Below are 110,888 nucleotides of genomic sequence, written 5' to 3' on the forward strand. Positions count from 1 at the left end.
AGCAGGAGATCAGGAAGGGAACGGGAACTCTCACGGCAGCACTCCATGAACCTGGTTGTAGCGGGCGATGGCGCGGGCCCGCGCCAGTCGCGACAGTTGCTGGACACGCCCAGCCTCGGCGGCGCGGACTTCGATTAACAGGCGCTCGACCAGCCCGCTCTCGCCCAGGCCGTAGGCGCGGCGCGCCAGCGCCAGCTCCTGGCTGGCGAGCGCGTAGCGGCTCTCGCTGTCGGCGAGCGCCACCTCGCGCGCATGCAACTCGTGCTCGGCCTCGTGCTGCGCCAGTTCCGCCTCTTGCTGCTGACGGCGGCGCTCGTCGGCGGCGCGTGCCACCTCCAGTTCCAGAGGCGCCAGCCGCGCCTGACGGTGACTGCTGCCACCAAAAGGCAGGCTGAGCTGGGCGGAAAGACTGTCGGTGGTGGCGGCGCCGTCCTGCTGGTCCTGGCGCAGGCCCAGCAGCAGGCGCGGCGCGCCGGCGCCCTCGCGGCGGCCGGCGGCGAGCGCCGCTTCGGCCTGCGTCTCGGCAGCTCGCGCCGCTAGCAAGGGCAGATAGTCGCCGGGCACCGGGGTGACCGGCTCAACCCGTTCGACGGGCAAGGCCGACAGCCCGGTCAGCACTCGCCAGGCGTAGTGACGGTCGGCCAGCACCACCTCGGCCTCGTGCACCGCCGCCTCGCGTTCGCGACGCAGGCCCTCGGCGCCGAGAACCTCGGCCGGCGCGGCGTCGCCGGCGGCGATCCGGGCTCGCACCTCGGCTTCCAGTTGCCGAAACGAATCCAGCTCCGTCTGCGCGAGGCCCAGTCGCGTCTGCGCCTCGCGCAGCTCCCAGTAGCACTCGCGCACCAGCCCTGCGACCTGCCAGCGATGAAGGCGTGTTGCCTCGCCAGCAAGAACACGACTGGCACTGGCCTCGCCGGCCAGCGCCCGGCGCTGACCCGGTCGCCACAGCGGCAACTCAAAGCCGGCCTCAGCCTCGCTGCCCCCCTGGCGGCTCTGCCAGCGATCACTGAGGTAGCGCAACTGGGCGCTAGGGGCGCCGGCCAGCCAGCTGCCGGCGCGCTGTCGGTAAGTGTCGGCCAGCCCGGCCTGCGCGGCGATCTGGGCGGCGCCTGGCGCGCGCACCATCGCTGCCTCCAGCGCAGCGGCCAGGCTCAGGTCTGCATCGGTCTCGATCGCCAGGCGCTCCTCGGCCTGGTGCTCGTCGGGGCTCTGCGCCGTCGTCGGCCCAGCGAGGGCCATCAGCAGGATCAGTAGCGTGCTGGGGAGTCGCCTGGAAAACATGTCTGCCGCTCGGCCAAAGTACGGCGGCTACCCTGGACAATCGCGCCTTGCCGGAGCGTGTCCGGGAGATGAACAGACGTTAATGTGGCGGCCATCATCCGGTCAGGCGCAGGCGCCTAGGCTGCACCGCCATGATCCAGAGTCCAGTCCCAAGGAGACCGTCATGATCGACCTCAAGCCGCGCGGTGCCGCCCTGCGCTACAGCCACGCGGTGCTGGGGCTCGCGGTGCTGCACCAGCTGGTCGGCTCGGAGTGGATGGCCAAGCCCTGGCGCTTCAAGGACGCCAGCGCCTGGCAGATCCAGCTGTTCGAGCTGCACGAATGGACCGGGCTGGCCGCCAGTCTCCTGCTGCTGGTGCTGCTCTGGAGCCTGTGGCGCCGCTACGGCGCCGACAGCCTCGGCCGCTTCCTGCCCTGGCTGGGCGGCGCCGGCCGTGGTGCCCTGGGCGGCGAGCTGCGCGGCCTGCTCGGCGGCCTGCCGCGTCTGCAGGCGCCGGACGCCAGCCAGACTCGCGTGCTGGCCGCCGCCGTCGAAGGCCTGGGCCTGCTGACCCTGCTGTTCTTCGCCGCCACCGGCACCGCCATGTGGCTGCTGGAAGACGATCTGGAGCTGATGCACGAGATCGGCGAGGTTCACGAGTGGGGCGCGCTGCCGCTGAAGCTCTACCTCGCCGGCCATGCCGGCATGGCGCTGGTCCACGAGTGGCGCGGCGAGGGTCTGCTGCGGCGCATGTTCCGCGGCGCCTGAGGCCATGCGCATCCTGGTCGTCGAGGACGACGCCGAGATCGCCGGCTTTCTGCTCAAGGCGCTGCGCGAGGCCGGCCACGTCGCCGAGCACGCGCCCGACGGACGCCAGGGCCTGTTCCTGGCCACCGGCGAGGCCTACGACGCCATCGTGCTCGACCGCCTGCTGCCGAAGATGGACGGCCTGGCGATGCTCGCCGCGCTGCGTGCCACCGGCTCGCGGGTGCCGGTGCTGATCCTCTCCGCGCTCGGCCAGGTCGACGAGCGCATCAAGGGCCTGCGCGCCGGCGGCGACGACTACCTGGTCAAGCCCTTCGCCATCGCCGAGCTGCTGGCGCGGCTGGAGGCGATCACCCGGCGCGGCCTGCTGCCCGCAGCCGAGAGCCGCCTGCGGGTGGCCGACCTCGAACTCGACCGCCTCGCGCATGTGGTCAAGCGCGGCGGCGAGGTGATCGGCCTCAAGCCGCAGGAGTACCGGGTGCTGGAATTCCTGATGCGCCACGCCGGCCAGGTGGTCACCCGCACCATGCTGCTGGAGGGGGTCTGGGACTATCACTTCGACCCGCAGACCAACGTCATCGACGTGCACGTCTCCCGCCTGCGCGCCAAGATCGACCGCGAGCCGCGCCCGGCGCTGATCCATACCCTGCGCGGTGCCGGCTACTGCCTGCGCGAACCCCAGTGAGACTCCGCTTCGGATGAAGTCCCGGCTGTCGACCTCCGCCCGTCTCAGCCTCGCCAACAGCGCCCTGCTGGCGCTCGGCTTCGGCCTGCTGCTGCTGCTCATCATCTGGCTGGCCGACCGGTTCATGGTCAGCCACGTGGAAGAGAGCGTGAACGCCGAGCTGCGCATCCTCCAGGCCGAGGAGTACGTCGACGGCCGGCGCGGCGTCGAGGCATTGATCGAACGGCGGCTGCAGAACGCCTCGCTCAATCACGACCGCCTGTACCGGCTGGAGAGTCCGCAGGGCCTGAAGCTGGCCGGCAACGTCGAAACCTGGCCCGCCAACGCCCGCGTCGCCGAGCGGATTTTTCACCTGCCCAGCCGCAAGTACCCGGGGCGCACCCAGGTCACCGCCAAGTGGAGCCGCCTGAGCGACGGCAGCCGCCTGCTGGTCGGCTTCGACGAGATCGAGATCGCGCAGGTGCGCGCCGACATCCGCCGCGCCGCGCTCTGGGGGTTGGGCGCGATGTTGCTGGTCTCGCTCAGCGCCGGCCTGCTGCTGACCCGTGCCGCGCTGCGCCCGGTGGAAGCAATTCGCGCGGCGGCGCAGAAGATCATCGACGGCGACCTGCGCCACCGGGTGCCGGCACGCCCCGGGGGCGACGAGTTCGACCGCCTGGGCGAGACGCTCAACGCCATGCTCGACCGCATCAACGCCCTGATCGCCTCGGTGCGCGGCGCCACCGACAACATCGCCCACGACCTGCGCTCGCCGCTCACCCGCCACCGCGCGCGGCTGGAGGCGGCGCTGGCCAATCCGCCGCCGGCCGGCGAGCTACCGGCCTGGATCGAACACAACCTCGCCGACCTCGACCAGGTGCTGGCCACCTTCCAGTCGCTGCTGCGCATCGCCACCGTCGAGTCTGGTCTGCTGCGCCAGGAGTTCGAGGCCTGCGACCTGGTGCGCCTGGCGCAGGATGCCGCCGATTTCATCGAACCGCTGGCGGAGGAAAAGCACCAGCGCCTGCACCTGGACCTGCACCCCGGCGCACCGCTGCAGGGCCACCGGCACCTGCTGTTCCAGCTGCTGGTCAACCTGCTCGACAACGCCGTCAAATACAGCCCGGACAGCAGCCTGATCGAGATCTCCGCGCGCGCCGTAGGCGGTGCCTGGGTGCTGGAGGTCAGCGACGCCGGTCCGGGCATTCCGGCCAGCGAGCGCGAGCGGGTGTTCGAGCGTCTGGTGCGGCTGGACGCTTCCCGGCACGAACCCGGCCTGGGACTCGGTCTGTCGCTGGTACGGGCGGTGGTGGTCCTGCACCAGGGCCGCATCGAAGTGCGGGGCCGCCGGCCCGGCACGACGATGCGGGTCTGGCTGCCGGGCGGCTGAGGCTCAGGGCCTGTCACCGCCTCGCGGTGGTCGCTCGTCGGCCAGCCATTCCAGCTCCGCCCACAGCCACTCCGGCGCCAGCAGCGGCGGGTGCGGCGGCAGCTCGGCGAGCAGCGGCTGGTCGTAGCCAAGGCCGGCGGCGCGGCGACGGTCCCAGATCGCGCAGGCGCCGGGCGGATCGGCGTCTTCGTAAAGACGGGTCCAGCCGGCGGCGGCCTGGGCCAGCAGGGCCTCGTAGGTCTCCCGGGTGGCCGGTTCCAGCGCCAGGGCCACCGTCTGCACCGTCGGCCATTCGCTGGCCTCCACGCCGAGCACTGCGGAACGGAGTCCGGGCAGCGCCGCCAGCCGCGACTGCGCCAGGGCGCCCGCAACGGCCGCCTCGGCGCGCAGGCGCAAACGCAGGTAGAGGCGCATGGGCAGCGTCTAGCGGCGCTTCAGCGCGTCGGCCAAGGCCGCGCCCAGCGAACCCTGTGGCGCCGGCGCGGCACGCGGCGGCTTGCTGCCACGCGCTGGCGGCGCGCCACGGCCGCGCGCGTCGCCTCTGGCCTCGGCGGCGGCCGGCGTGCGGCTGCTGGCGCTGCCGTCGTCCTTCTTCATCGACAGCGCGATGCGCTGGCGCTTCAAGTCCACTTCCACCACCCGCACCTTGACGATCTGGCCGGCCTTGACCACCTCGTGCGGGTTCTTCACGAATTTGTCGGCGAGCTGCGAGACGTGCACCAGGCCGTCCTGATGCACGCCGATGTCGACGAAGGCCCCGAACGCGGCGACGTTGGTGACCGTGCCTTCCAGCACCATGCCCGGCAGCAGGTCCTTCAGTTCATTGATGCCTTCGGCGAACTGCGCGGTGCGGAATTCCGGGCGCGGATCGCGGCCGGGCTTTTCCAGCTCCAGCAGGATGTCGCGCACCGTCGGCAGGCCGAAGCGCTCGTCGGCGAACTGGCGCGCGTCGAGCTGCTTGAGCGCGGCGCTGTCGCCCATCAGCGACTTCAGCTCGCGGCCGCAGGCAGCGACGATGCGCTGGGCGACCGCGTAGGCCTCGGGGTGCACGCTGGAGGCATCGAGCGGCTCGACGCCGTCGCGGATGCGCAGGAAGCCGGCACACTGCTCGAAGGTCTTCGGACCCAGGCGCGAGACGTTCAGCAACTGCTGGCGGCTCTGGAAGGCGCCGTGCTGGTCGCGGTGAAACACGATCGACTCGGCCAGCGAGCTGCCGAGGCCGGAGACCCGCGCCAGCAGCGAGGCGGAGGCGGTGTTGAGATCGACGCCGACCGCGTTCACCGCGTCTTCCACCACCGCGTCCAGCGACTTCGCCAGCCGGTACTGATCGACATCGTGCTGGTACTGGCCGACGCCGATCGACTTCGGGTCGATCTTCACCAGCTCGGCCAAGGGGTCTTGCAGGCGGCGGGCGATGGACACCGCACCGCGCAGCGAGACATCGAGCTGCGGGAATTCCGTCGCCGCCAGCTCCGAGGCCGAGTACACCGAGGCGCCGGCCTCGCTCACCACCACCGCGCGCGGCCGTGGCTCGGGCAGCGCCGGCAGCAGCTCGGCGACCAGCTTCTCGGTCTCGCGGCTGGCAGTGCCGTTGCCGATGGCGATCAACTGCACGCCGTGCAACTTGATGAGCCGCGCCAGCTCGGCCTGCGCGCCGCGTACGTCGTTGCGCGGCTGGAAGGGATAGACGGTGGCGGTTTCCAGCAGCTTGCCGGTGCCGTCGACCACCGCCGCCTTCACGCCGGTGCGGATGCCGGGGTCCAGACCCAGCGTGCTGCGCGAACCGGCGGGCGCGGCCAGCAGCAGGTCCTTGAGGTTGCGCGCGAACACCTCGATGGCCTCGGCCTCGGCGCGGGCACGCAGCTCCATCATCAGATCGACGGTGAGGCTCAGCGACAGCTTCACCCGCCAGCACCAGCGCGCCACCTCCTGCAGCCAGGCCTCGGCGGCGCCGGCTTCGGGGCGGATCTGGTGCTGCTCGGCGATCATCCGCTCCACCGGCTTGATCGGCGCCGGATCGTCGGCGTCAATCTCCAGATCCAGCATCAGGATTTCTTCGTTGCGGCCACGCATCATGGCCAGCGCGCGGTGGCCGGCGACCCGCGCCCAGGGCTCGGCGTGGTCGAAGTAGTCGGAATACTTGGCACCTGCCTCGGCCTTGCCCTCCATCAGCCGCGAGCGCAGCACGCCACGCTCGCGCAAATACTGGCGCAGGCGGCCGAGCAGTACAGCGTCCTCGGCGAAGCGCTCGCTCAAGATGTCGCGCGCGCCTTCCAGCGCCGCCTTCACGTCGGCCACCTCGCCCTGCACAAAAGCGGCGGCGGCTTCCGCCGGCAGCTGCTGGCGGTCGCGGTAGAGCAGGTCCGCCAGCGGCTCCAGGCCGCGCTCGCGGGCGATCTCGGCACGGGTGCGGCGCTTGGGCTTGTAGGGCAGGTAGAGGTCTTCGACTTCGGCCTTGCTGCCGGCGGCGAGCAGTTGCGCTTCCAGCGCCTCGCTGAGCTTGCCCTGACCCCGGATCGACTCGATCACCGCCGCGCGGCGGTCTTCCAGCTCGCGCAGATAGCCCAGGCGCTCTTCCAGCCGGCGCAACTGGGTGTCGTCGAGGCCACCGGTGATCTCCTTGCGGTAGCGGGCGATGAAGGGCACGGTCGCGCCCTCGTCGAGCAGCGCCACCGCCGCCTCCACCTGCCTGGGCTGGGCCGCGATCTCGCTGGCGATGGTGCGGAGAATCTGGTTGCGAACGTCGGCGGCAGCGGTCATCGGGCGGCGGGGCGGAATCTCGGGCGGCCGGCGACGATACGGGCTGGCCGCCGCGAATCCAAGCGGCGGCGGCTACCAGTCGATGGTCACTTCGACCGCATCGCTGTAGGTGCCCGGCGCCGGCGAAAGCTGCGGCGGGATGTAGCCGTAGACGGTCAGCAGGCCGTTGGCGGGCGCGATGGGCGCGACGGTCGCGCCCAGGCCGTCGCCCCAGAGCTGGCGGTGCGCCGGGTCGGTGTAGAGGTTGTAGGGCAAGCCCCCGGCTGGTCCCTGCAAACGGCGCTGGCCGGCCTCAGCGGCGCCCTGGCCGGGGCCGAGGCTCACCCGCAGCCCGCCGCCGGCAGCGGCGGCGGCGCAGTCGAGCAGTACCAGGCCCTGCGCCTCGGCGCCCCGCCGGGGCAGGTCCCAGAGCATGCCGAAGGCCACCGGCCGGGCTTCGACCCGGCAGGCCAGCACCGGCCGCGGCAAGCCCAGCACGCCGGTGGCGGCGGCCAGCAACAGAACAGATCGGATGCGCGGCATGAATTACTCGCTCAGGCAGGTCAGGCGGCCGAGATGGCTGTAGGTCTCGCGGCCGTCGGGGAGTTGTAGACGCAGCCCGCAGGGGCGGCTGCCACCGGCTTCCAGCCGGTATTCGCCCGGCTCAAGGTCTTGCAGGTAGAGGTAACCGCCCTCGCCGCTGGCGGTGTTCACCGGGGCGTCCTCGCCGCGCCGCAGCACCAGCGGCGCGAACTCCACCGCGCTGCCGTCTTCGCGTTGCAGGGTGCCCTCGTAGAGACGCAGACGCCGGGGCCGGAACACCAGCCGCTGGCCGCCGCCCTCGGCCAGGGTCAGCGGCAGACTGGCCTCGGGCAGATCGGTGCCGATCGGCAGATCGGTCGGCAACAGCACCGTCAGGCGATGGTCGAGGTAGGGCGTGAGGTCGGAAATGCTGACGCCACGGTCCGCCCCGGTGCGGCCGATGCGGCGGCCGTCGGCGTAAATCTCGGCGCCCGGCAGTCCCTCCACCTCAACGCTGACAAAGCTGCCGCGCACCGGCTGGCCGAGATCGAAGCCGCCGTCGTGGAGCAGCAGGCTGCCGGCGATCAACGCCCGGCTGCTGTCGCCCTGGGTGGCGTCCTGCTGCCGCGACAGTAGGCCTGTGAATGCCGGCTGTCGCCAGTCCAGATCGGCGGACAGGCGGCTGGCGGCAGCGGCGCTGTCGGGTTCGTAGCGGCTCGCTTCCAGTCGGTAGCCGGCACCGGTGTAGCCGCTCACCGGCGCGCTCAGGCGCGCGCTCAGATTGCGCCCCGTCTCGTTCTGGTCATAACCCAACTGCGTGTACGGCCCGCGCCGCCACTGGGTGGAAAAGGTCAGCAGCAGCCGTGGCTCGCGCTCGCGCGGGTCGTACTGCAACTGCGCAGACAGGGAGCCGAGCCGGCCAAGGCGGCTACCCAGGTTGAGGCCGTAGCGCTCGAACAGACCCTGGTTGTCGCGCCCGCGCAGGTAGCTGAGCGTGCCGTAAAGGGCGCCGGCGCTGGCGCCGAGCCGGTTTGCCCACAGCCAGCGGGCGTCCCCGACGACCTGACCGGGCGCACCATAGAAGCCGGCGCTCTGGCGGCTGTAGTTGGAATCCACGCTGAAGCGCTGGCGCGCGTAGCGATAGCCCAGGCGGGTGGAGGTTCCGAGCGCATCCGGATCGCCGCCCCAAAACTGCCCGGCACCGATCTGGCCCCAGCGGCCCAGCGCATAGTCGGCCTCGCCGCCGAACAGGCCCAGGTGCTCGCCAGCCGCAGCCTGATAGCCGAGGGTGAGTTGCTCGCTCCAGCCCCAGCGGTGGTTGGCCAGCAAAGCGGGGCGGCGGTCGTAGCGGTCACCGCCAGCGCTGCGGGCGACGCCGAGGCTGTAGCTGAACTGGCTCTCGCCACTCTTGAGCAGGTTGTTGCCGAGAAAATACGGCAGCGCCAGTACCCGCCGCTGGCCGAAGGCATCGAGGATCTCGATGCGGGCATTGCCCGCCAGACCGGCCTGCACCGGCAGGTTCTGCAAGCTGAATGGGCCGGCCGGCAGCAGGGTGCTGGAGACCTTGCGGTCATCGACATAGACCTCGACGGTGGACGGAGTGTCGAGCACGCCGACGTAGTCCAGTCCCGGTGCCCGCTGCACCAGCGGCTGGTAGCCGAAGTTACGGCTCCATTGCAGGCCGAGCAGGCTGGCGCCGCCGGCCACCGAGCCGCCGCCGCTGATGTCGCCCAGGCTCAGAGTCGCCAGGCGTTCGGGAAAGTCGCGTTGCAGACTGCTGTACTGCCGGCTCAGCCGGCCATCGGCAAGCTGCGCCGTGCTGCGCGCCAGCCAGCGGCCGGCGCGCAGGCCCAGTTCCAGCGGAACGCGGGTCTCGAACTCGCCGTCGGCGTCGAAGCGGCTGAGATCGAGCCCGTAGTTGAGGTAGGACGAACGCGGGAAGTGGGCCGCCGGGCTGGTCCGGCCATAGCCGAGATCCATCTGCTGGGCCGGCAGCCGGGTCGGGTCCACTTGCAAGCGCAGTTCGCCCTCGGCCACCCGCAGCTCGCCACGCAGGCTTGGCGCCAGGGTCGCCAGCGGAAGGCAGTCGTCGGGCGCGGCTGGCGGCAGCAGGCCGGCCGGCAGTTGCAGGGCGGCGATGCTGGCGGCGTCCAGACAGGGCGCGCCATCGCGGGCCGGCAGCAGTTGCACCCCGCGCTCCTCGCCGTTGACCCAGACCCGCAGCGGCAGGTAGTCGGCCGCAGCCGCAGCGGGGGCCGAGGCCTCAGCGGACGTCGGTGCCGCATTGCCCATGTGGTTGGGAGGTGTGGGCGCTGCCATCAGCGGCACCGAGCCGGCACTCCGCGCCGAGGCCTGCCTCGCCTGAGGATTGGCCGCGCGAACGGGGACGTTGGCGGTCGAAGGGTCGGCGGTCGCAATGACGGCGGCGGGTGCCATCGGCGTCGGGATCGGCAACGCAGCAGGACTCTCATACGAGCCGGGCACCGTCGTTCGCGGGGCGGCGGCCGGCACAGGGCCCGGCGTCGACGGCCCGCGTGCCGGCCCTATCCAGAACAGCAGTAGCCCCAGCGCCGCCAGCAGGGCGAGCGCCAGCGCGGCCCGGATCACCGACCAGCGCATCTCAGCGCCGGGCGCCGCAGACCGGCGCCGCCGGCCCGGTGGACTGCCGCTGCTCATCCTGCACCTGGGCGATCACCCGGATCTGGCTGGCCTTGGCGCAGAACTCCGGGGTCAGCTCTACCGAAAAGCCAAGGCTGGCGCCGGCCAGCACGTACCAGCCCGAGGCCTTGAGTTCGGCCTGGCTCTGACCGCTGGCGTCGAGTGCCTGGTAGACCACCTCGGACAGCCGCAGGCGGCTGTTGCCGCGATTGCTGATCGGTGCACTCAGGCGCGGCGCACCCCCGCCTGCGCTTATCGCGAGGGGCGCGGCGACCGACCAGTCACGGCGCGGCTGCACCGGCAGCAGCCAGACCGGCAGGCGCAGGCGCAGCAGCACGCCGACCCCGTTGGCAAGGCCCTGGTCCAGCGGTAGCTCGCGGAGGGTGAGACGGTAGGCCAGCTCGGTATCGCCATTGCCGGGGGCACCGGGCAGGCGGCCGACCCGCAGCACCTGGTCCTTGCCAGGCGCGATCTGGAATAGCTTGGGGTAGAGCACGAAGTCGCGCGACTCGGTTTCGGCGTCGCGGCCTTCGGCATCCTGGGTCCAGCGCACCAGCGAGGCTTGCATGCTGACCTCGTGGTCGCCGTCGTTGCTGACCCGCAGCTCGGCAGTCTGCTGGCCCGGTTTCAGCTCGATGCCGGGCGGCGAAATACTGATGCCAGCCTGGGCCAGCGGCGCCAGCAGGGCCAGGGTCAGGAGAGCGGGAGCAAGTGCTTTCATGCGGTGATCCGGGTCGAAGAAGTGCCTGCGGCCAGAGGTAGCTGGGGCTCAATAAGAGATGCTGATGGTTAGGAGGTCGTGGTAGTCGCCCGGCCGCGCGCCGCGCGGCATCTGCGGCAGACGGGCCCAGACCGGGATCGCCTGCTCGCCGCCGGTGCCGACGCCGGTCAGAGGCGTACCCGGAACCGCACCCTGGCCGTCGCTCCAGGGCTGCTGGCCGGCGGCGTCTTGGTAGAGCTCGTAGGGCAGGAATGCGCTGCCGTCGCCGTTGTGCACCAGCCGACGTTGCTGGGCCGCGGAGTTCTGGCCGGCGTCCAGCCCCAGACGGAACGGCTGCCCGGCCGGCAGGCGCAGCATGAAGGTCTGTGACTGCAGCCTGGCGCCGCCTTGCAGTACGCCAAGATCGAGCTGAGGCGGCACCACCACCAGCGGCTCCTGGAACTGGCCGCTGACCGGCACCAGCACCACGGGCGGCTGGGCCGCGCGGCCGGGCCCGGCCAGCAGCAGGGCCAGCAAGCCAAGACCGAGACCGGTACGGGGCGCGAACGTCAGCATCGCCGTCGCCAAGGCTCAGTAGCTGATGGTCATGGTCAGCGTGTCGCTGTAGTTGCCGCTGGGATCGCCCACCCCCGGGACTACCCCGAAGGCAACCGCGGTGTAGGGGAACTCCGAGGAGACCCCATTGCCGGTTCCTGAAAACGGGCTGGCCAACAGGGTGCCCCCCAGTCCGGCATCACCCCAGATGGCTCCGGGATCGCCACCCGCGTTGGGCAGCAGGACCGTATAAAGCGAGAAGGCGCCGTTCGGACCCGCGAGGCGCCGACGATTCGGGCTGGCCGCGCTGAAGTTCAGGCCGGCATCCAGGCCAACGCGATAGTTCACCTGGCTGGAGCAGTCGACTACCAGCTTGCGGGAGACGATGACCGTTTTGCCCGTAGTCATGCGTGGCAACTCGCCGAACTCGATCGGCTGGGTGCCGGCGGTACAGCTTTCGATGAAGCGGGCACTCACCGGCACGGTGGTGGCCTTGGTCTCGGCCAGCGCAGCGCTGGCCAGCGTTAGGCTGAAACCTGCGGCCAGAACGGGGCGAAGCAGCATGGTGGGCTCCAGTGGGCGGGGTGGCTGGGGCAAGGCGATCGCAGTCGCCTCAGTACTCGAGCGTCATGGTCAGGGTGTCGGTGAACTGGCCGTTGGCGTTGCCGTTGCCCGCAACTACGCCGAAGGCCACGGCGGTGAAGGCGTACTCCGAAATCACGCCGTTGCCGGTGCGCAGGAACGGCGCGCCCGCGCTCAAGGTGTTGCCAAGTCCGTTGTCGCCCCAAATCGACCCGCCGCCACCGCTGGCCGGCAGCAGCACGGTGTAGAGCGAGTAGGCCCCGTTGGGGCCGGCCAGACGACGGTTCTCGGGGGTTGCGGCGTCGTAGTGCAGCCCGGCGTCCAGGCCGACGCGGTAGACCACGCGCTCGGAGCAGTCGACGACCAGCTTGCCCTGCAGAATGATCGTCTTGTTCATGCTCATCCGCTTGAGCTCACCGAAGTCGAGCGCGGGTGCGCTGACCGAGCAGTTCTCGTTGAAGCGGGCACGCACATCCAGAGTGGCGGTCTTGCTCTCGGCGTGTGCGGCGCCGGCCACGCCGAGCGATAAAGCGAGGGCAAGGCAGCGTGGGTGGATAGTCATGGAATAGCTCCGGCTGATTTGACGGGGAGGGAGGCAGATTCAGTAGCTGAGGGTGACGGTGACGGCGTCGCGGTAGTCGCCGGCGGCCACCGGACCGCTGGCACGCAGCCGGGCATGGATCAGCACCTGCCCATTGGCCGGTACCCGGCCGGCCAGCACGCCGCCGCTGACCTGGCCGCTGCCATCGGCAAGCGGCTGCTCGCAGGCGGCGTCCTGGCAAAGCTCGTAGGGCAGGAATTCCGTACCGTTCTGCACGTTGACCAGCCGCCGAAGGCCGGCGCGCGGCGCAGTCCCGGCGTCGATGGCGAGCTGGTAGGGCGTGCCTTGTGGCAAGCCAATGGACAGCGCGTGCTCGATCACTGTCGCGTCCGGCGCCGGCCCCAGAACCCGGAATCGCAGCCCGCTGACCTGGATGCCGTAACGCTCCAGGAACTGCGCGGCGAGCTGGAGTGTGGTGCCGTCGCTGACGGCCTGCGCCTGAGCCGTCCAGAGCACACTGCCGAGCAGCAAGACCGCGACTGGAAAACGCTTGAGATGGAACATGGGCCGCTCCGGTGGCTACTCGAACGCGTCCAGGAAATCGACCGTGATTTCGATGCTGTCGCGCAAAGCCGCGCGGTCGAGCCCCTCCGGGGTGTACACGCCCTCGCTGACGATGGCGATGTCGAAACTGCGTGCCAGGCCCTCGGGCGACGATGAATACGGATCCTCCGGGACGATGACAGCATTGGCGACGCCGCTGCCCCAGACCTGCCCGCCCGCAGGTTCGCCCGGCCGGTAGAGGCGGTAGCGGGCATAGGCACCATCGGCGCTCGCCATGCGGCGGAAGCCGGGTTCCGCCGGGTTGTAGTTCAAGCCGTCATCCACCATGACCCGCCGCCGGTAGCCCAGCAGTTGGCATTGCAGCCGCAGCCGGGCGGTGCGGCTGATCGTTTGCCCGCGCGCGCGTTGCAGCACGCCGAAATCCACCGGATCAATGCCGACGTTGCAGCGTTGCGGCATGTCGGCATGGACCCGCAGGGCCGTCGTCAGGGTCTCGGCACCAGCTTCGGCGGACCACAGCAAGGTAGTCGCGACCACAAGGCCGAAAAGGCGGGTGGAGCGGATTCGCAGGGGCATGACCAGCTCCAGGTTCAATAGGCCAGGGTGATGGTGACCAGATCGTTGTACTCACCGGGCGCGTAGTTGCTGTTGATGCCCCCCCCACCGAGGCCCGGGGTTTCACCGGAGAGTTCGATTTTCTGCACCGCGCCGGTGCCGCTCTGGCTCAAGGGTGGAAGGTCGATCGTGTCGCCCATGCCCCGGTCACCGACGAACTGGATGGGTCCGTTGGTATAGGCCCTTAGGGAGTAGAAGAGGTGCTTGCCGTGCGGCCCTTGCATGCGGCGGGAAAAAAAATTTTGGTCAAATGCGAGCCCGCCATCAAAGGCCACCCGGTAGGGCTGCCCCGCCGGGCAAAGCACCTCCAGTGTCGCGGGCACTGCGGGTCTGGGCGCACCGCCCGTGAACAGGACGTACGGGAAGTACAGCGTGCCCTTCAGCTGCAGCTGGCAGCCAGGCTCGACGCGGGCGGTCACGGCGAAGCTCGCCGTGGCTTCGGCAGCCAGCGCCGGGCCGCAGGAGCCAGCAAGCAGCAGGCCCGCGAGGCCGGAGCGCAGCAGGAGAGGCACGGAGCGCATGCGGGATCGGGGCCTGGGCTCAGTAGAAAATTGTCACCACCAGCTGATCCTCAAAGCTGCCCTTGGGCAGGCTGTTCAGCGGCTGCTTGAGTGCGAGGTAGGTCTGGTGGGTCCAGGAGGCACCGACATAGCTCTCCGAGGTTTGTCCGAAGACGTTGCTCTCGCCCAGCTCCGGGCCGTTGCCGGCGTCGGCATAGAGGCCGTACTGGATGAACTGGCCTTCGGCCGAGGCCATGCGACGGCCGGTCTCGGCGCTGTAGTGCAGGCCGGTGTTGACGGTGTAGAAGTGCGAGATCTCGTCGGATAGACAGCTCACCGTGATCCTGGCGCCGGGGATGCGCGCCAAGCTGGCCGGGTTCAGGCCGAAGTCCGCGTTGCCGTCTATCCGGACGCTGCAGGCGCCCTGATTAACCTCGGCCACCACCGTCATCGTGGCACTGTCGGCGGCGAGGGCCGTGTTCTCATTGAGAACTGAAAGGCCGAGGACCAGGGTCATCAGATACCGGCGAACGGAATAGCGGGACATAGATGCTCCGATGGGCGAGGTTCAGTAATGGATGGTCATGACGATCTGGTCGACATACCGGCCGGCCGGAAACTCCCGGCGCGGGTTGTTTCGGTAGTCGATGTCGCCGTAAATCAGGGCGGTCTGCGGGTCACCCGTGCCGGTGCCCGGGTAGGGCTGAGCGCCAGGCACGGTGTTGCCGAAGCCGGCGTCGCCCCAGGGCATGGGAAACGCGTTGGGGCCGTCCTGCTTGTTGAGGTAGTAGGCAATGGCGTCGCCGTTGGCGTTGAACATGCGGCGCAGGCCCAGGGCGGCGTCGTAGTGCTGGCCGGCATCCATGGTCACCTGGTAGGCGACGCCAGCCGGGCAGACGATGGTGAGCGTCGACTGCGCACTGCGAAGGTCGCCCGGGGCGAGCTGGCCAAAGCTCAGGCCGGGGGTGGCGACGCTGCAGGCCGCCGTGACATTGGCGCTGACCGCCAGATTGCTTCTGACGCTGGCCGCCAGGGCCGGCCCCTGGACTGCTATCAGCAGGAGGCCCATCAGCACGCGCGGGTGGTGCCGACCGCCGCGGCATGGCAGGAGCTGGGCGACCATCGTCGGCATCAGTAGTTGATGGTCACCAGCACTTGGTCGCTGTAGGCGCCGGGTGCCACGACCAGATCGTTGTTCGACGACACCGCAATGCGGCCGAACACGGGGATGTTCTGCGCCGCGCCGGTACCGGTGAAGGCCAGCGAACTGCCGGTGTTGTAGGTGCGCGCGAAGTCGTTGTCGCCCCACTGGCCGGAGGCTTCGGCGTTCTTGAAGATGTGATAACGCAGCTTGCCGCCGTTGCCATCGACCATCGACCGCAAGCTGCGTGCGGCGTCATAGTGCTGGCCGGCGTCCATGGTGACGCTGTAGGCCAGGTTGGCGGTGCAGGTCACCGTCAGTGTGGTGCTGACATCGGTCTGCGCCTTGGGATTGACGTTGCCAAAGGCCAGATTGCCGGCCGCGATGCTGCAGGACGAGGGCACCGTGGCGCTCACCGCCATCAGGGCCGAGACCGTGGCGGCTTGGACGGTCCCGGCGCTCAAGGCCAGGACGGTCGCCACGACGGCGTGTTGCGATTTGCTGTGCATGGACTGCGCTCCCCGAGGATCGCGCCGTTGGCGGCGCGGTTTCGATGGCAGGCAGTGTTGGACACGAGGGCGCGACGGCGCTTCACCAGACCCCGTGAGTTTTTCGCAGCGGCGTGCCCTGACTGCGCATCGCATCACGCCAGGGGCAGGCGGCGGCGGCCGATTCGAGCCCTCGAATGCGCTGGCGGCGGGCCCGCAAGTCGGCGATGTGGGTAGCGCCTGGCCGTGGCGCGCGGGACGCGCCTCGACGCCGCCTAAGGTGTGTCATCAATTGCCTGGTCACTGCGGCCGAAGGCTGTTTTGGGGCAGTGCAAGGAAGGCAGGGAGGGGGATAGTGGTTCTATTTCCCTCTCTGGCTGACGCCGCAATGCCCCAAAACAGTCCTGCGCCGACACGGTGTTTGCGCAGCAAGGGGTGCGGGAGACGCCGGTGGGGCTCGCTCCCGCACCCGCCTCGCGCGCTCGGGCACCGTGTCGCGAGCCCGCCCCGAAGGGTTGCGGCCAAAACCGCGCATTGCGTCGTTGCGAGACTTGCACAGGTTCCAACCTGCGCTACGTCTCGCGCCTCGCACTGCGCGGTTTTGACTCGCAACGCAGCGAGCAGGTCATTGATGACACACCCTAGGGCAGCGGGGCGGCACCGCTGGCGATGGCCCGAGCAGCCAGGGACAGCGGATGGTTCTGGCCCCGGCAGCGGGCGCGGGTCTCGGCGACCGCAACCCATTCCCGACGGGCGCGCTCGGGCTCGCCATCCCGTGCCGCGAACCGGGCCGCGAGTTCGGCAAACGCGCCTTCGGCCTCGCTGTGCGGCGTCAGCTGCGCCAGCACCGCCGGGCGCAGCCGGTGTGCTTCAGCAAAGCGCGCGCGGGCGTCGTCGGGATCGCCGGCATCCAGAGCTGCCAGACCGCCCCAGCACACGGCCAGAAACCGCCAGGCCTCGGTCTTCGGCACCCAGTCCGGAACATGGCCATAGGCCTGCGCGAACAGGGCCGCCGCTGCCGCCGGCTGACCGGCAAGGGCCAGTACCCGGGCCCGGAAAATCTCCAGGAAGTAGCCGTTGTCCTGCAGCAGGTCGGGATTGCCAGCCAGGCCTTCGAGCGCGGTGGCGGTGGCCGTCAGCGCTGCGAGCCGGTCCCCGATCTCGGCATAGGCCAGGCCGTTGAACGCCTGCACGAACAGGTGATCCGGATGGCCAGGCTGGACATGTCGCAGCATCGCGGCCTCGGCGGCCGGGGCCAGTCGGCGAACCCGGTCGGCATGACCCAGGTAGGCCTCGCCAAGCACCTGGGTGGCGCGCTGAAAGCCGGATTCCGGCCGGCCGGCGGCGGCCAGCGCGGCGGGGTCCAGCGCGCGGGCCAGCACCGGCGCCGCCTCCAGGAACAGACCCTGGCGGCCGAGGGCGTCAGCCAGCAGGCTATCGAGCCAGTACTGCCGTTCCGGCGGCAAGCGGGGATGGCGTTCCCGGTAGTGTTGCAGGCGCTCCTGCGACTGCCGCAGCGCCCCCATGCGCTGCTCGACCACGCTCAGTCCGGCCAGCACCCCCACCTCCTCGGCACTGCCGGCGCCGTGGACCTGCGCGGCCAGTTGCAAGGCCCGCTGCCAGGGATAGTCGCCCATCGGCCGCGAACTGCTGCCGGTGCCGATAGTGGCGATGGCGGTGGTGGCGGCGCGGGGGTCGATGTCCAGGATCGAGCGGGCCAGGTCGGCGGCGCGCTGGGTCTCGGCGAAGGCCGCCCGGAAATCCTGCAGGTCGGCCAGAGCATTGCCGAGCGTGGCGTGCAATTGCGCCGCGACACCGGGGTCGTCTGCCAGCTTGCGGGGGATGCGGGCGGCGGCCTGCGCCAGCAGGCTCTGCACCGTCAGGCTGGGCACATGATTGCGCTCGTCGACCACCGGGCTGAACAGGTCGTGGCCCAGAAAGTTGCTGACCCGCTCAGCCCGCCGCTGCGCCTGCTCGGCCTCCCGCCGCTCGTGCACCGCCGCCCGGTACTGCCAGAGGCTCAGCGCCAGGCCCAGCGCCAAGGAGGCAGCCACTGCCCAGAGAGCGCGGCGGCGTTGGCGCAGCCGCCCTAGCTCCTCGGCGTCGGCGGCGGCCTGCTGCAGGCGCTGCGCGGCCTCGGCTTGCTGGGCGCGCTCGGCGCGGCGGGCATCGAGCTGGCGCAGCCGACGGGCCAGTTCCAGGGCGTCGGCCAGGCGATGCCCGGGGTTGCCGTCGGCGGCGGCGGCGATGTCCTCTCGCAGCAGCGGGTCTTCGACGTCGCGCTCCCAGCCGGGCGACAGTGGCTTCTTGAAGTCGCCGACCACCAGTTGGTAGAGCAGCACACCGAGTGCGTAGTTGTCGCTGCGGACACTCGGCGGCTGACCGGCCAGCACTTCCGGTGCGAAATACAGCGGCGTGCCGCTGGTGGCGTCGGCTGCTGCCTGGGTGAGCCCCATACGGGTGATGCCCAGGGCGTCGAACGCGGCGGTGGAGAGCACTGTGCCACTGCCGAAATCGGCGAGCAGCAGGCGTGGCGCATTGGCGCTGCCGCTGACCAGCACGTTGCCGGGTTTGAGATCCTTGTGCAGCACGCCGACGCCATGGGCAGCGCTGACCGCCTCGGCGATCTGCGCCGCCAGCTCCAGGCGCAGCGCCAACGGCAACCGCCCGAGCCCGCCAAGGGCCTCGGCCCAGTCGGCCAGCGATCCCAGCGGCAGATATGGCAGCTCGATGAAGAACGGCGGCTGCTGCAGGTTCCAATCCAGCACCGGCGCGACCGCCGCCGACTCGCCCAGCGCCTGCCGCAGCAGGCGGTTGAGGCTGATCTCGCGCTTGAGGCTGCCGAGGGCGCTCTCGTCGAGAGCGAACTTCAGCACCCGCTGCTCCCCGCCCGGATCATCTTCGATTCGCCAAATCTCTCCCCGGCCGCCGGATTCCAGATGTTCGACCAGCCGCCAGTTCGGCCGCAGCGGCGGCGCGTCGCCAGCCTTGAGGCCGAGGCTGGGCGCCTGCGGCGGGTTGGGTGCCAGATGGTCCACCCGCACCTCGGCGACCAGCCGGTAGCCGTAGCCGTGCACGGTGCGGATCGCCTCGGCCCCGGGTTCACCCAGCACCTCGCGCAGGCGGCTCACCGCTTTGGCCAGCACGCTGTCGCTGAGAATGCGGCCGGGCCAGACCGCGTCCAGGATCTCGTCCTTGGTCACCACCTCGCCGGCATGGCGGAGCAGGAAGCGCAGCACCTCCAGCGGCTTGCGCTCGATGTCCACGGCGACCCCGGCCACGCTCAGCTGCAGGCTGGCTTCGTCCAGCAGGCAGTCGTTGAAGCTCCAGCGCAAGGCGCCGGCGGTTTCCTGATCCATGTGACGAATGGAGGCGGAGTGATTGCGGCCGGCCGGGGCCGGGGGGAGATCGATTGTAGGGCCGGATCGCCTTGTGCCAGGGTCGGCACTGGATCATGACCGGGAAAGATCGCGACCGATGGCGGCGTGATCGCGGCGGTTCGCGATTCTCCGCAAGTTTCAAGTTTTGGTCAGGACTGCCGCGCCGGCTTCGCGGCTAATGCCAGCCTGCCCGCACTGCCGGGTTCGTCGCCAAGCCGAGGCCGCCCATGACCACCAGCGCCATCACCCCCAGCCGCCGTGGCGACTCCCGCCGCGCCCAGCGCCGCAGCCTGCTACGGCTGCGGCAGATGAGCTGCCTGCCGCTGCCGGCCGAGGCTCTGCTGCCGGAGGCGCTGTCCTGCCTGCACGAGCTGGTGCCCTCGCATGCCAATGTGTTTTTCTGGCAGGACGCCCGGGGCGAGGTGGTACGGATCTTCGATGAGCGTCCGATCAGCCCGGAACTGGGCCGCCTGTACGCCGAAAACTTCTACAAATCACGGGAACTGGAGGTGTTCGTCGGCTGGGCCGCCGCCCGCAGTTCGCGCCAGGCGGTGGACTTTGACCGCCTGCTGACGGTCAGCCGCAGCCAGTACGAGCAGTCGGCCTTCCATCAGGAATGGATGCGGCGCATCGACTTTCACCACGGCCTGCACCTGCCGGTCTGGCAGGGCGAACGCTGCCTGGGCATCCTGCAGCTGCACCGCGCGCCGCGCGACCCGCGCTTCAACGACCGCGAGCGCGAGCTGCTCCAGCTCGCCACCCCCTATCTCGCCCACTGCCTGGGCCGGCCGGATGCCGGCCCGGTGGAATGGCTGCCGCCCGAGGACGACAGCCGTCGCGGCAATCTGATCATTGATGCCGAGGGCCGGCTGCTGTTTGCCTCCGGCAACGCCCGCCGCCTGCTCGGACTCGCCACCACTCCGACCCTGCGCGCCAAGCCGGCGCCGCCGCGCGACCTGCTTGGCGAGCTGGCGCGGCGGCTGCGGCTGTGCAGCCAGGGTGCGCCCTCACCGCCGCCCGGACTGAGCCTGGACGGCGCCTACGGCCGCTTCGAGCTGCGCGCCGAGCAGCTCGACGCCGATGTCGGCGAGTCAGCCGCGATCAGCGTCCGCATCGACTGGCTGGAGCCGCTACCACTGCGCCTGAGCCGGCGCATCCAGGCACTGGAACTGCCCAGCCGCCAGGCCGAGGTGGGCCTGGCGCTGGCGCTGGGCGAGTCACTGCCGGACATGGCCCGGCGCCTGAATCTGAGCGAAAACACCGTCAACTCCCACGCCAAGGCGGTGTACCAGCGGCTAGAGGTGAACAGCCGCACCGGCCTGCTCAGACGCCTGGCCTTCGCTTGAGGCCGGGCGGCAGGCGCCGGCACTGAGGCCTTCATGGGCCGGCGCTGCTGGCGAGATGGCTGAATAGCAGCGGCACCGGTCTGCACGCCCTGGGCCACGCCGTGCATCCGGCGGGGGGTGGCTGTGATCGCCCCAGGCCGCGCGCGCAACGACGGCGTGCCTACACTGAGCCATGAGCGCTCTCGCCGCCCCCCCACCGCGCCAGCTCCTGGCCGCCGCAGGCCGCCGCTGGCTGCTGAGGCTGGCCGCCAGCCTGGGCGTGCATGACCCCGGCCGGCCGGCCGAATGGGGCTTGCGGCTGTTGCTGCTACCGCCGGAGGCCCGGCGGCCGTTGCCGGCGCCGCTGGCACGCGCGCTGGCCTGGCTGGAGGCGACCGCCGCGCGCGGGCTGGCGGTACCGGCGCCGGGTCGCTGGCGCGACTGGTGCGCGGCGCTGCTGCTGTCGCGACCGATGCCGGAATTCCGGCCGCCATTGCCCGGCACCTGGCGGCCGGCCTTCCTGGCCCCGGCCTACTGGCTGGCGGAACCCTGGTTGCATCCCCTGCTGTGGCCGCTGCGGCGACTGCGGGCGGCGCTGGACCGTCTCGACTACCGCGCCGGCAGCGCCCGGCTGGAACACTGGGCGCAGGCGCTGGAGTCGCACCGGCACCGGCGTCTGAGGCTGTGGCTGCTGGCGCTGAGCCTGCCGCTGGCCTTCCTGGCGATCAGCACGCCGCTGGATCTGCCGCGCCAGTTCCTGTTCCTGGCCCTGCTGTGGGGCGCGGCGATGCTGGTGCGGCGGATGCCCGGCGATGTGCCGACGCTGATCCTGGTCGGCCTGTCGCTGATCGCCTCCGGCCGCTACATCTGGTGGCGGCTGAGCAGCACGCTCGACCTCGAAGGCCCGCTGGCGCATGTGCTCGGCTACGGCCTGGTGGTGGCGGAGATGTACACCTGGCTGATCCTGCTGCTGGGCTATGTGCAGAACGTCTGGCCGCTCAAGCGCCAGCCGGCGCTGCTGCCCGCCGACAGCCGTGGCTGGCCGACGGTGGATGTCTACATCCCCAGCTACAACGAGCCGCTGAAGGTGGTGAAGCCGACGGTGCTGGCCGCCGCCAATCTCGACTGGCCGGCCGACAAGCTGAAGATCTATCTGCTCGACGACGGCCGCCGCGAGGAGTTCCGCGCCTTCGCCGCCGAGGCCGGCGTCGAGTACCTGATCCGCCCGGACAACCGCCACGCCAAGGCCGGCAACCTCAACCACGCGCTGACCCGCACGCAGGGCGAGTACATCGCCATCTTCGACTGCGACCACATCCCCACCCGCTCCTTCCTGCAACTGACGCTTGGCTGGTTTCTGCGCGACCGCCGCTGCGCGATGCTGCAGACGCCGCACCACTTCTTCTCGCCCGACCCCTTCGAGCGCAATCTCGACACCTTCCGCCGGGTGCCCAACGAGGGCAGCTTGTTCTACGGCCTGGTGCAGGACGGCAACGATCTCTGGAACGCCGCCTTCTTCTGCGGCTCCTGCGCGGTGCTGCGGCGCACCGCGCTGGAGGAGGTCGGCGGCATCGCCGTGGAGACCGTCACCGAGGACGCCCACACGGCGCTGAAGATGCACCGGCGCGGCTGGACCACCGCCTACCTCAATCTGCCGCAGGCGGCGGGGCTGGCCACCGAGTCGCTGTCGGCGCACGTCGGCCAGCGCATCCGCTGGGCGCGCGGCATGGCGCAGATCTTCCGGGTGGACAATCCGCTGTTCGGGCCGGGCCTCAACCTGTTCCAGCGGCTCTGCTATTCCAACGCGATGCTGCATTTCTTCCACGGCCTGCCGCGCCTGGTGTTTCTCACCGCGCCGCTCAGCTACCTGTTCTTCGAGGCGCACGTCATCACCACCTCGGCGCCGATGCTGCTGGCCTACGCGCTGCCGCACCTGATGCAGGCCGGCCTCGCCAATTCGCGCATCCAGGGCCACTACCGGCATTCCTTCTGGGCCGAGGCCTACGAGACCGTGCTGGCCTGGTACATCGCGCTGCCCACCACGCTGGCGCTGATCGCGCCGCGCATCGGCAAGTTCAATGTCACGGTGAAGGGCGGCCTGGTCGAGCGCGCCTATTTCGACTGGCGCATCGCCGCGCCGTTCATGGCGCTCGCCCTGCTCAATATCGCCGGCCTGGTGGTCGGCCTGCTGCGGCTGTTCTGGTGGAACCCCGAGGACGCCGGCACGGTGCTCATCAACCTCGCCTGGACGCTCTACAACCTGGTGATGGTCGGCACCGCGCTGGGGGTCTGCGCCGAGGCCCGGCAGGTGCGGCTGACGCCGCGCATCCGCATGTGGCTGCCGGCGGCAATCCGGCTCGGCGACGGCCCCAGCCAGCGCTGCGAGGTGCGCGACTACTCGCTCAACGGCCTGGGCCTGTCGCTGGACAGCGAGCTGCCACTGGAAACCGGCACCGCGATCACCGTGAGCCTGTTCCACCGTGGCGGGCAGTACGACTTTCCGGCGCGGGTGAGCGAGTGGAGCGCGCCGCGCCTGGGCCTGCGGTTCGAGCCGCTGAGCCTGCGACAAGAGCGCGACCTGATCGAATGCACCTTCGGCCGCGCCGACGCCTGGCTGCAATGGCTGCCGCCGGACACCAGCGACCGGCCGGTGGCGAGCATGCTGGAGGTGCTGCACTTCGGCCTGCGCGGTTTCTGGTATTTCCTGCGCAACTTCGGCCACGCCGCGCTGGTCTGGCGGCGACCGGTCACCGCGCCCGGAGCGGATACGGCGCAACTGCAAGCCACGGGAGGCGGCTAGAGCGATGGGCGTCTGGAGCTATTACTTCTTCCTCAAGCTCTTCCTGTACCTGGGGAAGTTCATCGGCTTTCAGGTCTGGCCCAACCTGGGCTTCGCGCTGGCCCTGGCCTGGCCGCTGGAACGGCGCTGGCTCAAGGTGCTGCGCCAGGTGCTGGCGGTGCCAACCGGCCTGGTCCTGCTCTACCACGACTCCTGGCTGCCGCCGTTCCAGCGCCTGATCAGCCAGGCCGGTTATCTCCAGCAGTTCAGCTTCGCCTATCTGCTGGAACTGCTGGGCCGCTTCGTAAACCCGCTGGCCCTGCTCGGGCTGGGGCTGCTGTTCGCGGTCTGGTGGCTGCTGGGGCAGCGCCTGCGGATGGGCACTTTTGCCGTGCTCGGCATCCTGCTGGTGCCCCTGAGTCAGCAACTGGGCCAGTCACTGAACCTGCGGCTGGCGCCGTCGGCGACCGCGACCGCCGCGCCTGCCGTGGCCGGCGCCAGCGTCGGCGCGGCGGCGGCCGAGACGGCGGTGACCGACACCCGCCCGGCCGACAGCGCCGAGCTGAACAGCGCGCTGGAGGACTTCTACCGCCGCGAGGCCGGCCGCCAGCTCAAACTCAATGCCCCGGCCAGCCCGGCGCCGGCCTTCGATGTGATCTTTCTGCACATCTGCTCGCTGGCCTGGGACGACATGGACTATGTCGGCGAGGGCAAGCCGGCGCTGCTGGACCGCTTCGACATCCGCTTCAGCAACTACAGCACCGCCGCCAGCTACAGCGGCCCGGCGGCGATCCGGCTGCTGCGCTCGGGCTGCGGCCAGACCAGCCATGCCGCGCTCTACAAGCCGGCCGCGCCCGAGTGCTATCTGTTCAACGCGCTCGGACAGGCTGGCTACCAGCCGCAGTTGCTGATGAACCACGACGGCCACTTCGGCGACTTTCTCGGCGATCTGCGCGAGGGCGGCGGGCTGAAGGTGCCGGCGATCGACAACCGCTCGGCGCCGGTGAAGATGCGGGCCTTCGACGACTCGCCGGTGTACGGCGATCTCGCCCTGCTTTCGAGCTGGCTGGCGCAGCGCCCGGCGGAGGGGCCGCCGGTGGCGCTCTACTACAACACCGTCAGCCTGCACGACGGCAACAAGCTGGTGGGCGCGCCCAAGAGCGGGGTTCGCGACAGTTTCCGCCAGCGCCTGCAATTGCTGTTCAGCGATGTCGGCCAGTTCCTCGACCAGCTCCAGGCCTCCGGCCGCAAGGCGGTGGTGGTGCTGGTGCCCGAGCACGGTGCGGCGGTACGCGGCGACCGCATGCAGATTTCCGGCCTGCGCGAGATCCCCAGCCCCGCCATCGCCCTGGCGCCGGTGGCGGTGAAGCTGATCGGCCTCGCCGCGCCGCCCCAGGACGGACCGCTGACGGTCAGCGCGCCGACCAGCCTGTTCGGCCTGAGCAGCCTGGTGGCGCGGTTCATCGAGCGCAGCCCCTACGGCACCGAGCCGCCGCTGCTGGCCGACTACCTGCGCGAGCTGCCGCAGACCGAGTTCGTCGCCGAGAACGACGCCACCGTGGTGATGCGTCTGCGTGGCAACTACTACCTGCGCAACCCCGACCAGAGCTGGGCCGAGTACAGCACCGAGCCCTGAAGTTTTTGTACAAGCACAGATTTCACTGAGGAAACTGATTGGTGGTGACGCCCAGCTAGATCCTCATGCCCGCGCGGCATCGGACACCGCGGCAAGCAGGCTTCAGGCAGACGCTCCGCGCTCTGCCACCACCGACCAGGGCTTGATCTTTGCCAGCGCTTTGCTCAGTGCACCGCGCGCGATCTCGGTTTCGTAATCGGCCTGCAGGCGCAGCCACCAGCCATCCGAGAGTCCGAAGAACCGGCACAGACGCAGATCGGTATCGGCGCTGATGCCACGGCGGCCGGCGATGATCTCGCCGATGCGCTGCGCGGGCACGCCGATTTCCTTCGCCAGCCGATAGTTGCTCAGGCCCAGCGGAATCAGAAACTCCTCGGCCAGCATTGCTCCGGGCGAGGTCGGCGGAATGCGCTTGCCGCCGGCAACCACCACGTCGCTGAAATCCAGCTTGCTCAGGTCTTCAATGCGAATGCTCATGGTCGGGTTCCTTTTTAGTGGTAGTCGACGATCTCAACGTCAAAAGCCGCGTCGTCTGTCCACACAAAGCACAGGCGCCACTGCTGACTGATGCGGATGCTGTGTTGCCCTAGCCGATCACCACTCAGGGCTTCCAGGTGGTTGGACGGCGGCACCCGCAAATCTTCCAGACGGCGCGCCAATTGCAGTTGCTCCAACTTGACCTTGACGCGCTTTCGGATCGGCGGCGGCAATGACCGGACCGGCAAGCCCAGAAACGCGGCAGCAGTCGCCTTGTCCTTGAAGGTCTTGATGGTCATTGCTGGATGATAACGTCTTGCGTTATTAACGCAACTCGTGATGCCAACGTTCTCCGACGGTGAGGGCCGCCAGACCCAGCGGGAGGGAAGCTCCCGTTGGCATGGGCAGACGCGCCGCGCGCTTCAGCGCTCGGAATTGGGCCGCAAGGGCTGCGGCGGCACCAAGGGGCCTTCCGGCGCGCCGTCCAGCCAGCGCCGCAGGTAGAGGTTGACCTGCAAAGGCTCGTAGAACTCCGAGCGGTCGAGGTCGGCGCGGCCGCCCAGGGTCCAGTGCGGACTCAGGCGGTATTCCAGCGCCGCCATCAGCGAGTAGCCGAAGCCACCACCGTCGCCGCCTTCGTACACCGCGCTATCGCCACTGGCGGCCAGGCGGGTGGCGGCGGCGGCTTGCAGATCGGGGCGGGTGGGGAAGAACAGCGAGTCGTCCTCCCGGGTGCGGGTCAGCGCCGCCACCGCCTGCACCTGCCAGCTCCACGCGCGGTGGCGGCCGCGCCAGTCCAGCGGCAGGCTCAGCGCGTTGCGCCGCTGCGGACTGTAGTAACCGCCCTGGCCGAAGCTGTAGTAGCGCAGGTTCTCGGCGTAGCGCTGGTGGCTGAGCGTGAGGCCGATGTAGAGCCGCTGGTCGTCGCGGTCGAGCAGCTCCCAGTCGCCGCCCAGGCGCAGGTTCCACTGGCGGTTGTCGGCGACCTGCTCGCCCCTGAGCAGGCTGTAGCCGCTGCTGATGAAGCCGCTCCAGCGCCGTTCGTAGCGCGCCAGCCGCAGGCCCAGGCCGTTGTCGCGCACGCCGCCCCAGACCTCGCCGCTGAGCGGATCGCGGGCGCCGGCGTAGGCCAGCAGGCTGCTGGTCAGCGGCCGGCGGTGGGCCTCGATGGCGTAGTCGAATTCGCCCCAGTCGCCGCCGTAGCGCAGGCCGCCGACCAGATCCTCCACCGGGAAGCCCAGCGGCGTGCTGCCGACATCGACGCTCCACGGCCCCTGGCGATAGCCGAGGCTGGGCGCCCAGCCCTCGACGCTCTGCGCGACACCGGCATAGCCGCTGGCGCTCGGCCCCACCGCCTGCAACTGGCCGTAGGGCGCGGCGGCCTCGAAGGCGGCCGGCAGGCGGCCGGCGTCCAGCGACACGGCGTCGAGCTGCGCCTCCAGCCGGCCGGCGCCCAGCGGGCCCTGATAGCGCAGCGGGATTTGCTGGCTGCGGTAGCGGGAGATGCCGGCGTCGCCGGGCTTGTCGAGCAGATCCAGCGCCAGCATCAGGCTGGACTCGCGCTGCGGCCGGGTGTCGTCGAGCAGCGCCTCGCGCGCCGACAGCAGCGCCGGCTGGCGCGGTGCCTCGCGCAGCGCGGAATCGAGGGTGGCGAAGGCAGCGGCGCTATCGCCGCCGGCCTGCTGGACCTGCGCCTGGCGGCGGGCGCGGCGGGCGATCAGCTCGGCGCGCTCCTCGGCGAAATCGGCGTCGGACAGGGGCTCGGCGCGCAGCCGCGCCAGCAGGGCGTCCAGCTCCGCCTCGGCGCCGGGCGCCTGCTCCTCGGCGGCGGCATCGAGCACGCCGCCCCAGGCCAGTAGCAGCTCGGGTGTTTCGCCCCGGGTCTCCAGGTAGGCGCGCATGGACTCGCGGCCGCGCTCGGGCTGGCCGGCGGCGATCCAGGCCTGCGCCACCTCGGCCTGCAGGCGCGGGTCCTCGCCGGCCAGCGCGGTGGCGCCTTCCAGCAAGGCCTCGCCACTCGGTCGGTCGCCGGCCAGCAGCAGGCTCTGGCCGGCCGCCAGCAAAGGCCGCATCTGCAAACGGCTTTGCAGACGCAGCACGCCCTCGCTGCGCTCGTTGGCGGGAATCCGCGCCAGCGCGGCCTGCGCCGCGCGTGGATCGACCCCCGCCAGCAGCAGGGCCTGGGCGTAGTCCATGTCGGCGCCGGGCGCGAGCCGCAGCCCCTCCGCCATCCGCGCCCGCGCGGCGTCGGTATCGCCCGCGCTCAGCTCCAGACGCGCCAGCCGGTAGCGCAGCCAGGGGTCTTCCGGCGCCAGGGCCAGCGCCTGTTCGGCAGCCTTGCGCGCGCCGGCCAGATCGCCCCGCGCCTGCGCCGCGCGCGCCTCGGTCTGCCAGGCCTCGATCCGCTCGGCGCGGGTGTCGGGCGGCGGCGGTGGCTCCCGCAGTTGCGCCGCCCACTGCAAGTCCAGGGGCGTCGGCGCCGTCACCGGCGCGGCACGCGGCGTCTCGTCGGGCGCACCCAGCCGCTGCGCCAGACCGCCGGATTCCGCTGCGACGACCGGCGCGGGCGCCGGCTCCGGGGGCAGGGGCGCGGGTGCAGGCGCGGCGGCAGACGCAAGGATGGGCGCGGCGGCCGCAGCGGGCGGCGGGGGCCTGATCGCGGCCGGCGGGGGTTTGACCGGCGCGACGGCGGGCTCCGGAGCCGCCTCCAGCGCGGCCAGCGCCGGCGTCCGTCCCTGCCAGCGCGCCTGCAAGGCCAGCATCTGCTGGTCGTCCGGCGCCAGCCGCAGATAGCGGGTCAGCATCTTCTGGTCGGCGGCGCTGCCGGGTTGCTCGCTGAGGCCGTCGCGCCAGAGGTCGAGCACCCGCCGCTGCGAGACATCCGGCCGGGCGCTGATCGCCTCCAGCCGCGCCAGACCGTCCGCCCGGGTCGCGGCACGGCCCAGGTAGTGGCGGGCGATGGCGATCTCGAACTCCGGTTCGCCGGGGTTCTCGCGCGCCAGCCGCAGCAAGCCGGCCAGGCCCTCGTCGCGGCGGCCATCGACGCGCGCCAGTGCCCGGTAGTACTCGATGCCCAGCAGGCCGCCGGGCGGGCCGTCGGGGAACAGTTCGCGCATCCCCTGCATGGCGGCGTCGATCTCGCCGGATTGCAGCAGGCGGCGGACATTGGCCATGCGCAGGCGATCCTGGGTGGCGATGCGCTGGGCGTCCTCCAGCTCGCGCACCCGACGGTCGTCGGGATGGCTGGCGCGCAGCTTTCGCAGTGCCTTGCCGGCGGCCTCGGTCTGGTTGGCTTCCAGCTCCAGCAGACCCAGTTGCAACAGGCCCTCCGGCTGGTCGGGAACCGCCACCAGCAGTTTGTTGAGCGCGGCACGGGCGAGGTCGGTGCGACCGTGCGCCTGCCAGGCGCGCGCCGAAGTCAGCAGTTCACCGACCGCGACATCGGCAGCCGCCAGCACCCCAGGCGAAGCCGACGCCAGGCCCAGCACCAGGCCCAGCGCCGCCGGCCAGCCGGGGCGCCTCATGTCGCCGCGATACGCCGGGCGGCGGCCCGCCGCAGGTAGCCATAGACGCCGGCGGCGGCCAGCAGGGCGGCGAGCAGCACTAGCACGACCACCAGCCAGGCGTGCAGCGAGAACTGCAACCACAGCCAGGTCAGCGGCGACAGCCGGCCAACCGCGTAGCCGCTGTTGCTGCTGAACACCTTGATCTCATTGCCGCGGATGACCGCCGTATCGCCACGGATGCGCGCCACCGAGCCCGGCGAAGCCAGGGCGGTCAGCGCCGCCTGCCGCGCCGGTTCGCTGTTGTAGAGCAGGGCGACGACGCTGCGGCCGCCGCGCAGCGGCGACTCGAAACCGACCAGGGCGGCGATGCCGCCGGCGCTCTCGGCGCTGACGCCGCCTTCGTTGGTGGCGGCGCTGCTGTCGTTCACCAGGCCGCGCCGGAACCACAGCCCGGCGCGCGCCAGGGGGCCGCTGCTGCGCGCCTCGCGCTCGATCACCGCCGGCAGGTTCTGCCGCCAGCGCGCCAGCAGCGGCTGGTCGCCGATCAGCAGCAGATCCTTGTCCTGGAGCCCTTCCAGCGCCTCGCCGCTGGCCAGCCGCAGGCGCAGGCCGGGCGCACCGCTGATGGCGCCCAGGCGGCCGAGCAACTGGAAGGCCGCTTCAAGATCGCCATCGCTGGCCGGGCTCGGCAGCAGCAGCGCGGTCTCGGCGAGATCGGCGTAGCGCGTGTAGGGATGGCCACCATTGGCAAACAGCCGCAGATTGGGCATCAGCGCGTAGTGGTCGAACCCGGACACGTCGATGGTCGAAGCCTCGGGGTCGAGCGAGGAGCGCACCAGGTCCAGCCCGGAATCGCGGCAGGGTCCGGGGCGGTGGTAGTCCACCCCGAACTGGAATTGCAGGTTGTTGTCGCTGCCGAGCAGGTAGGGCGGCACCCGCAGCACGCCGCTGTACTCGCCGGGCTCGCCCGGCTTGAGCCGGAACGAGCTGACGATCTGCTTGTTGGCGCTGATGGTGAGCATGGAGTTGTCGTCTTCCACCGGCGGCGTGTAGCGGTAGCTGAGCTGGAGCGGCACGCCGTGGCGGTTCCAGGTGAACAGGTCCGGCGCCACCCGCACCCGCAGGTTGATCGGGCCGGGGGCGTGGCCTTCCACCTGCAGGTCCTTGATGTCTTGCACCAGCTCGCCGAAGCGCACCGGGCGGTCGCCGGGCAGCCAGCGCGGCGCGTCGTTGAGCGGCCGTCGCGCCGGCAGCGGCGCCGCCTTGACCGTGGCCACCGGGCCGCTGAGCAGCGCCGAACCGAGCACCAGGCCGTTCACCGCCTGCTGCAACTGCTCGGCGTCACGCCCCTGCACCACCAGCAGCAGGCCGTAGGGATCGGCGGGGTTGCGCAGCAGGCGCAAGCTCGGCTGCTGCACCAATGGCAGTTCCAGCCCGGAGGGACGCGCCTCGTTGGTGGCGAACAGCAGGGCGTGGCCGGGCGGCAGGCGGTCGCGCAGCACCGGGAACTCGGCGCCGCGATAGTCGGCCAGGGCGCCGAACCAGGTGGCGGCGACCGCCGCCGCCTGCAACACCGGCAGCGAGGGCGTGGCCGGGAACACGAAGGGCAGCCGCAGGCGCTCGCGGTCGCGCTCGTCGAAGAAGGGCGCCGGCAGGCGCGCCAGATCGGGGCTCGGCTCCAGTGCTTGCAGGCTCAGCAGCAACTCGCTGGCGCCATTGATCGAGGCCCAGAGGCTGCTGTGCAGCGGGTCTTCGCAGCCGGTGGTGTAGTGGCCGATGAGCTGGATGTTGAGCTGGTTGTAGTCGGTGAAGAACTCGCTGGGCAGCGCGATCTCGCTGGTCTGCTCGGCGCCATTGGCCTCGCGCGGCAGCGGCACCGTCGCCACCACCACGCCATTGAGCTGCACCCGCAGGTGCGACAGCTCCGGCAGCAGCGCCGGCGAATAGCTGTAGCGCAGCCGCAGCCGCGCCTGCCGCACGGTCTGGTCCAGGCGCAGGCCGAAGTCCCAGCTCTGCTGGCCTTCGACGCCCTTGATGACTTCCGCCGGATTGCCACCCAGCTCGCTGAGCAGCAACCGGCGCTCCAGCACCGGCGCTGGCGTGACGGCGGCGGTCTCGGCCGGCGCCGCTTCGGCCAGGGAAGGAGACGCCGCGACCGCCCTGGCGGACCCGGCCAGCAACGCCAGCGCCGACAGCAGCACCAAGCGGCGCCTCATGCGCCGTCCTGCCACGACTCGGCCATCCAGACCTCTGAGCGACTCATCCTGACTCCCCCGCTGTCACCGCAGATCGTTCGCACACCCTGCGTTCCGCAGCCTAGCGCACCAGACCGGGCGGCGGGTACGGGCCAAGACTTACCGCGCCGGTTAGGCTTGCCGATAACCGGCCAACGAATCCCCCATGCGCATCCTGGTCTACAGCGCCCACAGCCATGATCGCCGCGATCTGCTCGCGGCCAACCAGCGCCACGGTCATGCGCTGGATTTCACCGAGGCGCGCCTGGGGCCGGAAACCCTGCGCCTGGCCGCCGGCTATCCGGCGATCTGCACCTTCGTCAACGATCCGCTCGACGCCGACACGCTGGCGCGACTGCAAGCCGGCGGCACCGGCCTGATCCTGCTGCGCTGCGCCGGCTACAACCAGGTGGACGTGGCCGTCGCCGAACGTCTGGGCCTGACCGTGCTGCGGGTGCCGGCCTACTCGCCGCACGCGGTCGCCGAACACACGGTCGGCCTGCTCCTGACGCTCAACCGCCACCTGCACCGCGCCTACAACCGCACCCGCGAGAACGACTTCCGGCTCGAAGGCCTGGAGGGCTTCGATCTGGTCGGCAAGACCGTCGGCGTGATCGGCGCCGGCCGCATCGGCACGGTGTTCGCGCGGATCATGCGCGGCTTCGGTTGCCGGGTGCTGATCCACGATCCGCTCGGGGTACCACCGGCCCTGCTCGCCGAGGGCATGATCGCCAGCGCGCTCGATGACCTGCTGGCGGAGAGCGACGTGGTCTCGCTGCACTGCCCGCTGACGCCGGCCACCCATCATCTGATCGGTGCCGCCGCGCTGGCGCGCATGAAGCCGGGCGTGATGCTGATCAACACCAGCCGTGGCGCCCTGCTCGATACCGCGCTGGTGATCGAGGCGCTGAAGTCCGGCCGCATCGGCGCGCTGGGACTGGATGTCTACGAACAGGAAGGCGATCTGTTCTTCGAGGATCTGTCGTCGAGCATCGTCACCGACGACGTGTTCCAGCGCCTGCTGACCTTCCCCAACGTAGTGGTCACCGGCCACCAGGCCTTCTTCACCCGCGAGGCGCTGGCCGCCATCGCCGAGACCACGCTGAGCAATGCCGACGACTATCTCGCCGGCCGCGCCGCCGGTAGCGGCAACCGGGTGGACTCCTCGCTGCTGCGGCCGGCGCCGGTTTGAGGCTTGGGGCCCAAGGCTAGAAGCCACCTCCGTCGCGCAGCCAGCACAGCAGCGCGAAAGCCAGACCGGCAAAGTAGAGGCTGCCGAAGATGCGCTGGTTGTTGCGCGCCAGCCAGAGCGGAAGATAGATGTCGAAGTTGGCGCGGCGGTCCTCGGTGTAGCGTGCCGCCAGCGCGGTGAGCGGGCAGCTCAGGCGGTTGAAGACCAGCACCAGCACTTCCAGTGCGACCGCGCCGGCCAGCAGCGCCGCCAGGCGATGCGCGCCGAGCCAGGCCGCGAACGGCAGCGCCAGCACGCAGCCGGCGAAGAAGACCCAGACCAGCGTGTGCGCCAGCTTGATGGCGCGCAGCCTGGCGTCGGCGTTCATGCGCCCGCCACCGCCCGCTGCAACAGCAGCAGGCGCAGATCGAATTCGATCTGGTGATAGTCCGGCAGCAGGTGCTCGCAGAGCTGGTAGAAGGCCTTGTTGTGCTCGCGCTCGCGCAGGTGCGCCAGTTCGTGCACCACCACCATTTCCAGAAACTCCGGCGCCAGGGTCTTGAACAGGCTGGCGATGCGGATCTCGGCCTTGGCCTTGAGCCGGCCGCCCTGCACCCGCGAGATGCTGGTGTGCAGGCCGAGCACGTTCTGGATCACGTCCATCTTGTTCTGCCAGAGCACCTTGTGTACCGGCGGCGTGCTGTGCAGCTGCGCCTGCTTGATGCCCTGCACGTAGTCGTAGAGCGCGGCGTCGCCCTGGATCGCGTGCTTGCCGGGATACTTGCGCGCCAGGTGCTCGGCCAGGCGGTCTTCCAGCAGCAGGCCGCGCACCTGCGCCTGCACCCGCTCGGGATAGGCACCGAGGTAGTTGCGCAGCTGCCGGTCGAGCAGCGCCGGGTCGGGCCCGGTGCTCACCGTTTCAACCGCCGGTGGCGGCGCGCACGCGGATGCGCAGGCCGTTGCAGACCACCTGCTGGCCGGCGCGGATCTTGGCGGTCTTGCGCGACTCCGGCTGGCCATCGACCGTGACCAAGCCTTCCGCCACCAGGGCCTTGCCGGCGCCGCCGCTGTCGCAGAGGCCAGCCAGCTTCAGCAGCTGGTTGAGTTCGATGTAGTCGGCGTCGAGGTCGAAGTGAATGCTGGTCATGGCGGCGCGGGCCCGATGGCGCGGAGCGCGGCAGTATGCGGCCGGACCCCGGGCAGCGACACCGGCCGGGGCGGGATTCAGCGCGGGCGCCGACGCGGCTTGGCGGCCGGCGCGGTGTCGAATCCGGCTTTCAGTTGCTGCAAGGCTGCGGTGACCAGCTCGGGCAGGCTCAGCGGCACCTCGCTGGCGCTCCAGTGGTAGACGCAGGTGGTGCTCACCGCCAGGGTCGAGGCCGCCAGCCAGCGCGGGCGCAGATCGCCGTCGGCAAGCGCCTCGTAGCGGCCGGCGATGGCAGTGGCGATCGCCTGTTCGTAGCTGGCCTGGTAGTCCAGCGCCTTGGCGCGCAGGCTGGGCGAGGTGAGCAGCATGGTCGCCAGCAGCCGGATCAGCTTGCTCTGCCGCTCGAAGTCGGCGCCAAGGCGGTGGAAGCTCCAGATCAGCGCGTCCACCGGCCCAAGCTCGGCTGGCGCCTCGCCGAGAGTCGCGACCAGCTCCTTCAGCCGGTTTTCGTAGAAGCCGACCACCACCGCCGACTCCTTGGAGTCGAAGTAGCGGAAGAAGGTGGCGCGCCCGACCTGCGCCAGGGTGGCGACGTCGTCGGCCGTGAAGCTGCCGAGCCCGCGCTCGACCGCCAGGCTCATCGCCGAGGCGGCGATCTCCTGACGAACGCGCAGCTTGTTGCGGCTGCGCAGCGGCGCGGGCTGGGTAGGCTCAGTTTTCGACATTGATACATCGTCTCATTTGAGACACAGTATCCCAAGAGGAGCGCGTCCGGAACCCGGGTCCGCGTGATTTCGACCATGGCGGACGCGGCGGGGGAGTGTGACGTGAGGCGCAAGCAGGCGGCGGTAGTGCTGGGTGGAATGCTGTTGTTGCTCGCGCTGGCGGCTTGCCAGCGGGCGGCGGAGGCGCCCGCCGAAACCGGCGCCGCGCTGACTGCGGAGCTGGTGACCGCGACCCGCGAAGACTGGCCGGATCGGCTGTCCGCCAGCGGCGAAGTCGCCGCCTGGCAGGAGGCCAGCATCGGCACCGAGGTCGGCGGCCTGCGCCTGGAAGAGGTGCTGGTCAACGTCGGCGAGCCGGTGCGCAAGGGCCAGCTGCTGGCGCGCTACAACGAAGATCTGTTGCGCGCCGACCTGGCGCGCTACACCGCGATGGTCGCCGAGGCCGAGGCGCGCGAAGCGCAGGCGCGCGCCGACGTGGAACGCGCCGAGCGCATGCAGGGCAGCGGCGCCTTCTCCCAGCAGGCGATCCAGGGTCTGCATACCCAGGCGGCGGCGGCGACGGCGGCGGTGGCCTCGGCCAAGGCCCAGCGCGACGCCCAGGCGCTGAGGCTGCGCTATGCCCGGGTGCTGGCACCCGACGACGGCGTGATTTCCGCCCGCATCGCCACCGTCGGCGCGGTCAGCATGGTCGGCGCCGAGCTGTTCCGGCTGATCAAGCAGAACCGCCTGGAGTGGCGCGCCGAGGTGCCGGCGGCGGCGCTGACGCGCCTGGCACCGGGCGCAACGGTCCAGATCCAGCGCCTCGACGGCGGTCTGATCGAAGGCCGGCTGCGGCAGCTGTCGCCGGTGGTCGACAGCGGCACCCGCAACGGCCTGGCCTATGTCGATCTGCCGGCCGGTAGCGGCCTGGCCGCCGGCATGTACCTGTCCGGGCAGTTCGAGCTGCCCGGGCGCGCGGCGCTGGCACTGCCGGAGTCGGCGCTGGTGCGGCGCGACGGCAACAGTTACCTGATGAAGGTCGATGCCCAGAACCGCGTGCAGGAGATCAAGGTGCAGACCGGCCGGCGCCACCGGCAGTCCATCGAGATTCTCAGCCCGCTCGACGCCGGCGACCGCTACGTGAAATCCGGCGGCGCCATGCTCAGCGTCGGCGATCGGGTGCAGGTGATCGGCGAGGCGCCGGCGCCGTGAACCTCTCCACCTGGGCGATCCGCCGCCCGACGCCGTCGATCCTGCTGTTCGTGATGCTCACCGTCGCCGGGCTGATCGCCTTTCGTGGGCTCGGCATCCAGGGCTTTCCCGACATAGACTTCCCGACCGTGATGGTCGAAGCACGGTTGCCCGGCGCGCCGCCGAGCCAACTCGAGAACGAAGTCGCGCGCCCCATCGAGGACGCCGTCGCCAGCATCGCCGGGCTCAACCACGTCACCAGCCGCATCACCGACGGCGCGGTGACGATGGTGGTCGAGTTCGACTTCGATACCCGCTCGCAGAACGCGATGATCGACGTGCGCGATGCCATCAACCGCATCCGCGCCAACCTGCCGGCCGATCTCGAGGAGCCCATCGTCACCCGCGTGCAGGCCTCCGGCATGCCGGTACTCACCTTCGCGGTGCGCGCGCCGGGGCTGGACGCCACCGACCTGTCCTGGCTGGTGGAGGACCGCATCACCAAGAAGCTGCTGTCGGTGAAGGGCGTCGCCCAGGTCAATCCGCAGGGCGGCAGCCGCCGCGAGGTGCGCATCGAGCTGGACCCGGTGCGGCTGCAGGCGCTGCGCGTCACCGCCGGCGAGATCAGCCAGCAGTTGCGCAACATGCAGCAGGAGGCGCCCGGTGGCCGGGGCGATCTCGGTGGGCTGGAACAGTCAGTGCGCTTGCAGGGCACGGTCGCCAGCGCCGAGGAGCTGGCCCAGCTCTCGCTGCCGCTCGCCGATGGCCGCCGCATCCGCCTCGGCGATGTCGCCCGCGTGCTCGACACCGAGGCCGAGGCACGCGAGCTGACCCTGCTCGACGGCCAGCCGGTGGTCGGATTCCAGGTGCTGCGCGGCCGTGGCTTCGACGAAGTGGGCGTCTCGCGCGGCGTGCGCGCGGCGGTGCAGGACCTGATGCGCGCCGATCCGCGCATCGAGATCATCGAGGTCGCCAACATCGTCGATGCCAGCGAGGCCGACTACGACTCCTCGATGCGGGCGATGTACGAGGGCGCGATCCTTGCCGTGCTGGTGGTCTGGCTGTTCCTGCGCGACTGGCGCGCCACCCTGGTGTCGGCGGTGGCGCTGCCGCTGTCGATCATCCCGACCTTCCTGGTCATGGCGGTGCTCGACTACAACCTCAACCTCATCACCCTGCTGGCGCTGACGCTGGTGATCGGCATCCTGGTTGACGACGCCATCGTCGAAGTCGAAAACATCATGCGCCACCTGCGCATGGGCAAGACTCCGCTGGAGGCGGCGCGCGAGGCCGCCGACGAAATCGGTCTGGCGGTGATCGCCACCTCGCTGACCCTGGTGGCGGTGTTCCTGCCCACCGCCTTCGTCGGCGGGCTCACCGGCGCCTTCTTCCAGCAGTTCGGCTGGACCGCCTCGGTGGCGGTGCTGTTCTCGCTGCTGGTGGCGCGGCTGCTGACGCCGATGATGGCGGCCTACCTGCTCAAGCCGCCGACCCACGAGGAGACCGACGGACCGCTGATGCGCCGCTACCTGGCCAGCGTGCGCTGGTGCCTGGAGCATCCCTGGACCACCTCGGCGGGCGCCGCCGCCTTCTTCGCCGGCTCGATCTTCCTGATCAGCCTGCTGTCCTCCGACTTCATCGCACCGAAGAACATCTCCACCCTGATGGTGACCCTGCAAGGCCCGCCGGGGAACACGCTGGAGGACACCCGCGCGCTCAGCGAACGCGCGCGCGCGGTGCTCGCCGAGCAGCCGGAGATCGAGCAGGTGTATGCCGCCATCGGCGTGCCCATCGTCGGCGGCGACCAGCGCGACATGCTGCCGGGCGCGGTGCGCAATGCGCAGCTGATGGCCAAGCTCAAGCCGCATGCCAACCGCGACCGCACGCGGGCGGAGATGGAAGACGCCATTCGCCGCGCGCTCGCCGTGGTGCCGGGCGTGCGCATCAGCATGGGTCAGGGCGCGCCCGGCGAGAAGCTGAATCTCTCCTTCGCCTCGGAGGACCCCGAACTGCTGCGCAGGACCGCACGCGCGGTGGAGTCCGAGCTGCGGCAGTTGCAGGGCATCGGCGCGGTGAATGGCTCGATCAGCCTGGCGCGGCCGGAGATCATCATCCGCCCCGACTTCGCGGGCGCCGCCGCGCTCGGCATCACCTCCGCCGCCATCGCCCAGACGGTGCGGGTGGCGACCACCGGCGACTTCGACTTCAACCTGCCGCGCCTGAACCTGCCCGACCGCCAGGTCTACGTGCGCGTGCAGCTCGACCCCGCTGCACGCCAGGACCCGGACAGCATCGGCCAGCTACGGGTACGCAGCGCCCGTGGCGAGGCGGTGCCGCTCGCCAACATCGCCGACATCGAGGTCAGCGACGGCCCGGCGCAGATCGACCGCTACGACCGCTACCGCAATGCCCGCGTCTCGGTGGACCTGCAAGGCCGGCCGATGGGCGATGTGGTGAAGGAAGCCTACGCGCTGCCCGCGCTCAAGAACCTGCCCGCCGGTGTCTGGCCGGTAATCTCCGGCGAGCTGGAGAACATGCAGGACATGCAGGCCGGCTTCCTGCTGGCGATGCTCGCCGGCATCTTCTGCGTGTACGCGGTGATGGTGCTGCTGTTCGGCGACTTCGGCCAGCCGATCACCGTGCTCACCGCGCTGCCGCTGGCCGCCGGCGGCGCGCTGGGGCTGCTCTGGGTGTTCAACATGAGTCTGTCGATGGCGGCGCTGATCGGCCTCCTGATGCTGATCGGCATCGTCACCAAGAACTCCATCCTGCTGGTGGAGTACGCGATCATGGCCCGCCGCGACCTGGGCATGAACCGCACCGAGGCGCTGATCGACGCCTGCCACAAGCGCGCGCGCCCGATCATCATGACCACCGTCGCGATGGCCGCCGGCATGGCGCCCATCGCGATCGGCCTGGAAGGCGACCGCAGCTTCCGCTCGCCGATGGCGGTGGTGGTGATCGGCGGGCTGGTCACCTCTACCGTGCTGAGCCTGTTGGTGGTGCCGGTGGTGTTCGAGCTGGTCGATGACTTCAGGCAGCGCTTGTTGCGCGGCCTGGGCAGGCCGCACCGTGGTTCCATCGAGCGCAGCTAGCGCGCCGGCGCCGCCTCACTCCCGGGGCGGGGTCTGCTTGGCCTCGAAGGGGTAGGCGCTGGTGACCTTGCCCTTGGGCGGCACCAGCACCGACAGCAGCATGGTCAGGCTGAGGATGGCTGCGGTGATCGACAGCGACCACACCACCGGGATCTTGTAGAGGTCGATGATCAGCATCTTGGCGCCGATGAAGGTCAGCACCAGGGCCAGGCCGTAGCTCAGCAGGTGGAAGCGCTCGTGCACGCCGGCGAGCAGGAAGTACATCGCCCGCAGGCCCAGGATCGCGAACACGTTGGAAGTGAGCACGATGAAGGGGTCGGTGGTGATCGCGAAGATGGCGGGGATGGAATCGACCGCAAAGACCAGATCGACGATGCCGATCAGCACGATGACGATGGCCAGCGGCGTGGCCATGCGTACTCCCTGGACGACCGTGAAGAAGCGTTCGCCATCGTAGTCCGGAGCGATCTTCACCTTGCGGCGCAGCCACTGCAGCGCCGGGTTGGAGTCGAGGTCCGGCTCCTTGCCGGCGGCCCACCACATCTTGACGCCGGTGAACACCAGGAAGGCGCCGAACAGGTACAGCACCCAGTGGAACTGGGCGATCAGCCAGGCGCCGATCAGGATCATCAGCGCGCGCAGCACCAGGGCACCCAGCACCCCGAACATCAGCACCCGCTTCTGGTATTCGGCGGGCACCGCGAAGTAGGTGAACAGCATCAGGAACACGAAGATGTTATCGACCGCCAGCGCCTTCTCGATCAGGTAGCCGGTGACGAATTCGAGAGCCTTGGCGTTGGCGACGGCCTCGGTCGCCGGGTCGCCGCTGCGGCCGCCGAGCTGCCACCAAAGCCAGCCGACGAAGGCGAATGAGACGGCCACCCAGATCAATGACCAGACCCCGGCTTCGCGCATCGACACCTTGTGGGCGCCCTGACGGTTGAGGGCGAAGAAGTCCAGCGCCAGCGCGACGAGGACGAAGACGGTGAAGAGGGCCCACAGGCTGGGCGTTCCGATGCTGCTCATGGCTGGGTTACCGGTCAGTGTTTTTCTTGGGTGGCAAGACAGTCGATCAGCGCGAGCAAGCCGCCGGAGAAGACCAGGGCCCCGTACGGGCCCAGCCTCCTGGCCAGCTGCCCACCGCGATAGGCGGAGAGGTTGACGAGGGACTTCAGCAGCTCGATGCCGAAGATCGCGCCGATGCAAGCGATCGGCTTGATCTGGAAATCGGAGAAGCTGCCATTCCCCATCCAGTCCGGGCGGTCTTCGTGGCGGCCGGAGCCTCGCCTGCGGCCCCGCCCGAACCACGACTCCCGACCAGCCGTCTCCGACCGGCCTGGCTCGGGAAAGTTTCGCCGCAGGCCGTCGGCCAAAGCACGGGGCCGGGGCAGTGACCAGCCCCCCGCCACCCGCTGGCGCTGGCGCTGCCTGGCCTGAGCCACGCAGCTCAAGCCCGGAACAGCGCCTCCAGATCCGCCCCGGCCAGCGCCCGCCACTGGCCGCTGGGCAGATCGCCCAGCGACAGGCCGCCGATCCGCTCGCGGTGCAGGGCGCTCACATGATTGCCCTGCGATGCGAACATGCGCCGCACCTGGTGGTAGCGACCCTCGGTGAGCACCAGGCGCGCGCGGCGCGGGCCGAGGGTTTCCATCGCCACCGGCGCCAGCGGCGTGGTCTCCGAGTCCAGCATCAGGCGGCCGCTGGCGAAGACGGCGGCTTCGTCGCCGCGCAGATCCTGCGCCAGCTCGGCGACATAGACCTTGCCAAGTGCCGACTTGGGCGAAACGATCCGGTGCAGCAGGGCACCGTCGTCGGTCATCAGCAGCAGGCCGCTGGTGTCGCGGTCGAGCCGGCCGACGGTCGCCAGCAGCGGCGCGCGCAGACGGAAGCGCGGCGGCAGCAGCTCGTAGACCAGCGCGCCGCGATCCTTGGTGGAACAGGTGTAGCCGGTGGGTTTGTGCAGCATCAGCGTCAGCCCGGCCGGCGGGTCCAGCGGCGCACCGTCGATGCGGATAGCGTCGTGTGCGACCTGGTCGTCGGCATACAGCACCTCGCCGGCGGCGTCGGTGATGCGGCCCTCGCGGAACATCGCCTGCACCTCGCGGCGGCTGCCGTAGCCGAGATTGGCAATCAACCGGACCAGCCTCATGCCGGGCGCCTCGGTTGCTTGGCCTCGATCACCTTGAATGCGCCCTCCTGGGCGACGCTGCGAACCTCGGCGAAGCATTGCTCCAGCTCGCGCTCGTAGGGCAGATGGCGGTTGGCCACCATCCAGAAACGCCCGCCCGGCATCAGCGACTGCGCCGCGACGGCGATGAAGCGGCGGCCGATGTCGGGTCTATCCTCGCCGCCTTGGGCGTGGAAGGGCGGATTGCTGAGGAGGGTGTCGTAGCGATGCGGCAGGCCGGTGGTGACGTCGTGCCAGTGGAAGCCCAGCGGCAGGCGCGCGTCCTTCAGGTTGATGCGCGCCAGCGCCAGCGCGCGGGACTGCGCTTCGTAGAGGTCGATGGCGGTGATACGCGGGCAGCGTGCCAGCAACTCCGCGCTGAGATAGCCGTAACCGGCACCGAGATCGGCGGCGCGACCCGAAAGATCCGCCGGCAAATGGGCGGCCAGCAACGCCGAGGCGGCGTCGATGCGGTCCCAGGCGAACACGCCGGGCCGGCTCAGGAAGCGGCCGTCGAGGATCGGCCGGGGCGCGTCCAGCGCCAGCCATTCCTGCATCAGCGCGGCATCGGCCGGATCTTGCAGGGGCGCAGTCCAGAACACCCGGCACTTGCGCTTGGATTGCTGCGCCACCGGGCCGGCAAGACGGCCAAGATCGTCGGCTCCGGTGCGCGCGCCCTCGTCGTTGCGCAGGCAGGCCAGCACCCGACCGCCCGGCGCGCAACGCGCCACCGCCTGCGCGAGCAGGGCGCGCGCTTCCTGGCGCTGGCGTGGCGGCAGTACCAGCACCAGCGGATAGCGGCGCGCAGGGTCGAGCGCGTCGAGCGAGACCGTTTCCAAGCCGGCGCGCGCCAGCGCATCGGCGGCCGGCTTGAACTCCTGCTCGCAGACCAGCCCCGGACGCGGCGCCTGCCGCAGCTCGGCACCATCGCGCGCACGCAGGAACAGCGCCCCGCCCTCGGCCGGCCAGTGCAGCAAGCCCTCGTTCAGCGGCTGAAACAGGGTGGCCAGCGCGTCGTCAGGACGCATCGGATTGGGTGCGGAGGAGGCTCATGGAGCGGATTGTCCCAGATCAGTCCGGCCTGGGTTCGAGGCCGTCACCGTTCCGCCGGTGCGAGGCCTCGATCAAAACGCCGCGCCTTGCTCTGCCGGTCGCCCGCCGTGTCACTTCAGATCGGTGCTGCCCCCAAGAAGCGCGGCCCGGAGTGGCAGCGGCTTCGCCATGCGTCGGACCCAGCCCGCTGCACATTTCCAGAGCCTTCAGCGTTGAGCCTGGTCAGCCGCGCCAGGGGCGTGGCCGGCGGCTCTTGTCCCGATGGCCGAAAGGCTCTGGGCGCCGGGTCCAGCGACTCGATTCGCGCTGCGCGCGCGCAGTTGCCCGCAGCCGCCCTCGACATCCTGTCCTGCCGATTGGCGCAGCTTGGTGAGTACGCCGCGCCGATGCAGCTCCCGCGCCATCTCGCGGGCCCGCTCCCAGGTCGGCCGTCGAAACGGCAGCTCGTCAATCGCGTTGAACGGAATGAGGTTGAGTACGGCGTAGCGGCCCTTGAGGAGTCGGACGATTCCGTCGAGCTCGGCCGGGCCGTCGTTGATGCCTTCGAGCAGCGTCCACTGATACTGGATCGGGTAGCCGGTGCGACGGGCGTAGTCGTCGCCCATCGCCACCAAGTTCTCCGGAGTGATGCGCGGTGCGCGCGGCAGCAGCTGTTCGCGCAGGGCGGCATCGGTCGTGTGCAGCGACAGGGCCAGTGCCGGCTTCACCGTGCTCTTCGGTAAGCGTTCAAAGACCCGCAGGTCGCCCACGGTGGAGAACACCAGGTTCTTGTGGCCGATGGCTCCGCCGGTGCCGAGCAGGTCGATCGCCTCCAGCACCGCGTCGAGATTGTGCGCGGGCTCGCCCATGCCCATGAACACCACCCTCCGCACCGGCCGGCGTTGGCGCCCGAGCACCACCTGGGCGACGATCTCGGCACTCCCGATCTGCCGGATCAAACCGCTGCGGCCGGTCATGCAGAACACGCAGCCCACCGCACAGCCGACCTGGGTGGAGACGCACAGCCCCTCGCGCGGGAGCAGCACGCTCTCGATGGTCTGGCCGTCCCGCAGCCCGAGGAGGAGCCGCTCGGATCCGTCCTGACTCGGATGCACCGAGCGCAGGGCCACCAGGGCCGCCAGATCAGCCTTCAGTTGCGGCAGGATGGTGCGAAGCGCCCGCGGCAAGAACTCCTCGGGCTTGCGCCTGCTGGGGAATGTCTCGCCCTGCGACCACTCCCGCAGCAGGTACTGCTCGTGGATCGGGGCGGCGCCGGCGGTACGGAGACGTTCGCGAATCTCGGCGATGTGCATGGCTGCCGCGTGCAGTTGGAAGGGCGAGGAGGGCGATGGTTGATCCGGGCGCATGCCGGTCATCGTGGACCGCAGACGGGCGCGTAGCAGGCCGCTTTAGCGCCAGCCTCCAAAGGTTTGGAGACCGCTCGGCGACCGGCCCTGGTCTGCGCGGCGAGCATGCCATACCGACAATGCCGGCGGCAGCAACGCCGGCGCGGCGCGCTACCCGGCCCTGCGGCAGGAACGGTCCGCCGCCTCGGAGTGGGGCGGATGAAGGCGCCAGTGCCGGGCATGTAAGATGCGGGCCGGCCCACGCGCTGTGCAGGTCACCCATGTCGCTGTTCTCGCGCTTTTTTCGCAAAGCGCCTTCGTCTTCGCGAGTTCCCTCCCCGCTGCCTTCGGCGGCCCCCTCTGACCAGTCGGTGGCGAAAGCGAGCGCAGAAAGTCGCGCCCTGACTGCCGCAGCCGAGGAGCAAGCCCTGCAGTCGGCCCTGGACGCCGGTGATGTGCAGGCGGTGGCCCGGATGGTGACCGCAGGGGGCTCGACCAAGCTGCGCCAGGCCGCAGCGCAGGCGATCAACGATCTGGACCTGTTGCGGCAGCTGATCCGCGAGGTGCGCGGCGGCAACGATAACAACGTCTACAAGATCCTGGCCGCCAAGCGCGATGCCCTGCTTGAGCAGGCTCGCAAGCAGGAACAGTTGCGCGCGGAGCTTGTCCTCGCCTCGGAGGCGGTCGAGCGCCACAGCCAACGCCCTTACGACGCCCTGTATGCCGAGCGTCTCGATCAGGTCGAGCGCCGCTGGAATGCGATAGCCGAGCAGGCCGATCCGGCACTGCGCGACCGCGTCCAGCAAGCGCTCGCACGCGCGCAGGGCACCCTGGCGGAACATCGGCGTGCGCTTGCAGCCCAGGCCTTGCGCGCCCAGGCCGAGGCCGAAGCGGCAGCGGTGGCAGAGCAGCAGCGTGAACGGCAGGCGCAAGCCGAGGCTGCTGCCGAGGCCGAGCAGGCACGCGCCCTGGCAGAGCAGCGGCGCGCGCTGGCCGAGACACAGCAGGCCGAGCGGCAGGCGGCCCAGCAGATCGGCGAATTGATCCGCAAGGCACGCGCCGCCCTCGGCGAGGGCAACACCTCCCGCGCGGCCAGCATCCGCCGCACCATCGGCGAACAGCTGGCGGGAGTTTCACCGCTGCCGGACAGCCTCGCCCGCCCGCTGCAGCAGCTCGACAAGCAGCTCGAGGAGCTGAAGGACTGGAAGAGCTTCTCGGTGGCACCGAAGCGCTCCGAGTTGATTGCGGAAATGCAGCTGCTGCTCGAAGCGAGCCTGGATCCGCTGGCGCTCGCGGAGCGGATCAAGAGCCTGCAGGACGAATGGAGAACGCTGGCGAAGGGCGTTGGCGCAGAGTTCGAGGCGGATTGGCAGCGCTTTCAGGAGGCGGCCCAGAAGGCCTACGAGCCCTGCAAGGCCTACTTTGCCGCCCAGGCGCTGGTCCGCCAGGAAAACCTGCAGCGGCGTGACGCCTTGGTCGCCCGGTTTGCAGCCTTTGAGGCGGAGCAGGACTGGGCGCAGCCGGACTGGCGCGCGGTCATCAACGCGCTGCGCGAGCTGAAGCAGGAGTGGCGCCGGTACTCGGACGTGGATGCCCAGGCCGCCCGCAAGCAGCAGTCGACATTCTCGGCCCTCACCGCCCGCCTGCAAGACCGGCTCGACGGCGAGTACGCCCGCAACCGGGCGCTGAAGGAATCGCTGATCGAGCGTGCTCGACAGCTGTCGTCGAACGAAGACGGCCGCCAGGCGATTGATGCGATCAAGGCATTGCAACAGCAGTGGCGGACCGTGGGACTGCTGCCTCGCGAGCTGGATCAGCGGCTCTGGGAAGAGTTCCGCCAGCACTGTGATGCCGTGTTTCAGAAGCGCCAGCAGGACTTTGCCGCCCACACGGCCGGGCTGGAGGCCAACAGGGCACAGGCCGTGGATCTGTGCGAGCAGGTCGAACAGATCGCGGCTCTCGAAGGGGCCGAGTTGCTGGCGCGCGCCGCAGCGCTGGGCGAGTTGCGCGCCGCGTTCGAGACGCTTGGCGAGTTGCCACGCGCTGACACGCGCGAGCTTCGCAACCGCTTTGATCGCGCTCTGGAGCGCTGCGGAAAGTCGCTTGCCCGCCAGCAGGCCCGCGCCGCCGAGCAGACTTGGACGGATCTGTTTGTCGCCGCCGACCATGCTCGCGCCTACCGGCTCGCGGTCGCCCAGGGTCTGGACCAGGCGCAGGCCGACGCACTGAAGCAGGCCGCCGAGGCCTGTATCGCCTCCATCCCGCGCTGGCCTAAAGGCGGCCTGGATGCCATCCGCCAGGCACTCGCCGACGAGCCCTGCACCGATCTCGCAGCGAACGAGATGGCGCTGAAGCAGCTCTGCATCCGCGCCGAAATTCTGACCGAGATGCCGACGCCGGCCGAGGATCAGGCTTTGCGGCGCGAGTACCAGCTACAGCGGCTGGTGAAGGGCATGGGTCAGCGCCTGCAGGCAGACCAGACCAATCTGGACGCGATGGCGCTGGCCTGGATCGGCGTCGGTCCGGTCGAAGCGACGACCTACGCGCCACTGCTGCAAAGGTTCCTGGCCTGCCGCAGGCGGGGCGTCGAGCGGTCCGCTTAAGCCCCGAAAATCCGGGCGGGGCAGCGATGGTCAAGGCTGCTGGCCCGGCAACCGCCGGAGTCTTTAGTCCAGCCCTGCGAGGATCTGGCTCATGCGCTTGCCGGTCGCGGATTTCTTCAAGGCGAAGATGATGGCCTTGCTGAGCGCCTCCTCCGAAAACTTCGGGTGCGCCAGGTCGGTCTCGCAGGCAAGCGGGCCGACAAACGATTCCCAGTCTTTGCCGACCCACCAGTCGCAGTCCTCGGCGCGGATGTGGTCGTCGACCTGCTTGGACACGAAGCGCTGCGTCTTCGAATCAAACGACACGTCTTCATTGATGCCGGTGACGATGTAACGGACGACCGCCCCTGCATAGGCAGCGCAAAACGACTCGTGGATACTTTTTTCGGTTTTCATCCCGGCATTTTCTCAGGTCTCCGCCCGAAAGTGCGGCCGCATTCCGGTCGCCTGCCCAGGGCCGTCATCAGCTAGTGGGGCGGTTTCCCTCTCAGGCAGTCCGGGCCGCAGATGATCAGGCCTCGGAATGACAATCCGTTGCTTGTCAGTAACTCGGTTGCTCCGACACGGGTCTGCCGCCTTCGCGCAGATGGTCCCGACACTGCTCAGTCCGGCACGGACGGCAACACACGGAGCCCACTTTCCGGATTTGTGGGCGAGCGGGTAGGACGCTGATGCGTCATCGCAAAGCGGTGACCCTTTGCTTTTTGGTGCCCACCAACTTGGGCACCAAACCGGACCGCTAGATCGTTGATTTTGGTGCGCCCGACAGGATTCGAACCTGTGACCCTTGCCTTCGGAGGGCAATACTCTATCCAGCTGAGCTACGGGCGCTGACGCGGCGGATTATACGTGCTGGTCCGCGCGCCGTCAGATTCGCGGCAGCGGGGCGACGGCTACTCGAACCAGGCTTCCACCCGGTTGCGGCCTTCGCGCTTGGCGCGGTAGAGCGCGGCATCGGCATTGCGCAGCAGCTCGCGCAGGTCGCGGATGTCCGGGTTGAGCGCGGCCAGGCCGATGCTGACGGTGAGCCCGAACTGGGTGCCGTCGGCGGTGCGCACCGGGCTTTCCATCAGACGCAGGCGCAGGCGTTGCAGCATCTCGTAGGCCGGCTCCTTGTTGGCGCGCGGCAGCAGGATCGCCAGCTCCTCGCCGCCGATGCGGCCGACCAGGTCGATCTTGCGGGTCATTTCCTGGCAGACCCCGGCGAAGGTGATCAGCGCGAGATCGCCCGCATCGTGGCCATGGGTATCGTTGACCCGCTTGAAGAAATCCAGATCGAGCAGCGCCACCGACAAGGGGTCGTTGAAGCGGCGGGCACGCTCGATCTCGAGCGTGGCCATCTCGGTGAAGTGGCCGCGGTTGGCCAGCCCGGTCAAGGCATCGCGGGTGGCGCGCTGGTAGAGCGCCGCCTCGCGCTCCTTCTGGGCGGTGATGTCGCTGAACACCTCGACGTAGGCGAGCAGGCGACCGCTGTCGTCACGGATCGCGTCCAGCGTGCACAGCGCGGTCAGGGACTCGCCATTCTTCTTGCGCCGCGCCTGTTCGTCGCGGTGGTGGCGGTTGGCGCGGACGAACTCCAGGGTGCGCTGCGGCACGCGCTCGGCGACCGCCGCGCCGGTGAACAGCATCTGGAACGGCTGACCCAGCACCTCGGCCGCGTCATAGCCGGTGAGGTTGCTGGCGCCCCGGTTCCAGCTCTGGATCAGGCCTTGCTCGTCGAGCAGGTAGATGCCGAACTCCGAGACCTCCTGCACCGCCTGGGCGTAGCTCTGCGGATCCAGCCGCGCCAGTTCCTCGTAGTGACGAGGGTCAAAAGCGCCGTGGCGCGTTGGGGGGCTGTCGGACATACGGTTCCGGCTCTCGCTGACTCGCCGCTGGACGGCCAAACCATCCTAGCCCAAACCCGGGAACCCCATGCCACGCGGTATCGCCAAGAGCCAGTTGCCCAGCAAAATCTGCCTGCACTGCGGCCGGCCCATGGTCTGGCGCCGGAAGTGGGAGAAAGTCTGGGAACAGCTGCGCTACTGCTCCGAAGCTTGCCGGGCAGGCCGCCATCCCGGGCGTCCGGGAGGCGCGGCATGAGCCTGCGTCGCCTGGTGGTGGTGCTGGGCGACCAGCTGGACGCCGCCAGCGCCGCCTTCGACGGCTTCGATCCGACGCAGGACGCGGTATGGATGTGCGAAGCGCGCGCCGAGGCCGAGTACGTGTGGAGCCACAAGGCGCGCATCGCGCTGTTCCTCGCCGCCATGCGTCATTTCCGCGACAGCCTGCGCGCTCGCGGCTGGACCGTGCACTACCGACAGAACCGCCTACATGCCGCCACCAGCCTCGGCGAGGCCCTGAAGGCCGATATCGGTCGCCTGCGTCCGCGCGCGCTGTGCATGGTGGAAGCCGGCGAGTGGCGGCTGGCGCAGGCACTGACGCAGCTGGCGGAACGGTTGGGGCTGCCGTTGCAGCTGCGCGAGGACCGGCACTTCCTGCTGCCGCGAGCAGAGTTCGAGACCTGGATGCAGGGACGCCGGCAGCCACGCCTGGAGCACTTCTACCGCTGGATGCGTCAGCGCAGCGGGGTGCTGATGGAGGACGGCGAGCCGGCCGGCGGGCAGTGGAATTACGATCACGACAACCGCGAGTCCTTCGGCGCCGAGGGGCCGAAGGGTCTGCCGGCGGCGCCCCGGTTTCCGCCAGACGCGCTGACCCGCGAGGTGCTGGACGAGGTGGCGCAGGACTACACCGCGCACCCTGGCTCGCTGGCGGCGTTCGACTGGCCGGTGACCCGCGAGGAGGCGCTGGAAGCGCTGGACCACTTCATCGACAAGCGCCTGTCCGGCTTCGGCCCCTGGCAGGACGCAATCTGGGTCGGCGAGCCGCGCCTATGGCACTCGCTGCTGGCGCCGGCGCTCAACCTCAAGCTGCTGAACCCGGCCGAGGTCTGCGCGGCGGCGGAAGCCGCCTGGCGTCGCGGCGAGGCGCCGCTGGCCAGCGTCGAGGGCTTCATCCGCCAGATCCTCGGCTGGCGCGAATACGTGCGCGGCCTCTACTGGCATCGGATGCCGGCCTATCTGGACGACAACGCGCTGGCGGCAGACCAACCGCTGCCCGCCTTCTACTGGACCGGCGTCACCGACTACGCCTGTCTCGCCGACGCCATCGGGCAGACCCTGCAACTCGGCTATGCCCACCACATCCAGCGGCTGATGGTGACCGGCCTGTTCGCCCTGCTGCTGGGCGTGCGGCCGCGCGCGGTGCACGAATGGTATCTGGCGGTGTACGTCGATGCGGTGGAGTGGGTGGAGCTGCCGAATGTCATCGGCATGAGCCAGTACGCCGATGGCGGCCTGATGGCGAGCAAGCCGTATATCGCCAGCGGCAAGTACATCCAGCGCATGAGCAATGCCTGCGCCAGCTGCCGCTACGACCCGGCGCTGGCAACCGGGCCGCGCGCCTGCCCGTTTACCACCCTGTACTGGGATTTTCTCGACCGCCACCAGGAGCGCTTCCAGTCGCACCCGCGACTGCGGCCGCAGTTTCTCAACCTGCAACGCAAGGCGCCCGGCGAACGCGAGGCCTTGCGCCGGGAAGCGGTGCTGCTGCGCGGCCGGCTCGCGGCCGCCGCCGCCACCGGACCGGCCGCCACGGAGCCTTAGTCGAACAGGCGTTGCCAGCCCGGGTAGCCGAGCTGACGCAGGGTCGCGATGTTGCGCGCCGGCACCGACTCGATGTCGGGGAAGCTCGCCACCGCCTGCTCGATGCTGGCCTCGCGCAGCAGGTGCAGGCAGGGGTAGGGCGAGCGGTTGCTGCAGTTCTCGACATCGCCGGGGGCGGTTCCGTCGAACTGGTAGTCGGGGTGAAAGCTGGCGATCTGGATCTCGCCCTCCAGCTCCAGCGCCGCCACCGCCGCATCGGCGGTGTCGAGGAAGTCGTTGTAGTCGTAGAAGTCCTGCAGCACCTGCGGATGCACCAGCAGGCTGGTTTCGCGCTCGGCCGGGTCGGCGTCGCGCAGGTCTTCCAGCTCGCGGGCGAGGTCTTCGAGCAGTTCTTCAGGCGTGGTCGCGGCGCTCACCGCGATGTGCACCCGCTGCTTCACGTGGGCGGCTTTGGCGAAGGGGCAGAGGTTGAGGCCGATCACCGCGCGCTCCAGCCAGAGGCGGGTGGCGGCGATGACGGAGTCGTCGTCGGGGATGGGGGGATTCATGGCGGCAGTGTGCGGGCGCGGGCGGGCTCAGCGCCAGCCGGGCAGCCAGTGTTCGGATTCGCGCAGCTGGCGCCAGTCGATCTGTTCGCTACGGCGGCTCAGCACCGCTTCGAGCAGACAGCCGATCACCCGCTCCTGCTCGTCGCGCAGCAGCTTGGTGACCAGGAAATGCTTTTCGCGGTGCTGCGGCTGCCGGGCAGTCCACTTGCTGAGCAGCAGCTTTTCCGGATTGATCTGATTCATCGTGAAACGGAGACGAGGGCGCGAGCCCGTAGAATTCCAGCATGCCCGAATTGCCCGAAGTTGAGACCGTCCGCCGCGGCGTCGAGCCGCACGTTCTCGGCCGTCGCGTGCTGCGCGCGGTGGTCCGCGAACCGCGTCTGCGCTGGCCGGTGCCGCCCGAGTTCGCCGGCTGGATCGAAGGCCGTCGCATCGTCGCCACCGAGCGCCGCGGCAAGTACCTGCTGCTGCGCCTGGAAAGCGCCGATGCCGATGCCCCGGACCGGCTGATCGTCCACCTGGGCATGTCCGGCCGGTTGTTCGTGCTGACCGCGCCGGAGCCGCTGCGCAAGCACGACCATCTCGATCTGGAGCTGGAGGGCGGCGTGCTGCTGCGCTACCACGACCCGCGCCGCTTTGGCGCCGTGCTGCCCTGGCCGGCGGCGCAGGGCAGGCACCCGCTGATGGAAACCATGGGGCCGGAGCCGTTCTCCGCCGACTTCCACGGCGACTATCTGTTCGAGCGCGCGCGCGGCAAGAGCGCGGCGGTGAAGACCTTCCTGATGGACGGCGGCGTGGTGGTCGGCGCCGGCAACATCTACGCCGCCGAAAGCCTGTTCCGCGCCGGCATCCGCCCGACCCGGCCGGCCGGCAAGGTCACCCGCGCCGAGTACGTACGGCTGGCCGAGCGGGTGCGCGAGGTGCTGGCCGAAGCCGTGGAGCAGGGCGGCACCACCCTGCGCGACTTCGCTGGCGCCGATGGCCGTTCCGGCTACTTTCAGCAGGATCTCTACGTCTACGGCCGCGAGGGCGAGCCTTGCCGGGTCTGCGGCAGCGCCATCAGGAGCTTGCGACTGGGCAATCGCCAGAGCTGTTATTGCCCCCGCTGCCAGCGCTGACGGCGCCGGCCTTTCTCGTCAGCAGGGAACTGCGGTAGCGTCGCCGCGTTCCAGGAGAAACCGACGATGACGCGACTCGCGCAACCCCTGAGCCTGCCCTGCGGCGCTCGGCTCCCCAACCGTCTCTGCAAATCGGCGATGACCGAGGGCCTGTCCGACCCGCGCCTGTACGCCAGCGAGCGCCACAACCGGCTCTACCGGCAGTGGAGCGAGGGCGGCGCCGGCCTGCTCATCAGTGGCAACGTGATGATCGACAAGCGGGTGATGGAGCGACCGGGCAATGTCGCCATCGACCCGGCTTCCGCCTACCGGCCGGGCCACGAGGGCTACGAGCGCCTGCGCGCCTGGGCGCAGGCCGGCACCGTCGCCGGCAACCATCTGTGGATGCAGATCAGCCACGCCGGCCGGCAATCGCCCTGGTATGTGGCCAAGCAGCCGCTGGCGCCCTCGGAGGTGCAGCTCGACCTGATGGGCAACTACCGCCGGCCACGGGCGCTGAGCGAGGCGGAGATCCTCGACTTCATCCAGCGCTACGCGGCGGTGGCGCGGGTGGCGCGCGAGACCGGATTCACCGGCGTGCAGATCCACTCGGCGCACGGCTATCTGCTGTCCAGCTTCCTCTCGCCGGTCACCAACCAGCGCCAGGACGCCTGGGGCGGCCCGCTGGAGAACCGCGCGCGCTTCCTCCTGGAAACCCTGCGCGCCGTGCGCAAGGCGGTGGGACCGGACTTTCCGCTGTCGGTGAAGCTCAATTCCGACGACTTCCGCAAAGGCGGCTTCGAGTTCAGCGACTGCCTGCAGCTGGTGCAGTGGCTGAACACCGAGAGCGTCGATCTGCTGGAGGTTTCCGGCGGCACCTATGAGCAGCCCAAGCTGCTGGGCTACGAGGGCCGCACCGAAGACGCCCGGCCAGCACGCCAGAGCACCCAGCAGCGCGAGGCCTACTTCCTCGAATACGCGGCAGCGATCCGCAAGGTCGCGACTATGCCGATCCTGATGCCCGGCGGCTTCCGTCACCGCGCGGCGATGGAGGCGGCGCTGGAGAGCGGCGACATCGACGTCATCGGCCTGGCGCGGCCGCTGTGCACCGAGCCCGACCTGCCCAAGCGCCTGCTCAGCGGCGCCAGCCTGGAGGCGCCGGCCTTCGAGAAGAGCCTGAAGCTGGGCGGCGGGATGTTCGCGCCCAGTTCCGGCAGCTTCGTGGTCAAGCTGATCAATCTGCTCGGCCAGATGGGCTGGTACTACGCGCACATCGAGGATCTCGCCGACGGCAAGCCACTGAACCTGCAACGCGGCGTGCTGGCGGCCTTTCTGCGCTACCTGAAGAACGAGTACGGAACGGCCTGGCGGATGCGGCGGTCCTAGGAGCCCGGTCCTCAGTTCGCGGGCGGCGGCGTTGTAGGAAGGCGCCACCCCGAACCGACCCGCCTCAAGGAGATCGACCATGCGCCATATCCGTTTTGCGATGACGCTCGCCGCCCTGCTGACCCTGCCGGGCTGGCTGCCGGCCCAGGCCGAGGAGGCCCAGGCCAAACCCGAATCCACCCCCAAGCTGGAACGCTGCGAAGCCCCGACCGGCTCGCGCATCAGCCCGCAGCGGGACGACAAGGGCGAATGTCCGAAGGTCGCCGGCGCGGGACGGGTCTACGATCAGGAGGACTTGCAGAGCACCGGCGAAACCGACCTCGGCCGCGCCCTGAGCCGGCTCGACACCTCGATCCGCAGCAACGGTTACTGAGCGCCGCCCCCCGGCGCCGGCGGTGCGGCCAACACGACGCGATTGCGGCCATCGTGCTTGGCGGCATAGAGCGCCTGGTCGGCGCGCCGCAGTGCTTCCTCCAGATCGACGCTGGCGGTCGGCAACTCCGCCACCCCGATACTCACCGTGGTGCCAACGGCGGCGAGCGCGCCACCCAGGCGCAGCTGCTCGAATCCGGCGCGGATGCGCTCGGCGACCACCTCGGCCTCGCTGGCTTGGCTGCCGGGTAGCAGTACGCAGAACTCCTCGCCGCCGTAGCGGGCCAGCAGATCGCCGGGCCGGACCCATTGCTGGACGGCTTCGACAAAGCCGCGCAGCAAGCCATCGCCGGCTTCGTGGCCGTGGTGATCATTGATGCGCTTGAAGTGGTCGAGATCCATCAGCAGCAGCGACACCGGCTGGCGGTCGCGGGCACTGCGCTGCAACTGCCGCTGGGCCAGATTGCGGAAACCGGCGCGGTTGTAGGCGCCGGTGAGCGGGTCGTTGTAGGCCATGCCGCGCAGGCGGTTTTCCAGCCGCTCGTGGCTCATCGACATGATCGACAGGTTCCACAGCAGCACGGTGAGCACCACCATGAGGGTCACCAGCGCCTGGGTCAGGTCCGGCGACAGATAGCCCTGCGTCGGCGCGCCCAGCCGCAGCGTGACCAGCGCCCGAACCGGCATCACCAGCAGCAGGAGCGCGAAGGCCAGCATCGCGGCATAGCGCATGCGCAGCGGCTCTCGGCGCTGGGCGCGCCAGGCATCGACCAGGCAGGCGGCGCTGTAGCCGGCCAGCAGCGCCGCCATCAGCAGGATGCGGACGCTGAGGTTGCGTCCCACGGCGTCCACCTGCCAGAGCAACAGCATCAGCGCCGCCGGGGCCAGCAGCACCAGCCGCCAGGACACCCGCAGTTCCGCAAACCGGCGCAGCCCCGCCCACATCAGCCCGAATGACAGCAGCACCAGCCCGTTGGCGACGATGATCGACCAGAAGTCCGGGATCCTGTCACGCAGGCCAATCAGGCCGTTGGCGGCAAAGCCGGCGAGGTTGGACAGGGCCCAGAGCAGCATCGGCGAGCCGCCGTAGCGCAGCCGCCAGGTCGCCAGCTGCTGCACGCCGAACAACAGGTACAGCAGCACCAGAACCGCGTACAGGGTACGGGTGTCGAGCATGTTTCAGTGTCTGCCGACCGCCTCGGCGCCACCCGCTGCGCGGGCGATGGCGGCGTTCAATTCAGCGCGCCCGGCACGGCCAGGCGGAACGGCGCGATCAGAGCATCGAAGCGCTCGCCGGTAGCGGGGATCAGCATCTCGTACTCGCCGTGCATGGTGCCGACCGGCGTGTCCAGCGGACAGCCGCTGGTATAGCTGAAGCTCTCGCCCGGCTGCAGCAGCGGCTGCTGACCGACCACACCGGGGCCGCGCACCTCGTCGACCTCACCCTCGCCGTTGGTGATGACCCAGTGGCGGTTCAGCAGCTGCACCGCATAGCTGCCCAGGTTTTCGATATCGACCTGGTAGGCGAACAGCCAGCGCTGCACCTGCGGCATGGATTGCGCCGGCAGGTACTCCGGCCGCACGCGGATGCGGACATGGCGGGTCAGGGTTTCGCTCATGGCGGCTGGCCTAAAAGCCGGACCGGATTCTTGGCGAGCGGGGCAGGTTCACGGCCGGGCTCTACATGAACCCGGCGGTGAGCTGGGCTTCCTCGCTCATCATGTCGCGGGTCCAGGGCGGGTCGAAGGTCAGCTCCACCTCCACCTCGGCGATCTTCGGCACCGAAGCCACCTTGGTCTTGACGTCAGCCACCAGGGTGTCGCCCATGCCGCAGCCGGGCGCGGTGAGGGTCATGCGGATGCTGGCCTTGCGAACCTCGTCGCTGGTCCCGGGCAGCACATGGCAGTCGTAGACCAGGCCGAGGTTGACGATGTCGATGGGAATCTCGGGGTCGTAGACGGTCTTCAACTGGCTCCAGACCGCCTGCTCGATTTCCTTGTCGGTGGGGTTTTCCGGCAGCTCCAGCTTGGCCGGCTTGGGCTTGCCGATGGAGTCGGCGTCCTGACCGTCGATGCGGAACAGATGGCCCTGCACCTGCACGGTGTAGCTCCCGCCCAGTGCCTGGGTGATGACGCCGACGGCGCCCTCCGGCAACTCCACCTTGGTGCCCTGCGGTATGAGGACGCCGATGACGTCGCGGCTGAAGGTGACTTCTTCCTGACCCTGCACGGCTACTAACCACCCAGAAGGAAACTTTTCCGGCGCGCATCTTAAACCCCCGGCGCGGCTGGCGTATCGAAGCCGGGAATTGCCGTGCCCGTGCATTGCGGCGGCGGCGCCCGGAGGGGAGACAACACATGCGCCTGGAGAAATTTTCCATCGGCAATCCGGCGGCGGTGATCGCGGCCGCCCTGCTGGTGCTGCTGTTCGGCTGGATCGCGATGGCGCGGCTGCCGATCCAGTTGCTGCCCGACACCCAGCAGCCGCAGTTGTTCATCCAGGTCGGCTGGCGCGAGGCCGCGCCCAGCGAGCTGGAAGAAGCGCTGATCGAGCCGATCGAGGAGGCCATGCGCGGCCTGCCGGGCATGAAGGAGATGCGCGCCAACGCCGGTCGCGGCTTTGGTGGCGTGGCGCTGACCTTCGGCATCGGCACCGACATGACCCGGGTGATGCTGGACGTGGTCAGCCGCCTCAACACCCTGCCCAGCCTGCCGCCGGATGCCGACGAACCGCGCGTGTTCGCCGGCGACAACTGGCAGGGCGCCAATGCCGCCTCGATGCTGGTGCGGCCGCTGCCCGGCAACCCGGTCACCGACCCGGCCTCGGTCTATCAGAAGCTGATGGAAGAGGTGGTCGAGCCCCGGCTGGCGCGGGTGCCCGGCGTCTCGCGGGTCAACCTGGAAGGCGGCCGGCCGCGCGAGGTGCGGGTGTCCTTCGACCCGCACCGGCTGGCGGCGCTGGGGCTGACGCCTTCGCGACTGGCCGAGCTGGTGGCCGGCGCCCGCGATGTTTCCGCCGGCTTCGCCAATGTCGGCCGCCGGCAGTTCACCGTGCGCTTCACCGGCAAGGAGCCGGTGAGCCAGTTGGGCGAGCTGATCGTCGGCTGGAGCGGCGGCGGCAAGACGACCGACCCGCTGGGCAGCCAGGGCGAGCGGCCGCTGTACCTGCGCGAGGTCGCCGACATCCAGATCGCCTACCAGGACGCCCGCGCCTTCACCTACCGCAACGGCGTGCCGGGCTACTACATCACCGTCAACCGCACCTCGGAGTCGAACATCGTCGGCCTGCTCGACGGCATCAAGGAGGCCATCGCCGAACTCAACGCCGGCCCGCTGGCGCAGGAAAAGCTGGTGATGGATCTCTCCTGGGACGCCAGCGTCTACGTGCGCCGGGCGGTGGGCTTCGTGCAGGAGAGCCTGATCATCGGCATCCTGCTGGCGGTCGGCGGCCTCTGGTACTTCCTGCGCGGGCCGCGCGCCCTGCTGGTGCTGGCGGCGACCATCCCGCTGTCGCTGGCCTTCGCGGTGATCACCCTGCATGCGCTGGAGCGCACGCTCAACGTCATCTCGCTGGCCGGCCTCGCCTTCAGTACTGGCATCGTCATCGACGCCGCGCTGATCGTGCAGGGCAACATCCTGCGCTATGTGCAGGAAGGCAAGAACGCCTGGGACGCGACGCTGGACGGCGCCCGCGAAGTGATCCCGGCGCTGTTCGCCTCCATGCTCACCAGCGTCGCGATCTTTCTGCCGGTGCTGTTCATGGAGGGCCTGGAGGGCCAGCTGTTCAAGGATCTCGCGATCACCATGAGCGTCAGCCACGCCGCCTCGCTGCTGGTGGCGATGACCGTGATCCCGGCCGCCAACCGCTGGGCGCTGGCGCGCGGCATCCCCGCCGACAGCCACGGCCACTGGTGGCAGGCGATGGCGCGGCTGGCGATGCGCGCCACCGAGGCGCCGGCAGCGCGGGCCGCCTGGATCGTCGCCCTGGTGGTCGGCGCGACGGCCTTCACCCTGCTGATGCGGCCCAAGCCCGACTACCTGCCGGTGGCGCCCACCGAAAACGTCTGGGGCAATTTCCGCCTGCCGCCGGGCGGCAATCTGGCGACCTTCCAGCGCGAGGTGGCGCCGGTCGTGATCGCCCGCCTGCAGCCCTACTACGAGGGCCAGAAGGAACCGGCGATCAAGTACTACAACTTCTCGGCCTTCGCCGGTGGCGGCCAGGGCGTGGTGGTGGCCTATGCCCGCGACCCGGAAAAGACCCAGGAGGTGGTGAAGCTGCTCAAGGAGGAGATCCTCGCCGGGCTGCCGGATACCGCCGCCTTCGCCAACCGTGGCTCGCTGCTGAGCGTGGACGGCAACAATGCCCGCGAGATCCGGCTCTGGCTGCAAGGCCCGGAGCTGGAGGGGCTGATGGCGGCCGCGAAGGTCGCCGAGCAGGAAATCCCCAAGGCCATCCCCGACACCTTCCCGCAGCCCTACCCGCCGCTGGAATTCAGCCAGCCGGAGTTGCAGCTCAAGCCCGACGAGTGGCGCATCAGCCGCGCCGGCCTGGACCGCAACACCGTTTCGCGCAGCCTGCGCGCCTACACCGGCGGCCTGTGGGCCGGCGAGTATTTCGACGGCAACGAGCGGCTCGACATCATCCTCAAGGGCAGCGAGTGGACCAGCCCCGAGCAGCTCGCCGAGCTGCCGCTGATGACGCCGCAGGCCGGCATCCAGACGGTCGGCGAGCTGACCCGTATCCAGACCACCGTCGGGCCTTCGGAGCTGGCGCGCATCAACGGCCGCCGCACCATCACCGTCGGCTTCGAGCCGCCGGAGGACATGAGCCTGGACGAGGCCATCGAGCGCATCCGCGAGCAGGTGGAGCCCAAGGTGCGGGCAGTGCTGCCGGACAACGCCCAGCTCAGCTACGCCGGCTCCGCCAACGACTTGCAGGAGGCGCTGAAGGCGATGGCCAACAACTTCGCGCTGGCGCTGCTGATCCTGTTCGCGCTGATGGCGGCGCTGTTCCGCTCGGTGTGGGACTCGCTGCTGGTGATGCTGGTGATCCCGGTCAGCACCGCCGGCGGCATCGCCGCGCTGCGCCTGCTCGGGCTGTTCAGCTTCCAGGCCCTGGATCTGTTGACCATGATCGGCTTCATCATCCTGCTCGGCCTGGTGGTCAACGCCGCGATCCTGCTGGTGGACCAGACCCGCGCCCGCGAGCACGCCGGCATGGCGCGTCGCGACGCCGTGCAACAGGCGCTGGAGACCCGCGCCCGTCCCATCGTGCTGTCCACGCTCACCGCCGTGCTGGGCATGCTGCCGCTGATCGTGATGCCCGGCCTGGGCAGCGCGGTGTACCGTGGCCTGGCGGCGGTGGTCGCCGGCGGCATGGTGATCGGCACCCTGTTCACCTGGTTCCTGATGCCGGCGCTGCTGCGCATCGGCGAGGCACGCAAGCCAGCGGCAAGGCTCGCCAGTACGCCGGTCAGCGAGCTGGAGGCCCAAGGCAGATGAACCCACGTACTGCCCCTCTCCTCCGCTGGCGGGGGAGGCAAGCACTCATCCGAATCTTCGAGGCCCGAACCATGAACCGCGCCCTGCTCCTCTCCTTGCTGGTCCTGTCCGCCTCGGCTTTTGCCCAGGGCGGTCCCGCGCCTTCGGCGGTGCGGGTGTCGCGCGCCGAGCTGCGCGCCATCGCGCCCAGCGTCACCGTCACCGGCGTGGTGCAGTCGCGCGCCGCCGCCGATCTCGCCGCGCCGGTCGCCGGCCGCCTGCTGTGGGTGGCGGAGCCGGGCACCGAGGTGAAGGCCGGCGACGTGGTGGCGCGCTTCGACATCGAGGAGCTGCAATTGCAGCGCGCCGAGCAGCAGGCGCGGGTCACCCGTGGCGAGGTGGCGGTGAAGGCCGCCGAGCGCGAGGCCGAGCGCCTGCGCGCCGCCGGCACCGCCATCTCGCGGGTGCAGCTCAACCAGGCCGAGGACGTCCGCGATCTCGCCAAGGGCGATCTGGAAATCGCCCGCGTCAGCCTGCGCCAGACCCAGGAGCGCCTGAGCCGCGCGGTGCTGCGCGCGCCGGTCGCCGGCGTGGTCAGCGAGCGCATCAAGCGCGCTGGCGAGGAGGCGGCGCGTGGCGAGCTGATCGCGCGGTTCGCCGATACCGGCAATCTCGAGCTGCGCTTGTTCCTGCCGCTACGCCATGTGCGGGCGATCCACAACGGCACCGAGGTCAGGGTGCTGAGCGCCTCCGGCATTGCCAGCGCCGGCAAGGTGCGCGCGGTGGTGCCGGTGGGCGATGCCCGGTCGCAGTCCTTCGAAGCCCTGGTGGATGTCGCCAGCCTCAAACCGCAACCGCCGGTAGGCGAGACCCTGCGCGTCGAGCTGCCGCTGGAGGCGGCGCGCAATGCCCTGGTGGTGCCGCGCGACGCGGTGGTGATCCGCGCCGAGGGCAATGCCGTGTTCCGCCTCAGGGACGGCCCGCAGCAGAGCCGCGTCGCCGAGCGCATCCCGGTACGCCTGGGTGTCGCCGATGGCGCCTACGTGGCGGTCGAGGGCGCGCTGGCGCCCGACGATGAGGTCGTGATCCGTGGCGCCGAAACCCTGGCCGACGGCGCGCCGGTGAAGGTGGTCGACCTCAGCAGCGCCGTCGCCCGCCAGACCGGTGCGGCGGGCGGGCGCGGTTGAGGCGCACACTTCAGTCCGCGTTCACACTGCTCACCTAATTTGCGACACCGATCTGCTCTGTCCTCCCTGGGAGTCCCCAATGCGTCCTGCCCTGCTGCTGCCCGCCCTCGCGCTGCTCACTACCGCCTCGCTTGCCCAGGCCCAGCCGCCACCGCCGGCGGCACGGGTGGTCACCGTCAGCGGCCAGGGCGAGGCCAGCGGCCTGCCCGACCGGGCGCGGCTGTCGATGGCGGTGGAGGCACGCAACCTCGACCTGCGGCTCGCCGAGACCGAGGTCAACAAGGTCGTGCGCGCCTATCTCGGCGAGCTGAAGACGCTCGGCATCAAGGACGAGGACATCAACACCGCCGGCTATTCGGTGAATCCCGAGTACGACTGGGTGGATAACCAGCAGCGCTTCCGCGGCTATCTGGCGCGCCGCCAGATCGAGCTGACGGTGCGCAAGCTCGACCAGCTCGGCGACGCCCTGCTGCGCGCCACCAAGGCGGGCGTCAATCAGGTCAATCCGCCGGTGCTGGAGTCGTCCAAGCTCAAGGAAATCGAACGCAGCGCCCTGGCCCGCGCCGCCGCCGACGCACAGGCGCAGGCGCAGGTGCTGGCCGAAACGCTGGGCTTGAAGCTGGGGGCGGCACGCAATGTCGTCGCCGGCGGCAGCCAGCCGCTACCGCCGCCAGTGCCGATGGTGAAGGCCATGGCGATGCGCGCCGATGCCGCGCCGGAGATGTCCGGCAACGAGCAGATGGGCTTTGCCGGCGGCCAGATCCGCGCCAATGCCAGCGTCACGGTCGAGTTCGATCTGGTCGGCCTCAACTGAGGCAGTCGGATCCGGCACCGGGCGGCGTTCCCTGCGGGGCGGGAATGCCGCGCTGATGGGGCACTGCGCAACACCGCAGGGCGGTCGAGAGGCCGCAGAGGGGCGCTGCTGCGCGGCGCGTGCTCGGATCAGACGGATTCCGGCGGCCTTACTTGACCCAAAGCAGGAACAGCGACAGCGCGCCGGCGTAGAACACCGTCACCGCCAGCGCGCCGGCGATCTTCTGCCAGCGCGGCGCCTCGGCGGTGACCCGCCACATCCACAGCGCGGCGACCGCCAGCAGGGCTTCCGGGATCAGCGGGTAGAGCGCGAAGCCGGCGACCATGTTGACGTCCTGCGCGTACCAGAGATTGAGCGGCCGCGCCGCCCATTCCCAGAGCAGGAACAGCAGCAGGGCGGCGACGCCGGCGAACAGGTAGGACCAGCCGCGCTTCACCGCCGCTGCATAGAGCGTGATCGGCCAGAGCAGCATGATCCACATGCCGGCGAAGTAGACCGGCACCACGTTGGCGAGCTTGGGCACGCCGTAGTTGGGGAACACCAGGGTGCCCATGCGCTTGACCAGCATCCAGTCGGCAGCCGGCAGGGTCAGCGACAGCGGCAGCAGGAAGGTCCACAGCACATACCACTGCGGGTGCCGGCGCCAACGCGCCGCCAGCGGCAGCGCCAGGTTGTAGAGCGCCGCCAGCCAGATCAGCGCGCGGCCCAGGTTGTGGCCCTCAAGGCCGATGGTCAGCGGCAGGGCGAGGGCGAAGAACGCCAGGTGGAACAGGGCGGCGTCCCGGAGGGAGGCCTGGTTGGGGCTGTCGATCATTTTCTTATTGTCCTTCCTGGCCCCGGCGGCCGCCACGCCACCGAACGGCAAAACATGCAGCATCCCGCGCAGGATGGCAGAATTGGGCACTTTCCCGCCAAACAACGGAAACCTCGTGCCGGAAAGTCCGCGCGACAGCGCCTCCGCTAAACCCCTCGTCGGTGTGATCATGGGCTCCCGGTCCGACTGGGAGACCATGCAGCATGCCGTGCAGACGCTGGTTGATCTCGGCGTGCCGCACGAGGCCCGCGTGGTCTCCGCCCACCGCACCCCCGACCTGCTGTTCGACTACGCCGAAGCGGCGGTCGGCCGTGGCCTGAAGGTGATCATCGCCGGTGCCGGCGGGGCCGCCCATCTGCCGGGCATGTGCGCCGCCAAGACCCGCCTGCCGGTGCTGGGCGTGCCGGTGCAGAGCAAGGCGCTCAACGGTCAGGACTCGCTGCTCTCCATCGTGCAGATGCCGGCCGGCATTCCGGTCGGAACCCTGGCGATCGGCCGCGCCGGCGCCACCAATGCCGCGCTGCTGGCCGCCGCCATCCTCGCCAACGAGGACGCCGCGCTGGCCGAGCGCCTGGACGCTTTCCGCGCCGCCCAGACCCGCAAGGTTCTGGAAGACGCGCCGCTGGAACTGACTCCCGTCCTATGAAGATCGGCATCTTGGGCGCCGGCCAGTTGGGCCGGATGCTGGCGCTGGCGGGCTATCCGCTGAATCTCGATTTCGTTTTTCTCGACCCCGCCACCGAGGCCTGCGCAGCGCCGCTGGGCAGCCATATCCAGGCCGGCTTCGACGACGAGCGGGCGCTGACCGAGTTCTGCGTCAGCGTCGATGTCGCCAGCTTCGAGTTCGAGAACGTCAGCGCCGAGAGCGCTGGCTTCGTCGCCAGCCGCATTCCCTTGCATCCCTCACCGGCGGCGCTCACCGCCGGCCAGGACCGCCTGCACGAGAAGCAGTTGTTCCAGCGCCTCGGCATTCCGGTGCCGGCGCATGCGGCGATCAGCTCGCTGGAAGGCCTGCGCCAGGCCGTGCGCCAGCTCGGCCTGCCGGCGGTGCTCAAGACCCGGCGCATGGGCTACGACGGCAAGGGCCAGGCCGTGCTGCGCAGCGAAAGCGAGCTGGAAGCCGCCTGGGAACGCCTGGGCTCGCAGCCGCTGATCCTGGAACAGTTCATCCCCTTCGAGCGGGAAGTCAGTTGCCTGGCGGTGCGCGCGCAGGACGGCCAGATGCGCTTCTACCCGCTGGTGGCGAACGTCCACCGCGACGGCATCCTGCGCACCGCGATACCGACCCTGGCCGATCCGCTGCAGCGCGAGGGCGAGGACTACGCGCGACGGGTCGCCGAGCAGCTCGACTACGTCGGCGTGCTGGCCTTCGAGTTCTTCGTCGCCGGCGGCCGCCTGCTGGCCAACGAGATCGCGCCGCGCGTGCACAACTCCGGTCACTGGAGCATCGAAGGCGCGGAGTGCTCGCAGTTCGAGAATCACCTGCGCGCGGTAGCCGGCCTGCCCCTGGGCGGGACCCGTCTGCGCGGGGCTTCGGCGATGGTGAACCTGATCGGCGACGCGCCGCCGGTGGCCGAACTGGCCGCGCTGCCCGGCGTGCATGTGCACCTCTACGGCAAGACCCCCAAGCCGCAGCGCAAGATCGGCCACGTCACCGTCACCGCCGATCACCACGACGAGCTGTTGGCCCTGCTGGCGCCGGTGCAGACGCTGGTGGAGCGCTACGCCGGCTGAGCCGGGTCGCCGCGCAGCCCTGAAATCACTCAGGGCTTGAGATCGGCCTTGAGTTCCTTCCACAGCAGCCGGTAGGCCTCGGCGGCCGGGTGGCTGCTGGCGTAGTCCTCGATGGGCGCGCGGTGCTCGCCCATTTTCTCCACCCCCGAGGCGTAGGGGATCACCGCCTTGTAAGGCCTGGGCATGGCCTTGGGCGGCTGCTCGATCAGCGCCCGATGCAGACCGCGACGGCGGTCAGCCAAGGACCAGAAGCCGCGCAGCTTGGCCTTGGGGAAGTCGTGTTCGGCGAAGTAGTCCAACACCTGCTTGAGCGCGCGCAGCGAGAGGTGGGTGGGCACGGTCGGCACCAGCACCCGGTCGGCGGCGGCGAAGATGTTGTCGGCCAGGTGCGAGAGGCTGGGCGGGCAGTCGAGCACGCACAGCGAATAGCTCTCGGACAGTGGCTCCAGCAGCGTCGCCAGGGTGTCGCGGCCGTCCTTGCGCAGCCAGGTGTCGAGATGGCGGCTGGCGAGATCGGCCGGGATCAGCGACAGGTTCGGCCAGGCGGTTTCCTGAACCCACTGGCCGATGGGGGCGCCGCCGGTCCATAGCGATTTCGGCTTGGCCGCTTCCGGCGCTTCGGCGCGCAGCGTCCAACTGGCGGCACCCTGGGGATCGAGATCCCAGAGCAGCGTCGGCAGGCCGGACCTGGCGGCCAGGGTGGCGAGATTCACCGCGGCGGCGGTCTTACCGACACCGCCCTTGAGGTGGTAGAGCGCGACTGTCTTCATGGACCGCTCCCTGCGGGCTCCAGCGCATTATGTCGCCAGCAACGGTCGCTCTGCCGGCGGCGCGCCGGGCTACCATCGCCGCCGTCCCCCAACGGCCCTGCGCGATGCCGCTTTCTTCCTCCTCCCGTCGCGCTCTTTGGTACGCCCACGGCGCGGCGCTGCTGCTGGGGGGTACGGCCCTGTTCCCGCGCCTGATTGCCTTGCCGGCCGAGCAACTGGTCAGCCTGCGAACCGCCATCGCCGCGCTGCTGTTGCTGAGCCTGGCGCTGGCGCGGCGAAGCTCCTGGGCCTGGCTGGCGGGTGCCGGTAAGCGCTGGCTGCTGCTCAGTGGACTGCTGCTGGGCGGCCACTGGTGGGCCTATTACGAGGCCATCCAGCGCGGCGGCGTGGGCCTGGCGGTGGTGCTGGTTTACAGCTCGCCGGCCATGACCGTGCTGCTGGAAGCCTGGCTGCACCGACGCTGGCCGGCCAGGCACAGCCTGCTGGCGGCGACTGCGGTGAGTCTCGGCGTGGCCCTGGTGCTGCTGCCAAGGTTCGGCGATCAGCAACCGGCGCCCCTGGCGGCGGGCTTGGCCCTGTTGGCGGCGCTGCTCTACGCCTTGCGCAACCTGCTGGTGCGCGAGCGACTGGCGCAGGCACCGGGCCTGGGCCTCGCCGGCACGCAGTTCGCAGTGGTGGCGCTCGCGGGACTGCCCAGCCTGCGCGGCCTGCACCTGGATGCATCGACCTGGGCTTGGCTGCTGCTGTTCGGCAGCCTGTTCACCGCCTTGCCGCACCTGGCGCTGCTGCTGGCACTCCAGCGCTTGCCGACCTCGACGGTGGCGCTGGTGGCCAGCCTGGAAGTGCCCTATGCGGTGCTGCTGGCCTGGTGGCTGTTGCAGGAGCCACCGGGAACAACGCTGCTGGCGGGCGGGCTCTGCATCCTCGGTGCCGCTTGGCTGGCCAGCCGGCACGCGGGCGACGACGCGGCGCAGGGGGCCTAGCAGGTCTGGGTCCGAGGCTGGGCCGGCGCCGAGGGCAGACGGCATTGGCGTTGCGGCGATGGCCGACTCAAAGCCAGCGGACTGTCGCTGGTACGCAGCGCCAGTTGCCGCTCAGCCCAGGCCTTGGCGCCGTAGCTCCCCTGGGGTGTAACCACCAAGCCTTCCAGCCGCACCACGGTGAGGGCATGGGCAGGCCCGTCGGGAACACCCGGAGCCCGCGCGGCGAAGGCCAACGCGGTACAGGCCAGCAGGGCGGCGGCAACCACGCCAGTGTTGATGGCTTCCAGCAAGCGGCTGGCCTTGGCGCGGCGGTGACCCAGCCACGGACTCCGCGAATTCCTTTTCATGGGCGTCTCTCCTCCGGAACGACTGCGGCGTATGGATGCGCCGCAGACCGTGGAGGTTGGAAACGCACGGCATTCCCGTGCTTCGGCGATCGCTCAGGGACTGGTGATGGCGCTCACCGGCACCGCCGGCAGCAGCACGCTGGAGGGGTGGGCGGCGTCGCTGTAGAAGGTGATCAGGCCCAGCGCCTGATCGACCAGATCGGTCACCGGCGGCAGACCATGCGGGAAGTCGCTGCCGCTGACGGTGATGCGCAGGCGGTTGCCCTTCTTGATCACGACGGCAGTCGGAAATACCTCGACCGGTAGCAGCGTCGGCTCGCCGGCCACCAGCGGCTGGCGCGAGGCTTCGGTGTAGGCATGCCAGGGCTGGATCATCTGCCCGCCGAGTTTGCGCGAGCGTGCCTCATCAACAGCACGGAAGGAGGCGGTGAGGATGCCGTTGCTGCGCTCGTGCGAGACACCGTCAGCCGTCACTTCGGTGACCCGCACCAGCACGCCGGCGTCGGTGCCCGTGGATGACACCCAGAGATCGGCCTGGATGGGGCCGTTGAAGTAGTAGTCCTCGGCCATCGGCTCGCTGGTGTAGCTCAGTTCCAGCAGGGCCTCGTTGAGGCGGTTGTCACTGAAGCAGGGCAGTTGCGTGGCGCCGAGCAGGCCGGCAGTCCACTGCGAGGTGCTGGTGGAGCAGAGGCCATTGACCGGCTGCTGCAGGGCAACGCGGCTGGATTCGTCGGCCGCGGGTGCGGCGCGGCTGAGGCTCTGGTCGCCGCGCAGGTACCAGCGCTCCGGGCGGGCCTGCGGGTGCGGCCAGTCGCTGGCGGTGCTGTAGCGTTCCTCGCCCCAGAGATACTGGGTGACGTTGGGCACGCTCTCGGCCTGGTTGCCGAGGCCCTTGAGGTAGCGGTCGAACCACATCAGGGCGATGGAATCGAGGTCGGGCACGTTGTCGCGCGGCAGGCCTTCGCCCATCGAGCCATCCAGGTGCTGCCAGGGGCCGATCAGCAGCTTGCTGGTGGCGTGGCCCTTGAGCGCCTCGTACAGCAGCGGCTCGCCGCGCTGGAAGATGTCGTTGAGGCCGCCGACGACGAAGGTCGGCACCTTGATGCGGTCGGTGTATTCCAGCGGCGAACGAAGGCGCCAGAACTCGCTGTCGTAGTTCTGCCCGCCCAGACCAAGCGCCGCCTGGGCGATGACCGGCACCTGGAACTGGGTCAGGGCGCCGAGCAGGTGCTCGGCCAGCACCAGCGGCAGATTCGGGTCCGGCTCCACCGGCAACAGCCCGAGCCCGGTGACCAGGCCCATCCACAGCGGAATGAAACCAATGTTGACCTGGCCGCCGCTGAACACGATGTCGCGGTAGGCATCGCCCATCGGCACGATGGCGAACACCGCCTTGTGCGCCGGGTGCTGGTGGGCGGCGGTGAACAACTGGGTGATGGCCATGAACGAGGCGCCCCAGGTACCGACCTGGCCGTTGCTCCAGCTCTGCTTGGCGGCCCAGTCGATCACTTCCAGATAGTCGCCCTGTTCGTTCTCGCCGAAAGCCTCCCAGGTGCCGCCGGACAGGCCCGTGCCGCGCACATCGACGCTGAGGTGGGCATAGCCATGACGGACCAGGAAGGCATTGCTGGCCGGGATCGCCGGAATACTCTTGTTGTAGCCGGTCTGGGTCAGGATCACCGGGAACGGCCCGGGCAGCGCCTTACCGTCGGCATCGGCGGGCAAGGCCACCGAGGCCGAGAGCTGGACGCCGTCGCGCAGGGTGATCTTCAAGCCGGTCTGGGAGACCGTGCCTGGTGCCTCTTCGGCGCGTTGATAGTGGAACCAGGCCTGCTTGGCGCCGGTTTCGTTGCCGATCCCGCTGCTGCGGTCACTGCTGTCGCCCGCGCCGCCGCAGGCAGCAAGCAGGCTTAGCGCGCTGGCGAGCGCCACGGACAGGGTGGCACGGGCTGCCTGGGGCAGGTTCATGGGGTTCTCCTCCAAGATTCGATCCGGCCCCTTGAGGGGCTCTGCTGTCTTAGGCCACCGGGGCCGCGCGGAACGCGACCCCGGCGAGGCCGATTCTAAACGTCGAGATTGCCGACCAGCAGCGCATGCTTCTCGATGAACTCGCGGCGCGGCTCTACGTCTTCGCCCATCAGCGTGGTGAAGATCAGGTCGGCGGCCACCGCATCCTCGATGCTGACCTGCACGAGACGGCGATTGGCCGGGTCCAGAGTGGTTTCGTGCAACTGCTCGGGATTCATCTCGCCCAGGCCTTTGTAGCGCTGGATGTGCAGGCCGCGACGGGCCTCGCTCATCAGCCAGTCGTCGGCTTCGGCGAAGCTTTCCACTGCCTTCTGGCGATTGCCACGGCGTACCACCGCGCCGGGTTTGATCAGGTCGCGCAGGGCTTCGTTGAAGGCGACGATCTGACGGTACTCGCCGCCAGTGAAGAAGTCCTCGCCGAACAGGGTGCTGTGCTCGGCACCGTGCTGGTTGCGGATCACCGTGAGCTGCGGGTGACCATTCACCAGACGCGCCTGCACTGCATAGGCCCCGTTCAGCGCGCCGGTGCTGTTGAGATCGGTGTAGAAGCGCTCGGCCCAGCCGGCCATGCCGGCCTCGTCAGTCGGCAGCGGCGCGTGCACGCGCAGACGAGCCAGCACGAAGGCATCGTAACGACGGCCCAGACGCGCCAGGGCATCCCCGATGGCAGCGCGCTCCTCCATCAGCCGCTTCAGGCGCTCCGAGGGCAGCGCCGGCAGGCCAGCGCCCGGGATCAACTCGGCCTCGTCCAGTGCCTGGCCCATCAGCCAGCGCGTCAGGGCATGATCGTCCTTGACATAACTCTCTGATTTTCCTGCCTTTACTTTGTACAGGGGCGGCTGCGCGATGTAGATGTGGCCGCGTTCCAGCACTGGCAGCATGTGCCGGTAGAAGAAGGTCAGGATCAGGGTGCGGATATGGGCGCCGTCGACGTCGGCGTCGGTCATGATGATGATGCGGTGGTAGCGCAGATTCTCCGGCTTGAGCTCGTCGCGACCGATACCGCAACCCAGGGCAGTGATCAGGGTGCCGACTTCAGCCGAGCTGAGCATCTTTTCCAGACGCGCGCGCTCCACGTTCAGAATCTTGCCCTTGAGCGGCAGGATGGCCTGGAAAGCTCGGTCGCGGCCCTGCTTGGCGGAGCCACCGGCGGAATCGCCCTCGACCAGGAACAGCTCCGACTTGGCGGGATCCTTTTCCTGGCAATCGGCGAGCTTGCCGGGCAGGCCGGCGATGTCGAGCACGCCCTTGCGCCGGGTCATGTCGCGCGCCTTGCGGGCGGCTTCACGGGCGCGGGCGGCCTCGATCATCTTGCCGGCGATATTGCGGGACTCCTTCGGGTTTTCCAGCAGGAAGTTGCCGAAGTGTTCGGTCATGGCGGCATTCACGGCCGGCAATACTTCCTCGGTAACCAGCTTGTCCTTGGTCTGGCTGGAGAAGCGCGGCTCCGGCACCTTCACCGAGATGATCGCGGTCAGGCCTTCGCGGGAGTCTTCGCCGGAGAAATCGACTTTCTCCTTCTTGGCCAAGCCTTCCTTGTCGATGTAGGCATTCAAGCAGCGGGTTAGCGCGGCGCGGAATCCAGACAGGTGGGTGCCGCCGTCACGCTGGGGAATATTGTTGGTGAAGCAGAGAACCCGCTCTTCGTAGCTATCGTTCCACTGCAGGGCGACTTCCACGGAAACCCGGTCCTGCTGGCTGACGAAGTGCACCACCGTCGGGTGTACCAGGGTCTTGCCCTTGTTGAGGAAGTCGACGAAGGCCTGGATGCCGCCCTTGAACTCGAACAGATCCTCGCGACCGCTGAGTTCTTCGCGCAGATTGATGCGCACACCAGAATTCAGGAACGACAACTCGCGCAGGCGCTTTGCCAGGATGTCGTAATGGAATTCGGTGAGCTTGAAGATGCTGCCATCGGGCCAGAACCGGACTTCGGTGCCACGGCGGTCGCTGGGACCGAGCGTCTTCATCGGCGCCACCGGTTTGCCGCACTGGTATTCCTGCTGGTAGGCCTGGCCGTCACGCCAGACACTCAGCAGCAGGCGGCTGGACAGCGCGTTCACCGCCGATACGCCGACCCCGTGCAGGCCACCGGAAACCTTGTAGGAGTTCTGATTGAACTTACCGCCTGCATGCAGCACGGTCATGATCACTTCGGCCGCCGAAACATTGAATTTCGGGTGCAGGTCCACCGGCATGCCGCGGCCGTTGTCGGTGACGGTAACGCTGCCATCGGCGTGGATGATGACATCGATCTGCGAGCAATAGCCGGCGAGCGCCTCGTCCACCGAGTTGTCGACGACTTCGAAAACCAGGTGGTGCAGACCGGAACCGTCATCGGTGTTGCCGATGTACATGCCCGGACGCTTGCGCACTGCCTCCAAGCCCTCCAGAGCCTGGATACTGGAAGCGTCGTACTTGTTTTCTTGATCTGACATCTCGATTTCCGGCTTACTTTGGAGCGTCGGCTAGACAGAATCCGTAGCGCTCAAATTTCCATGTTCCACGTGGAACACGCGGTGGGCAGTGCTGGCATTGCCCGCAGGCATCAATCCAACTCGCCATTCTAACGAGGTCACCATGCTTTGTCCGGGATAGTCGGCCAAGGCAGCGAGCAGGCGACGCTGCCAGTCCTGGGAAAGCTCTGCTTCCAGGTCATCAAGCAGGATCACCGGGCTGTTCTGACGGACCCGGGCCACCAAGCTAGCCTGAGCCAGAATCATCGCCACCGCCAGCAGCTTCTGTTGTCCCCGGCTGACGAAGCTACGCGCGTCGCGCTCCTGGAAGCGCAGCCGCAGTTCCGCTCGGTGCGGACCAGCATGGGTAAAACCCATTTTGCGGTCGCCTGCGAGCCCAAGGCTGATCGCGGATTGCAGATCAAGGCTTTCGTCCCAGCCAGCGACCAGTTGTAGGCTGATCCGATCAGTATCCAGCAAGCGAGCCAGCCAGAGTCTCACCTCGCCTTCCAGCACCTTCAGGTGATTGCGTCGAATCGCCTGCAAGGCTTCGCCAGCGACGACCAGTTCCGGATCCCAGGCCGCAATCTGCGGCGGCGACAGGCGTTGGCGCAGAGCCTGATTGCGTTGCCGAAGAGCACGCTCGTACCGACGCCAAAGCGAAAAAAAGGACTGTTCCACGTAGAACAATCCCCAGTCGAGGTAGCGGCGGCGATAAACCGGGCCCTCTTCGAAAACCCGATGCAACTGGCGATCCACCAAGGCAACCGGGGCGGCCTCGGCCAGCTCTTTGCGATTGCTGAGTTCACCGAGTCGACGAACCTGTACTTCGCCACGCTGAACCAGCACCGACCATGGCGTGGCGGGCGCTCCGCCGCTGACGTCTTCCGCCAAGGCAATCTGTACACGGGCGAGCGACTGCCCTTCGCGGATCAACTCCTCGACACGTCGGGCGCGAAAACTGCCCGCCCGAGTAGCCAGGTAAATTGCTTCAAGTACCGAAGTCTTACCGGCGGCATTGGCACCGTGCAGGATATTGATCCCAGGGTGCGGATCCAGACGGAACTGCTCGAAGCGTCGCAGCGATTCCGCTGCGACCCGGGCGATACGCATCGAGCAAGAACGCGAGCGGCTCGCTCAGAGCCGCATCGGCATCACCACGTATTTGCTGTGTGTGCTTTCACCGGCCTCGAACAACAGGCCGCTGGCATCGGGACCGCGAAGTTCCAGGACGAAGTTCTCGGTCTTCATCGCGTCGAGCGCGTCCAGCAGGTAGGTCACGTTGAAACCGATCTCCATCGGCTCCCCGTCCAGTTCCACCTCGACTTCTTCCTCGGCTTCCTCGCGCTCGGGATTCTGGGTCTGGATGCGCAGGAGATCAGGCTCCAGCTGCAAACGGACTCCACGGAATTTCTCGTTGGAGAGAATCGCCGCACGCGACAGAGCGGCTCGGACTTTCTCACGCTGCCCGAGTACACGCCGGTCCTGGGAGTCGGGAATGACCCGCTCGTAGTCCGGGAACCGGCCGTCGATGAGCTTGGAAGTGATCCGCAGATTGAGCAGCTGCACCTGAATCTGCCCACCGCCAATGCTGAGCGTGACCTCCGCATCGCCGCCGTCCAGCAGACGCGCCAGTTCCAGCACGGCCTTGCGCGGCAAGATGATCTGCAGGTCTTCTTTCACGCCGGTTTCCAGCGCGAGTTCAGACATCGCCAGTCGATGACCATCGGTAGCGACCGCACGCACCCACTGAGGGCCGATGTGCAGCAGCATGCCGTTGAGGTAGTAGCGGACGTCCTGCTGTGCCATCGCGAAAGAAACCCGTTCGATCAGGCTACGCAAGGCCTTGTGCGTCAGCGTGACCTGGGTGTCAGCCTGAATGCCGGCGAGGGAGGGAAACTCCTCCGCCCCCAGAGTCGCCAGAGTGAACCGGCTCTTGCCCGAACGCACCAGCATGCGGCCTTCTTCGGCAATCTCGAAACTGACTTCCGCGCCTTCGGACAAGCCGCGCAGGATGTCGTAGAGCTTGCGGGCCGGTGCAGTCACCTTGCCAGGCTTCAGGTTCTGCACCGGCGTGCTGACTTCCATCTCGATCTCGAGATCGGTGGCACGTACAACCAGCTCGGCATCACGGGCTTCGAGAAAGACATTGCTAAGGATTGGCAAGGTCTGGCGTCGTTCCACAACGCCAACCACGGTCTGGAGTGCGCCGAGAAGTTCGTTGCGGACATGACGAATATGCATAAACAGGAATCCTCAACAGTAATAATATTAATGCGACACCAAGCGTGGGGATAAGTCCTAAAACTATTTTTACATCAACACGTTAGACTTAATTTTAAGGCCCGTTCCAACCCCTGCTGCAGCGTCAATTAAGGCTGTACTTCCGGTGGATAAAAACAGGCAGTCGAATTTCCACAAGCTTATCCACAACTTCCTGGCCTTACATCCCCAGTCTTGCGATCAGGTTGTTAGCTTGCGCAAGAGGTTGCTGTAGTCCTCCCGGACACGGGGATCCGACTCGCGCAGTTCCGCCACTTTCCGATGGGCGTGCAGGACTGTGGTGTGATCCTTGCCAAAGGCGTCACCAATTTCGGTAAAGCTGTGCTGAGTCAGTTCCTTGGCCAATGCCATCGCAATCTGACGGGGTCTGGCCAGCGAACGGGTACGGCGTACCGAGCTGAGGTCGTTCAGGCGGATGTTGAAGTACCCGGCGACCTCCTTCTTGATGTTGTCCAGCGTCACCGCGCGATCGTAGACCGCAAACATGTCACGCAGACTTTCCATCGCGAACTCGACGGTGACGGGCTGACCGGTCAGGCGCGCAGTCGCAGCCAGGCGATTGAGAGCACCTTCCAGTTCCCGCACATTGGATCGCACCCGCCGGGCAATCAGCAGAGCCACGTCTTCCTTCAGCTTGAGATCCTGTTGATCGGCCTTGCTGATCAGGATCGCCGCCCGGGTTTCGAGGTCCGGTTGCTCCACCGGAACCGACAATCCCCATGCGAAGCGTGTTTTCAGGCGTTCGTCGAGCCCATCGAGCTCCTTCGGGTAGCGGTCGCAGGTAAGTACGATCTGTTTGCGGGTCTCGATCAGAGCGTTGAAGGTGTGGAAAAACTCTTCCTGCGTGCGCTCCTTGCCGGCGATGAAATGGATGTCATCAATCAGCAGCGCATCGGCGGTGCGGTAATGGTTCTTGAACTCCTCCGCTCGACCAAGACGGATAGCGGAGGTGAACTGATTCAACCACTGCTCGGCGCCGATATAGACGACCCGCGCGCGCGGGTTGCGCGCCAGGATCGAGTGACCGACACCGTGCATGAGATGGGTTTTACCCAGGCCCGACTCGCCATAGATAAGCAGCGGGTTGTACTGGCCACCCGGGGCACCCGCCACGTACTCGGCGGCAGCTCGAGCCTGCGAGTTGGACTTGCCTTCGATGAAGGCATCCAGGGTGTAGCGGGGATCAAGCCGGCCGGTAGCAAAGCTGGTACTCGCTGGCGGCTCTTCGACTTTCTCGGCGATCACCGTCCGGGTTGGCACCGCGCTGGGCGCGCCCACCGTGACGTTGATGGTCAGGTCGTAGGGCAGCAACTCGCTGATCGCCTTGCGGATCGGTCCGAGAAAATCCCGGCGCACCCGCTCCACCACGACCCGGTTGGGCGCCAGCAGGGTCAGCTGCTCGGCGGACAGTACCGCGTGCAGCGGCCGCAGAAACGCGTTGACATCCGTCTCGGGAAGCTGGGCTTCCAGTCGGCGTACACAGTCCAGCCAGAGGGTATCGCCCGACATCGGAAGCGCCAGATACTTTCTAAAGAGCGGCCAAGTCTATCCCCCAAACGTCCAGGGGCTCAATGAATTCCGCTTCGGTGCAGGAATACAGGGCCGAATCAGCGAGTCCGCCTAAAACTTGCCCAAAACCGCCCCCTTGCTTAGACTCTGCGGCCTTTTTGCTGACCCTGATCGAGACATCCCATGTCGAAGCGCACCTATCAACCGCACGCTGTGCGCCGCAAGCGCACCCACGGCTTCCGTGCCCGCATGGCCACCGCCGGTGGCCGCCTGGTGCTGTCGCGTCGTCGTGCCAAGGGCCGCAAGCGCCTCATCCCGTAAGCTTCGGGAACCTTCAGTGAACCGCGCGCGCTTCCAGAAGCGCGTCCGGTTGCTGACGCCGGCGCAGTTCGACCGCGCCTTCAAGCAAGGCCGGCGTCTGCACCAGGGGCCGATGAGCGCTGCCGTGGCCGTCAATGCTCTGGGTCATCCGCGACTGGGTTTCGCGCTGGCGAAGAAGCACGCCAAGCGAGCGGTGCAGCGCAATCGCCTCAAGCGTTTGCTGCGCGAGAAATTTCGGCACCATCAGGAACAGCTGCAAGCCGTCGATCTGGTGGTGTTCCTGCGTGCCGCCCTGCCCGACCAGCCGGACGCCGAGGTCGATGCCGTGAACCGACTCTGGACCAAGCTCAGCAGCACATGCGTCAGGTCCTGATCGCGCCCATCCGTGGCTACCAGCGGCTGATCAGCCCTTTGCTGCCGCCGCGTTGCCGGTTCATACCCAGCTGCTCCAGTTACGCGATTGAAGCATTGGAACGGCATGGTGCTGGCCAAGGCAGCTGGCTGGCGGTCAAACGCATCTGTCGTTGCCACCCTTTGAACCCCGGCGGCTACGATCCGGTCCCTTGACCGCCTGTAGCCCACAGAATTCGTTGCCAGGACACGCCCTCGTATGGAAAGCCGCCGTTTCTTCCTCATCGCCATCTTCGGCGTGCTGCTGTTCTTTACCTACCAGGCTTGGCAGAAAGACCACCCGGCGGTCGCGAAGACGGTCCCGGTCGCGAGTAGCGAGGCGCCCAAGCTGCAGGAAGACCCGATACAGGCGGGCACCGCGCCAGCCGCAGTCACGGCCGCCGCGCCCGGCCCGGTCGCTGAAGCCGGTACGGCCGCCGATGCCGGCCGCATCAAGGTCAGCACCGACAAGCTCAATGTGGAAATCTCGCTGGCCGGTGGTGACCTGCGCCGTGTCGAGCTGGTGGGCTACCCACTGTCCAAGGCGCAACCGGAAATCAACCTCGCGCTGATCAGCGAGGAAGACCCGCACTTCTTCATCGTGCAGAGCGGTCTTGCCGCCGCCGACAAGCCACTGAGCAGTGCCAGCACGGTGTTCAGCAGCGCCGCCAGCAGCTACAACCTAGCTCCTGGCGCCGACAGCCTCGACGTCACCCTGGATGCGGTCAACGCCGACGGCCTGAAGCTGCGCAAGGTCTACCGTTTCCACCGTGGCAGCTACCAGCTCGAACTGCTGCAGACCCTCGGCAACGGCAGCGCCGCCCCGGTGCAGGCCTCGCCCTACGCACGCATGCAGCGGACGCCCACGGCCGCCGGGCCGGAAGCGCCGTTCGTGCACACCTTCCTTGGCATCGGCTTCTACGAGCAGAAGGAAGACGGCGGCTACCGCTTCAAGAAGCTGGACTTCAAGAAGATCGGCAAGGAACCTTTCGAAGTCACCCAGACCGGCGGCTGGCTGGCGATGCTGCAGCACTATTTCATCGCCACCATCATTCCGCCGGCCGACGAAAAGGCCACCTACTCTGGCAAGCCGAGCACGGTGAAGGGTTTCCTCGGCCAGTACTACGGCCCGATGCAGACCATCGCGCCCGGCGCCGAGCAGACCTTCCAGACGGGCCTCTACATCGGTCCCAAGCTACAGGGCAAGCTCGACAAGGTTGCGCCCGGCCTGGAGCTGACCGAGGACTACGGCATCCTCACCCCCATCGCCAAGCCGCTGTTCTGGCTGCTGCAGAAATTCCACGCCCTGTTCGGCAACTGGGGCATCGCCATCATCCTGCTGACCCTGACGGTCAAGGGCGTGATGTACAAGCTGTCGGAAGCGCAGTTCCGTTCGATGGCGAAGATGAAGAAGTTCGCCCCGCGCATCACCGAGATCCGCGAGCGCTATGCCGGCGACCGCGAGCGGCTCAACAAGGCGATGATGGAGCTCTACACCAAGGAGGGCTTCAATCCGCTGGCCGGCTGCTGGCCGATCCTGGTGCAGTTCCCGGTGTTCATCGCGCTGTACTGGGTGCTGCTGGAGTCGGTGGAACTGCGTCAGGCGACGCTCGGCCTCTGGCTCAACGACCTCTCCGCGCCGGATCCCTACTACGTGCTGCCGGTGCTGTTTGGTCTGTCCATGTGGCTGCAGCAGAAGCTCGGCGGCCAGATGGCGACCATGGACCCCATGCAGCAGCGGATGATGCAGTTCATGCCGATCGCGCTGGCGGCGTTCTTCACCTTCTTCCCCGCCGGTCTGGTGCTGTACTGGTTCGTCAGCAACGTCATCAGCATCGCCCAGCAGTGGTACATCACCCGCAAGCTCGACCACGAGACCGCCGCCAAGGCGGCGACCCAAAAGTAGGTCCGTCGGCGGTGCGGCGGCCATGACCGACACCATTGCCGCCATCGCCACCGCGCCCGGTCGTGGCGCGGTCGGCATCGTCCGGCTGTCCGGGCCGCAGGCCTTTGCGATTGCCAGCCGTTTGGCGGGCTCGCTGCCACCGCCACGGCAGGCAGCCCTGCGGCAGTTGCGCGATGCCCAGGCGGAGGTGCTCGACCAGGGTCTGGTGCTGTGTTTCCCAGGCCCGAATTCCTTCACCGGCGAAGACGTGGTGGAGCTGCAGGGCCACGGTGGCCCGGTGCTGCTGGCAGAACTGTTGCGCGCGGCCGTCGCGGCCGGAGCCCGGATCGCCCAGCCCGGTGAGTTCTCCGAACGCGCCTACCTCAACGGCCGGCTCGACCTCGCCCAGGCCGAGACCATTGCCGATCTCATCGACGCCGCCTCCGGCCAGGCGGTGCGCGCCGCGCAGAAGACCCTCGAAGGCGCCTTTTCCCGGCGTCTGCAAGCACTCGCCGCGCAACTCACCGACCTGCGGGTATTCGTCGAAGGCGCGCTGGATTTCTCCGACGAGGACATCGACTGGCTTGCCGACGCAGGTCTCGCGGAGCGACTGGCGGCGGCGGAAACGCTGCTCGCGGAAACCCGCCAGCAGGCCGGACAGGGACGACGTCTGCGCGAGGGCATGACCGTGGCCATCGTCGGCCAACCCAATGTCGGCAAATCCACCCTCCTCAATGCGCTGGCTGGCTATGAGGCCGCCATCGTTTCCGAGCAGGCCGGCACCACCCGCGACCCTTTGCGCGAACACCTGCTGCTGGACGGCCTGCCGCTGACCATCGTCGACACCGCCGGCCTGCGCGATACCGAGGATGCCATCGAGCGCGAGGGCATCCGTCGCGCCTGGCAGGCGCTGGAAAAGGCCGAGCTGGCGCTGTTTCTCGTTGACGACCGCGAGGGCGTGACCGATGCCGACCGGGCGCTGCTCGCGCGATTGCCGGCGATGCCAAGGCTGCTATTGCGCAACAAATGCGATCTCGCCGGACAGGCAGCCGCCCTCGATTCCGGGGAGCAAGGCCAGGAGCTGCGGCTGTCGGCGAAGGCCGGTCTGGGCCTGGATCTGCTGGTGCAGGCGCTCAAGGCCCAGGCCGGCCTGTCCGAGGTCGGCGAAGGCCTGTTCCTGGCGCGCGCACGCCACCTTGAGGCCCTCGACCAGGCGGCGTCACATCTCGCCCAGGCGCGACAGCGATTGACCGAAGGCGCGCATGCCGAACTGGCCGCCGAGGAGCTGCGGCTGGCGCAGCGGGCGCTGGGCCGCATCACTGGCGAGCAGAGCAGTGACGCCTTGCTTGGCGAGATCTTCCGCCGCTTCTGCATCGGCAAGTAATTACTAGGCGCCGCCCGCCGATTCCCACCGCCGTTTTGGCACCGGTCTTGCGCACACCAGAGAGGGCAGACGCACTGTTGCGTCAGCGCCGACCATGGGCAATGGAGACCGGACCGTATGGCGGAACTGCTAGGAGGATGGAACGGCATGCGCCGCCGTTACCGGTGGGCGCTGGTCTGCTTCTGTGTGGGATTCTTCGGAGTGCTGCTGGTCCACGGCCTGAGTTGAAAGACGCCGTCCGCCGGGCTGACAAGCTCGCGCCCCACCGTTAGCCTGTGGGCATGAAGCCCTATGCCTATTGCCCGCAGTGCGCCACCCCTCTGATTGACGCCGAGCACGGCGGCCGCCTGCGCCGCGTCTGCCCCGATGCCAGCTGCGGCTTCATCCACTGGGACAACCCGGTGCCGGTGGTCGCCGCCGTGGTCGAGCACGAGGGCAAGATCATCCTCGCCCGCAATGTCGCCTGGCCGGCCAGCTTCTACGCGCTGATCACCGGTTTTCTGGAGCGCGAGGAGTCGCCGGAGATCGGCGTCCAGCGCGAGGTCGAGGAAGAACTCGGCCTGCAGCCGCAGGGCGCCAACTACATCGGCGTCTACGAGTTCACCCGCAACAACCAGTTGATCGTCGCCTACCACGTGCCCGCGACCGGCACGGTCAGGCTCAACGAGGAACTGGCGGACTGGAAGCACGTCGCCTTCGAGGACATCCAGTACTGGCCGGCCGGCACCGGCTACGCGGTGCGCGACTGGCTGCGCAGCAAGGGTTACGACCCGCAGCCGATGGACTGGCCGCGCCGCAGCTAACGGCTGCCGTCTTCGGCCTGTTGCCCCAGCTGCCGGGCCAGCCGGCGCAGGTTGAGAATCTGCGGCGAGTCGCGATCGCTCTGCCGATAGATCAGGTTGAGTCGCGCCTTCGGGGTTTCGCTGCGGATTTCCCGGTAGGTGACGCCCTCGATGTGCATCTGCTGCATCGAGGCCGGCACGATGGAGACGCCCAATCCGGAGGCCACCAGGTTGACGATGGAGGTGACCTGCGAGGCTTCCTGCACCACCCGAGGCCGGAATCCGGCGCTGTGGCAGGCCTGGATGATCTCGTCGTGCAGGCCGGCACCGACCGCGCGTGAGAACAGCACGAAGGGTTCCAGCGACAGCGCCAGCAGCTCCAGGCGCTTGCGCCGCGCCAGCGGGTGACCCGAAGGCAGCGCCACCACCAGTGGCTCGTCGAGCACCGGCTCGGTGCCCAGACCCTCGGCGGAATCCAGCAGCGGCCTTACGAAGGCGACATCGACGGTTTCATTGCGGACCGCCGCCGCCAGGCCCGGGGTGGTGCGTTCTTCCAGCGACAGCGCCACCTCCGGATAACGGCGTCGGAACTCGCGGATCACCCTGGGCACCAGCGGATGAAAGGGTGCGGAATTGATCATGCCGACGCGGATGCGCCCCTGCTCGCCACGGCCGACTCGCCGCGCCCGTTCGGTGGCCTGATCGGCCTCGCGCAGGATGCGCCGGGCGTCGTCGAACAGGGCGTCGCCGGCGGGGGTCAGCGCCACTCCGCGTGGCAGGCGCCGGAACAAGGCGGTACCGATCTCGCGTTCCAGCTGCTGGATCTGCTGCGACAGCGGCGGCTGGCCGATGCCCAGCACCCGCGCCGCGCGCGTGAAGTGCCGCTGTTCGGCCACCGCCACGAAGTAACGCAGATGCCGCAGTTCCATGTGCGATATGAAATAAAGATGGCAACCAAGTTGTTCATATATTGGACGTATGTTCTGGTGCCGGTCTACATTGAAACTCGAATTTCGCGGGCGAGGAGAAGCAGGCGATGGCGCAGGATCAGGCAGTGACGAACACGGTGGGCGATAGCGACCCGCTGGAAACCCAGGAATGGCTCGATGCGCTGGCCTCGGTGCTACAGCGCGAGGGTCCGCAACGCGCGCATTTCCTGCTCGAAACCCTGACCGAGAAAGCCCGCCGCAGCGGTGCCCAGATTCCGTTCTCGGCGAACACCGCCTACGTCAACACCATCCCGCCGCACCTGGAGGCGCGCTCGCCCGGCGACCACGCGCTGGAATGGAAGATCCGCTCGATCATCCGCTGGAACGCGCTGGCGATGGTGGTCAACAGCAACCGCGAGCACGCCGGCATCGGCGGCCACATCGCCACCTTCCAGTCGGCGGCGACGCTCTATGACGTCGGCTTCAACCACTTCTGGAAAGGTGCCGACCACCCTCAGGGCCAGGATCTCATCTATGTGCAGGGCCACTGCACGCCTGGCCTGTATGCGCGCGCCTACCTCGAAGGCCGGCTGGACGAGGAGCAACTGCAACGCTTCCGCATGGAGGCGCTGTCGCCGGGCCTGTCCAGCTATCCGCACCCCTGGCTGATGCCGCACTTCTGGCAGTTCGCCACCGTCTCGATGGGCCTGGGGCCGATCCAGGCGATCTACCAGGCGCGGCTGATGAAGTACCTGCACAACCGCGGCATCGCCAACACCGAGGGCCGCAAGGTCTGGTGTTTCTGCGGAGACGGCGAGATGGACGAGCCGGAGTCGCTGGGCGCGCTCGACATCGCCGCGCGCGAGAAGCTCGACAACCTGGTGTTCGTGGTCAACTGCAACCTCCAGCGCCTCGATGGCCCGGTGCGCGGCAACGGCAAGATCATCCAGGAGCTGGAAGGCGCCTTCCGGGGTGCCGGCTGGAACGTCATCAAGCTGATCTGGGGCGGCGCCTGGGACGCGCTGATCGCGCAGGACACTTCCGGCAAGCTGCTGCAAGCCTTCAACGAAACCGTCGACGGCGAGTACCAGAACTACAAGGCCAAGGGCGGCGCCTACACCCGCGAGCACTTCTTCAAGAAGTATCCGGAGCTGGAAAAGATGGTGGCGACCTGGAGCGACGAGCAGATCGCTGCGCTCAACCGTGGCGGTCACGATCCGCACAAGGTCTACGCCGCCTATGCCGCCGCCAGCGCGCACAGCGGCACGCCGACCGTGATCCTGGCCAAGACCGTGAAGGGCTACGGCATGGGTGAGGCCGGCGAGGGCCAGAACATCACCCACTCGCAGAAGAAGGTCGGCGAGGAAGCGCTGAAGAAGTTCCGCGACCGCTTCCAGCTGCCGCTCACCGACGAGCAGGTGGCGAACACGCCGTTCTACCGCCCGGCGCCGGACTCGCCGGAAGTGAAGTACTTGCAGGAACGCCGCAAGGCGCTCGGCGGTCCGCTGCCGGCGCGCAAGGTGGTGGAGGAGGTGCTGGAAATCCCGGCGCTGCAGGCTTTCGACAAGCTGCTGCAGGGCTCGGGCGAACGCGAGATCAGCACCACCATGGCCTTCGTGCAGCTGCTGCAGACGCTGTGCCGCGACCCCAAGGTCGGCAAGCGGGTGGTGCCGATCGTGCCGGACGAAGCGCGCACTTTCGGCATGGAAGGCATGTTCCGCAGCCTCGGCATCTATTCGGTGGTCGGCCAGAAGTACAACCCGGAAGACGCCGAGCAGCTCGCCTTCTACAAGGAAGACATCAAGGGCCAGATTCTCGAAGAAGGCATCACCGAGGCCGGCTCGATGTCGAGCTGGATCGCCGCCGGCACCAGCTACGCCAACCACGGCGTGGCGCTGATGCCCTTCTACATCTTCTATTCGATGTTCGGCTTTCAGCGGGTCGCCGATCTTGCCTGGGCGGCGGGCGACATGCGCACCCGTGGCTTCCTGATGGGCGCCACGGCCGGCCGCACCACGCTCAACGGCGAGGGCCTGCAGCACGAAGACGGCCACAGCCATATCTACGCCAGCGTCATCCCCAACTGCCGCACCTACGATCCTGCCTTCGCCTACGAACTGGTGGTGCTGATCCAGCACGGCATGCGCGAGATGTATGTCGAGCACAAGGATGTCTACTACTACCTCTCGGTTTACAACGAGAACTACGCGCAGCCGGCGATGCCGGTCGGCGCCGAGAGCGGCATCGTCCGAGGCATGTATCTGCTCAAACCGGCCGAGGGCGTGCCCAACGGGCCCCACGTGCAACTGCTGGGTAGCGGTGCCCTGCTGCGCGAGGTGCTGGCGGCCTCCGAGCTGCTGAAGGCGGACTGGGGTGTCTCCAGCGATGTCTGGAGCGTGCCCAGTTTCACCGAGCTGGCGCGCGACGCCCAGGACTGCGAACGCTGGAACCTGCTGCACCCTGAACAGGCGCCGCGAGTCCCCTATGTCACCGAATGCCTGCGCGGCATGACCGGCCCGGCCATCGCCTCCAGCGACTGGATCCGCGCCTGGCCCGAGCAGGTGCGGGCCTATGTGCCGATGCCCTACCACGTACTCGGCGCCGACGGCTTCGGCCGCAGCGACAACCGCCCGGCGCTGCGCGACTTCTTCGAGATCGACCGCCGCTGGGTGACGGTGAAGGCGCTCAAGGCGCTGGCCGAGCAGGGCGCGATCCCGGCCGAGCGGGTCAGCCAGGCGATCAAGATCTACGGCATCAAGCCGGAGCGCGTCGCTCCGTGGAAGGCCTGAACGCCATGAGCAAGCTCCAGGATGTGAAAGTCCCCGATCTCGGCGGCAGCAGCGATGTGCCGGTGATTGAAGTGCTGGTCAAGGATGGCGACGCCATCGAGAAAGACGCGGTGCTGCTGGTGCTGGAATCCGACAAGGCGACCATGGAAGTACCGGCGCCGGCGGCCGGTGTTGTTCGCGGCCTGGTGGTGAAGGTCGGCGACAAGCTTTCCCAGGGCAGCCTGATCTGCCAGTTGGAGGTGGAAGGCGCTGCCGCGCCTGCCCAGTCCGACGCTGCCACTAGCCCGGTTCCACCAGCCGCGCCGAAGCCGTCGGTGCCCGCGCCCGTCGCTGTCGCGCCGACGCCGCCACCCCAACCCGCACCCGCAAGCGGGGCAGGGAGTACGGCAACGCATCGAGTGACGGTGCCCGATCTCGGCAGCTTCAAGGATGTGCCGGTGATCGAGGTGCTGGTGGCCGACGGTGCCAGCGTCGAGCAGGACGCGCCGCTGCTGGTGCTGGAATCCGACAAGTCGACGATGGAAGTCCCGGCGCCCGCCGCCGGCACCGTGCGCGGACTCAAGGTGAAGGCCGGCGACAAGCTCAATGTCGGCGACTTCATCTGCGAGCTGGAGACGGTCGGCGCTGTGCCGGCGTCCGTCGCGCCTAGCCTGCCCTCCGAGGGCCAGGGAGCTGGGGCCAGGGCCGCCGCTGCGGCGGGCCAGGTCCAAGCGCATACACCGCCCCCACCCCAGCCCTCCCCCGCCAGCGGGGGAGGGAGCACCGCCATCGTAGTGCCGCCCGCAGATGCCGCCCACGCCGGCCCCGCGACGCGCAAGTTTGCGCGCGAGTTGGGTGTCGATCTGGCTCAGGTGAAGGGCAGCGGCGCCAAGGGCCGCGTCACCATCGAGGACGTGCAGGCGCATGTGAAGGCGCGCATGTCGGCGGCGCCGACCGCGACGGCCGCCGTCGTCACCGGCGGCAGCGGCATTCCGCCGATTCCGGCCCAGGACTTCAGCCAGTACGGCCCCATCGAGCGCAAGGAGCTGGCGCGCATCCGCAAGCTCAGCGCCGCGCACCTCTCGCGGAGCTGGCTCAACATCCCGCACGTCACCCAGTTCGACGAGGCCGACATCACCGAGCTGGAGGCCTTCCGCAAGACCGCCAGCGAAGACACCGGCGTCAAGCTCACCCTGCTGCCCTTCCTGATGAAGGCGGTGGCGACGGCGATGAAGCAATTCCCCGAGTTCAACAGCTCGCTGGCGCCCGAAGGCGATGCGCTGATCCTCAAGCAGTACTGCCACATCGGCTTTGCTGCCGACACCCCGAATGGCCTGGTGGTGCCGGTGGTGAAGGATGTGTGGAGCAAGGGCATCGTCCAGCTCGCGCAGGACTGTGCCGACCTCGCCAAGAAGGCGCGCGACGGCAAGCTCAAGCCGGAGGAAATGCGCGGCGGCTGCTTCAGCATCTCCAGCCTCGGCGGACTCGGCGTCAGCGGCGGCTTCACGCCGATCGTGAATGCGCCGGAAGTCGGCATCCTCGGTGTCAGCAAGGCAAGCATGAAGCCGGTGTGGGACGGCAAGGCCTTCCAGCCCCGGCTGATGCTGCCGTTGTCGCTGAGCTACGACCACCGGGTGATCGACGGCGCCTACGCCGCGCGCTACACCGTGGCGCTGGTGAAGCTGCTCGGCGATCTGCGGCGGCTGGCACTTTGAGCCGCCGCCCCGGTCCCATTGCGGTAACCCTCACGGAGCCTGCCCATGCCGCGCATCCTGCTACCCGCCCTGGCGCTGTTCGCGCTGACTGCTTGCAGCGCCACCGGCGCGCCGCCGCCGGCGGCCACGAGTGAGGCGCCGGTGGCCGGTTATGTCAGCGATCTGAGCGCCTTCGAGGCCTACCTCGCCGGCAAGCCCACGCCAGCGCAGTTCAAGGCGCACTACCCGGACGTCACCCTGGTGCTGCCCGGGCAGATCGCCACCAAGGAATTCCGCATGAACCACTCGCGCTACTTCGCCGAGCTGGACGCGGACGGCCGTATCGTCGGCGGCAAGTTCCAGTAGCAGCAGCAAGCCGGCTCGCTGCCGGCTCAGGGCAGCGGGTGCTCGCGCAGGAAGTTGAGCATGCGCTCGGTATAGCCCAGCGGCCAGCGCAGATGGTTGACGGTGCCGAGTTGGTTGGCGGCGATGATGTTGGCGGGGTTGGCCGGTGCCGCGCACAGCGCCGAACAGCCCTGCACCTCCTGCAGCAGATTGCCGACGCGGATGCTCTCCACCGGCGCCGCCAGGCCGCGCGTGCGCAGATCCTTGAGCAGGGCTTCCGACGAATCGCAGATGCCGATGATGTCGCACTGATTGCCGACGTGCAGCAGCGCCATCTTGTTGTTGCCGAACGCGGCCTGTGGGCAGGGGTCGGTGGAGTCACCGAAGGGATTCGGCGAGGAATACACCGCCGCCGCCGCGATGCCGGGCGTGTTGAGGCCGTACAGCTCGGCCATCGCCGAGCCATTGCTCCAGCCGGAGAGATACACGCGCTTCGGATCGACGATGCCGCGTTCCTTCACCGCCGCGATGAAGTGGTCGATGGTGGCGACATCGACGTTGAGATCGGGGCTGCTGCGGTCGAGATTGCGATACCAGTTGTCCCAGCCCAGGCCGGTGTCGTCGGGGAAGGGGTAGTAGTGCTCGGTGTCGCGGCCGGCCACCAGCAGCAGCGAAAAGCCCGGGCGCGTCGGATCGCCGCTCAAGTCGGCGCTGGTCTGGCGCGGCAGCAGGTCGGTGAGCAGCAGGGTGTCCATCGGGAACAGCGAAGGGTGCAGGAACACCAGCAGCGGCAGCGGCTTGTCCGCCGCCGCGCCCGGGCCCGAGACCAGGCAACCGGCGCGGGCGGTGCCGTCGGCATCGGTCCAGGCCAGGCTTTCGCCGTAGATGGTGGTGCACAGCGAGGCCAGGGCCAGCACGCCGTCCAGGGAATTGGTCTGCGGCCGAGGCGTGTTGCCGTAGCGGCTGTCGCACTTGGCCTCGCCCACCGGCGTTGGCGCGGGTGGCGCGGCGGCGGCGGGCGTGCCGGGTTCGCCGCTGGCGCAGGCGCTCAACAGCAGGGCGGCGCACAGCCGCAGGCTCCAGGTGTTCATCGGCGGTCTCCTCCGCGAGCGCCGGCCTTCGCAACGAGACCGGTCTGCGGCGGATAATACGGGTCCGCGCCACGCAGGATGCAAACCATGTCCGCCCCGAAAAAGACCAACCCCGCCGCCGCTGCCCTGAAGGCCGCGCTGGCCAACAAGAAGGCCGCCGGCCCCGGCGGCAAGCTGGTGCTGCGCGCCGACAAGGGCGAGGGTGCCCGTGCGCAGAAAGACGCCGAGCGCCTGGCCGGCAAGTCGCGCAAGGTTCACTGAAGCGCCGTTTCGGAGTTCGCCGATGAGCAGCCTGGCGTTCCACACCCTGGATGTCTTCACCGAGCGCGCCTACAGCGGCAACCCGCTGGCAGTGGTGCTCGATGCCGATGGCCTCAAGGACTGGCAGATGCAGCGCATCGCCAGCGAGTTCAACCTCAGCGAGACGGTGTTCGTCTGCAAGCCGCGCACGCCGGGTGCGCTGGCCACCGCGCGTATCTTCACGCCGGCGCGCGAGCTGCCCTTTGCCGGCCATCCCACGGTGGGCTGTGCCTGCCTGCTTGCCGATCTCGGTCTGGTCCCCGCCGGGGATGCGCGCCTGGTGCTGGATGAAGGCGTCGGCCCGGTTGCTGTCGAACTGCGCCAGGAGGCCGGCAAGCCCTGGTTCGCCCAGCTCACCGCCGCCGTTGCGCCGGAGACCCGGCCTTGGGATGGCGATTTCGCCGAGCTCGCCGCCGTGCTCGGGCTGGCGCCGGAAGCGCTCGGTGGCGAGGCCGAAGTGCCGCGCCAGGCCAGTTGCGGCAATCCCTTCCTGATCGTGCCGCTGAAGCAGCCGGAACTGCTGGCGGCGATCAGTTTCGATGCCCAGCGCGCACGCGCCCTGTTGGCCGGCGGCTGGGCGCACGCGATCCACGTCTACGCGCGCGGCTACGAAGACGGCGAACTGCGCGCCCGCATGTTCGCGCCCGACCTCGGCGTTGCCGAAGACCCGGCCACCGGCTCGGCCGCCGTCGCACTCGCCGGCGCGCTGGCGCTGGAAGCGCCACAGCCCGAGGCCGACCTGCGCTGGACCATCCAGCAGGGCGTGGAGATGGGCCGTCCCAGCCAGCTCTATGCCGAAGCCAGCAAGCGCGGCGGCAAGGTGATCGCGGTGCGTGTTGGCGGCTATGCGGTGCGGATCAGCGAAGGGTGCATCCGGGTGCCGGCCTAGTGTCCTTGCTGTCTGGCAACCCTCCGCTGGCGGGGGGAGGCCGGGAGCGGGGCGTTGCAGCCCCCGCGCCAGGGTCTCGCCCCCACCCCAACCCTCCCCCGCGCGCGGGGGAGGGAGTCGCCGAGCGCTAGGCGCGAAGGTGGATCTGTTTGGTGATGGGGCGCCACCAACGCCGAAGTCAGTGAAGCCGCCCGCTGAAGCCAAGAAACCACGCACCAAGGGCATTCAGCCGGCGGACGCCAATCCGACGCTGATCGAACTCGCCGAGCATCTGCACGCCCGCTACGGCGAGCGGCTGCGCCTGGGCACCTCGTCCTGGTACTTCCCCGGCTGGGCCGGCTTCGTCTGGTCCGCCGCCGCGCGCGAGGCCAGCGAGCAGAAGGTCTCGCGCGAAGGGCTGCGGGCCTACGCCCTGCACCCGCTGTTGCAGAGCGTCAGCCTCGACCGCGCCTTCTACACGCCGATGACCGCCAGCGACTACGCGCGCTACGCCAATCAGGTCGGTCCCGGCTTCCGCTTCACCAGCAAGTGCTGGCGCGGCATCACCGACCCGGTGATCGAGGGCACGCCGAACCCCTTGTTCATGGACGGCCACTACGCACGCGAGCAGATTCTCCAGCCCTTTCTCGACGGCGCCGGCGTCAAGGCCGGGGTGCAGGTCTTGCAGTTCTCGCCAGGCCTGCCGCGTCGCGCCCGGCTGACGCCGCGCAGCTTCGCCGAGCGGCTCGATGCCCTGCTCGCCACGCTCGCCAGTCCGATTCCGGTAGTGGTCGAACTGCGCGATGCCGAGCTGCTCACGCCCGACTACTTCGCGGTGCTCCAGCGGCACGGCGCCGAGCACTGCATCAACGTGCATCCACGCAGCGGCGTCGCGGTGATCGAGCAGGCCAGGCTCATCGGCCGCCGGCCGGAGCCGCTGGTGATCCGCTGGATGCTGCACGCCGGCTTCGAGTACGAAGAGGCGCGCGAGCGCTATGCGCCGTTCGAGAAGCTGGTGGACGAAGACCCCGCCACCCGCCGCGCCGTCGCCCGCCTGGCGCGCCGCGCGCTCGATGCCGGCGGCACGGTCTACGTCATCGCCAACAACAAGGCCGAGGGCAGCGCGCCCTTGACGCTGTTCAAGCTGGCGGCGGAGATTGCCGGCGAGCCCGAGTCAGCAGCCGCGAGGTCGCCATGAAAGGACGAGCGCCAAAACCCAAGCCCCTGAGCGCCTTCAACTACCAGACGGCGCGCACGCAGATTCTCGACACCATCCGCCGCATCCCCAAGGGCAAGGTGGCGAGCTACGGCCAGATCGCCTATGTCGCCGGCTGGCCCGGCCGCGCGCGGCTGGTGGCGCGGGTGCTGGGCGATGTCGAGGCCAGCGACGGCGTGATCCCCTGGCAGCGCGTCATCAATGCCCAGGGCAAGATCGCCATCCCCAAGGACTCGCCCGGTCATCGCACGCAGATTCGTCTGCTGAAGGCCGAGGGCGTGGTGTTCCTCAACGGCAAGGTCAGCTTCGTGCATCACGGCTGGCAGCCGGGTGATCCGAGCCCCTTGCTGGATTGAGTCGGCCCGTCGCAAGCTTTCGCCGGTAAGCCCCGCGGGCACCCGAAGAACTGAAATAAGGAAAACGCCCCATGGCCGCTTCTCCACATGTCGATGTCGCGGTGCCGGTTCGCGTCAAGCTGTCCGCGCTCTGGGCGGCGCTGATGTTCTGCTACATCTACGGCGACTACTTCGGCCTGTATGTGCCCGGCAAACTCGGCGGCATGCTCGAAGGCGCGGGTCCGATCGGGCCGGTGAGCCAGGGCACGCTGGTCATCACCGCCGTTCTGCTCGCGGTTCCCGGCCTGATGGTGTTTCTCTCGCTCGTGTTGCCGATGGCGATCTGCCGCTGGGGCAACATCCTGCTCGGCGCGTTCTACATCGCGGTCATGCTGCTGACGATGCCCGGCGCCTGGAACTTCTATTTGCTGATGGGCGTCATCGAGATCGGGCTGGGGCTGCTCACGCTTTGGTATGCCTGGAGCTGGCCTCGCCAAGGCAATGCGCAGGCGGCGGTGGAGTCCTAGCCTCACTCAAAGCCGATGAGTCCTCACGGCGCGTCTCGGCCCCGGCCTCAACTACCGCCAGAGAGGATCGGCGGCAGGGGAATGCCGGGCACCTCGCACTGACCGTGACCGTGGGTGTCCACGGTGCAGCCGTTGCCGTTGTTCACTTCCTTGTTGGAACCGCCGCCCGCCAGGGCCGCGATGGCGACCGTCCCGACCACGCCGGCACCGACCCAGAGCCAGGTGTGCCCGCCGGAGCGGTTCCCGGTGGCTTGCGAGCGGTCCGGGCCGGACCGCAAGGGCAGGCCGAGCAGCGTGCTGTACGGCGCCTGACCCGGACTCAGCTCGACGCTGGCCACCGCCAGTCGCGGTGCGCCGTCGCCGGGGCGCTGCCGCCAGTCCTGGGTTTCGGCCAGCAGCCGCAGGCGCAGCCCCTGGGCCGGGCGTGGTCCGCCGAACTCGAATTGCAGGCGCGCCGCCGGCGTCAGCTCCTGGGCGCGGGCCGGCAGCGCGAGCAGCGCCGTCAGCGCCATGGCGATGGTTTTCTTCACGGTGTTTCCCTTGGTGTTATTGGGTGCCGTCCATGTTCCCCATGCGGCACTCGCCGCACTTTAGAGCGGTCCTGGCGACGCCGGCAAACGATCCTGGCCGCTGGCGGCGATTCCCCGCGCCGCGCCAGCGGGTTAATGTGCCAGCCTCGTATCTCCGCCAAGCAGCAGCGACGATGGCCAATGCAAAACCCGCGGTGCCGCGGCCGCGCGGTCGCGCGGTTGAACAGGCGATCCTGAAAGCCACCTTGCAGATCCTCACCGAGGACGGCTACACGGCACTGACCATCGACCGCGTCGCCGCCACCGCGCGGGCCAGCAAGACCACGATCTACCGGCGCTGGGCGACCAAGGAGCATCTGGTGCTGGCGGTGTTCGCGGAGCTGCCGGTCGCCGAGCCGGTGGCGGGGCCGAGTCTGGAAGCGGACCTGATCACCCTGTTCGGGCAGTTCACCAGGATCATGGAGAACTCGCCGCTGCGCGGGGTGCTGCCCAACCTCACCGCCGAGTGCATCAACAATCCGGAGCTGTCGGCGGCGCTGATCCAGGTGAACGAGCAGCGCCGGGCGCCAATCCGCCAGGTGCTGCGCCACGCGATCACGCGCGGCGAGCTGCCCGCCGACGCCGACATCGAACTCGCCATCGACGTGATCCAGGGCGCGATCTCGATCCGCCTGTACTTCCTGCTCGACCGCCTCAGCGAGGACTGGATCCAGGGTCTGGTCCGGTTGCTGCTGAAGGGCATCGGCCAGGGGCGCGGCACCGGCAAGACCAAACGCTGAGCCCTTCGCCCGCCGCAGCTCGTCCTTTTGGGCGATTTCTATGTGTACGATACGTATCGTATTGTCCGGCCATGGGCAAAAAACATGTGCTTGTCACCGGCGCTGCCAGCGGCCTGGGCTTGGGTTGCGCACGGCAATTCCGGCGTCTGGGCTACGACCTCACCATCGCCGACCTTGATCTCGAAGGCGCGCAACGGGCGCTGGAGCAACTGCAGTTGCTGGGCACCGGTGCGGCGCGGCTGAGCGCCGAGCCCATCGACCTCGCCGACCCGGCCAGCATCGCCGCCTGCGCGGATCGGCTGCTGAAGGCCGGGCGGCCCATCGACGTGCTGGTCAACAATGCCGGCATCTACGCGCCGTCCCAGCGCCGGCTCAGCGCCGAAGGCCAGGAACTGACTTTCGCCATAGCTCATCTGGGTCACTTCCGCCTCACTCGGGCGCTGTGGCCCTTGCTGCGGCAGGCGCCGGCGGCGCGAGTGGTGTCGGTGTCCAGCATGGTGCAGCGCCAGGCGCAGCTCCATCTCGACGACCTGACGCTGGCGCAGGGCTACCAGCCGATCCGCGCCTACCGCCAGGCCAAGCTGGCCTGCCTGCTGTTCGCCCAGGAGTTGCAGCGCCGCTTGAGCCAGGCCGGCAGCCCGATCCAGAGCTATGCCGCGCATCCCGGCGTCTGCCGCACCGGCATCGGCCAGCACCGGCCGCGCACGCCCGGCGACAGCGCCTGGCAGGCCTTCACCTCCAAGGCCATGGCCTGGGGCCTGCGCTATGTCGGGCAGACGCCGGACAACGGCGCCGCCTCGATCATCGCCGCCGCGACCACCAACGACTTCCAGCCCGGCAGCCTGATCGGTCCGCGCTGGCTGCTGGAAAGCTTCGGCGCGCCGGCCCGGAGCCGGCTGGGACCGGCCGCGCGCGACCCCGAACTGGCGTCGCGGCTCTGGGCGCGCACGGAACAACTCACGGGTGCGCCCTGGACGCCCTCCTAGATCCAACAGCAGTGCCCTAGCGTCATCTGGACCAGCAGTACATAACGAGGAGAGAGATGATGAAGCCAAGCCGGTGCTGGGGCGCAGCCGCCCTCGCGTTCTACTGCGCGTCCGCCGTGGCGACCGACAACCCGTCGTCGCCCGCCGCCGAGTCCGAGACGGGAGCCACCACCGACTCCGCGCCGCTCGCCAGCATTCCGGTGGCGGCCATCGAGGTTTCCAGCAACGCGCCGCCGACCGAAGCGGTACGCCGCCCCGACGGCGCGGCGGCGGTGCTGGAAGAAGTGGTGGTCACCGCGCAGCGGCGCGAAGCCTCGGTGCAGGCCACGCCGATCTCGATGGAGGCCTTCAGCAGCGACAAGCTCGCGCAGCGCGGCATCGCTAGCGTCGAAGACCTCAGCGGCAATGTCCCGAGCATGGTCATCGAGCCGCACCCGCTGTCGAGCACCACGCTGCGCATCAGCATCCGCGGCGTCGGCGTCACCGACGCGCAGGTGACGCAGGACCCGGCGGTGGGCATCTATCTGGACGGCGTCTACCTCGCCCGCTCCGCCGGCCTGGCGCTGGATCTCGCCGACCTCGAACGCATCGAGGTTCTGCGCGGCCCGCAAGGCACGCTCTACGGCCGCAACACCACCGGCGGCGCGGTGAACCTGGTGACCCGGCGGCCGTCGGTGAGCGGCTTCTCGATGCAGCAGCAGATTTCAGTCGGCTCGCGCGACCAGCTCACCGCCAAGACCTCGTTCAACCTGCCGATCACCGACACGCTGGCGGTCAAGCTCGCCGCGCTCGGCAGCCGTCAGGGCGGCTTCGTGGAGAACACCGGGCCGGGCGGCGACTTCGGCGACCGCGAGGAGCAGGCCTACCGCCTCGACGCCCGCTGGAACGCCAGCGAGCGGCTGACCGTGGACTATGCCTACGACTACAGCGACCTCGGCTATTACAACTACATGTTCCAGTCGATCATCCCGTCCAACACGCCACACGGGATGGCCGACCTGTTCAAGCCCTATGCGCAGTCCGAATCGGTGTACGCGACGCAGCGGCTTTCCAGCCTCGCCTCGGGCGCGCCCTACGAGCAGTCGTCCTCGCAGATCCAGGGCCATGCGCTGGTGCTCACCGCGCCGCTGATGCCGGATCTGGAAGCGAAGTACATCGGCGCCTACCGCAAGCTGATCGACAACCAGTACGCCGACCTCGGCGGCGGCGCCGGTTCCACCGGCTATCGCGTCGATACCCAGGCCTACGACGGCCCGGCCGGCCTGATGGCCGGCGGCGGAGAGCCCACGCCGCTGGTGATCCCGCAGGTGTATCAGGAGCAATGGAGCCACGAGCTGCAACTCAGTGGCCGCGCCTTCGAGCGCGTCGAGTACATCCTCGGCGCCTACCACTTCAGCGAAAAAGGCGGCGAGCACGGCGGCCCCACCCACCACATCTTCAACACCAAGCTCGATCCCTCGCAGCTCAACTTCCTGCTCGACGCGATCCCCGGCCTGCGCGACCCGCTGCGCGATCTGGTGCTGCCGGGGTTGGCGGCGTTCTGGGACTACGACATCGCCATCGACAACTCCGCCACCGCGCTGTTCGGGCAGTTCACCTGGACGCCGCCGGTGCTCGACGACCGCCTGCGCGCGACGCTGGGACTGCGCCAGTCCTGGGACCAACGCAGTGCCCGCAAGGACTTCATCCAGACCCAGTACATCGAGGGCCAGATCGCCGGCATCGGCCTGACCGCCGTGCCGATTCCCGGCGCGCTGTTCGGCGGCGTCGACGATTTCGTCGATGTCCACGCCGCGCGCGAGGACCGCAACTTCTCGCCCTCCTTCAACCTGCAGTTCGATGTCACGCCGGCCGCCACCACCTACGCCTCCTACGCGACCGCCTACAAGAGCGGCGGCTTCAACACCCGCGATCCGCAGATCTCCGCTGCTTCCGGCGCCGCCTCGGACGGCATCAACTACGGCTTCGGCTTTGTCGAGGGCTTCAAGCCGGAGACGGTCCGCTCGCTGGAGCTCGGCATCAAGAGCAACTGGCTGAAGCGGCGCCTGCGCCTCAACGGCGCGGTGTTCGACAGCCGCTACCGCGACATGCAGACCAACTTCATGATCTCCGGCACCATCTCCGACACCAAGGCCCGCAACGCCGGCAAGGCCAGCATGCGCGGCGTGGAACTGGAAGCGGCCTTCGTGGCGCTGCGCAACCTCATCCTGTCGCTGCAGTACGCCTACCTCGATGCCCGCGTCGAGGAGGTGATCGACATCAACGGCAACAACGTCGCCAACCTCTACCCCTTCATCGCCGCGCCGCCGCACTCCTACGTCGCCACCATCGACTGGACGCTGCTGCGGGGCGGCTGGGGCAAGCTGCGCGGCTATCTCAACTACCAGTACGTGGGCGACCGCCAGGGCTTTGTCATCACCGAAGACAAGCGTGGCCTGACCGCCATCGAGGGCTATGGCCTGCTCAATGCACGCCTGAGCCTCGCCGAGCTGCGCCTCGGTTCCCGAGGCAAGCTGGACCTCTCGGTGTCGGCCAAGAACATTCTCGATGTCGAGTACCCCGCCGCAGCGGTGGACAACCTGCCGCACGCCGACCGCGCCGTGGTCTGGGGCGAGCCGCGCGCCTACGGCCTTGATCTGGTCTATCGCTACTAGCCATGCGCCCGCTACGCGCCTTCGCTCTGTTGCTGCTGGCCCTGATCGCCAGACCCAACGCGGCTGCGCCGCCGCCGGCCGCCGCCGAGGCGGTGCTCGGCCGCTGGATCGCCTACGAGGCCAGCAGCGACACCAGCTCGGTCATCGAGCTGTATCTCGAACAGGGGCTGCTCGCCGGCCGGGTGATCGAGGTGCGTGACGCCAGCGGCCTGCGGATCGCGCCGCGCTGCGAGCGCTGCCCGGAGCCGCTCGCCGGCAGCCCGATCAGCGGTCTGCGCTTTCTCTGGGGTCTGCGTGCCGAGGACGGTCGCTGGGTCGATGGCCGGGTACTCGATCTGCGTCCCGGCCTGAGCCAGGGCGTGGAGGCCAATGCCGAGCTGCAACTGTTGAATGGCGAACTGCGGCTGCACGCTTACCTGGGCCTGCCGGCGCTGGGGCAGACCAGGGTCTGGCGCCGACCCTAGTCGGCTGGCCCGGATGAGGTCATCCGCCGTCGCCGGGTACTGGGGCTGCCCGGTGCGTCGAACTGCTGGCTGGCTGTCCAGGCAGCATCTTCCAGCGCCTGCGCGGCGGCCAGTTCGCCGCGCGCCGCCAGCACGTCGGCACGGATGCGTTGCAGGTAGGGCTGCATGCGGACATCGCGAAAGCCGCTGAGCACGGCCCAGACCGAGAGCGCGGCCGCGCTCTCCTGCTCGGCCTCGTCGATGGCGCCCTGCCTCAGCGCGACGCGGGCGAGCCCGCCGTGTGCCAGGGCGATGTGCGCCAGCGCCCGCCCACCGGCGACGTTCAGGATCGCCTGGAACTGCGCCTTGGCCGGTTCCAGCTCCCCCTCGTCGAGCAGGAAGCGCCCCCAGCTTTCGCGCATCGCCATCACCGGCTGATTGCCTTCGGCATCGTTGGCCAGGTAGGCGTCGAGCGCGCCGCGCAGCTCGCGCCGGGCGTCCGCGCGGCGGCCGGCGCGGGCATAGGCCTCGCCCAGGAAACGCCGGGCCAGGCGGGGCGCGAACTCGAAAACCGCCTGCTTCTCGAAATAGCGCGCCGCCGCCTCCAGTTGCGGGATGCCTTCCTCCGGCCGCCCTTCCGCCGCCAGCCGCTCGCCGTAGTGCTGGCGGATGGTCGCGACATCGCGATCCATCCGGTCCAGCGGCGGCAGCAGCGGGATCAGCCGCGCGTACTCGCGCAGCGCCGCCGCACGTTCGCCGGCGAGGTGCAGGGTGCGGGCGGCGTTGCCGCGCGGCGACCAGGCGTTTGGCGAGTCGGCGCCGGTCGTGCGTTCGGCATAGTCGGCGGACTGACCGAAGGCGGCGCCGGCTTCGGCGAAGCGGCCGGCCTGCTGGTAGGCGAGGCCGAGGTTTCCCCACAGCGTCTGCAGCTCGGCGTCGTTGCGATCCGGCAGCGTCGCCGCGAGTTCGGCGGCCTGCCGGTTGTGTTCGATGCCGCGCGCGGTCTGGTTGTGGGTCTGCTCAAACGACGCCAACTCCATCAAGGCGGTAACCCGCCCGTGGCTGCGGGGCTGGTGTTGCGCGAACAGCGCCTCGGCGGTTTCAAAGGCGCGTCGCGTCGCCTCGATCTGGCCGGGGTCGGCCTGCAGGCGCAGACCCTCGTTGATCCACCAGAGCCCGCGCCGCCCGGGATCGTGATCGTCGGCCTCGCGCAACAGCGCACCCGCCGCCGCCTGCAAGCGCGCGCAGGCCTCGGCATCCGCCCGCGCGCAGGCGCGCCCACCGGCTTCCACCGCGCCATCGAGCAGGTTGGGGTGGAACCGACCGTAATGCGCGCGAACCAGCGCCAGTTGCTCGGCTTGCAGGGCTTCGTAGCGGTCGTCTTCGCGCAGTTCGCGGTAGAGATCGGCGACGGTGCGTAGCAGCTCGATCTGCACCGGCGGATCGTCGGCGAAGCGGGCCTTGATCTTGGGCACCGCGAGGTCGAGCAGCGCGCGGGCGCTGATCTGCCCGCGTGGCGTGTCGCTGGCGACGCGCGGATCGCTGGCCTTGAACACCTCCACCAGGAAGCCCTTCACCGCCTCGGCGCGGCGCGCTTCTTCGTTGGCGCGCTGCGCCTGCCAGACCACGCCGGCGAGCCCGGCCGCCACCACCAGCGTCAGCAGCGCCGCGAACGACAGCGGCCTGCGATGCCGGCGGGCGAACTTGCCGGCGCGCTGCCATCGGCCGATGTGGCGGGCTCGGATCGGCTCGTGGGCGAGGTGCCGGCCGAGGTCGGCGGCGAAGCCTTCCACCGAGGCGTAGCGGCGGCTGGCTTCGGGCTCCAGCGCCTTGGCGCAGATGGCGTCGAGGTCGCCGCGCAGCCGCGCCTGCGCACGGCCGCCGAGCCGGCTCGATGCCAACGGGGCCTCGCCGCGCGGGCCCAGCCATTCTCCGAGCCTGGAGCGGGCCGCGAACGGCCGGCTCCCGGTCAGCAGCTCGAACAGCATCAGACCCAGCGCGTAGATGTCGGTGGCGACGGTGATGGCGCCGCCGCTGAGCTGCTCCGGCGCCGCGTAGTCCGGGGTGGCGGCGCGGCCGCCGAGCTGGCTGAGGGCGCCGCCGGCTTCGTCCTCGTCGAGCAGCTTGGCGATGCCGAAGTCGAGCAGCTTCACCGCGCCGCTGGCGGTGACCAGCACGTTGGCGGGTTTGAGGTCGCGGTGCACGATCAGCCGCGCATGCGCCGCCTGCACCGCCGCCGCCACCTGCAACATCAGCCTCAGGCGGGCGTCCACATCCAGTTGCCGCGCGGCGCAATGCGCCATCAGGCTCTCGCCTTCGACGTACTCGATGGCCAGCCAGGGCTGACCGTCGTCGGCGAGACCGGCGTCGTAGAAGCGCGCGATGTGCGGGTGCTCCAGTGCCGCCAGGATGTCGCGCTCGCGTGCGAAGCGCGCTTGCAGGGCGCCGCTCAGCAGGTGTGCGTGCGGCAGCTTCAGCGCCACCTCCCGCTCGTAGGCGCCGTCGGCGCGGCGGGCCCGCCAGACGCTGCCCATGCCGCCGCTGCCCAGCGGCGCCTCCAGCCGCCAGGGCCCCACCCGCTGCTGCGGCAGGAAGGCCGGCGGCGGTTCCGGCAGACGGGGCCGTTGCAGCAGCTCGCGGGTGGACAGCAGCGCGCCCTGGCGCAGCACCGCTTCCAGCCAGGGTTTCAGTTCCCGGTCCTCGGCCGGCAGCCGCTCCAGCCAGGGCAGCCGCTCGGGTTCATCGAGCGTCAGCGCCTCGTCGAGCCGCGCGGAGAAGCGCGGCCACAGCGCGGGCGGGCAAGGGAGGGCTTTCATGTCAGGCCGAACGGGACGGCGGCGGCAAACCGGACATCAGGCCAGCATGGTCGCCAGCAGCATCCGCGCCTTCTCCCAGTCGCGGCGGACGGTGCGCTCGGTGAGCTCCAGCACTTCGCCGATCTCGCTCTCGGTCAGGCCGCCGAAGTAGCGCATCTCCACCACCTGCGCCAGGCGCGGCTCGACCTGCGCCAGCGATTCCAGCGCCTCGTGGACTTGCAGGGCCTCGTCATCGGCGGCGACCAGGCCTTCGCCGATGGCGGTGTTGAGGGTGAGCGGACGCTGCCCGCCGCCGCGCTGCTCGGCGTTGCGCTCGCGCACCAGATCGACGATCACGCTGCGCATCACCTGCGCGGCGTAGGCGAAGAACCGGCGCCGGCTGTCCACCTGCAGCGCCTGCTGGCCGCTCAGGCGCAGCCAGCTCTCGTTGACCAGCGCGGTGGTGTCGAGCAGGGTCATCGGGCCGCTGCTGGCGAGCCGGGCGCGCGCCAGCTTGCGCAGCTCCTGGTAGGCCGCCGCGAACAGCTCCGCCGATGCGACCCCGCCTTTCGCGGCGCCGGCCTCGATCAGTTGCGTGATGTCGCTCATCGGTCTGGCGGCCTCCCTGGGCGGTTATTAGGCCATGCCGCCGGGGCCGGTGGTGAGTGCCATGTCCGGTTTTGTCGCTCCGCCGCGTTTGGCCGGTTGAGACCCACTCAACGTCGCCCTGAGCCCCGCCATGAAACCGTCCCTGCCGCTGCCGCAACTGTGGTCCCTGATGCTGCTGCCGTTCCTGCTGCTCGGCTGCGGGGACCATTCCCAGCTCAGCCTCACGCCGGTTACGCCACCACCACCACCACCGCCGCCCGGCAATCTGGCGCCAACGCCGCGAATCAGCGTTGGCGACAGCGTCGTCGCCGGCCAGCCGCTGGCGTTCGACGGCAGCGCCTCCAGCGACCCCGAGGGCGGTGCGCTGTTGCTGAACTGGGACTTTGCCGACGGCCAGCACGGCGGCGGCGCCCGCATCGCGCATGTGTTTTCCGCCGCCGGCCGCTACCGCGTGCGGCTCACCGCCACCGATCCGCAGGGCGCCAGCGCCAGCCTCGACCGGGAGATCACGGTGACGGCGGCGCCGGCGGCGGCGCGCAACGTGGCGGTGCGCGGCAAGGTCAGCGGACTCGACGGCGCGGCGCTGTCCGGTGTCAGCGTCAGCGTCCAGGGCGGCGGCAGCGCCGAGACGGCGGCGGATGGCGGCTTGTCGCTGATGCTGGGCGTCGGGGTGCCGCAGACGCTGCGCTTCGCCAAGGCCGGCTACGCCTTGCAGGTGCTGAGCCTGAACCTGCCCAACGAGACCGGCAGCGATGCCGAGTTCAGCGTGGTGATGCTGCCGCAGCAGCCGGCGCTCACCCTCGCCGACGCGGCCGCAGGCGGCACGCTCAGCGGCAAGGACGGCGCCAGCATCCAGCTGCCGGCCGGCGCGCTGGTGAAGGCCGACGGCTCGCCGGTGACCGGCGCGGTGCGGATCGCGATGACGCCGGTGGACATCACCCAGCCGCGTTCCGGCGGCTTTCCGGGCCGCTTCGAGGGCATCAACGCCGACACCGCGCGGCTGCCCCTGGTCAGCCTGGGCACCACCGAGTTCGCGCTCAGCCAGGACGGCGCGCCAGTACAGATCGCGCCCGGCCAGCAGGCGGAGATCCTGCTGCCGGTCTACGCCGACCGCCGTCTCGACGGCAGCCCGTTCGCCGCCGGTGATCGCATTCCGCTGTGGTCCCTGGACGAGCAGAGCGGCGCCTGGATCAACGAGGGCGAGGGCGTTCTGGAAGCCGCCGCCGGCTCGCCCACCGGCCTCGCGATGCGCGCGCGGGTCGGGCATTTCTCCTGGTGGAACAGCGACATGGGCTTCGAGGTGCGCACGCCCAAGCCCAAGCTCAAATGCGTCTACGACGATGACATCGGCCTGCCCGGCTCGCGCGACACCTTTGCCCAGGCCACGCTGTGCAAATGGCTGGCGGAGCTGGATCGCGGCATCCCGGAACAGAAGGCCGCCGGTGCCAAGGCGGTAGCGACGGCGCGGCTGCCCGGCTTCAGCGCCGAGACGCTGATTCCGGTCGATGGCGCTGCGCTGGATCTCCCCGCCGCCGCCGGACTCCGGTTCAGCGTCAGCGCGCTCAACGGCAGCTTCGTCGGCAGCGGCAGCCTGCCCGCCGGCAACACCGGTCAGACCGAGCTGGTGGTGAAGATGCGGCCGGTGCAGGCGCAGGGCGAAGGCGGCGAAGACATCAGCCTGCCCTTCGACGGCAGCCGCAAGCTGCCGAGCGCCGGCTCGGTCAGCCGTCTCAACTTCGACGCCCAGGGCTTCCGCTGGCTGAAGCTGAGCGTGGAGGCCAGCGCCGACAGCGGCAGCGCCCTGCCGCGCGGCAGCCTGCGGCTGTTCAAGGGCGAGGCCCCGCTGCTGGTCTATCCCGAACTCAACACCGGCAGCCGGCCGCTGATCCAGCTGCTGCCGGACGACGGCCGCTACACGCTGGAACTGGTCGCCACCGAGGGCACGCCGGCCACCGCCCGCATCCGCATCGAACAGGTCGGCAGCGACCAGGACGAGACGCTGTCGCTGCCGTTCAGCAATCTCAACCGCTTCCCCGAGGCGCTGACCACCCTGCGGCTGCATCTGCCGATCACGGCGGCACGCACGCTCTACCTCACCTCGCTCAACACCGAGTCGCGGATGCGGCTGATCGCGCCCGACGGGCAGGTGCTGTTCAACAGTGCGGTCGGCAGCCCGCAGCAGTCGGTGCCCGACGAGCGCTCGCTGCGGATGTCCGGCACCGGCACGGCGGTGCTGCAACTGGCCTCGCTGGACGGCAACCCGCCGTCGCTGCGGCTGGGCGCCGCGCTCAGCCACTGGCTGCCGGTGACGCCGCTGCTGGATGGCTACGGGCTGGTCGATCTGGTCGCCGATCACGCCGGCGGCGCGGTGGTGCTGCTGGTGCGCCAGACCGGTAGCGGCAGCGATGCCCGCTTTGCCCTGTCGCTGCGCCGCCACGTCGATGGCGGCTGGCAGCCGGTGGGGCCGGAGCTGGGCGACCTGCGCCTGATGACCGGCAGCACCGGCGGCGTACAAGCCGCCGTCGCCTTCGACAGCGACAACCGCCCCCTGCTGCTGTACGGGCTCGACACCACCGTGACCACGCCCGGCAGCACCATCAGCGGCAGCCAGTTCGTCGCGCGGCGGCTCACCGGTGAAGACTGGCAGCCCCTGGCCAACGACACCGGTCTGGTGTCCAGCGAGCGCGTGGGCAGCTTCGCCCGCCCCAAGCTGCTGGTCGACTCGCAGGCGCGCCCGCTGGCCGGCCTGCCGCTCAGCAACGGCGCGGTGCTGGTCACGGTGCTGGCGGACGGCCGCTGGCGGGCGCTGAGCACCCCCGACGCGGCCGGGGACCGCTTCAACGGCGACTACTTCGATCTCGCCAACGAGAACAACGGCCGCGTCTACCTCGCCACCGCACCGCGCAGCGGCAGCGGCACCGTGGTGCGGCGCTTCACCCCGGATTCCACCCCGGCAGGCTGGCAGCCGGTGGGGCCCAATGACGGCCTGCTGCCGCAGCCGGCCGGTGAATCGGCCAGCTTCGCGCCACGCATCGCGCTCGATGCCAACGACGATCCCATCGTCGCCGGCAGCAGCCAGCGCTACACCGCAGTCTGGCGTTTCGACGGCAGCCAGTGGCGCAATGGCGCCGCCAGCCGCATCAGCAGCAGCGACTTCGCCGGCGCCATCGAGGGCTACACCCTGCTCGGCGCGCGGGCGCTGCTCGCGTACAGCAACACCACGGTGACCAACGCCGGCAGCTTCAGCCGCCCGGTGGTGCAGGCCAACGATGCCGCCGACAGCACCAGCGGCCTCGGCGTCAACGGCGGCGCGGTGGTGCAGTTCGTGCCCAGCTTCGCCTACAACCGCACCGGCAGCGGGCAGCGGCTGCTGACCGTCGGCGGCGAGGTCTACCAGGCCATCCAGGCTTCCAGCCAGATGCAGTTGCTGCGGCTCACCGAATAGGTGCTGACGGCGCCGGCTCCGGGCTGTCGCCCCAGCCGGCGCCGCCGGACGCGCTCTGGTCGTCGTCGCCGGCAGCCACCAGCACGGTGATGGTGGCGAACCGCTGGTGGTGCATGAACTCGCGCAGGATCAGCAGCGCGGCGGCGAACCCGGCGCTGGCGGGCAGGTTTTCGTGTGCGGCGGGCCGCCCCTCGATCACCGCCGCGAGCCGCTGGAACAAGGCTTCCATGGCATCGAGACTCAGCACCATGCGCTCGCCGCGCGGCACGCCGGCAAGCGCGGCGATGCGCCGCATCGCGGTGTCGCCGGTGACCAGGCGGGAACCGGCCGGCAGGTCTGCGAGGCGCAGGACCTCGTCCTCGACGGCGGCGATGGCGGTTTCCATTTCCAGCGCGCTGGGCAGCGCGGCCCGGAAGAATTCCCGCGCGGTTTTCCGGGTTCCCAGCGCCAGGCGCCAGGCCCCAGCCGGCTCGCGGCCGCTGCCGGCGAGGACCGTGCTGTCCTCGGCGCCGAGGTGCAGCACCGTTACCGCGCCCGCGTGGTCCGCCGGGGCGAGCTGGTAAAGCGTTCGCAGGGAGCTTTCCAAGGGGGCGAAATACGGTGGCCTGGGGACCGTTGGCCGGGGCTTGCCGACCAGCATAAATCTCTTCTGCGTCAGCGGCTTGGTATTTCGCCTGGGGCCGGGCGCGCGGGGTCTGTCGATTTTCGTCGCGACCGTTCGACGTGTTGATGCCGGCGCTTCGCGAGAGCGGCCGCGCTTCCGTCCACCCCCTGGAGCCCTCATGAGCACCGCCGCCGTCCAAGCCATCCCGCCGCAATACCCGGGCGCCACGCCCTACCTCACCGTCCGTGGCGCCGACCGCGCCATCGAGTTCTACAAGACCGCTTTCGGCGCCACTGAAGTCGCGTGCCTGGCGCCCGGCGGCCGGGTGATGCACGCCGAACTGCGGGTCGGTGCCGCGCCCTTCATGCTCACCGAGGAGATGCCGGAACGCGGCGCCTTGAGTCCGCAGACCCTGGGCGGTTCGGCCAGTGCGGCGGTAGTCTTCGTGGAGGATGTCGATGCCTTCTTCGCCCGCGCCATCGCCGCCGGCTGCACCCCGGTGATGCCGGTGATGAACCAGTTCTGGGGCGACCGCATGGGCTGCCTCACGGACCCGTTCGGCCATAGCTGGATGTTCTCGACCCATATCGAGGACGTGTCGCCGGAAGAGCTGCCCGCCCGTGCCGCCGCCGCGATGGCCGGCGCCCCGCAACCCTGCAACTAGGAGAGCCGCCATGCGCGTGATGGTGTTGGTGAAAGCAAGCCCCGCTTCCGAAGCCGGCGTGATGCCCGGCGAGGCCCTGCTGGCGGCGATGGGCCAGTACAACGAGCAACTGGTGAACGCCGGCGTGCTGCTGGCCGGCGAGGGCCTTCACCCGAGTTCGCGCGGTCACCGCGTGGTTTTCGAGGGCGCCCGCTCGCGGGTCGTCGACGGCCCCTTCGCGGAAACCAAGGAGCTGGTCGCCGGCTTCTGGCTCTGGCAAGTGCGCTCGATGGACGAGGCGCTGGAATGGGCGGCACGCTGCCCAAACCCCGAGGGTGAACACTTCGAGCTGGAGCTGCGCCGCGTGTTCGAGGCCGAGGATTTCGGCGCGGAGTTCACGCCGGAACTGCGCGCCCAGGAAGACGCGCTACGCGCCCGCGTCGACAAACAGCACTGAGGAGTAAGCACATGGATTTCGCCAGCAAGATCACTCCCTGCCTCTGGTTCGACACCCAGGGCGAGGAGGCCGCGCGTTTCTACGTCGGCCTGTTCCCGGACTCGCGCATCGTCGATATCGGCCGCTACACCGAAGACGGCCACGAGCAGCACGGCCAGCGCGCCGGCTCGGTGATGACCGTCGCCTTCGAGCTGGCCGGCCAGGGCTTTCTCGCCCTCAACGGCGGCCCGCGATTCCAGCTCAGCGAGGCGATGTCGCTGATCGTCTACTGCGAGGACCAAGCCGAGGTCGATCGCTACTGGAACGCGCTCGCCGAAGGCGGCGGCGGGCAGTCGCAGGCCTGCGGCTGGCTCAAGGACCGCTACGGGCTGTCCTGGCAGATCACGCCGAAGTCGGTGGTCGAGTGGCTCGCCGGCCCGGACCGGATCAAGGCCGGTAAGGCGATGCGCGCGCTGATGCAGATGGTGAAGATCGACATCGCCACCGTTGAACGGGCGGTGGCCGCATGAGCGCCGAGCTGGTTCTCACCACCTTCGACTGGGTGCCGGAATGGCCGCGCGGCTATGTGCGCGACTTGCGCGTGCGCTGGGCGCTGGAGGAGGCCGGCCTGCCTTACCGCATCGCCACCACGCCGTTCCGCGCGCGCGATCCTCAGCACTACCGGCATCAGCCGTTCGGGCAGGTGCCCTGGCTGAGCGATGGCGAGCTGTCGATCTTCGAGAGCGGCGCGATCCTGCTGCATCTCGGCGCGCGCAGTGAAGCTTTGCTAGCAACCGAGGCCCGCCGCCGTAGCGACGCCATCGCGTGGTTGTTCGCGGCGCTGAACTCGGTCGAGATGGCCAGCCTGCCCTTAGCGATGCTGCGGTTCTCCGGGCAGACCGGCGAGGCGCCGGTCGCGCGCCTGTTCGAGGACTTTCTCCAGAAGTCGCGGCTGCCGCATCTGGAGACCGTGCTGCATGAGCGCGAATGGCTGGCCGAGGTCTTTTCCATCGCCGACATCGCGATGGCGGACGCGCTGCGCCTGGTCGACCGTTTCGACGGGCTGGCGGCCCTGCCTGCCTGCCGCGCCTATCTGGCGCGTGCCGTCGCCCGTCCGGCCTTCATCAAGGCGCACGCCGACCAACTCGCGCACTTCGCCGCCGCCGACTGAGCCTTGTCTCTACCCCCTGCTTACCGGAGTTCCTCCATGCCCCGAACCCTCACCATCAGCCTGCCGGTCACCGATCTGAAAGCCTCGACCGCGTTCTACACCGCGCTGGGCTTCGTCAACGATCCGAGCTGCCCCAGCGGCGACGGCGCCGCGTTCCTGGCCTTGAGCGAGTCGATCAAGATCGTGCTGCTCAGTCACGACACCTGGCGGCGGCTGACCAGCCGCCCGATTCCGCCCAACACCTCCAGCGAGGTCGGGCTCGCGGTCTCCTGCGAGAGCCGCGAGGAGGTCGATGCCATGGCGCAGGCGGCGGCCGAGCACGGTGGCGTCATCGACATCAATCCCATCGACGATTACGACTTCATGTACGGCCGTGATTTCACCGATCCCGACGGCCACGTCTGGGGTGCGAAGTGGATAGACCTGTCGGCCATGGCGACGGCCGGCGAACCCGGGCATGCCCGCGCCTGAAGCGCTCCCTCCCCGGTGCACGGGGGAGGGTCGGGGTGGGGGCGCTGCCGGAGCTCGCGTGCGCGGTGTGCCGTGGCTATCGCGCAAGGCCCCCATCCCAGCCTTCCCCCGCAGGCGCGGGAAGCAGCGCCCGGTGCGACGCGCTTGCTTGCTTCGCCTGGCTGGCGATGCTCTGATCGCCGCCCGTGACCCCCACAGAGCACATCCACCGCCGCATCGACGCGGTCTGGCGCATGGAGTCGGCGAAGATCATCGCCGGCCTGACGCGCCTGGTGCGCGACGTCGGCCTCGCCGAGGAGCTGGCGCAGGACGCGCTGCTCGCCGCGCTCGAACAGTGGCCGCGCGAAGGCCTGCCCGACAATCCCGCCGCCTGGCTCATGGCCGCCGCCAAACATAGGGGCATCGACCGCCTGCGGCAGTTGCGGATGCAGGACGAGAAGCACCAACTGCTCGCCCCCGAGCTGGACTTGCAGCAACAGCTCGAAGCCGCCGACCGCGCCGCCGCGCTCGACGAGTTCATCGAGGACGACCTGCTGCGGCTGATCTTCATCGCCTGCCATCCGCTGCTCGGTACCGAGGCGCGGCTGGCGCTGACGCTGCGCCTGCTGGGCGGGCTTTCCACCGAGGAGATCGCCCGCGCCTTCCTGGTGCCGGAGGCCACCGTCGCGCAGCGCATCGTCCGCGCCAAGAAGACGCTCGCCGAGGCGCGGGTGCCCTTCGAGCTGCCGCCGCCAACCGAGCTGGCCGGGCGCCTGGCCTCGGTGCTGGAAGTGATCTACCTCGTCTTCAACGAGGGCTACGCCGCCACCAGCGGCGAACACTGGCTGCGGCCGGCGCTGTGCGAGGAAGCGCTGCGCCTGGGCCGCGTGCTCGCCGCGCTCGCGCCGCTGGAGCCGGAGGTGCACGGCCTGGTCGCGTTGATGGAGATCCAGGCCTCGCGCAATGCCGCGCGGCTGGCCGCCGACGGCCGGCCGATCCTGCTGCTGGAGCAGGACCGCCGTCGCTGGGATCGCCTGCTGATCCAGCGCGGACTGCAAGCCTTGGAGCGCGCGCAAACCCTGAGCGCCGAGCCCGGCAACTACCAGTTGCAGGCCGCCATCGCCGCCTGCCATGCCCGCGCCGCGCGCGCCGAAGATACCGACTGGCCGCGCATCGCCGCGCTCTATGCGCAGTTGGCGCGTCTGCGGCCCTCGCCGGTGGTGGAGCTCAACCGCGCCGTCGCGGTGGCGATGGCAGCAGGCCCGGCGGCGGGCTTGAAGCTGGTCGATGCGCTCTGCCGCGAGCCGGCGCTCCAGCGCTATCACCTGTTGCCGAGCGTGCGCGGCGATCTGCTCTACAAGCTCGGGCGCCTGGACGAGGCGCGCCAGGAGTTCGAGCGCGCCGCCGCGCTCACCGCCAACGCGCGCGAGCGCAGCCTGCTGCTGGAACGCGCCGCTGGCTGTCTGTCTGCCGTCTGAGGCGGTGTTCCGGCGATAGCGGGCTCATGCGCTGAGCGCCTTCAGCGCCAGCGAGACGGCCGCGCCCAGGCTCACCACGCCGAACAGCTGCCGCAGCTGCGGCCCGGAAATCCGGTGTGCCAGCCGCCGGCCGGCCAGGATGCCCAGGCCAGATCCTGCGGCGAAGGGCAGCGCCACCGGCCAGAGTAGCGTGCCCGATACGGCGGCGATGCTGACGCTGCCTGCCGACACCAGGGCGATCACCCCCAGAGAGGTGCCAACGATGCTGCGCTGATCCAGATTGGTGTAGCGCGTCAGCGCCGGGACGATGACAAAGCCGCCGCCGACGCCCAGCGCGCCGCTCATCAAACCCGATAGTGCCCCGGTCATCATCAGCGCGCGTGCGCAGGGCGCGGTCCAGTTCAGGCGGCCCTGCTCGGGATTGAGCACGCAGGGCAGCTGCTCGCGCGTCCTGGACAGGTCAGCCGGCCGGCGCGCTTCGCGGATCATTCGGAGCGCCACGTGAGTTAGTACGGCGGCGAACAACAGCGACAAGGGCGTTGGTGGCAGCTGGTGGGCTAGCCACACCCCGACCGGCGCCGCGAGTACCCCGGTCACGCCGATCAGTCCTGCGGCGCGATAGCGCAACTGTTGTTCGCGCAGTGCCAGCCCTGCGCCCAAGGCCGCCGCCAGGCCCACCGCGACCAAGGCCACCGGCGCCGCCTGCAGCACGGACAGCCCCAGCCCGAATACGAGTAGCGGCACGGCGAGAATGCCGCCGCCAGCGCCGGTCAGCGCCAGCGCCAGGCCGATCAGCCCGCCGAGCAGCAGCGCCAGACTTTGCGCCTCCATCAGCCGACTAGCTCGGGTGTCGCCATCCACTCGCGGCCCTTGAGCATGCCTTGCCAGTACAGTGGCGGCAGGATGCGCTCCTTGAGCAGCCAGGCGGCGCGGCTGGGCTTGCGGCCGTCCAGCAACCAGTTCGGGAAGCTGGGCTGCACCTTGCCGCCGTAGAGAAACTCGGCAAGCACGATCTTGCCGCGCTCCACCGTCAGCGGGCAGGAGCCGTAACCATCGTAGCGACCATCGAGTGGCTGGTTCCTGAGCGCCGCGAGCAGGTTGTGCGCGACCACCGGCGCCTGTTTGCGCGCTGCCGCTGCGGTCTTGGCGTTGGGGGTGTTGCCGGCGTCACCGAGGCCGAAGACGTTGGCGTACTTCTTGTGCCGCAGGCTACCGGGCTCCAGGTCGATCCAGCCCGCGCTGTCCGCCAGCGGGCTGGACTGGATGAAGTCTGGTGCGCGCTGCGGCGGTACCGCGTGCAGAAAGTCGAACTCGCGCTGCACGATCTCGCGGCTGCCGTCGGCCAGGCTGCGGGTAAAGGTCGCGATCCGGCGCGGCCCGTCCACGGCGGTGAGGCTGTGGCCGAAGTTCAGACCTACCTGGTAGCGCTCGATGTATTTCATCAGCGCCGGCACGTAGTCGGGCACGCCGAACAGCACCGCACCGGCATTGTAGAAGTCGGCCTTGATCGCGCCCTGGCGGCCGTGGCGTCGCCAGTGATCGCAGGACAGGTACAGCGCCTTCTGCGGCGCGCCGGCGCACTTGATCGGCATTGGCGGTTGGCTGAATAGCGCCCGCCCTGATTTCAGGTTCTGCACCAGCTTCCAGGTGTAGGGCGCGAGGTCGTAGCGGTAGTTGGAGGTGACACCGTTCTGGCCGAGGGTTTCGGGCAGGCCGGGAATTGCCTCCCAGTCCAGCTTCAGCCCGGGGCAGACCACCAGCTGCTCGTAGCGCACCACCCGGCAGCCTTCGAGGATCAGCGCATTGCGTTCCGGTTCGAAGGCGGCGACGGCCGCCTTGATCCAGTGCACCCCACGCGGAATCAGCCGTGCCATGGTGCGTACGGTGTCCTCGGGGCGAAACACGCCAGCACCCACCAGCGTCCAGCCCGGCTGGTAGTAGTGCACTTCGGCGGGGTCGACGATGGCGATGTCCAGGTCCGGCATGCGGGCCAGCAGGCTGGCGGCGGTGGCGATACCGGCGGCGCCGCCACCAACGATCACCACGGTATGGCTGGCGTCGGTGCGCTGACTGCCGGCGGGCGATTGCGCGGTCAGGCGCTCGGCCAGCGCCGACAGGTCGTAGCCGGCCTCCTGCGCGGTCTGCACCAGCTCGGCGGTCGGGCGCTGGCCGGCCTGCGACAGCGCCCACAGGGTGGTCGAGCGCATGCCGGTGCGACAGTAGGCCAGCACCGGCTTGGCCGACTCCGACACCAACGCGCCGAAGCGCTGGCCGGTGCTTTCGTCGGCCTTGCCGGAGGGGACCGGCAGGTAGTGCAGACGCATACCCAGCGCCTCGGCGGCGGCGGCCAGCTCCTGATGCGTCGGCTGGTCGGCACCCTCGCCGTCAGGGCGGTTGCAGATCAGTGTGCGGAAGCCCTGCGCAGCCAGCGCCGGCAGCTCGGCGGGCAGGATCTGGGGGGCCACGGAAAGCTCGGCGGTCAGCTTGCGAATCGACATGGAAACGGCTCCGGAGGGCTCTGGCTCAGAGCGCGTTGAGGGGAATCTTCAGGTAGCGGTTGCCGTTGTCTTCCGGCTCCGGGAGCTGGCCGGCGCGCATGTTGATCTGCACCGAGGGAAGGATCAGCGCTGGCATGTCGAGCGTGGCGTCGCGGGCGGTGCGCATGGTGACGAAGGCCTCCTCGCTGATCCCGTCGCGGATGTGGATGTTGTTGGCGCGCTCCTCCGCCACCGTGGTCACGTAGCGCAGCTCGCGGCCGTTGGGCCGGTAGTCGTGGCACATGTAAAGCTTGGTTTCGGCGGGAAGGCCCAGCACCCTGTTGATCGAGCGGTACAGGGTGCGGGCATCGCCACCGGGAAAATCGCAGCGGGCGGTGCCGAAGTCCGGCATGAACAGGGTGTCGCCGACGAAGGCCGCAGTTTCCTCCTCGTCCCGCACCACGTAGGTCAGGCAGGCCGGTGTATGCCCGGGGGTGTGCATGACCAGTGCGGAAAGCCCGCCGATCTCGAAGTGGTCGCCGTCGTGGAATAGATGATCGAACTGGCTGCCGTCGCGGGCGAAACGCGCATCGGCATTGAAGATCTTGCCGAACACGTTTTGCACCGTGCGGATCTGGTCGCCGATGGCGATCCGGCCGCCCAGTCGTTGCCGCAGATACTGGGCGGCGGACAGGTGGTCGGCGTGGACATGGGTTTCGAGATGCCATTGCACCGTCGCTCCCAAGGCCTGTACCCGCTCAATCAGGGCATCGGCAGAGGTGGTGGAGGTGCGTCCGGACTTGGGGTCGTAGTCCAGCACGCTGTCGACAATCGCGCAGACCCTGGTCGGACGGTCCAGCACGATGTAGCTGATGGTGGCGGTGGCGGGGTCGAAATGGCCTTCGACGAATAGGCGGCCAGTGCTGCTCATGGAGCGTCTCCGAAAATATCTGCCGGGCGGCAGGGAACAATGACAGTGGCAGGAACAAATCGCGTGCCAGCCCGGCAATCAATCACAAGATGTTGTTTTTATTAAATTGTCCCAACTGCAGGGGTGCCAGAAAGCTGGTTTGGCAGCGCCTCGGCTGGCAGCTCTGGCAGACAATGGCAGCGAACTGGCAGCCCCCGACCGGGCTTTGTTAGGCTGGTTCCGGCACCGGCTCCGGTGCGCAGCGACTGACGAAGACATCCATGTCCACCACCACGCAGACCGTGCAGCCGTTGATCTCGTACCTGGAACACGATGCGGCGCCGACCATCGTGCTCGACACCGACTACAACATCCTGGCTGCCAACACCGCCTACCAACGCCAGTTCGGCTCGGCCGGGCACGGTATCCAGGGCCAGAAATGCTTCCGGGTCTCGCACCAGTACAGCGTGCCCTGCGATCAGGCCGGCGAGCACTGTCCGATGAAGCAGGCGCTGGCGACCCGGGCTCCGGACCGGGTGCTGCACATCCATCACACGCCGCGCGGCCAGGAACACGTCGATGTCGAGTTGCGGCCGGTGTTGGACGAGGCGGGACAGGTGATCGCCTACGTCGAGCGGCTCAATACCGTCGCCTCGGCGTCGGCGCAGCCTCGCGAGGACGGCCTGGTGGGCCGCGCCGAGGCATTCAATGCCGCGCTGTCCTCGCTCCGCCGCGCTGCGCCCTCACAGATCCCGGTGTTGTTGCAGGGCGAGTCCGGCACCGGCAAGGAGCTGTTCGCGCGCGCCCTGCACCAAGCCAGCAACCGCGCCCACGGGCCGCTGGTGGTGGTGGACTGCACCGGGCTTTCCGAGACTCTGTTCGAGAGCGAGCTGTTCGGCCACGAGCGCGGTGCCTTCACCGGCGCCAACCAGCGCAAGATCGGCCTCGCCGAGACTGCGCACGGCGGCACCCTGTTTCTCGACGAGATCGGCGACGTGCCGCTGCCGATGCAGGTGAAGCTGCTGCGCCTGATCGAGTCCGGCACCTTCCGGCGCGTGGGCGGCGTCGAAACCCTGCGCGCCGACTTCCGCTTGGTGGCCGCCACCCACAAGCCGCTGCGGCGGATGGTGGAGCAGCAGACCTTTCGCCAGGATCTCTACTACCGCATCAGTGCCTTCCCGGTGCACCTGCCGGCCTTGCGCGAGCGCGCCGACGACATCCCCCTGCTGGCGCAGAGCCTGCTGCGCCGCATGCACAGTGCCGTGCCGTTGCGGATCGAGGACGCGGCGCTGGCGGCGCTGCGCCGCTACGCGTTTCCCGGCAATGTCCGCGAGCTGCGCAACCTGCTGGAGCGCGCCCGGCTGTTCGCTGAGGATGGCCTGATCCGGCTGCATCACCTGCCGCCCGAAATCCTGGGTGGCGAGCCCGAGGGCGAGGCGCCACGAAAGCTGAAGCCCGATCAGGAAAAGGCGCGGTTGATACACGCGCTGGCGGTATTCGAAGGCACCCGCGCCGAGCTGGCCGCGCACCTGGGACTGAGCGAACGCACCCTCTACCGCCGGCTACGTTCGCACGGCCTGGAGTAGGTCTGCCGCTGTCAGTTGCTGCCAGCCTGCTGCCATACACCACGCCGCTGGCAGTGAAACTGGCAGGCCAGGGTCAGGCTTGAAACCCAGGCCGCTGAATTTATTGGTGTTTTCCAGAAAGACCCAATGGCACGGGACTTGACCGTTAAACCGCAGCCGCCTTCCGGACCCCTGCCGATGTTCACCAACCCGCTGCTTCGAGAGATCGCGCTGATTTTGGCGCTCAAGCTCTTGCTGCTCTGGGGTTTGTGGTGGGCCTTCGTGCGCGAGGCCAGGGTGGAGGCCGATCCCGCCCGCGTCGAAACCCTGCTGCTGGGCGCTCCTTCCCAAGCCGAGCCCCGCCCATGATTTCTGAGCAGCTTGTCGATCTGTCCCGTCTGCAGTTCGCCATCACGGCGATGTACCACTTCCTGTTCGTGCCGCTGACGCTCGGCATGGTCTGGCTGCTGGTGATCATGGAGGCGGTCTACGTGATGACCGGCAAGGTCGTCTACAAGGACATGACCCGCTTCTGGGGCAAGCTCTTCGGCATCAACTTCGCGCTCGGCGTCACCACCGGCATCACCCTGGAATTCCAGTTCGGCACCAACTGGGCCTACTACTCGCATTACGTCGGCGACATCTTCGGCGCGCCGCTGGCGATCGAGGGCCTGATGGCCTTCTTCCTGGAATCGACCTTCATCGGCCTGTTCTTCTTCGGCTGGGATCGGTTGTCGAAGCCGCAGCATCTGCTGGTCACCATCCTGATGGCGGTCGGCACCAATCTCTCGGCGCTGTGGATCCTGATCGCCAACGGCTGGATGCAGAACCCGGTGGGCGCCGAGTTCAACTTCGAGACCATGCGCATGGAGCTGACCGACTTCTGGGCGGTGGTGTTCAACCCGGACGCGCAGGCCAAGTTCGTGCACACCGTTTCCGCCGGCTATGTCACCGGCGCGATGTTCGTGCTCTCGATCTCGGCCTGGTATCTGCTCAAGGGTCGCGACGTGGAGTTCGCCAAGCGCAGCTTCCGCATCGCCGCCGCGTTCGGCCTGGCCTCGGTGTGCTCGGTGATCGTGCTTGGTGACGAGTCCGGCTACACGGTGGGCGAGGCGCAGCAGACCAAGATGGCGGCGCTGGAGGCG

General features: G+C 69.2%; 103 protein-coding genes and 1 tRNA gene (2 of these 104 running past the window's edge). 49 read left to right on the forward strand and 55 right to left on the reverse strand.

The window, feature by feature from the left end:
* Both ED208_RS03710 and ED208_RS03715 read right to left on the reverse strand, forming a co-directional pair.
* A protein-coding gene (locus ED208_RS03710; RefSeq protein WP_199720494.1) for an efflux RND transporter periplasmic adaptor subunit crosses the window boundary here: on the reverse strand, nt 1–34 show its 5' portion. Its footprint begins 1,064 nt before the window's first position; only the first 34 of its 1,098 coding nucleotides appear in the window; it begins with the start codon at nt 32–34; the stop codon falls past the left edge of the window.
* On the reverse strand, nt 31–1,281 hold the full coding sequence (locus ED208_RS03715; protein ID WP_123210494.1) for a TolC family protein: 1,251 nt from the start codon (nt 1,279–1,281) through the stop codon (nt 31–33). Before ED208_RS03715 ends, ED208_RS03710 begins: the two co-directional genes overlap by 4 nt.
* 163 nt (nt 1,282–1,444) lie before the next feature.
* Here ED208_RS03715 and ED208_RS03720 point away from each other — a divergent pair, with 163 nt between their 5' ends.
* The 3 genes from ED208_RS03720 to ED208_RS03730 are packed head-to-tail and all read left to right on the forward strand — an operon-like array spanning nt 1,445 to nt 4,080.
* On the forward strand, nt 1,445–2,029 hold the full coding sequence (locus ED208_RS03720; protein WP_158608415.1) for a cytochrome b/b6 domain-containing protein: 585 nt from the start codon (nt 1,445–1,447) through the stop codon (nt 2,027–2,029).
* Nucleotides 2,030–2,033: 4 nt separating this feature from the next.
* Nucleotides 2,034–2,711, forward strand: a complete 678-nt coding sequence (locus ED208_RS03725; RefSeq protein ID WP_123210496.1) for a response regulator transcription factor — start codon at nt 2,034–2,036, stop codon at nt 2,709–2,711.
* Nucleotides 2,712–2,724: 13 nt separating this feature from the next.
* Nucleotides 2,725–4,080: a sensor histidine kinase gene (locus tag ED208_RS03730; protein ID WP_123210497.1), complete on the forward strand. Its 1,356-nt coding sequence runs from the start codon at nt 2,725–2,727 to the stop codon at nt 4,078–4,080.
* A 3-nt stretch (nt 4,081–4,083) separates the two neighbouring features.
* Here the strand turns inward: ED208_RS03730 and ED208_RS03735 are convergent, their stop codons facing one another.
* The 15 genes from ED208_RS03735 to ED208_RS03805 all read right to left on the reverse strand — a co-directional run bounded on the left by ED208_RS03735 (nt 4,084) and on the right by ED208_RS03805 (nt 19,044).
* A complete protein-coding gene (locus ED208_RS03735) occupies nt 4,084–4,494 on the reverse strand; it encodes a hypothetical protein (RefSeq protein ID WP_123210498.1) in 411 nt (136 codons plus the stop codon).
* Between the two features lie 9 nt (nt 4,495–4,503).
* Nucleotides 4,504–6,840 (reverse strand): Tex family protein, encoded by a 2,337-nt coding sequence (locus ED208_RS03740; RefSeq protein ID WP_123210499.1) that lies wholly within the window; start codon nt 6,838–6,840, stop codon nt 4,504–4,506.
* 72 nt (nt 6,841–6,912) lie between these two features.
* Entirely contained in the window at nt 6,913–7,362 is a 450-nt protein-coding gene (locus tag ED208_RS03745) for a Csu type fimbrial protein (RefSeq protein WP_123210500.1), read from the reverse strand.
* Nucleotides 7,363–7,365: 3 nt separating this feature from the next.
* On the reverse strand, nt 7,366–9,960 hold the full coding sequence (locus ED208_RS03750; protein ID WP_158608416.1) for a fimbria/pilus outer membrane usher protein: 2,595 nt from the start codon (nt 9,958–9,960) through the stop codon (nt 7,366–7,368).
* Between the two features lies 1 nt (nt 9,961).
* Nucleotides 9,962–10,720 (reverse strand): fimbrial biogenesis chaperone, encoded by a 759-nt coding sequence (locus ED208_RS03755; protein WP_123210502.1) that lies wholly within the window; start codon nt 10,718–10,720, stop codon nt 9,962–9,964.
* A gap of 48 nt (nt 10,721–10,768) precedes the next feature.
* The gene (locus ED208_RS03760) at nt 10,769–11,275 is read right to left on the reverse strand and encodes a Csu type fimbrial protein (protein ID WP_123210503.1); all 507 of its coding nucleotides are present in this window, start codon (nt 11,273–11,275) and stop codon (nt 10,769–10,771) included.
* Nucleotides 11,276–11,290: 15 nt separating this feature from the next.
* The gene (locus tag ED208_RS03765) at nt 11,291–11,818 is read right to left on the reverse strand and encodes a spore coat protein U domain-containing protein (RefSeq protein ID WP_123210504.1); all 528 of its coding nucleotides are present in this window, start codon (nt 11,816–11,818) and stop codon (nt 11,291–11,293) included.
* 49 nt (nt 11,819–11,867) lie between these two features.
* On the reverse strand, nt 11,868–12,398 hold the full coding sequence (locus ED208_RS03770; RefSeq protein ID WP_123210505.1) for a Csu type fimbrial protein: 531 nt from the start codon (nt 12,396–12,398) through the stop codon (nt 11,868–11,870).
* A gap of 39 nt (nt 12,399–12,437) precedes the next feature.
* Nucleotides 12,438–12,941: a spore coat protein U domain-containing protein gene (locus ED208_RS03775; protein ID WP_123210506.1), complete on the reverse strand. Its 504-nt coding sequence runs from the start codon at nt 12,939–12,941 to the stop codon at nt 12,438–12,440.
* A gap of 15 nt (nt 12,942–12,956) precedes the next feature.
* Entirely contained in the window at nt 12,957–13,535 is a 579-nt protein-coding gene (locus ED208_RS03780) for a spore coat protein U domain-containing protein (protein WP_123210507.1), read from the reverse strand.
* Nucleotides 13,532–14,077 carry a Csu type fimbrial protein gene (locus tag ED208_RS03785; RefSeq protein ID WP_123210508.1) on the reverse strand — a complete coding sequence of 182 codons (546 nt, stop codon included), beginning with the start codon at nt 14,075–14,077 and terminating at the stop codon, nt 13,532–13,534. The genes ED208_RS03780 and ED208_RS03785 overlap by 4 nt, the downstream gene beginning before the upstream one ends.
* A 19-nt stretch (nt 14,078–14,096) precedes the next feature.
* Nucleotides 14,097–14,603, reverse strand: a complete 507-nt coding sequence (locus ED208_RS03790) for a spore coat protein U domain-containing protein (RefSeq protein WP_123210509.1) — start codon at nt 14,601–14,603, stop codon at nt 14,097–14,099.
* A gap of 21 nt (nt 14,604–14,624) precedes the next feature.
* Nucleotides 14,625–15,125 carry a Csu type fimbrial protein gene (locus tag ED208_RS03795; protein WP_158608417.1) on the reverse strand — a complete coding sequence of 167 codons (501 nt, stop codon included), beginning with the start codon at nt 15,123–15,125 and terminating at the stop codon, nt 14,625–14,627.
* A gap of 62 nt (nt 15,126–15,187) precedes the next feature.
* Entirely contained in the window at nt 15,188–15,706 is a 519-nt protein-coding gene (locus ED208_RS03800) for a Csu type fimbrial protein (RefSeq protein ID WP_158608418.1), read from the reverse strand.
* Nucleotides 15,707–16,326: 620 nt separating this feature from the next.
* A complete protein-coding gene (locus ED208_RS03805; RefSeq protein ID WP_123210512.1) occupies nt 16,327–19,044 on the reverse strand; it encodes a protein kinase domain-containing protein in 2,718 nt (905 codons plus the stop codon).
* A gap of 248 nt (nt 19,045–19,292) precedes the next feature.
* Here ED208_RS03805 and ED208_RS03810 point away from each other — a divergent pair, with 248 nt between their 5' ends.
* The 3 genes from ED208_RS03810 (at nt 19,293) to bcsG (ending at nt 24,805) form a co-directional block, all read left to right on the forward strand.
* Complete coding sequence (locus ED208_RS03810; RefSeq protein ID WP_123210513.1) at nt 19,293–20,411, forward strand: LuxR C-terminal-related transcriptional regulator; 1,119 nt, start codon at nt 19,293–19,295, stop codon at nt 20,409–20,411.
* A 172-nt stretch (nt 20,412–20,583) separates the two neighbouring features.
* Entirely contained in the window at nt 20,584–23,190 is a 2,607-nt protein-coding gene (gene bcsA / locus ED208_RS03815) for a UDP-forming cellulose synthase catalytic subunit (protein WP_123210514.1), read from the forward strand.
* Between the two features lie 4 nt (nt 23,191–23,194).
* Nucleotides 23,195–24,805 carry a cellulose biosynthesis protein BcsG gene (gene bcsG, locus ED208_RS03820; protein ID WP_123210515.1) on the forward strand — a complete coding sequence of 537 codons (1,611 nt, stop codon included), beginning with the start codon at nt 23,195–23,197 and terminating at the stop codon, nt 24,803–24,805.
* Between the two features lie 102 nt (nt 24,806–24,907).
* Here bcsG and ED208_RS03825 read toward each other — a convergent pair whose 3' ends face one another.
* The 4 genes from ED208_RS03825 to bcsB form a co-directional block, all read right to left on the reverse strand.
* Complete coding sequence (locus ED208_RS03825) at nt 24,908–25,282, reverse strand: HigA family addiction module antitoxin (protein WP_123210516.1); 375 nt, start codon at nt 25,280–25,282, stop codon at nt 24,908–24,910.
* A 14-nt stretch (nt 25,283–25,296) separates the two neighbouring features.
* Nucleotides 25,297–25,581, reverse strand: coding sequence for a type II toxin-antitoxin system RelE/ParE family toxin (locus ED208_RS03830; RefSeq protein ID WP_123210517.1), 285 nt, complete (start codon nt 25,579–25,581; stop codon nt 25,297–25,299).
* Nucleotides 25,582–25,704: 123 nt separating this feature from the next.
* Complete coding sequence (locus ED208_RS03835; protein ID WP_123210518.1) at nt 25,705–28,806, reverse strand: cellulose biosynthesis protein BcsC; 3,102 nt, start codon at nt 28,804–28,806, stop codon at nt 25,705–25,707.
* The gene (bcsB, locus tag ED208_RS03840; protein ID WP_123210519.1) at nt 28,803–31,004 is read right to left on the reverse strand and encodes a cellulose biosynthesis cyclic di-GMP-binding regulatory protein BcsB; all 2,202 of its coding nucleotides are present in this window, start codon (nt 31,002–31,004) and stop codon (nt 28,803–28,805) included. Before bcsB ends, ED208_RS03835 begins: the two co-directional genes overlap by 4 nt.
* Nucleotides 31,005–31,188: 184 nt before the next feature.
* On the opposite strand from bcsB, the gene ED208_RS03845 reads away from it, so the two are divergent.
* Nucleotides 31,189–32,214 carry a 2-hydroxyacid dehydrogenase gene (locus ED208_RS03845; protein WP_123210520.1) on the forward strand — a complete coding sequence of 342 codons (1,026 nt, stop codon included), beginning with the start codon at nt 31,189–31,191 and terminating at the stop codon, nt 32,212–32,214.
* Between the two features lie 16 nt (nt 32,215–32,230).
* On the opposite strand, the gene ED208_RS03850 is transcribed toward ED208_RS03845, so the two are convergent.
* The 4 genes from ED208_RS03850 to ED208_RS03865 form a co-directional block, all read right to left on the reverse strand.
* The gene (locus ED208_RS03850; RefSeq protein ID WP_123210521.1) at nt 32,231–32,581 is read right to left on the reverse strand and encodes a hypothetical protein; all 351 of its coding nucleotides are present in this window, start codon (nt 32,579–32,581) and stop codon (nt 32,231–32,233) included.
* Entirely contained in the window at nt 32,578–33,108 is a 531-nt protein-coding gene (locus ED208_RS03855) for a M48 family metallopeptidase (protein WP_233574762.1), read from the reverse strand. Before ED208_RS03855 ends, ED208_RS03850 begins: the two co-directional genes overlap by 4 nt.
* Before the next feature lie 4 nt (nt 33,109–33,112).
* Nucleotides 33,113–33,340, reverse strand: a complete 228-nt coding sequence (locus ED208_RS03860; RefSeq protein WP_123210523.1) for an RNA-binding S4 domain-containing protein — start codon at nt 33,338–33,340, stop codon at nt 33,113–33,115.
* 77 nt (nt 33,341–33,417) lie between these two features.
* Nucleotides 33,418–34,065 carry an acyl-CoA-like ligand-binding transcription factor gene (locus ED208_RS03865; RefSeq protein WP_123210524.1) on the reverse strand — a complete coding sequence of 216 codons (648 nt, stop codon included), beginning with the start codon at nt 34,063–34,065 and terminating at the stop codon, nt 33,418–33,420.
* A 102-nt stretch (nt 34,066–34,167) separates the two neighbouring features.
* On the opposite strand from ED208_RS03865, the gene ED208_RS03870 reads away from it, so the two are divergent.
* On the forward strand, nt 34,168–35,256 hold the full coding sequence (locus tag ED208_RS03870; protein WP_123210525.1) for an efflux RND transporter periplasmic adaptor subunit: 1,089 nt from the start codon (nt 34,168–34,170) through the stop codon (nt 35,254–35,256).
* Nucleotides 35,253–38,330: an efflux RND transporter permease subunit gene (locus tag ED208_RS03875; protein ID WP_123210526.1), complete on the forward strand. Its 3,078-nt coding sequence runs from the start codon at nt 35,253–35,255 to the stop codon at nt 38,328–38,330. The genes ED208_RS03870 and ED208_RS03875 overlap by 4 nt, the downstream gene beginning before the upstream one ends.
* A 15-nt stretch (nt 38,331–38,345) precedes the next feature.
* Here ED208_RS03875 and ED208_RS03880 read toward each other — a convergent pair whose 3' ends face one another.
* The 5 genes from ED208_RS03880 to ED208_RS03900 all read right to left on the reverse strand — a co-directional run bounded on the left by ED208_RS03880 (nt 38,346) and on the right by ED208_RS03900 (nt 42,842).
* The gene (locus ED208_RS03880; RefSeq protein ID WP_123210527.1) at nt 38,346–39,356 is read right to left on the reverse strand and encodes a TerC family protein; all 1,011 of its coding nucleotides are present in this window, start codon (nt 39,354–39,356) and stop codon (nt 38,346–38,348) included.
* A 14-nt stretch (nt 39,357–39,370) separates the two neighbouring features.
* Nucleotides 39,371–39,703: a hypothetical protein gene (locus ED208_RS16985; RefSeq protein ID WP_148044677.1), complete on the reverse strand. Its 333-nt coding sequence runs from the start codon at nt 39,701–39,703 to the stop codon at nt 39,371–39,373.
* A 74-nt stretch (nt 39,704–39,777) separates the two neighbouring features.
* Nucleotides 39,778–40,479 (reverse strand): pseudouridine synthase, encoded by a 702-nt coding sequence (locus ED208_RS03890; protein ID WP_123210529.1) that lies wholly within the window; start codon nt 40,477–40,479, stop codon nt 39,778–39,780.
* Nucleotides 40,476–41,525, reverse strand: a complete 1,050-nt coding sequence (locus tag ED208_RS03895) for a class I SAM-dependent methyltransferase (protein ID WP_123210530.1) — start codon at nt 41,523–41,525, stop codon at nt 40,476–40,478. Before ED208_RS03895 ends, ED208_RS03890 begins: the two co-directional genes overlap by 4 nt.
* A 231-nt stretch (nt 41,526–41,756) precedes the next feature.
* The gene (locus ED208_RS03900) at nt 41,757–42,842 is read right to left on the reverse strand and encodes an RNA methyltransferase (RefSeq protein ID WP_123210699.1); all 1,086 of its coding nucleotides are present in this window, start codon (nt 42,840–42,842) and stop codon (nt 41,757–41,759) included.
* A 314-nt stretch (nt 42,843–43,156) separates the two neighbouring features.
* Here ED208_RS03900 and ED208_RS03905 point away from each other — a divergent pair, with 314 nt between their 5' ends.
* Complete coding sequence (locus ED208_RS03905) at nt 43,157–45,478, forward strand: DUF349 domain-containing protein (RefSeq protein WP_158608419.1); 2,322 nt, start codon at nt 43,157–43,159, stop codon at nt 45,476–45,478.
* 63 nt (nt 45,479–45,541) lie between these two features.
* Here ED208_RS03905 and ED208_RS03910 read toward each other — a convergent pair whose 3' ends face one another.
* The 3 genes from ED208_RS03910 to ED208_RS03920 all read right to left on the reverse strand — a co-directional run bounded on the left by ED208_RS03910 (nt 45,542) and on the right by ED208_RS03920 (nt 47,325).
* The gene (locus ED208_RS03910) at nt 45,542–45,874 is read right to left on the reverse strand and encodes a hypothetical protein (protein WP_123210532.1); all 333 of its coding nucleotides are present in this window, start codon (nt 45,872–45,874) and stop codon (nt 45,542–45,544) included.
* A gap of 358 nt (nt 45,875–46,232) precedes the next feature.
* Nucleotides 46,233–46,309: transfer RNA gene (locus tag ED208_RS03915), tRNA-Arg, on the reverse strand.
* Between the two features lie 62 nt (nt 46,310–46,371).
* Complete coding sequence (locus tag ED208_RS03920; protein ID WP_123210533.1) at nt 46,372–47,325, reverse strand: sensor domain-containing diguanylate cyclase; 954 nt, start codon at nt 47,323–47,325, stop codon at nt 46,372–46,374.
* Nucleotides 47,326–47,392: 67 nt separating this feature from the next.
* Between ED208_RS03920 and ED208_RS17775 the strand changes: the two genes are divergently transcribed.
* Together ED208_RS17775 and ED208_RS03930 are read left to right on the forward strand one after the other, a co-directional pair.
* Nucleotides 47,393–47,560: a DUF2256 domain-containing protein gene (locus ED208_RS17775; protein ID WP_123210534.1), complete on the forward strand. Its 168-nt coding sequence runs from the start codon at nt 47,393–47,395 to the stop codon at nt 47,558–47,560.
* Complete coding sequence (locus tag ED208_RS03930; RefSeq protein WP_123210535.1) at nt 47,557–49,125, forward strand: cryptochrome/photolyase family protein; 1,569 nt, start codon at nt 47,557–47,559, stop codon at nt 49,123–49,125. Before ED208_RS17775 ends, ED208_RS03930 begins: the two co-directional genes overlap by 4 nt.
* Here the strand turns inward: ED208_RS03930 and ED208_RS03935 are convergent.
* Entirely contained in the window at nt 49,122–49,673 is a 552-nt protein-coding gene (locus ED208_RS03935) for a DUF1415 domain-containing protein (protein ID WP_123210536.1), read from the reverse strand. The genes ED208_RS03930 and ED208_RS03935 overlap by 4 nt on opposite strands.
* 27 nt (nt 49,674–49,700) lie before the next feature.
* Entirely contained in the window at nt 49,701–49,916 is a 216-nt protein-coding gene (locus ED208_RS03940) for a TIGR02450 family Trp-rich protein (RefSeq protein WP_123210537.1), read from the reverse strand.
* 41 nt (nt 49,917–49,957) lie between these two features.
* On the opposite strand from ED208_RS03940, the gene mutM reads away from it, so the two are divergent.
* The 3 genes from mutM (at nt 49,958) to ED208_RS03955 (ending at nt 52,529) form a co-directional block, all read left to right on the forward strand.
* The gene (gene mutM, locus ED208_RS03945) at nt 49,958–50,791 is read left to right on the forward strand and encodes a bifunctional DNA-formamidopyrimidine glycosylase/DNA-(apurinic or apyrimidinic site) lyase (RefSeq protein WP_123210538.1); all 834 of its coding nucleotides are present in this window, start codon (nt 49,958–49,960) and stop codon (nt 50,789–50,791) included.
* A gap of 66 nt (nt 50,792–50,857) precedes the next feature.
* Nucleotides 50,858–52,156 (forward strand): NADH:flavin oxidoreductase/NADH oxidase family protein, encoded by a 1,299-nt coding sequence (locus tag ED208_RS03950; RefSeq protein WP_123210539.1) that lies wholly within the window; start codon nt 50,858–50,860, stop codon nt 52,154–52,156.
* A 79-nt stretch (nt 52,157–52,235) separates the two neighbouring features.
* Entirely contained in the window at nt 52,236–52,529 is a 294-nt protein-coding gene (locus ED208_RS03955) for a hypothetical protein (RefSeq protein ID WP_148044678.1), read from the forward strand.
* Here the strand turns inward: ED208_RS03955 and ED208_RS03960 are convergent.
* The 3 genes from ED208_RS03960 to sufT form a co-directional block, all read right to left on the reverse strand.
* On the reverse strand, nt 52,523–53,704 hold the full coding sequence (locus ED208_RS03960; protein WP_123210541.1) for a GGDEF domain-containing protein: 1,182 nt from the start codon (nt 53,702–53,704) through the stop codon (nt 52,523–52,525). The genes ED208_RS03955 and ED208_RS03960 overlap by 7 nt on opposite strands.
* Before the next feature lie 56 nt (nt 53,705–53,760).
* Nucleotides 53,761–54,147, reverse strand: coding sequence for a Co2+/Mg2+ efflux facilitator ApaG/CorD (gene apaG / locus ED208_RS03965; protein WP_123210542.1), 387 nt, complete (start codon nt 54,145–54,147; stop codon nt 53,761–53,763).
* A 61-nt stretch (nt 54,148–54,208) separates the two neighbouring features.
* Nucleotides 54,209–54,757 (reverse strand): putative Fe-S cluster assembly protein SufT, encoded by a 549-nt coding sequence (gene sufT, locus ED208_RS03970; protein ID WP_233574763.1) that lies wholly within the window; start codon nt 54,755–54,757, stop codon nt 54,209–54,211.
* 128 nt (nt 54,758–54,885) lie between these two features.
* Between sufT and ED208_RS03975 the strand changes: the two genes are divergently transcribed.
* The 3 genes from ED208_RS03975 (at nt 54,886) to ED208_RS03985 (ending at nt 60,009) form a co-directional block, all read left to right on the forward strand.
* Nucleotides 54,886–58,029 (forward strand): efflux RND transporter permease subunit, encoded by a 3,144-nt coding sequence (locus ED208_RS03975; protein WP_123210544.1) that lies wholly within the window; start codon nt 54,886–54,888, stop codon nt 58,027–58,029.
* Between the two features lie 71 nt (nt 58,030–58,100).
* On the forward strand, nt 58,101–59,195 hold the full coding sequence (locus tag ED208_RS03980; protein ID WP_158608420.1) for an efflux RND transporter periplasmic adaptor subunit: 1,095 nt from the start codon (nt 58,101–58,103) through the stop codon (nt 59,193–59,195).
* Nucleotides 59,196–59,274: 79 nt separating this feature from the next.
* A complete protein-coding gene (locus ED208_RS03985; protein WP_123210546.1) occupies nt 59,275–60,009 on the forward strand; it encodes an SIMPL domain-containing protein in 735 nt (244 codons plus the stop codon).
* Nucleotides 60,010–60,157: 148 nt separating this feature from the next.
* Here the strand turns inward: ED208_RS03985 and ED208_RS03990 are convergent, their stop codons facing one another.
* Entirely contained in the window at nt 60,158–60,823 is a 666-nt protein-coding gene (locus ED208_RS03990; protein ID WP_148044679.1) for a DUF6989 domain-containing protein, read from the reverse strand.
* Nucleotides 60,824–60,992: 169 nt separating this feature from the next.
* Between ED208_RS03990 and purE the strand changes: the two genes are divergently transcribed.
* A complete protein-coding gene (gene purE / locus ED208_RS03995; RefSeq protein WP_233574764.1) occupies nt 60,993–61,469 on the forward strand; it encodes a 5-(carboxyamino)imidazole ribonucleotide mutase in 477 nt (158 codons plus the stop codon).
* Nucleotides 61,466–62,557 (forward strand): 5-(carboxyamino)imidazole ribonucleotide synthase, encoded by a 1,092-nt coding sequence (locus ED208_RS04000; protein WP_123210549.1) that lies wholly within the window; start codon nt 61,466–61,468, stop codon nt 62,555–62,557. The genes purE and ED208_RS04000 overlap by 4 nt, the downstream gene beginning before the upstream one ends.
* Before the next feature lie 29 nt (nt 62,558–62,586).
* On the opposite strand, the gene ED208_RS04005 is transcribed toward ED208_RS04000, so the two are convergent.
* Complete coding sequence (locus ED208_RS04005) at nt 62,587–63,327, reverse strand: ParA family protein (protein WP_123210550.1); 741 nt, start codon at nt 63,325–63,327, stop codon at nt 62,587–62,589.
* A 104-nt stretch (nt 63,328–63,431) separates the two neighbouring features.
* On the opposite strand from ED208_RS04005, the gene ED208_RS04010 reads away from it, so the two are divergent.
* Nucleotides 63,432–64,310 (forward strand): DMT family transporter, encoded by an 879-nt coding sequence (locus ED208_RS04010; RefSeq protein ID WP_158608421.1) that lies wholly within the window; start codon nt 63,432–63,434, stop codon nt 64,308–64,310.
* Here the strand turns inward: ED208_RS04010 and ED208_RS16990 are convergent.
* The 6 genes from ED208_RS16990 to dnaA all read right to left on the reverse strand — a co-directional run bounded on the left by ED208_RS16990 (nt 64,307) and on the right by dnaA (nt 72,933).
* The gene (locus tag ED208_RS16990; RefSeq protein ID WP_148044680.1) at nt 64,307–64,657 is read right to left on the reverse strand and encodes a hypothetical protein; all 351 of its coding nucleotides are present in this window, start codon (nt 64,655–64,657) and stop codon (nt 64,307–64,309) included. The two genes, ED208_RS04010 and ED208_RS16990, sit on opposite strands and share 4 nt — an antisense overlap.
* Nucleotides 64,658–64,750: 93 nt before the next feature.
* Nucleotides 64,751–66,625 carry a CocE/NonD family hydrolase gene (locus ED208_RS04015; protein WP_123210552.1) on the reverse strand — a complete coding sequence of 625 codons (1,875 nt, stop codon included), beginning with the start codon at nt 66,623–66,625 and terminating at the stop codon, nt 64,751–64,753.
* Between the two features lie 95 nt (nt 66,626–66,720).
* The gene (gene gyrB / locus ED208_RS04020; protein WP_123210553.1) at nt 66,721–69,123 is read right to left on the reverse strand and encodes a DNA topoisomerase (ATP-hydrolyzing) subunit B; all 2,403 of its coding nucleotides are present in this window, start codon (nt 69,121–69,123) and stop codon (nt 66,721–66,723) included.
* 30 nt (nt 69,124–69,153) lie between these two features.
* A complete protein-coding gene (recF, locus tag ED208_RS04025) occupies nt 69,154–70,254 on the reverse strand; it encodes a DNA replication/repair protein RecF (protein WP_123210554.1) in 1,101 nt (366 codons plus the stop codon).
* A gap of 24 nt (nt 70,255–70,278) precedes the next feature.
* Complete coding sequence (dnaN, locus tag ED208_RS04030) at nt 70,279–71,385, reverse strand: DNA polymerase III subunit beta (RefSeq protein ID WP_123210555.1); 1,107 nt, start codon at nt 71,383–71,385, stop codon at nt 70,279–70,281.
* A 219-nt stretch (nt 71,386–71,604) separates the two neighbouring features.
* Nucleotides 71,605–72,933, reverse strand: coding sequence for a chromosomal replication initiator protein DnaA (gene dnaA / locus ED208_RS04035; protein WP_123210556.1), 1,329 nt, complete (start codon nt 72,931–72,933; stop codon nt 71,605–71,607).
* A 183-nt stretch (nt 72,934–73,116) separates the two neighbouring features.
* Between dnaA and rpmH the strand changes: the two genes are divergently transcribed.
* The 6 genes from rpmH to ED208_RS04065 all read left to right on the forward strand — a co-directional run bounded on the left by rpmH (nt 73,117) and on the right by ED208_RS04065 (nt 77,716).
* Nucleotides 73,117–73,254, forward strand: coding sequence for a 50S ribosomal protein L34 (gene rpmH, locus ED208_RS04040; RefSeq protein ID WP_123210557.1), 138 nt, complete (start codon nt 73,117–73,119; stop codon nt 73,252–73,254).
* A 16-nt stretch (nt 73,255–73,270) separates the two neighbouring features.
* Nucleotides 73,271–73,627 (forward strand): ribonuclease P protein component, encoded by a 357-nt coding sequence (rnpA, locus tag ED208_RS17245; RefSeq protein ID WP_158608422.1) that lies wholly within the window; start codon nt 73,271–73,273, stop codon nt 73,625–73,627.
* The gene (gene yidD, locus ED208_RS04050) at nt 73,612–73,821 is read left to right on the forward strand and encodes a membrane protein insertion efficiency factor YidD (protein WP_123210559.1); all 210 of its coding nucleotides are present in this window, start codon (nt 73,612–73,614) and stop codon (nt 73,819–73,821) included. Before rnpA ends, yidD begins: the two co-directional genes overlap by 16 nt.
* A gap of 43 nt (nt 73,822–73,864) precedes the next feature.
* Nucleotides 73,865–75,550: a membrane protein insertase YidC gene (yidC, locus tag ED208_RS04055; RefSeq protein ID WP_123210560.1), complete on the forward strand. Its 1,686-nt coding sequence runs from the start codon at nt 73,865–73,867 to the stop codon at nt 75,548–75,550.
* Nucleotides 75,551–75,572: 22 nt separating this feature from the next.
* On the forward strand, nt 75,573–76,913 hold the full coding sequence (gene mnmE, locus ED208_RS04060) for a tRNA uridine-5-carboxymethylaminomethyl(34) synthesis GTPase MnmE (protein WP_123210561.1): 1,341 nt from the start codon (nt 75,573–75,575) through the stop codon (nt 76,911–76,913).
* A 281-nt stretch (nt 76,914–77,194) separates the two neighbouring features.
* Complete coding sequence (locus tag ED208_RS04065; protein WP_123210562.1) at nt 77,195–77,716, forward strand: NUDIX domain-containing protein; 522 nt, start codon at nt 77,195–77,197, stop codon at nt 77,714–77,716.
* Here ED208_RS04065 and ED208_RS04070 read toward each other — a convergent pair.
* Nucleotides 77,713–78,624 (reverse strand): LysR family transcriptional regulator, encoded by a 912-nt coding sequence (locus ED208_RS04070; protein WP_123210563.1) that lies wholly within the window; start codon nt 78,622–78,624, stop codon nt 77,713–77,715. The genes ED208_RS04065 and ED208_RS04070 overlap by 4 nt on opposite strands.
* Before the next feature lie 107 nt (nt 78,625–78,731).
* Between ED208_RS04070 and aceE the strand changes: the two genes are divergently transcribed.
* Genes aceE through ED208_RS04085 form a run of 3 tightly spaced genes read left to right on the forward strand, consistent with a single transcriptional unit; the run spans nt 78,732 to nt 83,452 of the window.
* A complete protein-coding gene (gene aceE, locus ED208_RS04075; RefSeq protein ID WP_123210564.1) occupies nt 78,732–81,413 on the forward strand; it encodes a pyruvate dehydrogenase (acetyl-transferring), homodimeric type in 2,682 nt (893 codons plus the stop codon).
* A 5-nt stretch (nt 81,414–81,418) separates the two neighbouring features.
* Nucleotides 81,419–83,107, forward strand: coding sequence for a dihydrolipoyllysine-residue acetyltransferase (gene aceF / locus ED208_RS04080; protein ID WP_123210700.1), 1,689 nt, complete (start codon nt 81,419–81,421; stop codon nt 83,105–83,107).
* A 45-nt stretch (nt 83,108–83,152) separates the two neighbouring features.
* Nucleotides 83,153–83,452: a hypothetical protein gene (locus ED208_RS04085; RefSeq protein ID WP_123210565.1), complete on the forward strand. Its 300-nt coding sequence runs from the start codon at nt 83,153–83,155 to the stop codon at nt 83,450–83,452.
* Between the two features lie 26 nt (nt 83,453–83,478).
* On the opposite strand, the gene ED208_RS04090 is transcribed toward ED208_RS04085, so the two are convergent.
* Nucleotides 83,479–84,522, reverse strand: a complete 1,044-nt coding sequence (locus ED208_RS04090; RefSeq protein WP_123210566.1) for an alpha/beta hydrolase family protein — start codon at nt 84,520–84,522, stop codon at nt 83,479–83,481.
* An 87-nt stretch (nt 84,523–84,609) separates the two neighbouring features.
* Here ED208_RS04090 and ED208_RS17250 point away from each other — a divergent pair, with 87 nt between their 5' ends.
* From ED208_RS17250 to ED208_RS04115, 5 genes are all read left to right on the forward strand, one after another.
* Nucleotides 84,610–84,783 (forward strand): hypothetical protein, encoded by a 174-nt coding sequence (locus ED208_RS17250; RefSeq protein WP_158608423.1) that lies wholly within the window; start codon nt 84,610–84,612, stop codon nt 84,781–84,783.
* A gap of 22 nt (nt 84,784–84,805) precedes the next feature.
* Nucleotides 84,806–85,711, forward strand: a complete 906-nt coding sequence (locus ED208_RS04100; RefSeq protein ID WP_123210568.1) for a PhzF family phenazine biosynthesis protein — start codon at nt 84,806–84,808, stop codon at nt 85,709–85,711.
* A gap of 181 nt (nt 85,712–85,892) precedes the next feature.
* A complete protein-coding gene (locus tag ED208_RS04105; protein ID WP_158608424.1) occupies nt 85,893–86,888 on the forward strand; it encodes a DUF72 domain-containing protein in 996 nt (331 codons plus the stop codon).
* Nucleotides 86,885–87,262: an MGMT family protein gene (locus tag ED208_RS04110; RefSeq protein ID WP_123210570.1), complete on the forward strand. Its 378-nt coding sequence runs from the start codon at nt 86,885–86,887 to the stop codon at nt 87,260–87,262. Before ED208_RS04105 ends, ED208_RS04110 begins: the two co-directional genes overlap by 4 nt.
* Before the next feature lie 71 nt (nt 87,263–87,333).
* Nucleotides 87,334–87,768 (forward strand): DUF6326 family protein, encoded by a 435-nt coding sequence (locus tag ED208_RS04115; protein WP_123210571.1) that lies wholly within the window; start codon nt 87,334–87,336, stop codon nt 87,766–87,768.
* Between the two features lie 47 nt (nt 87,769–87,815).
* Here ED208_RS04115 and ED208_RS04120 read toward each other — a convergent pair whose 3' ends face one another.
* Nucleotides 87,816–88,298, reverse strand: a complete 483-nt coding sequence (locus tag ED208_RS04120) for a hypothetical protein (RefSeq protein ID WP_123210572.1) — start codon at nt 88,296–88,298, stop codon at nt 87,816–87,818.
* Between the two features lie 173 nt (nt 88,299–88,471).
* Here ED208_RS04120 and ED208_RS04125 point away from each other — a divergent pair, with 173 nt between their 5' ends.
* From ED208_RS04125 to ED208_RS04140, 4 genes are all read left to right on the forward strand, one after another.
* Nucleotides 88,472–89,077, forward strand: a complete 606-nt coding sequence (locus ED208_RS04125) for a TetR/AcrR family transcriptional regulator (protein WP_158608425.1) — start codon at nt 88,472–88,474, stop codon at nt 89,075–89,077.
* Between the two features lie 71 nt (nt 89,078–89,148).
* Nucleotides 89,149–90,063 carry an SDR family NAD(P)-dependent oxidoreductase gene (locus ED208_RS04130; RefSeq protein WP_123210574.1) on the forward strand — a complete coding sequence of 305 codons (915 nt, stop codon included), beginning with the start codon at nt 89,149–89,151 and terminating at the stop codon, nt 90,061–90,063.
* 116 nt (nt 90,064–90,179) lie between these two features.
* Nucleotides 90,180–92,717, forward strand: coding sequence for a TonB-dependent receptor (locus tag ED208_RS04135; protein WP_233574766.1), 2,538 nt, complete (start codon nt 90,180–90,182; stop codon nt 92,715–92,717).
* Between the two features lie 2 nt (nt 92,718–92,719).
* Nucleotides 92,720–93,181, forward strand: a complete 462-nt coding sequence (locus ED208_RS04140; RefSeq protein WP_123210576.1) for a DUF2147 domain-containing protein — start codon at nt 92,720–92,722, stop codon at nt 93,179–93,181.
* Here the strand turns inward: ED208_RS04140 and ED208_RS04145 are convergent.
* A complete protein-coding gene (locus ED208_RS04145) occupies nt 93,178–95,976 on the reverse strand; it encodes a serine/threonine-protein kinase (RefSeq protein WP_123210577.1) in 2,799 nt (932 codons plus the stop codon). The two genes, ED208_RS04140 and ED208_RS04145, sit on opposite strands and share 4 nt — an antisense overlap.
* A 36-nt stretch (nt 95,977–96,012) precedes the next feature.
* Nucleotides 96,013–96,564: an ECF-type sigma factor gene (locus tag ED208_RS04150; RefSeq protein ID WP_123210578.1), complete on the reverse strand. Its 552-nt coding sequence runs from the start codon at nt 96,562–96,564 to the stop codon at nt 96,013–96,015.
* A gap of 130 nt (nt 96,565–96,694) precedes the next feature.
* On the opposite strand from ED208_RS04150, the gene ED208_RS04155 reads away from it, so the two are divergent.
* Entirely contained in the window at nt 96,695–100,009 is a 3,315-nt protein-coding gene (locus ED208_RS04155; protein WP_123210579.1) for a PKD domain-containing protein, read from the forward strand.
* Here ED208_RS04155 and ED208_RS04160 read toward each other — a convergent pair.
* Nucleotides 99,999–100,649, reverse strand: a complete 651-nt coding sequence (locus ED208_RS04160) for a hypothetical protein (RefSeq protein ID WP_148044681.1) — start codon at nt 100,647–100,649, stop codon at nt 99,999–100,001. The genes ED208_RS04155 and ED208_RS04160 overlap by 11 nt on opposite strands.
* A gap of 142 nt (nt 100,650–100,791) precedes the next feature.
* Between ED208_RS04160 and ED208_RS04165 the strand changes: the two genes are divergently transcribed.
* The 6 genes from ED208_RS04165 to ED208_RS04190 all read left to right on the forward strand — a co-directional run bounded on the left by ED208_RS04165 (nt 100,792) and on the right by ED208_RS04190 (nt 104,791).
* Nucleotides 100,792–101,277, forward strand: a complete 486-nt coding sequence (locus ED208_RS04165) for a VOC family protein (RefSeq protein WP_123210581.1) — start codon at nt 100,792–100,794, stop codon at nt 101,275–101,277.
* A gap of 10 nt (nt 101,278–101,287) precedes the next feature.
* A complete protein-coding gene (locus tag ED208_RS04170; protein WP_123210582.1) occupies nt 101,288–101,713 on the forward strand; it encodes a YciI family protein in 426 nt (141 codons plus the stop codon).
* A gap of 11 nt (nt 101,714–101,724) precedes the next feature.
* Nucleotides 101,725–102,222: a VOC family protein gene (locus tag ED208_RS04175; RefSeq protein ID WP_123210583.1), complete on the forward strand. Its 498-nt coding sequence runs from the start codon at nt 101,725–101,727 to the stop codon at nt 102,220–102,222.
* Nucleotides 102,219–102,863, forward strand: a complete 645-nt coding sequence (locus ED208_RS04180; protein ID WP_123210584.1) for a glutathione S-transferase family protein — start codon at nt 102,219–102,221, stop codon at nt 102,861–102,863. The genes ED208_RS04175 and ED208_RS04180 overlap by 4 nt, the downstream gene beginning before the upstream one ends.
* 36 nt (nt 102,864–102,899) lie before the next feature.
* A complete protein-coding gene (locus ED208_RS04185; RefSeq protein WP_123210585.1) occupies nt 102,900–103,334 on the forward strand; it encodes a VOC family protein in 435 nt (144 codons plus the stop codon).
* A 233-nt stretch (nt 103,335–103,567) separates the two neighbouring features.
* Nucleotides 103,568–104,791 (forward strand): RNA polymerase sigma factor, encoded by a 1,224-nt coding sequence (locus tag ED208_RS04190; RefSeq protein ID WP_123210701.1) that lies wholly within the window; start codon nt 103,568–103,570, stop codon nt 104,789–104,791.
* Between the two features lie 24 nt (nt 104,792–104,815).
* Here ED208_RS04190 and ED208_RS04195 read toward each other — a convergent pair whose 3' ends face one another.
* From ED208_RS04195 to ED208_RS04205, 3 genes are read right to left on the reverse strand one after another with little or no spacing between them, the layout of a single operon-like run.
* Complete coding sequence (locus tag ED208_RS04195) at nt 104,816–105,625, reverse strand: sulfite exporter TauE/SafE family protein (RefSeq protein WP_436286619.1); 810 nt, start codon at nt 105,623–105,625, stop codon at nt 104,816–104,818.
* Nucleotides 105,622–107,289: a bifunctional protein tyrosine phosphatase family protein/NAD(P)/FAD-dependent oxidoreductase gene (locus tag ED208_RS04200; RefSeq protein ID WP_123210587.1), complete on the reverse strand. Its 1,668-nt coding sequence runs from the start codon at nt 107,287–107,289 to the stop codon at nt 105,622–105,624. Before ED208_RS04200 ends, ED208_RS04195 begins: the two co-directional genes overlap by 4 nt.
* A 25-nt stretch (nt 107,290–107,314) precedes the next feature.
* The gene (locus ED208_RS04205; RefSeq protein ID WP_123210588.1) at nt 107,315–108,199 is read right to left on the reverse strand and encodes an MBL fold metallo-hydrolase; all 885 of its coding nucleotides are present in this window, start codon (nt 108,197–108,199) and stop codon (nt 107,315–107,317) included.
* Between the two features lie 260 nt (nt 108,200–108,459).
* Between ED208_RS04205 and ED208_RS04210 the strand changes: the two genes are divergently transcribed.
* The 3 genes from ED208_RS04210 to ED208_RS04215 form a co-directional block, all read left to right on the forward strand.
* Complete coding sequence (locus tag ED208_RS04210; RefSeq protein ID WP_123210589.1) at nt 108,460–109,764, forward strand: sigma-54 interaction domain-containing protein; 1,305 nt, start codon at nt 108,460–108,462, stop codon at nt 109,762–109,764.
* A gap of 177 nt (nt 109,765–109,941) precedes the next feature.
* Nucleotides 109,942–110,112, forward strand: a complete 171-nt coding sequence (gene cydP, locus ED208_RS17255; RefSeq protein ID WP_158608426.1) for a cytochrome oxidase putative small subunit CydP — start codon at nt 109,942–109,944, stop codon at nt 110,110–110,112.
* On the forward strand, nt 110,109–110,888 hold the 5' portion of the coding sequence (locus ED208_RS04215; protein ID WP_123210590.1) for a cytochrome ubiquinol oxidase subunit I. It continues 774 nt past the right edge of the window; only the first 780 of its 1,554 coding nucleotides appear in the window; its start codon is at nt 110,109–110,111; its stop codon lies beyond the right edge, outside the window. The genes cydP and ED208_RS04215 overlap by 4 nt, the downstream gene beginning before the upstream one ends.

The organism is Stagnimonas aquatica (assembly GCF_003730135.1).
Lineage (GTDB): Bacteria > Pseudomonadota > Gammaproteobacteria > Nevskiales > Nevskiaceae > Stagnimonas > Stagnimonas aquatica.

Excerpts from the sequence above, each read along its gene's own strand:
- ED208_RS03715 (WP_123210494.1), bottom strand. The coding sequence starts at position 1,281 with ATGTTTTCCAGGCGACTCCCCAGCACGCTACTGATCCTGCTGATGGCC.
- ED208_RS03720 (WP_158608415.1), top strand. The coding sequence starts at position 1,445 with ATGATCGACCTCAAGCCGCGCGGTGCCGCCCTGCGCTACAGCCACGCG.
- ED208_RS03725 (WP_123210496.1), top strand. The coding sequence starts at position 2,034 with ATGCGCATCCTGGTCGTCGAGGACGACGCCGAGATCGCCGGCTTTCTG.
- ED208_RS03730 (WP_123210497.1), top strand. The coding sequence starts at position 2,725 with ATGAAGTCCCGGCTGTCGACCTCCGCCCGTCTCAGCCTCGCCAACAGC.
- ED208_RS03735 (WP_123210498.1), bottom strand. The coding sequence starts at position 4,494 with ATGCGCCTCTACCTGCGTTTGCGCCTGCGCGCCGAGGCGGCCGTTGCG.
- ED208_RS03740 (WP_123210499.1), bottom strand. The coding sequence starts at position 6,840 with ATGACCGCTGCCGCCGACGTTCGCAACCAGATTCTCCGCACCATCGCC.
- ED208_RS03745 (WP_123210500.1), bottom strand. The coding sequence starts at position 7,362 with ATGCCGCGCATCCGATCTGTTCTGTTGCTGGCCGCCGCCACCGGCGTG.
- ED208_RS03750 (WP_158608416.1), bottom strand. The coding sequence starts at position 9,960 with ATGCGCTGGTCGGTGATCCGGGCCGCGCTGGCGCTCGCCCTGCTGGCG.
- ED208_RS03755 (WP_123210502.1), bottom strand. The coding sequence starts at position 10,720 with ATGAAAGCACTTGCTCCCGCTCTCCTGACCCTGGCCCTGCTGGCGCCG.
- ED208_RS03760 (WP_123210503.1), bottom strand. The coding sequence starts at position 11,275 with ATGCTGACGTTCGCGCCCCGTACCGGTCTCGGTCTTGGCTTGCTGGCC.
- ED208_RS03765 (WP_123210504.1), bottom strand. The coding sequence starts at position 11,818 with ATGCTGCTTCGCCCCGTTCTGGCCGCAGGTTTCAGCCTAACGCTGGCC.
- ED208_RS03770 (WP_123210505.1), bottom strand. The coding sequence starts at position 12,398 with ATGACTATCCACCCACGCTGCCTTGCCCTCGCTTTATCGCTCGGCGTG.
- ED208_RS03775 (WP_123210506.1), bottom strand. The coding sequence starts at position 12,941 with ATGTTCCATCTCAAGCGTTTTCCAGTCGCGGTCTTGCTGCTCGGCAGT.
- ED208_RS03785 (WP_123210508.1), bottom strand. The coding sequence starts at position 14,077 with ATGCGCTCCGTGCCTCTCCTGCTGCGCTCCGGCCTCGCGGGCCTGCTG.
- ED208_RS03790 (WP_123210509.1), bottom strand. The coding sequence starts at position 14,603 with ATGTCCCGCTATTCCGTTCGCCGGTATCTGATGACCCTGGTCCTCGGC.
- ED208_RS03795 (WP_158608417.1), bottom strand. The coding sequence starts at position 15,125 with ATGGGCCTCCTGCTGATAGCAGTCCAGGGGCCGGCCCTGGCGGCCAGC.
- ED208_RS03800 (WP_158608418.1), bottom strand. The coding sequence starts at position 15,706 with ATGCACAGCAAATCGCAACACGCCGTCGTGGCGACCGTCCTGGCCTTG.
- ED208_RS03805 (WP_123210512.1), bottom strand. The coding sequence starts at position 19,044 with ATGGATCAGGAAACCGCCGGCGCCTTGCGCTGGAGCTTCAACGACTGC.
- ED208_RS03810 (WP_123210513.1), top strand. The coding sequence starts at position 19,293 with ATGACCACCAGCGCCATCACCCCCAGCCGCCGTGGCGACTCCCGCCGC.
- bcsA (WP_123210514.1), top strand. The coding sequence starts at position 20,584 with ATGAGCGCTCTCGCCGCCCCCCCACCGCGCCAGCTCCTGGCCGCCGCA.
- bcsG (WP_123210515.1), top strand. The coding sequence starts at position 23,195 with ATGGGCGTCTGGAGCTATTACTTCTTCCTCAAGCTCTTCCTGTACCTG.
- ED208_RS03825 (WP_123210516.1), bottom strand. The coding sequence starts at position 25,282 with ATGAGCATTCGCATTGAAGACCTGAGCAAGCTGGATTTCAGCGACGTG.
- ED208_RS03830 (WP_123210517.1), bottom strand. The coding sequence starts at position 25,581 with ATGACCATCAAGACCTTCAAGGACAAGGCGACTGCTGCCGCGTTTCTG.
- ED208_RS03835 (WP_123210518.1), bottom strand. The coding sequence starts at position 28,806 with ATGAGGCGCCCCGGCTGGCCGGCGGCGCTGGGCCTGGTGCTGGGCCTG.
- bcsB (WP_123210519.1), bottom strand. The coding sequence starts at position 31,004 with ATGAGGCGCCGCTTGGTGCTGCTGTCGGCGCTGGCGTTGCTGGCCGGG.
- ED208_RS03845 (WP_123210520.1), top strand. The coding sequence starts at position 31,189 with ATGCGCATCCTGGTCTACAGCGCCCACAGCCATGATCGCCGCGATCTG.
- ED208_RS03850 (WP_123210521.1), bottom strand. The coding sequence starts at position 32,581 with ATGAACGCCGACGCCAGGCTGCGCGCCATCAAGCTGGCGCACACGCTG.
- ED208_RS03860 (WP_123210523.1), bottom strand. The coding sequence starts at position 33,340 with ATGACCAGCATTCACTTCGACCTCGACGCCGACTACATCGAACTCAAC.
- ED208_RS03865 (WP_123210524.1), bottom strand. The coding sequence starts at position 34,065 with ATGTCGAAAACTGAGCCTACCCAGCCCGCGCCGCTGCGCAGCCGCAAC.
- ED208_RS03880 (WP_123210527.1), bottom strand. The coding sequence starts at position 39,356 with ATGAGCAGCATCGGAACGCCCAGCCTGTGGGCCCTCTTCACCGTCTTC.
- ED208_RS03890 (WP_123210529.1), bottom strand. The coding sequence starts at position 40,479 with ATGAGGCTGGTCCGGTTGATTGCCAATCTCGGCTACGGCAGCCGCCGC.
- ED208_RS03895 (WP_123210530.1), bottom strand. The coding sequence starts at position 41,525 with ATGCGTCCTGACGACGCGCTGGCCACCCTGTTTCAGCCGCTGAACGAG.
- ED208_RS03900 (WP_123210699.1), bottom strand. The coding sequence starts at position 42,842 with ATGCACATCGCCGAGATTCGCGAACGTCTCCGTACCGCCGGCGCCGCC.
- ED208_RS03905 (WP_158608419.1), top strand. The coding sequence starts at position 43,157 with ATGTCGCTGTTCTCGCGCTTTTTTCGCAAAGCGCCTTCGTCTTCGCGA.
- ED208_RS03910 (WP_123210532.1), bottom strand. The coding sequence starts at position 45,874 with ATGAAAACCGAAAAAAGTATCCACGAGTCGTTTTGCGCTGCCTATGCA.
- ED208_RS03920 (WP_123210533.1), bottom strand. The coding sequence starts at position 47,325 with ATGTCCGACAGCCCCCCAACGCGCCACGGCGCTTTTGACCCTCGTCAC.
- ED208_RS17775 (WP_123210534.1), top strand. The coding sequence starts at position 47,393 with ATGCCACGCGGTATCGCCAAGAGCCAGTTGCCCAGCAAAATCTGCCTG.
- ED208_RS03930 (WP_123210535.1), top strand. The coding sequence starts at position 47,557 with ATGAGCCTGCGTCGCCTGGTGGTGGTGCTGGGCGACCAGCTGGACGCC.
- ED208_RS03935 (WP_123210536.1), bottom strand. The coding sequence starts at position 49,673 with ATGAATCCCCCCATCCCCGACGACGACTCCGTCATCGCCGCCACCCGC.
- ED208_RS03940 (WP_123210537.1), bottom strand. The coding sequence starts at position 49,916 with ATGAATCAGATCAATCCGGAAAAGCTGCTGCTCAGCAAGTGGACTGCC.
- mutM (WP_123210538.1), top strand. The coding sequence starts at position 49,958 with ATGCCCGAATTGCCCGAAGTTGAGACCGTCCGCCGCGGCGTCGAGCCG.
- ED208_RS03950 (WP_123210539.1), top strand. The coding sequence starts at position 50,858 with ATGACGCGACTCGCGCAACCCCTGAGCCTGCCCTGCGGCGCTCGGCTC.
- ED208_RS03955 (WP_148044678.1), top strand. The coding sequence starts at position 52,236 with ATGCGCCATATCCGTTTTGCGATGACGCTCGCCGCCCTGCTGACCCTG.
- ED208_RS03960 (WP_123210541.1), bottom strand. The coding sequence starts at position 53,704 with ATGCTCGACACCCGTACCCTGTACGCGGTTCTGGTGCTGCTGTACCTG.
- apaG (WP_123210542.1), bottom strand. The coding sequence starts at position 54,147 with ATGAGCGAAACCCTGACCCGCCATGTCCGCATCCGCGTGCGGCCGGAG.
- ED208_RS03975 (WP_123210544.1), top strand. The coding sequence starts at position 54,886 with ATGCGCCTGGAGAAATTTTCCATCGGCAATCCGGCGGCGGTGATCGCG.
- ED208_RS03980 (WP_158608420.1), top strand. The coding sequence starts at position 58,101 with ATGAACCGCGCCCTGCTCCTCTCCTTGCTGGTCCTGTCCGCCTCGGCT.
- ED208_RS03985 (WP_123210546.1), top strand. The coding sequence starts at position 59,275 with ATGCGTCCTGCCCTGCTGCTGCCCGCCCTCGCGCTGCTCACTACCGCC.
- ED208_RS03990 (WP_148044679.1), bottom strand. The coding sequence starts at position 60,823 with ATGATCGACAGCCCCAACCAGGCCTCCCTCCGGGACGCCGCCCTGTTC.
- purE (WP_233574764.1), top strand. The coding sequence starts at position 60,993 with ATGGGCTCCCGGTCCGACTGGGAGACCATGCAGCATGCCGTGCAGACG.
- ED208_RS04000 (WP_123210549.1), top strand. The coding sequence starts at position 61,466 with ATGAAGATCGGCATCTTGGGCGCCGGCCAGTTGGGCCGGATGCTGGCG.
- ED208_RS04005 (WP_123210550.1), bottom strand. The coding sequence starts at position 63,327 with ATGAAGACAGTCGCGCTCTACCACCTCAAGGGCGGTGTCGGTAAGACC.
- ED208_RS04010 (WP_158608421.1), top strand. The coding sequence starts at position 63,432 with ATGCCGCTTTCTTCCTCCTCCCGTCGCGCTCTTTGGTACGCCCACGGC.
- ED208_RS16990 (WP_148044680.1), bottom strand. The coding sequence starts at position 64,657 with ATGAAAAGGAATTCGCGGAGTCCGTGGCTGGGTCACCGCCGCGCCAAG.
- ED208_RS04015 (WP_123210552.1), bottom strand. The coding sequence starts at position 66,625 with ATGAACCTGCCCCAGGCAGCCCGTGCCACCCTGTCCGTGGCGCTCGCC.
- gyrB (WP_123210553.1), bottom strand. The coding sequence starts at position 69,123 with ATGTCAGATCAAGAAAACAAGTACGACGCTTCCAGTATCCAGGCTCTG.
- recF (WP_123210554.1), bottom strand. The coding sequence starts at position 70,254 with ATGCGTATCGCCCGGGTCGCAGCGGAATCGCTGCGACGCTTCGAGCAG.
- dnaN (WP_123210555.1), bottom strand. The coding sequence starts at position 71,385 with ATGCATATTCGTCATGTCCGCAACGAACTTCTCGGCGCACTCCAGACC.
- dnaA (WP_123210556.1), bottom strand. The coding sequence starts at position 72,933 with ATGTCGGGCGATACCCTCTGGCTGGACTGTGTACGCCGACTGGAAGCC.
- rpmH (WP_123210557.1), top strand. The coding sequence starts at position 73,117 with ATGTCGAAGCGCACCTATCAACCGCACGCTGTGCGCCGCAAGCGCACC.
- yidD (WP_123210559.1), top strand. The coding sequence starts at position 73,612 with ATGCGTCAGGTCCTGATCGCGCCCATCCGTGGCTACCAGCGGCTGATC.
- yidC (WP_123210560.1), top strand. The coding sequence starts at position 73,865 with ATGGAAAGCCGCCGTTTCTTCCTCATCGCCATCTTCGGCGTGCTGCTG.
- mnmE (WP_123210561.1), top strand. The coding sequence starts at position 75,573 with ATGACCGACACCATTGCCGCCATCGCCACCGCGCCCGGTCGTGGCGCG.
- ED208_RS04065 (WP_123210562.1), top strand. The coding sequence starts at position 77,195 with ATGAAGCCCTATGCCTATTGCCCGCAGTGCGCCACCCCTCTGATTGAC.
- ED208_RS04070 (WP_123210563.1), bottom strand. The coding sequence starts at position 78,624 with ATGGAACTGCGGCATCTGCGTTACTTCGTGGCGGTGGCCGAACAGCGG.
- aceE (WP_123210564.1), top strand. The coding sequence starts at position 78,732 with ATGGCGCAGGATCAGGCAGTGACGAACACGGTGGGCGATAGCGACCCG.
- aceF (WP_123210700.1), top strand. The coding sequence starts at position 81,419 with ATGAGCAAGCTCCAGGATGTGAAAGTCCCCGATCTCGGCGGCAGCAGC.
- ED208_RS04085 (WP_123210565.1), top strand. The coding sequence starts at position 83,153 with ATGCCGCGCATCCTGCTACCCGCCCTGGCGCTGTTCGCGCTGACTGCT.
- ED208_RS04090 (WP_123210566.1), bottom strand. The coding sequence starts at position 84,522 with ATGAACACCTGGAGCCTGCGGCTGTGCGCCGCCCTGCTGTTGAGCGCC.
- ED208_RS17250 (WP_158608423.1), top strand. The coding sequence starts at position 84,610 with ATGTCCGCCCCGAAAAAGACCAACCCCGCCGCCGCTGCCCTGAAGGCC.
- ED208_RS04100 (WP_123210568.1), top strand. The coding sequence starts at position 84,806 with ATGAGCAGCCTGGCGTTCCACACCCTGGATGTCTTCACCGAGCGCGCC.
- ED208_RS04110 (WP_123210570.1), top strand. The coding sequence starts at position 86,885 with ATGAAAGGACGAGCGCCAAAACCCAAGCCCCTGAGCGCCTTCAACTAC.
- ED208_RS04115 (WP_123210571.1), top strand. The coding sequence starts at position 87,334 with ATGGCCGCTTCTCCACATGTCGATGTCGCGGTGCCGGTTCGCGTCAAG.
- ED208_RS04125 (WP_158608425.1), top strand. The coding sequence starts at position 88,472 with ATGGCCAATGCAAAACCCGCGGTGCCGCGGCCGCGCGGTCGCGCGGTT.
- ED208_RS04130 (WP_123210574.1), top strand. The coding sequence starts at position 89,149 with ATGGGCAAAAAACATGTGCTTGTCACCGGCGCTGCCAGCGGCCTGGGC.
- ED208_RS04140 (WP_123210576.1), top strand. The coding sequence starts at position 92,720 with ATGCGCCCGCTACGCGCCTTCGCTCTGTTGCTGCTGGCCCTGATCGCC.
- ED208_RS04145 (WP_123210577.1), bottom strand. The coding sequence starts at position 95,976 with ATGAAAGCCCTCCCTTGCCCGCCCGCGCTGTGGCCGCGCTTCTCCGCG.
- ED208_RS04150 (WP_123210578.1), bottom strand. The coding sequence starts at position 96,564 with ATGAGCGACATCACGCAACTGATCGAGGCCGGCGCCGCGAAAGGCGGG.
- ED208_RS04155 (WP_123210579.1), top strand. The coding sequence starts at position 96,695 with ATGAAACCGTCCCTGCCGCTGCCGCAACTGTGGTCCCTGATGCTGCTG.
- ED208_RS04160 (WP_148044681.1), bottom strand. The coding sequence starts at position 100,649 with ATGCTGGTCGGCAAGCCCCGGCCAACGGTCCCCAGGCCACCGTATTTC.
- ED208_RS04165 (WP_123210581.1), top strand. The coding sequence starts at position 100,792 with ATGAGCACCGCCGCCGTCCAAGCCATCCCGCCGCAATACCCGGGCGCC.
- ED208_RS04170 (WP_123210582.1), top strand. The coding sequence starts at position 101,288 with ATGCGCGTGATGGTGTTGGTGAAAGCAAGCCCCGCTTCCGAAGCCGGC.
- ED208_RS04175 (WP_123210583.1), top strand. The coding sequence starts at position 101,725 with ATGGATTTCGCCAGCAAGATCACTCCCTGCCTCTGGTTCGACACCCAG.
- ED208_RS04180 (WP_123210584.1), top strand. The coding sequence starts at position 102,219 with ATGAGCGCCGAGCTGGTTCTCACCACCTTCGACTGGGTGCCGGAATGG.
- ED208_RS04185 (WP_123210585.1), top strand. The coding sequence starts at position 102,900 with ATGCCCCGAACCCTCACCATCAGCCTGCCGGTCACCGATCTGAAAGCC.
- ED208_RS04190 (WP_123210701.1), top strand. The coding sequence starts at position 103,568 with ATGGAGTCGGCGAAGATCATCGCCGGCCTGACGCGCCTGGTGCGCGAC.
- ED208_RS04200 (WP_123210587.1), bottom strand. The coding sequence starts at position 107,289 with ATGTCGATTCGCAAGCTGACCGCCGAGCTTTCCGTGGCCCCCCAGATC.
- ED208_RS04205 (WP_123210588.1), bottom strand. The coding sequence starts at position 108,199 with ATGAGCAGCACTGGCCGCCTATTCGTCGAAGGCCATTTCGACCCCGCC.
- ED208_RS04210 (WP_123210589.1), top strand. The coding sequence starts at position 108,460 with ATGTCCACCACCACGCAGACCGTGCAGCCGTTGATCTCGTACCTGGAA.
- cydP (WP_158608426.1), top strand. The coding sequence starts at position 109,942 with ATGTTCACCAACCCGCTGCTTCGAGAGATCGCGCTGATTTTGGCGCTC.